This window comes from Bacillus paralicheniformis, assembly GCF_001042485.2.
GTDB lineage: Bacteria > Bacillota > Bacilli > Bacillales > Bacillaceae > Bacillus > Bacillus paralicheniformis.
In genome coordinates this window covers 1-112,665 of the sequence record NZ_LBMN02000001.1, presented here as the reverse complement: position 1 = coordinate 112,665, position 112,665 = coordinate 1, and the positions used below count along the sequence as shown (strand labels likewise).

126 protein-coding genes, 1 other RNA gene, 2 pseudogenes and 1 other annotated feature are annotated in these 112,665 nt (G+C 45.4%); of the genes and pseudogenes, 19 read left to right on the top strand and 110 right to left on the bottom strand.

The genetic code is table 11. The annotated features are described in order from the left end of the window. Position 1: 1 nt before the first annotated feature. The 39 genes from ACH97_RS00605 to ACH97_RS00425 form a co-directional block, all read right to left on the bottom strand. The gene (locus ACH97_RS00605) at positions 2-844 is read right to left on the bottom strand and encodes a peptidoglycan recognition protein family protein (protein WP_048350118.1); all 843 of its coding nucleotides are present in this window, start codon (positions 842-844) and stop codon (positions 2-4) included. Positions 845-895: 51 nt separating this feature from the next. Then, positions 896-1,159, bottom strand: a complete 264-nt coding sequence (locus ACH97_RS00600; protein WP_048407349.1) for a phage holin — start codon at positions 1,157-1,159, stop codon at positions 896-898. A 15-nt stretch (positions 1,160-1,174) separates the two neighbouring features. Then, positions 1,175-1,444, bottom strand: coding sequence for a hemolysin XhlA family protein (locus ACH97_RS00595; RefSeq protein ID WP_009327757.1), 270 nt, complete (start codon positions 1,442-1,444; stop codon positions 1,175-1,177). 62 nt (positions 1,445-1,506) lie between these two features. Continuing rightward, complete coding sequence (locus tag ACH97_RS00590; RefSeq protein WP_003185324.1) at positions 1,507-1,692, bottom strand: XkdX family protein; 186 nt, start codon at positions 1,690-1,692, stop codon at positions 1,507-1,509. Further along, positions 1,689-2,012, bottom strand: a complete 324-nt coding sequence (locus tag ACH97_RS00585) for a bZIP transcription factor (protein WP_003185326.1) — start codon at positions 2,010-2,012, stop codon at positions 1,689-1,691. The genes ACH97_RS00590 and ACH97_RS00585 overlap by 4 nt, the downstream gene beginning before the upstream one ends. 12 nt (positions 2,013-2,024) lie before the next feature. Continuing rightward, on the bottom strand, positions 2,025-3,368 hold the full coding sequence (locus tag ACH97_RS00580; protein ID WP_173636660.1) for a phage baseplate upper protein: 1,344 nt from the start codon (positions 3,366-3,368) through the stop codon (positions 2,025-2,027). Positions 3,369-3,381: 13 nt separating this feature from the next. Further along, positions 3,382-6,027 carry a peptidase G2 autoproteolytic cleavage domain-containing protein gene (locus ACH97_RS00575; protein ID WP_048350599.1) on the bottom strand — a complete coding sequence of 882 codons (2,646 nt, stop codon included), beginning with the start codon at positions 6,025-6,027 and terminating at the stop codon, positions 3,382-3,384. 35 nt (positions 6,028-6,062) lie between these two features. Continuing rightward, positions 6,063-7,775: a phage tail protein gene (locus ACH97_RS00570; protein ID WP_003185331.1), complete on the bottom strand. Its 1,713-nt coding sequence runs from the start codon at positions 7,773-7,775 to the stop codon at positions 6,063-6,065. 12 nt (positions 7,776-7,787) lie between these two features. Further along, complete coding sequence (locus ACH97_RS00565) at positions 7,788-8,624, bottom strand: phage tail family protein (RefSeq protein WP_003185333.1); 837 nt, start codon at positions 8,622-8,624, stop codon at positions 7,788-7,790. Further along, positions 8,624-13,096, bottom strand: coding sequence for a phage tail tape measure protein (locus tag ACH97_RS00560; protein ID WP_048350600.1), 4,473 nt, complete (start codon positions 13,094-13,096; stop codon positions 8,624-8,626). The genes ACH97_RS00565 and ACH97_RS00560 overlap by 1 nt, the downstream gene beginning before the upstream one ends. 208 nt (positions 13,097-13,304) lie before the next feature. Beyond that, positions 13,305-13,667 carry a phage tail assembly chaperone G gene (gene gpG / locus ACH97_RS00555; RefSeq protein ID WP_003185339.1) on the bottom strand — a complete coding sequence of 121 codons (363 nt, stop codon included), beginning with the start codon at positions 13,665-13,667 and terminating at the stop codon, positions 13,305-13,307. A gap of 53 nt (positions 13,668-13,720) precedes the next feature. Beyond that, positions 13,721-14,338, bottom strand: coding sequence for a major tail protein (locus ACH97_RS00550; RefSeq protein WP_003185341.1), 618 nt, complete (start codon positions 14,336-14,338; stop codon positions 13,721-13,723). Between the two features lie 14 nt (positions 14,339-14,352). After that, a complete protein-coding gene (locus ACH97_RS00545) occupies positions 14,353-14,736 on the bottom strand; it encodes a hypothetical protein (protein WP_003185344.1) in 384 nt (127 codons plus the stop codon). Beyond that, positions 14,733-15,131: an HK97-gp10 family putative phage morphogenesis protein gene (locus ACH97_RS00540; RefSeq protein WP_003185346.1), complete on the bottom strand. Its 399-nt coding sequence runs from the start codon at positions 15,129-15,131 to the stop codon at positions 14,733-14,735. The genes ACH97_RS00545 and ACH97_RS00540 overlap by 4 nt, the downstream gene beginning before the upstream one ends. After that, on the bottom strand, positions 15,131-15,439 hold the full coding sequence (locus ACH97_RS00535) for a phage head closure protein (RefSeq protein ID WP_003185349.1): 309 nt from the start codon (positions 15,437-15,439) through the stop codon (positions 15,131-15,133). Before ACH97_RS00535 ends, ACH97_RS00540 begins: the two co-directional genes overlap by 1 nt. Then, positions 15,429-15,731, bottom strand: a complete 303-nt coding sequence (locus tag ACH97_RS00530; RefSeq protein ID WP_003185351.1) for a head-tail connector protein — start codon at positions 15,729-15,731, stop codon at positions 15,429-15,431. Before ACH97_RS00530 ends, ACH97_RS00535 begins: the two co-directional genes overlap by 11 nt. A gap of 20 nt (positions 15,732-15,751) precedes the next feature. Beyond that, positions 15,752-16,177, bottom strand: coding sequence for a collagen-like protein (locus ACH97_RS00525; protein WP_003185353.1), 426 nt, complete (start codon positions 16,175-16,177; stop codon positions 15,752-15,754). Between the two features lie 23 nt (positions 16,178-16,200). Further along, positions 16,201-17,484: a phage major capsid protein gene (locus ACH97_RS00520; RefSeq protein WP_048350601.1), complete on the bottom strand. Its 1,284-nt coding sequence runs from the start codon at positions 17,482-17,484 to the stop codon at positions 16,201-16,203. A 38-nt stretch (positions 17,485-17,522) separates the two neighbouring features. After that, a complete protein-coding gene (locus ACH97_RS00515) occupies positions 17,523-18,254 on the bottom strand; it encodes a head maturation protease, ClpP-related (protein ID WP_021837714.1) in 732 nt (243 codons plus the stop codon). Next, complete coding sequence (locus tag ACH97_RS00510) at positions 18,199-19,509, bottom strand: phage portal protein (protein WP_003185359.1); 1,311 nt, start codon at positions 19,507-19,509, stop codon at positions 18,199-18,201. The genes ACH97_RS00515 and ACH97_RS00510 overlap by 56 nt, the downstream gene beginning before the upstream one ends. After that, positions 19,510-19,701, bottom strand: a complete 192-nt coding sequence (locus ACH97_RS00505) for a DUF1056 family protein (RefSeq protein WP_003185361.1) — start codon at positions 19,699-19,701, stop codon at positions 19,510-19,512. It lies immediately after the preceding gene. 11 nt (positions 19,702-19,712) lie between these two features. Further along, a complete protein-coding gene (locus ACH97_RS00500) occupies positions 19,713-21,422 on the bottom strand; it encodes a terminase large subunit (RefSeq protein WP_003185362.1) in 1,710 nt (569 codons plus the stop codon). Then, positions 21,419-21,934, bottom strand: a complete 516-nt coding sequence (locus tag ACH97_RS00495) for a phage terminase small subunit P27 family (protein ID WP_003185364.1) — start codon at positions 21,932-21,934, stop codon at positions 21,419-21,421. Before ACH97_RS00495 ends, ACH97_RS00500 begins: the two co-directional genes overlap by 4 nt. Before the next feature lie 229 nt (positions 21,935-22,163). After that, positions 22,164-22,538: an HNH endonuclease gene (locus tag ACH97_RS00490; protein ID WP_021837717.1), complete on the bottom strand. Its 375-nt coding sequence runs from the start codon at positions 22,536-22,538 to the stop codon at positions 22,164-22,166. Between the two features lie 26 nt (positions 22,539-22,564). After that, on the bottom strand, positions 22,565-22,873 hold the full coding sequence (locus tag ACH97_RS00485; RefSeq protein WP_048350608.1) for a hypothetical protein: 309 nt from the start codon (positions 22,871-22,873) through the stop codon (positions 22,565-22,567). Positions 22,874-23,093: 220 nt separating this feature from the next. Next, the gene (gene cotD, locus ACH97_RS22585) at positions 23,094-23,318 is read right to left on the bottom strand and encodes a spore coat protein CotD (protein WP_006637235.1); all 225 of its coding nucleotides are present in this window, start codon (positions 23,316-23,318) and stop codon (positions 23,094-23,096) included. 749 nt (positions 23,319-24,067) lie between these two features. Continuing rightward, positions 24,068-24,448, bottom strand: coding sequence for an ArpU family phage packaging/lysis transcriptional regulator (locus ACH97_RS00480; RefSeq protein WP_003185369.1), 381 nt, complete (start codon positions 24,446-24,448; stop codon positions 24,068-24,070). A gap of 112 nt (positions 24,449-24,560) precedes the next feature. Continuing rightward, positions 24,561-24,959 (bottom strand): YopX family protein, encoded by a 399-nt coding sequence (locus tag ACH97_RS22580; protein ID WP_048350602.1) that lies wholly within the window; start codon positions 24,957-24,959, stop codon positions 24,561-24,563. 15 nt (positions 24,960-24,974) lie between these two features. Beyond that, positions 24,975-25,490, bottom strand: coding sequence for a putative metallopeptidase (locus ACH97_RS00470; RefSeq protein ID WP_048350603.1), 516 nt, complete (start codon positions 25,488-25,490; stop codon positions 24,975-24,977). A 3-nt stretch (positions 25,491-25,493) separates the two neighbouring features. Continuing rightward, a complete protein-coding gene (locus tag ACH97_RS22575; RefSeq protein ID WP_071583658.1) occupies positions 25,494-25,664 on the bottom strand; it encodes a Fur-regulated basic protein FbpA in 171 nt (56 codons plus the stop codon). Further along, the gene (locus ACH97_RS00465) at positions 25,661-26,200 is read right to left on the bottom strand and encodes an ERCC4 domain-containing protein (protein WP_009329253.1); all 540 of its coding nucleotides are present in this window, start codon (positions 26,198-26,200) and stop codon (positions 25,661-25,663) included. The genes ACH97_RS22575 and ACH97_RS00465 overlap by 4 nt, the downstream gene beginning before the upstream one ends. Further along, positions 26,197-26,634, bottom strand: a complete 438-nt coding sequence (locus tag ACH97_RS00460) for a hypothetical protein (protein WP_044789372.1) — start codon at positions 26,632-26,634, stop codon at positions 26,197-26,199. The genes ACH97_RS00465 and ACH97_RS00460 overlap by 4 nt, the downstream gene beginning before the upstream one ends. After that, positions 26,612-26,875 (bottom strand): hypothetical protein, encoded by a 264-nt coding sequence (locus ACH97_RS00455; protein WP_016886542.1) that lies wholly within the window; start codon positions 26,873-26,875, stop codon positions 26,612-26,614. The genes ACH97_RS00460 and ACH97_RS00455 overlap by 23 nt, the downstream gene beginning before the upstream one ends. Positions 26,876-27,150: 275 nt before the next feature. After that, positions 27,151-29,583, bottom strand: coding sequence for a phage/plasmid primase, P4 family (locus ACH97_RS00450; RefSeq protein WP_048350604.1), 2,433 nt, complete (start codon positions 29,581-29,583; stop codon positions 27,151-27,153). A gap of 60 nt (positions 29,584-29,643) precedes the next feature. Next, a complete protein-coding gene (locus ACH97_RS00445; protein WP_003185383.1) occupies positions 29,644-30,081 on the bottom strand; it encodes a DUF669 domain-containing protein in 438 nt (145 codons plus the stop codon). Continuing rightward, positions 30,081-31,013 (bottom strand): AAA family ATPase, encoded by a 933-nt coding sequence (locus ACH97_RS00440; protein WP_011198320.1) that lies wholly within the window; start codon positions 31,011-31,013, stop codon positions 30,081-30,083. The genes ACH97_RS00445 and ACH97_RS00440 overlap by 1 nt, the downstream gene beginning before the upstream one ends. Positions 31,014-31,016: 3 nt before the next feature. Beyond that, positions 31,017-31,577, bottom strand: coding sequence for a host-nuclease inhibitor Gam family protein (locus ACH97_RS00435; protein ID WP_048350605.1), 561 nt, complete (start codon positions 31,575-31,577; stop codon positions 31,017-31,019). Between the two features lie 91 nt (positions 31,578-31,668). Then, complete coding sequence (locus tag ACH97_RS00430) at positions 31,669-31,911, bottom strand: hypothetical protein (protein WP_048350606.1); 243 nt, start codon at positions 31,909-31,911, stop codon at positions 31,669-31,671. Positions 31,912-31,998: 87 nt separating this feature from the next. Continuing rightward, positions 31,999-32,265 carry a YqaH family protein gene (locus ACH97_RS00425; RefSeq protein ID WP_009330095.1) on the bottom strand — a complete coding sequence of 89 codons (267 nt, stop codon included), beginning with the start codon at positions 32,263-32,265 and terminating at the stop codon, positions 31,999-32,001. A 63-nt stretch (positions 32,266-32,328) separates the two neighbouring features. Here ACH97_RS00425 and ACH97_RS00420 point away from each other — a divergent pair, with 63 nt between their 5' ends. Beyond that, positions 32,329-32,880, top strand: a complete 552-nt coding sequence (locus tag ACH97_RS00420; RefSeq protein WP_048350607.1) for a hypothetical protein — start codon at positions 32,329-32,331, stop codon at positions 32,878-32,880. Here the strand turns inward: ACH97_RS00420 and ACH97_RS23305 are convergent. The 6 genes from ACH97_RS23305 to ACH97_RS00395 all read right to left on the bottom strand — a co-directional run bounded on the left by ACH97_RS23305 (position 32,852) and on the right by ACH97_RS00395 (position 35,287). Continuing rightward, a complete protein-coding gene (locus tag ACH97_RS23305; protein ID WP_155266364.1) occupies positions 32,852-33,007 on the bottom strand; it encodes a hypothetical protein in 156 nt (51 codons plus the stop codon). The genes ACH97_RS00420 and ACH97_RS23305 overlap by 29 nt on opposite strands. A 125-nt stretch (positions 33,008-33,132) precedes the next feature. After that, the gene (locus tag ACH97_RS00415) at positions 33,133-33,687 is read right to left on the bottom strand and encodes a hypothetical protein (RefSeq protein ID WP_048350315.1); all 555 of its coding nucleotides are present in this window, start codon (positions 33,685-33,687) and stop codon (positions 33,133-33,135) included. 57 nt (positions 33,688-33,744) lie between these two features. Beyond that, on the bottom strand, positions 33,745-33,933 hold the full coding sequence (locus ACH97_RS00410) for a hypothetical protein (protein WP_016886536.1): 189 nt from the start codon (positions 33,931-33,933) through the stop codon (positions 33,745-33,747). A gap of 131 nt (positions 33,934-34,064) precedes the next feature. After that, on the bottom strand, positions 34,065-34,253 hold the full coding sequence (locus ACH97_RS00405; protein ID WP_003185403.1) for a helix-turn-helix transcriptional regulator: 189 nt from the start codon (positions 34,251-34,253) through the stop codon (positions 34,065-34,067). After that, positions 34,250-35,044, bottom strand: coding sequence for an ORF6N domain-containing protein (locus tag ACH97_RS00400; RefSeq protein WP_003185404.1), 795 nt, complete (start codon positions 35,042-35,044; stop codon positions 34,250-34,252). Before ACH97_RS00400 ends, ACH97_RS00405 begins: the two co-directional genes overlap by 4 nt. A gap of 24 nt (positions 35,045-35,068) precedes the next feature. Further along, positions 35,069-35,287: a helix-turn-helix domain-containing protein gene (locus tag ACH97_RS00395; RefSeq protein ID WP_003185407.1), complete on the bottom strand. Its 219-nt coding sequence runs from the start codon at positions 35,285-35,287 to the stop codon at positions 35,069-35,071. Positions 35,288-35,463: 176 nt separating this feature from the next. Between ACH97_RS00395 and ACH97_RS00390 the strand changes: the two genes are divergently transcribed. Both ACH97_RS00390 and ACH97_RS00385 read left to right on the top strand, forming a co-directional pair. Next, entirely contained in the window at positions 35,464-36,102 is a 639-nt protein-coding gene (locus ACH97_RS00390) for a LexA family protein (protein WP_003185408.1), read from the top strand. Between the two features lie 70 nt (positions 36,103-36,172). Continuing rightward, the gene (locus ACH97_RS00385; protein WP_003185410.1) at positions 36,173-37,267 is read left to right on the top strand and encodes a tyrosine-type recombinase/integrase; all 1,095 of its coding nucleotides are present in this window, start codon (positions 36,173-36,175) and stop codon (positions 37,265-37,267) included. 79 nt (positions 37,268-37,346) lie between these two features. Here the strand turns inward: ACH97_RS00385 and ssrA are convergent. The 7 genes from ssrA to ACH97_RS00355 form a co-directional block, all read right to left on the bottom strand. Then, positions 37,347-37,702, bottom strand: a transfer-messenger RNA (tmRNA) gene (ssrA, locus tag ACH97_RS22570). 116 nt (positions 37,703-37,818) lie between these two features. After that, positions 37,819-38,292 carry an SsrA-binding protein SmpB gene (smpB, locus tag ACH97_RS00380; RefSeq protein WP_009329604.1) on the bottom strand — a complete coding sequence of 158 codons (474 nt, stop codon included), beginning with the start codon at positions 38,290-38,292 and terminating at the stop codon, positions 37,819-37,821. A gap of 115 nt (positions 38,293-38,407) precedes the next feature. Continuing rightward, positions 38,408-40,711: a ribonuclease R gene (gene rnr, locus ACH97_RS00375; protein WP_020452983.1), complete on the bottom strand. Its 2,304-nt coding sequence runs from the start codon at positions 40,709-40,711 to the stop codon at positions 38,408-38,410. 13 nt (positions 40,712-40,724) lie between these two features. Beyond that, positions 40,725-41,471, bottom strand: a complete 747-nt coding sequence (locus ACH97_RS00370; RefSeq protein ID WP_020452984.1) for an alpha/beta hydrolase — start codon at positions 41,469-41,471, stop codon at positions 40,725-40,727. Positions 41,472-41,611: 140 nt separating this feature from the next. Next, a complete protein-coding gene (gene secG / locus ACH97_RS00365; RefSeq protein WP_003185418.1) occupies positions 41,612-41,842 on the bottom strand; it encodes a preprotein translocase subunit SecG in 231 nt (76 codons plus the stop codon). A 164-nt stretch (positions 41,843-42,006) separates the two neighbouring features. Next, positions 42,007-42,288, bottom strand: a complete 282-nt coding sequence (locus ACH97_RS00360; protein WP_020452985.1) for an AbrB/MazE/SpoVT family DNA-binding domain-containing protein — start codon at positions 42,286-42,288, stop codon at positions 42,007-42,009. Positions 42,289-42,316: 28 nt separating this feature from the next. Then, a complete protein-coding gene (locus tag ACH97_RS00355; protein WP_164470226.1) occupies positions 42,317-42,550 on the bottom strand; it encodes a helix-turn-helix domain-containing protein in 234 nt (77 codons plus the stop codon). A 152-nt stretch (positions 42,551-42,702) separates the two neighbouring features. Here ACH97_RS00355 and ACH97_RS00350 point away from each other — a divergent pair, with 152 nt between their 5' ends. Then, entirely contained in the window at positions 42,703-43,104 is a 402-nt protein-coding gene (locus ACH97_RS00350) for a transcriptional regulator (RefSeq protein ID WP_020452987.1), read from the top strand. Between the two features lie 172 nt (positions 43,105-43,276). Next, complete coding sequence (locus ACH97_RS00345; protein ID WP_023856314.1) at positions 43,277-43,675, top strand: helix-turn-helix domain-containing protein; 399 nt, start codon at positions 43,277-43,279, stop codon at positions 43,673-43,675. Positions 43,676-43,723: 48 nt separating this feature from the next. Here the strand turns inward: ACH97_RS00345 and ACH97_RS00340 are convergent, their stop codons facing one another. Genes ACH97_RS00340 through ACH97_RS00325 form a run of 4 tightly spaced genes read right to left on the bottom strand, consistent with a single transcriptional unit; the run spans position 43,724 to position 47,163 of the window. Further along, positions 43,724-44,401 carry an ABC transporter permease gene (locus ACH97_RS00340; protein ID WP_020452989.1) on the bottom strand — a complete coding sequence of 226 codons (678 nt, stop codon included), beginning with the start codon at positions 44,399-44,401 and terminating at the stop codon, positions 43,724-43,726. Between the two features lie 16 nt (positions 44,402-44,417). After that, positions 44,418-45,335: an osmoprotectant ABC transporter substrate-binding lipoprotein OpuCC gene (gene opuCC, locus ACH97_RS00335; protein ID WP_020452990.1), complete on the bottom strand. Its 918-nt coding sequence runs from the start codon at positions 45,333-45,335 to the stop codon at positions 44,418-44,420. Between the two features lie 13 nt (positions 45,336-45,348). Beyond that, a complete protein-coding gene (locus tag ACH97_RS00330) occupies positions 45,349-46,002 on the bottom strand; it encodes an ABC transporter permease (RefSeq protein WP_020452991.1) in 654 nt (217 codons plus the stop codon). Positions 46,003-46,023: 21 nt separating this feature from the next. Beyond that, positions 46,024-47,163 (bottom strand): betaine/proline/choline family ABC transporter ATP-binding protein, encoded by a 1,140-nt coding sequence (locus ACH97_RS00325; protein WP_020452992.1) that lies wholly within the window; start codon positions 47,161-47,163, stop codon positions 46,024-46,026. A gap of 257 nt (positions 47,164-47,420) precedes the next feature. Between ACH97_RS00325 and ACH97_RS00320 the strand changes: the two genes are divergently transcribed. Further along, the gene (locus ACH97_RS00320; protein ID WP_020452993.1) at positions 47,421-47,960 is read left to right on the top strand and encodes a GbsR/MarR family transcriptional regulator; all 540 of its coding nucleotides are present in this window, start codon (positions 47,421-47,423) and stop codon (positions 47,958-47,960) included. A gap of 51 nt (positions 47,961-48,011) precedes the next feature. On the opposite strand, the gene ACH97_RS00315 is transcribed toward ACH97_RS00320, so the two are convergent. After that, positions 48,012-48,644 carry an NAAT family transporter gene (locus ACH97_RS00315; RefSeq protein WP_020452994.1) on the bottom strand — a complete coding sequence of 211 codons (633 nt, stop codon included), beginning with the start codon at positions 48,642-48,644 and terminating at the stop codon, positions 48,012-48,014. A 160-nt stretch (positions 48,645-48,804) separates the two neighbouring features. On the opposite strand from ACH97_RS00315, the gene ACH97_RS00310 reads away from it, so the two are divergent. Further along, complete coding sequence (locus ACH97_RS00310; protein ID WP_020452995.1) at positions 48,805-49,584, top strand: zinc ribbon domain-containing protein; 780 nt, start codon at positions 48,805-48,807, stop codon at positions 49,582-49,584. A 43-nt stretch (positions 49,585-49,627) separates the two neighbouring features. Here the strand turns inward: ACH97_RS00310 and ACH97_RS00305 are convergent, their stop codons facing one another. Together ACH97_RS00305 and ACH97_RS00300 are read right to left on the bottom strand one after the other, a co-directional pair. Beyond that, on the bottom strand, positions 49,628-51,406 hold the full coding sequence (locus ACH97_RS00305) for a zinc ribbon domain-containing protein (RefSeq protein WP_048350319.1): 1,779 nt from the start codon (positions 51,404-51,406) through the stop codon (positions 49,628-49,630). A 130-nt stretch (positions 51,407-51,536) separates the two neighbouring features. Beyond that, positions 51,537-52,484: an ABC transporter substrate-binding protein gene (locus ACH97_RS00300; protein WP_020452997.1), complete on the bottom strand. Its 948-nt coding sequence runs from the start codon at positions 52,482-52,484 to the stop codon at positions 51,537-51,539. 292 nt (positions 52,485-52,776) lie between these two features. Here ACH97_RS00300 and ACH97_RS00295 point away from each other — a divergent pair. Beyond that, positions 52,777-53,241, top strand: a pseudogene (locus ACH97_RS00295) (methyl-accepting chemotaxis protein); the annotation flags it as partial. Positions 53,242-53,524: 283 nt separating this feature from the next. Here the strand turns inward: ACH97_RS00295 and ACH97_RS24565 are convergent. Beyond that, positions 53,525-53,698, bottom strand: a complete 174-nt coding sequence (locus ACH97_RS24565) for a glycine zipper domain-containing protein (protein ID WP_023856319.1) — start codon at positions 53,696-53,698, stop codon at positions 53,525-53,527. 189 nt (positions 53,699-53,887) lie between these two features. Between ACH97_RS24565 and ACH97_RS00290 the strand changes: the two genes are divergently transcribed. Further along, complete coding sequence (locus ACH97_RS00290) at positions 53,888-54,277, top strand: hypothetical protein (protein WP_020452999.1); 390 nt, start codon at positions 53,888-53,890, stop codon at positions 54,275-54,277. A 304-nt stretch (positions 54,278-54,581) separates the two neighbouring features. Here ACH97_RS00290 and ACH97_RS24360 read toward each other — a convergent pair whose 3' ends face one another. From ACH97_RS24360 to ACH97_RS00255, 8 genes are all read right to left on the bottom strand, one after another. After that, complete coding sequence (locus ACH97_RS24360; protein WP_095292191.1) at positions 54,582-54,662, bottom strand: putative holin-like toxin; 81 nt, start codon at positions 54,660-54,662, stop codon at positions 54,582-54,584. 197 nt (positions 54,663-54,859) lie between these two features. Further along, entirely contained in the window at positions 54,860-55,492 is a 633-nt protein-coding gene (locus ACH97_RS00285; protein ID WP_020453000.1) for a type 1 glutamine amidotransferase family protein, read from the bottom strand. Between the two features lie 136 nt (positions 55,493-55,628). Continuing rightward, positions 55,629-56,921 (bottom strand): phosphopyruvate hydratase, encoded by a 1,293-nt coding sequence (gene eno, locus ACH97_RS00280; protein ID WP_020453001.1) that lies wholly within the window; start codon positions 56,919-56,921, stop codon positions 55,629-55,631. A gap of 22 nt (positions 56,922-56,943) precedes the next feature. Continuing rightward, entirely contained in the window at positions 56,944-58,479 is a 1,536-nt protein-coding gene (gpmI, locus tag ACH97_RS00275) for a 2,3-bisphosphoglycerate-independent phosphoglycerate mutase (protein WP_020453002.1), read from the bottom strand. Continuing rightward, on the bottom strand, positions 58,472-59,233 hold the full coding sequence (gene tpiA, locus ACH97_RS00270; protein WP_020453003.1) for a triose-phosphate isomerase: 762 nt from the start codon (positions 59,231-59,233) through the stop codon (positions 58,472-58,474). The genes gpmI and tpiA overlap by 8 nt, the downstream gene beginning before the upstream one ends. A gap of 30 nt (positions 59,234-59,263) precedes the next feature. After that, positions 59,264-60,448 carry a phosphoglycerate kinase gene (locus tag ACH97_RS00265; protein WP_020453004.1) on the bottom strand — a complete coding sequence of 395 codons (1,185 nt, stop codon included), beginning with the start codon at positions 60,446-60,448 and terminating at the stop codon, positions 59,264-59,266. Positions 60,449-60,622: 174 nt separating this feature from the next. After that, the gene (gene gap, locus ACH97_RS00260) at positions 60,623-61,630 is read right to left on the bottom strand and encodes a type I glyceraldehyde-3-phosphate dehydrogenase (RefSeq protein ID WP_020453005.1); all 1,008 of its coding nucleotides are present in this window, start codon (positions 61,628-61,630) and stop codon (positions 60,623-60,625) included. A gap of 33 nt (positions 61,631-61,663) precedes the next feature. Beyond that, positions 61,664-62,704 carry a sugar-binding transcriptional regulator gene (locus tag ACH97_RS00255; RefSeq protein WP_020453006.1) on the bottom strand — a complete coding sequence of 347 codons (1,041 nt, stop codon included), beginning with the start codon at positions 62,702-62,704 and terminating at the stop codon, positions 61,664-61,666. 292 nt (positions 62,705-62,996) lie between these two features. Here ACH97_RS00255 and ACH97_RS23895 point away from each other — a divergent pair. After that, positions 62,997-63,094: pseudogene (locus ACH97_RS23895) on the top strand (hypothetical protein); the annotation flags it as partial. Positions 63,095-63,183: 89 nt separating this feature from the next. Here ACH97_RS23895 and ACH97_RS00250 read toward each other — a convergent pair. Both ACH97_RS00250 and ACH97_RS00245 read right to left on the bottom strand, forming a co-directional pair. Continuing rightward, complete coding sequence (locus tag ACH97_RS00250) at positions 63,184-64,191, bottom strand: LLM class flavin-dependent oxidoreductase (RefSeq protein WP_020453007.1); 1,008 nt, start codon at positions 64,189-64,191, stop codon at positions 63,184-63,186. A 139-nt stretch (positions 64,192-64,330) separates the two neighbouring features. Next, positions 64,331-65,698, bottom strand: a complete 1,368-nt coding sequence (locus ACH97_RS00245; protein WP_020453008.1) for an amino acid permease — start codon at positions 65,696-65,698, stop codon at positions 64,331-64,333. A gap of 61 nt (positions 65,699-65,759) precedes the next feature. Next, positions 65,760-66,016, bottom strand: a binding site (T-box leader). A 314-nt stretch (positions 66,017-66,330) separates the two neighbouring features. Between ACH97_RS00245 and ACH97_RS00235 the strand changes: the two genes are divergently transcribed. Next, on the top strand, positions 66,331-66,804 hold the full coding sequence (locus tag ACH97_RS00235) for a hypothetical protein (protein ID WP_020453009.1): 474 nt from the start codon (positions 66,331-66,333) through the stop codon (positions 66,802-66,804). Positions 66,805-66,957: 153 nt separating this feature from the next. On the opposite strand, the gene ACH97_RS00230 is transcribed toward ACH97_RS00235, so the two are convergent. From ACH97_RS00230 to lutR, 6 genes are all read right to left on the bottom strand, one after another. Continuing rightward, complete coding sequence (locus ACH97_RS00230; RefSeq protein ID WP_020453010.1) at positions 66,958-67,884, bottom strand: ABC transporter ATP-binding protein; 927 nt, start codon at positions 67,882-67,884, stop codon at positions 66,958-66,960. Then, on the bottom strand, positions 67,884-68,573 hold the full coding sequence (locus tag ACH97_RS00225; RefSeq protein WP_020453011.1) for an ABC transporter permease subunit: 690 nt from the start codon (positions 68,571-68,573) through the stop codon (positions 67,884-67,886). The genes ACH97_RS00230 and ACH97_RS00225 overlap by 1 nt, the downstream gene beginning before the upstream one ends. A 336-nt stretch (positions 68,574-68,909) precedes the next feature. Next, a complete protein-coding gene (locus ACH97_RS00220) occupies positions 68,910-69,632 on the bottom strand; it encodes a LutC/YkgG family protein (protein ID WP_020453012.1) in 723 nt (240 codons plus the stop codon). Then, entirely contained in the window at positions 69,629-71,062 is a 1,434-nt protein-coding gene (locus ACH97_RS00215; RefSeq protein ID WP_020453013.1) for a LutB/LldF family L-lactate oxidation iron-sulfur protein, read from the bottom strand. Before ACH97_RS00215 ends, ACH97_RS00220 begins: the two co-directional genes overlap by 4 nt. 42 nt (positions 71,063-71,104) lie before the next feature. Next, the gene (locus tag ACH97_RS00210) at positions 71,105-71,821 is read right to left on the bottom strand and encodes a (Fe-S)-binding protein (RefSeq protein ID WP_020453014.1); all 717 of its coding nucleotides are present in this window, start codon (positions 71,819-71,821) and stop codon (positions 71,105-71,107) included. Between the two features lie 130 nt (positions 71,822-71,951). Next, positions 71,952-72,692 (bottom strand): L-lactate utilization/bacilysin biosynthesis transcriptional regulator LutR, encoded by a 741-nt coding sequence (gene lutR, locus ACH97_RS00205; protein ID WP_020453015.1) that lies wholly within the window; start codon positions 72,690-72,692, stop codon positions 71,952-71,954. Positions 72,693-72,893: 201 nt separating this feature from the next. Between lutR and lutP the strand changes: the two genes are divergently transcribed. After that, the gene (lutP, locus tag ACH97_RS00200; protein ID WP_020453016.1) at positions 72,894-74,585 is read left to right on the top strand and encodes an L-lactate permease LutP; all 1,692 of its coding nucleotides are present in this window, start codon (positions 72,894-72,896) and stop codon (positions 74,583-74,585) included. Between the two features lie 33 nt (positions 74,586-74,618). On the opposite strand, the gene rpoN is transcribed toward lutP, so the two are convergent. Then, positions 74,619-75,929, bottom strand: a complete 1,311-nt coding sequence (rpoN, locus tag ACH97_RS00195) for an RNA polymerase factor sigma-54 (protein WP_026580131.1) — start codon at positions 75,927-75,929, stop codon at positions 74,619-74,621. 73 nt (positions 75,930-76,002) lie between these two features. Here rpoN and yvfG point away from each other — a divergent pair, with 73 nt between their 5' ends. Continuing rightward, positions 76,003-76,218, top strand: coding sequence for a protein YvfG (yvfG, locus tag ACH97_RS00190; protein WP_003185491.1), 216 nt, complete (start codon positions 76,003-76,005; stop codon positions 76,216-76,218). A gap of 15 nt (positions 76,219-76,233) precedes the next feature. Here yvfG and ACH97_RS00185 read toward each other — a convergent pair whose 3' ends face one another. The 15 genes from ACH97_RS00185 to ACH97_RS00115 form a co-directional block, all read right to left on the bottom strand. Beyond that, entirely contained in the window at positions 76,234-77,211 is a 978-nt protein-coding gene (locus ACH97_RS00185; RefSeq protein ID WP_020453018.1) for a polysaccharide pyruvyl transferase family protein, read from the bottom strand. 10 nt (positions 77,212-77,221) lie between these two features. Then, complete coding sequence (locus ACH97_RS00180; RefSeq protein WP_048350320.1) at positions 77,222-78,367, bottom strand: DegT/DnrJ/EryC1/StrS family aminotransferase; 1,146 nt, start codon at positions 78,365-78,367, stop codon at positions 77,222-77,224. Beyond that, positions 78,354-79,019 (bottom strand): acetyltransferase, encoded by a 666-nt coding sequence (locus ACH97_RS00175; protein ID WP_025810737.1) that lies wholly within the window; start codon positions 79,017-79,019, stop codon positions 78,354-78,356. The genes ACH97_RS00180 and ACH97_RS00175 overlap by 14 nt, the downstream gene beginning before the upstream one ends. Further along, positions 79,019-79,621, bottom strand: coding sequence for a sugar transferase (locus tag ACH97_RS00170; RefSeq protein WP_025810736.1), 603 nt, complete (start codon positions 79,619-79,621; stop codon positions 79,019-79,021). Before ACH97_RS00170 ends, ACH97_RS00175 begins: the two co-directional genes overlap by 1 nt. 20 nt (positions 79,622-79,641) lie before the next feature. Then, positions 79,642-81,198 (bottom strand): MATE family efflux transporter, encoded by a 1,557-nt coding sequence (locus ACH97_RS00165; RefSeq protein WP_031305047.1) that lies wholly within the window; start codon positions 81,196-81,198, stop codon positions 79,642-79,644. After that, positions 81,195-82,214, bottom strand: coding sequence for a glycosyltransferase (locus ACH97_RS00160; protein WP_020453023.1), 1,020 nt, complete (start codon positions 82,212-82,214; stop codon positions 81,195-81,197). The genes ACH97_RS00165 and ACH97_RS00160 overlap by 4 nt, the downstream gene beginning before the upstream one ends. Continuing rightward, on the bottom strand, positions 82,211-83,290 hold the full coding sequence (locus tag ACH97_RS00155) for a polysaccharide pyruvyl transferase family protein (protein ID WP_048350321.1): 1,080 nt from the start codon (positions 83,288-83,290) through the stop codon (positions 82,211-82,213). Before ACH97_RS00155 ends, ACH97_RS00160 begins: the two co-directional genes overlap by 4 nt. 11 nt (positions 83,291-83,301) lie before the next feature. Beyond that, complete coding sequence (locus ACH97_RS00150; RefSeq protein ID WP_020453025.1) at positions 83,302-84,333, bottom strand: glycosyltransferase family 2 protein; 1,032 nt, start codon at positions 84,331-84,333, stop codon at positions 83,302-83,304. 44 nt (positions 84,334-84,377) lie between these two features. After that, entirely contained in the window at positions 84,378-85,481 is a 1,104-nt protein-coding gene (locus ACH97_RS00145; RefSeq protein WP_020453026.1) for an EpsG family protein, read from the bottom strand. Between the two features lie 4 nt (positions 85,482-85,485). Beyond that, complete coding sequence (locus tag ACH97_RS00140; RefSeq protein ID WP_048350322.1) at positions 85,486-86,646, bottom strand: glycosyltransferase family 1 protein; 1,161 nt, start codon at positions 86,644-86,646, stop codon at positions 85,486-85,488. After that, a complete protein-coding gene (gene epsE / locus ACH97_RS00135) occupies positions 86,639-87,481 on the bottom strand; it encodes a glycosyltransferase EpsE (protein ID WP_020453028.1) in 843 nt (280 codons plus the stop codon). Before epsE ends, ACH97_RS00140 begins: the two co-directional genes overlap by 8 nt. After that, positions 87,478-88,626 carry a glycosyltransferase family 4 protein gene (locus ACH97_RS00130; RefSeq protein ID WP_020453029.1) on the bottom strand — a complete coding sequence of 383 codons (1,149 nt, stop codon included), beginning with the start codon at positions 88,624-88,626 and terminating at the stop codon, positions 87,478-87,480. The genes epsE and ACH97_RS00130 overlap by 4 nt, the downstream gene beginning before the upstream one ends. 10 nt (positions 88,627-88,636) lie before the next feature. After that, entirely contained in the window at positions 88,637-90,454 is a 1,818-nt protein-coding gene (locus tag ACH97_RS00125) for a polysaccharide biosynthesis protein (protein ID WP_020453030.1), read from the bottom strand. A gap of 259 nt (positions 90,455-90,713) precedes the next feature. After that, on the bottom strand, positions 90,714-91,406 hold the full coding sequence (locus ACH97_RS00120; protein ID WP_020453031.1) for a CpsD/CapB family tyrosine-protein kinase: 693 nt from the start codon (positions 91,404-91,406) through the stop codon (positions 90,714-90,716). Then, complete coding sequence (locus ACH97_RS00115) at positions 91,396-92,148, bottom strand: YveK family protein (RefSeq protein ID WP_020453032.1); 753 nt, start codon at positions 92,146-92,148, stop codon at positions 91,396-91,398. Before ACH97_RS00115 ends, ACH97_RS00120 begins: the two co-directional genes overlap by 11 nt. A gap of 236 nt (positions 92,149-92,384) precedes the next feature. Between ACH97_RS00115 and slrR the strand changes: the two genes are divergently transcribed. Then, positions 92,385-92,843, top strand: a complete 459-nt coding sequence (slrR, locus tag ACH97_RS00110) for an HTH-type transcriptional regulator SlrR (protein ID WP_020453033.1) — start codon at positions 92,385-92,387, stop codon at positions 92,841-92,843. A gap of 1 nt (position 92,844) precedes the next feature. Here slrR and ACH97_RS23300 read toward each other — a convergent pair whose 3' ends face one another. Then, entirely contained in the window at positions 92,845-92,994 is a 150-nt protein-coding gene (locus tag ACH97_RS23300; RefSeq protein ID WP_023856336.1) for a hypothetical protein, read from the bottom strand. A 261-nt stretch (positions 92,995-93,255) separates the two neighbouring features. On the opposite strand from ACH97_RS23300, the gene ACH97_RS00105 reads away from it, so the two are divergent. Next, positions 93,256-93,780 carry an NAD(P)H-dependent oxidoreductase gene (locus ACH97_RS00105; protein WP_023856337.1) on the top strand — a complete coding sequence of 175 codons (525 nt, stop codon included), beginning with the start codon at positions 93,256-93,258 and terminating at the stop codon, positions 93,778-93,780. Positions 93,781-93,816: 36 nt separating this feature from the next. Here the strand turns inward: ACH97_RS00105 and ACH97_RS00100 are convergent, their stop codons facing one another. From ACH97_RS00100 to ACH97_RS00065, 8 genes are all read right to left on the bottom strand, one after another. Beyond that, the gene (locus ACH97_RS00100) at positions 93,817-95,100 is read right to left on the bottom strand and encodes an MFS transporter (protein WP_020453035.1); all 1,284 of its coding nucleotides are present in this window, start codon (positions 95,098-95,100) and stop codon (positions 93,817-93,819) included. A gap of 69 nt (positions 95,101-95,169) precedes the next feature. Further along, positions 95,170-96,120: a phosphoglycerate dehydrogenase gene (locus ACH97_RS00095; protein WP_020453036.1), complete on the bottom strand. Its 951-nt coding sequence runs from the start codon at positions 96,118-96,120 to the stop codon at positions 95,170-95,172. Positions 96,121-96,147: 27 nt separating this feature from the next. After that, positions 96,148-97,146: a 4-hydroxythreonine-4-phosphate dehydrogenase PdxA gene (gene pdxA, locus ACH97_RS00090; RefSeq protein ID WP_020453037.1), complete on the bottom strand. Its 999-nt coding sequence runs from the start codon at positions 97,144-97,146 to the stop codon at positions 96,148-96,150. 3 nt (positions 97,147-97,149) lie between these two features. Further along, entirely contained in the window at positions 97,150-98,421 is a 1,272-nt protein-coding gene (locus tag ACH97_RS00085; RefSeq protein WP_020453038.1) for a four-carbon acid sugar kinase family protein, read from the bottom strand. Positions 98,422-98,434: 13 nt separating this feature from the next. Beyond that, a complete protein-coding gene (locus ACH97_RS00080; RefSeq protein WP_020453039.1) occupies positions 98,435-99,601 on the bottom strand; it encodes an iron-containing alcohol dehydrogenase in 1,167 nt (388 codons plus the stop codon). A gap of 13 nt (positions 99,602-99,614) precedes the next feature. Further along, the gene (gene dapA, locus ACH97_RS00075; RefSeq protein WP_020453040.1) at positions 99,615-100,502 is read right to left on the bottom strand and encodes a 4-hydroxy-tetrahydrodipicolinate synthase; all 888 of its coding nucleotides are present in this window, start codon (positions 100,500-100,502) and stop codon (positions 99,615-99,617) included. A gap of 145 nt (positions 100,503-100,647) precedes the next feature. Further along, on the bottom strand, positions 100,648-102,366 hold the full coding sequence (locus tag ACH97_RS00070; protein ID WP_023856343.1) for a PrpR N-terminal domain-containing protein: 1,719 nt from the start codon (positions 102,364-102,366) through the stop codon (positions 100,648-100,650). Positions 102,367-102,465: 99 nt separating this feature from the next. After that, positions 102,466-102,789, bottom strand: coding sequence for a winged helix-turn-helix transcriptional regulator (locus tag ACH97_RS00065; protein WP_020453042.1), 324 nt, complete (start codon positions 102,787-102,789; stop codon positions 102,466-102,468). 172 nt (positions 102,790-102,961) lie between these two features. On the opposite strand from ACH97_RS00065, the gene ACH97_RS00060 reads away from it, so the two are divergent. The 3 genes from ACH97_RS00060 (at position 102,962) to ACH97_RS00050 (ending at position 107,477) form a co-directional block, all read left to right on the top strand. After that, a complete protein-coding gene (locus tag ACH97_RS00060) occupies positions 102,962-104,056 on the top strand; it encodes an NADH-dependent flavin oxidoreductase (RefSeq protein WP_026580145.1) in 1,095 nt (364 codons plus the stop codon). A gap of 348 nt (positions 104,057-104,404) precedes the next feature. Beyond that, positions 104,405-105,850: a glycoside hydrolase family 68 protein gene (locus ACH97_RS00055; RefSeq protein ID WP_023856345.1), complete on the top strand. Its 1,446-nt coding sequence runs from the start codon at positions 104,405-104,407 to the stop codon at positions 105,848-105,850. 79 nt (positions 105,851-105,929) lie between these two features. Next, the gene (locus ACH97_RS00050) at positions 105,930-107,477 is read left to right on the top strand and encodes a glycoside hydrolase family 32 protein (RefSeq protein WP_039073036.1); all 1,548 of its coding nucleotides are present in this window, start codon (positions 105,930-105,932) and stop codon (positions 107,475-107,477) included. 64 nt (positions 107,478-107,541) lie between these two features. Here ACH97_RS00050 and ACH97_RS23645 read toward each other — a convergent pair whose 3' ends face one another. Next, positions 107,542-107,694, bottom strand: coding sequence for a hypothetical protein (locus tag ACH97_RS23645; RefSeq protein ID WP_164468296.1), 153 nt, complete (start codon positions 107,692-107,694; stop codon positions 107,542-107,544). 366 nt (positions 107,695-108,060) lie between these two features. Then, a complete protein-coding gene (locus tag ACH97_RS00045) occupies positions 108,061-108,864 on the bottom strand; it encodes a helix-turn-helix domain-containing protein (RefSeq protein WP_057957801.1) in 804 nt (267 codons plus the stop codon). 131 nt (positions 108,865-108,995) lie between these two features. Between ACH97_RS00045 and ACH97_RS00040 the strand changes: the two genes are divergently transcribed. Further along, complete coding sequence (locus tag ACH97_RS00040; RefSeq protein ID WP_057957800.1) at positions 108,996-109,202, top strand: helix-turn-helix domain-containing protein; 207 nt, start codon at positions 108,996-108,998, stop codon at positions 109,200-109,202. A 47-nt stretch (positions 109,203-109,249) separates the two neighbouring features. Here ACH97_RS00040 and ACH97_RS00035 read toward each other — a convergent pair whose 3' ends face one another. From ACH97_RS00035 to ACH97_RS00005, 7 genes are all read right to left on the bottom strand, one after another. Further along, entirely contained in the window at positions 109,250-110,017 is a 768-nt protein-coding gene (locus ACH97_RS00035) for a hypothetical protein (RefSeq protein ID WP_057957799.1), read from the bottom strand. 207 nt (positions 110,018-110,224) lie between these two features. After that, positions 110,225-110,620 carry a type II toxin-antitoxin system PemK/MazF family toxin gene (locus tag ACH97_RS00030; RefSeq protein ID WP_048350427.1) on the bottom strand — a complete coding sequence of 132 codons (396 nt, stop codon included), beginning with the start codon at positions 110,618-110,620 and terminating at the stop codon, positions 110,225-110,227. A 9-nt stretch (positions 110,621-110,629) separates the two neighbouring features. Then, positions 110,630-110,812 (bottom strand): hypothetical protein, encoded by a 183-nt coding sequence (locus tag ACH97_RS00025; protein ID WP_155519886.1) that lies wholly within the window; start codon positions 110,810-110,812, stop codon positions 110,630-110,632. Positions 110,813-111,038: 226 nt separating this feature from the next. Beyond that, positions 111,039-111,269 (bottom strand): phage holin, encoded by a 231-nt coding sequence (locus ACH97_RS00020; protein WP_048350429.1) that lies wholly within the window; start codon positions 111,267-111,269, stop codon positions 111,039-111,041. Positions 111,270-111,289: 20 nt separating this feature from the next. Continuing rightward, positions 111,290-112,270 (bottom strand): N-acetylmuramoyl-L-alanine amidase, encoded by a 981-nt coding sequence (locus ACH97_RS00015; RefSeq protein WP_048350430.1) that lies wholly within the window; start codon positions 112,268-112,270, stop codon positions 111,290-111,292. Between the two features lie 69 nt (positions 112,271-112,339). Continuing rightward, positions 112,340-112,543: a BhlA/UviB family holin-like peptide gene (locus ACH97_RS00010; RefSeq protein WP_011197923.1), complete on the bottom strand. Its 204-nt coding sequence runs from the start codon at positions 112,541-112,543 to the stop codon at positions 112,340-112,342. Positions 112,544-112,546: 3 nt separating this feature from the next. Further along, positions 112,547-112,663 carry an XkdX family protein gene (locus ACH97_RS00005; RefSeq protein ID WP_241494236.1) on the bottom strand — a complete coding sequence of 39 codons (117 nt, stop codon included), beginning with the start codon at positions 112,661-112,663 and terminating at the stop codon, positions 112,547-112,549. Positions 112,664-112,665: the final 2 nt, after the last annotated feature.

The following is a 112,665-nucleotide window of genomic DNA, read 5'->3' as shown; positions in this document are numbered from 1 at the left end:
ATTACTTCAATAAAGCTTCAATTTTCGCCTTTGTCTTCGGCCCGTAAATGCCGTCGGCAGACAGCCCGTGCATCAGTTGGAACCGTTTGACTGCGTTTGCCGTTTTCGGCCCGTAATAGCCATCTATGCCGTTATTCTTCGCCTCTTTGTCTGGATAGAAATAGAGGGCAGCTAAAGCCTCTTGAATCTGACGGACAGCCGTTCCTTTCATCAGCGGGCTTTTCACTTTATAGATGCCGGACGGCAGCGTGTATTTTTTGCTCGTTTGCTTTTTGCTTGAGGATGATGACTTTTTATCTGGTGTTGTTTTGGAAACCGTCTTCTTTCCAAGCAAGCTATCGACTTTTTTCCTGAATGTCGTCAGCTGGCTTGCATCCCTCACCCAGGGAGTCGGACAGCTTTTATTTGTCACATCATAATGCCGCACAATCTTATCTGTAGAAAGGCCGTAACGCTTGCACAAATCAGCGACCAATTCAGCAGCATTTTTAACGGTTTCGCTGTGAATCTTGCCGTCTTTTTCGACGCACATTTCAACACCGATTGCCGTTGTGTTAGCGTTTGGTTTTAAAAAGCTGACATAACAGCGGTTTTGATCATGGGCGTGATAGGCGACTTCATTTTCAGGAATAATTAATTGCGCTTCTTTTCGATCCACAAAATAATGGGATGACGCATATCGTTTGTCTGCAATACACGTGCCATTGAAATAATTTCGCTCATTCAGTGCGGACGCGCCAGGCGTGGCCGTCCAGTGCATGACAATCCCTTTCACTCCTGCCAACTTCAACCCTGGCCGAGTATATTGATTGACTTTCACATAATTCTTCACAACTTTAACCATCTGAACCACTCCTATTTTGTTTTAAATAAAAAAGGCTGCCAGCCGGCAACCTCATTTCGTTAACCCTTTTTGTTTTAGAACTTCTTTTTGCTGCTTTCCTTTGTCAGTGACATAGTTGTTTTTATACCAAGCGACCAAAGACGTAATGATGGTGAATGCCGCAGAGCCGGCCAAATACAAAGCGTCGGCCAGCGTATTGACCTGGTCCTCGCTGATCGGCAAAGCTGCCTTTCCAAACATGATTAAAGTCTGGTTTACCAATGCAATAAAAAGAAGCACCGTCCGGACGACCGTGCCTTTGTCAAAGTTTTTCATATTGTGTTTTCCTCCTTATTTCTGCAGTAGATTATAAAAAACAGCGATTGCGCCGCCAATGATGCCGGTGCTGACCGCTGTAATGATCGCGCCGGTGATACTGCGCTTGATCCAAGTTGTGTTTTCTTCGATCTTGTTCAGCTTTTCATTGATAGAGATAATCTGCTGATCATGTCGGTCAGTCGTTCTTTCGAGGGTAGTGATCCGCTGATCCTGTGTTTTTTGATCTGCTTTGATTTCTGCGATTTCTTTTTGTAAAACATCAAAATCATTGGGTTGTGGCATGTCCTGAAATCCTCCTGTTCTCACATCGTTTTCACCTCCTTTGAGGCAAAATAAAAACACCCTTATTGGGCGCTTGTCATTCCTAAATCCACACAGACGGCGGGTTTGTCATAACTCCGGCCTGTTATTTCTTCGTATTCTGCCGGAGTAATATGGCCCCAATCTACGTAATCTCTCATGATTGAGTCATCATCATAACAACCCCAATCATAAAACTGCTTAATAGCCGCAAAGTCTGGATACATCATGAAGAACCATCACCTTTCAATGATGCAACTTCTTTTTGAAGACGGGCCAATTGATAAGAGAGTAAAGCGTTTTGCTTTTTTAGCAGCTCAATTTCACTCGCTTCAGGCTCCGGAGGCTGCAAGCTTTCAATGTACTCTTTTGTAGCCGTCTCCTTCCAGACCTTTTCGTCCGGATAAAATTTCGGAAGGTATAAACCCGGGTCAAATGGAATGTCCGTCCATCCATCCGGGATTTCATAGTTCCCTTGATCATCAGGCTGAATAATATCATTATCAATCAATAAGAACGTCTCTTTGTCATATTTAAAAATGTTTTTCATGACTTATCTCTCCTACAGGGGAATAATTTCGTCCAAACCATAAGAAGTTATGTTGTCGGACTTATCAGCGATTTGCCCCTCCAGCCTCATATTTCCGTTTGTTTCGATATACAATTTGGTCATCCCTGTTGTACCGAATATAGGAACAAGTCTGCTGCGGAGCTGGTCAGGTCTATAAGAAGCTGGTAGCGTCCCAAAGATCACGCCTCTATTGGTAATGATCTCGCCTTTTAAACACAGAAAACCGCCAACCACCGCACACATAACTTTTCTAGCCCCATGTTTCGCACCGTTTTTTAAAGGAACTTCAGTCCAGACAGGTTCAAAGTCAGTGGAAGTTAATATTCTTTTCCAACCCCTAAAGTCACCATTTGTATGGATGGTCGCGAACCACATCTTATTGTGGTAACTTGCTGTGGCTATAATTGTTTTTCTTCCAGAGTTTCCATCCATAATGTCATAATTGAACCATCCAGCATCATCAGGCGCAGGGTTATTAGGCAGTCTGTTATTGATACCGTAATAAAAGCCAGGTGGCAAAGTTAATAAATCAGTACCATCAGGAATAAGGATTCGCACTCCATTATCTTGTGTCAATTTATACAGTTGAGCATTGTTCCATTTGGTACGTTCGGCAGTCGTCACATGAATTGTCTTATTATTTGCATGAGACTCAGCCCGGGACTCCGCCTCATTCCATTTATCACGCTCCGCTGCCGTGATATGAATATCCGTGTTTGTGGCATGAGTGTCTGTGTATTCCTTCGCGCTTACTGCCGCTTTGTCCGTGTATTCCTTGGCATTCGCTTCAGCCTTATTCGCCTTTTCCGTCGCCCCGTTTTTTGTTTCAATATTTTCAAACTCCGCAAATTTTGCTTTGATCTCATCAAGAGTTTGGCTGATCTCCGCCACCGTTTTGTTAATGCCAGCCCGGAGCGTTTCAAAATCGTCAACATAATACTCCGCAACAGGCACAATGTTTTGATCTTCGAGAGTTTTCTCGATGTAGAAGGTAAAAAAGACTGTCGCAAGCGCCTGACCATTCGTATAATAAAGCTTGATTTCGGCCTTAACTTCGCCGTAATGCTTGAGTTCTTCGTCAGACAAAACATATTCGGCTTTCCCGTTTACCTTGTCCGTCAGCGTCAGGCTGCGTTTATAAAACGAGTCATCCGCATACAGAAGGACAATTTTGGCGTCTACCGCCGAAAGGGGCAATGGAACGCCGTCTTTTGTAAAAGAAAAGGACAGCTTTGCGCTGCCCGTATCCTGGGTGAAAAATTGGATGTTGGTTGATTGTGCGCTCGATTTCCGCGCGTTTATATCAAGTGATATACCACCTTGTTTATAAATCATCAATGAGCCTCCTTTACAGCTGCGGATACATAAAGACCAGGGCGACACCATATCCTTTTTGATGAGAGTAAGGCTGCTTGATACGCATCACATAAAAGCCTGTTCCGTCTTCTGATTTAGTGCCAATTCCACCTGTGGGCACGATGCTGTCTCCTGCCTGGACCGTATCATCAATCCTGACATAGACCTGGCCGACCAGCCCTACAACATGCCACTCGTCCCGCTCTTCTCGCGGAATATATTCTACATCCGGATCGTAATGTGGGTTTTCTTTCGGAACGAGTTCTTTTTGAATCACCACATTACCGTCTTTGTCTTCTGATTCAACGTCGATTTCTTCATAGATGATCCCGCCGAACTCATTTCTTAAATAGCGATCATTCCAATAAAAAGCTGCGCCGCCCATAATGACGCCAGCCGTCTCTGAAATAACGCCTAAAACCTTTTCACCTTTTTCTGCTTTCCTAATTTTATCGCCGTCCAACGTTACCAGGTAACCGGAATCAATCTTGCTGCCGTCTTTGGATTCAAAGTATTCAGCCAAGTCCTTTAAGTCGGAAACACTTTCAATACGACCGGTTCCTAAAACATTGCCAGCCTTTGCGTTTAGCTCTACTTTTTTATTTGAAGCCGATGGGCTCCCGGTGCCATATCCAAGCGCCACTGTATAGCTCTTATTATTTATGACAGCTTGTGAGGATAAAATTGTCCGGGATACTCCGTCCCCCTCAATCCTGACATTATTTGATGATCCGATGACAGACCGGCTTCCGTCTTTTGTTGCGGTCGATCTTTCAGAAGAACCGATCACCACATTCCGCGTACCCTGTGCCTTACATCCGCCGGTTGATCCGATGACAGCTGAAGCCTCTCCGGAAGCGACAGGATCACCGGAAGAAGCCGCAAGAAAACCAGTCTCTGATGTCGCATATCCTGAAGTTGTGGCAACCCTCGTTCCGCCTTTTAAGTTGTTTGGCACATAGTTATACTTTTGGCCTTTAATCATCGCCGAGTAATCATAACCCTCTGCATAAACACCCACAATATTCGCTTGGCTGTTTGGTGAGGTGATGCCATAAGCACCCTTGTCCCCTGTCATGATCCCATTGTTGATGTTAACGTTATATACTCCCCCGCCAATCACGATGCCGCTTTTGGCCGATTTATAAAAAGTGAAGTTCGAGATATTAACATTGTCAGTCCGCTGGTTGCCACCAAAAAGACGGATATCCGCTTCAGCTTTCTTAAACCCACGCACTTGAATTCCATTGAGTGAGATGTTTCGGCTGCGATATTGCAGTGCGATAGCGGGATAATTTTTATAATCGTATGAAGGATCACCGATGGCTGTAAAGCCGCTTACCACGACATTTTTATAGGCAGAAATGACAAGCGCACGCGGTGAAAGGTCCTTATACAAGGAATTAAATACCGGTTCAATCGCCGTGCAATCTGTTAATGTGACACCGTAAGCTGTCGTGCTTTCAGGGTCAGATGCTAAATGATGGCCGATATGACGGATATCGTATGACCGCACATCACGATAAGACACATGACCGATAACATGGACATTTTGAGCAGCCGGCCATTTGGCATGAGCTTTAACCTCCACGCCCCTGACATTTCCCTCAGAATAGCAATTCAGTATCCAGGCGTGCTTTGAACCGTCGTCAATTTCAATACCGTTGGAATTGGACTCCCCCTGTTTATGAGCTTTGCCGCTTGGATAAACACAATGTGAATTGGATATGAAAATATATTCGCTGTAATGTGTGGTAATCCCATCGTCGCCATATCCGTATGCAACGCAATTGTCTAGCCATATATAACGACTCCCGTTCTTCGTATAATCGGTTGTTGGCAAATGATCATAAGTAGGAGCTGTAATATCAAAACCGTGCAGCCCTGGGTTTATCGCCTCAACATCTTTCACCCAGCCATATTTAACATTGGCAAATGTTAAGCAGCTGGAATGTTGCCCGCCAGTCGCCCGAACTCCGCCTTGTCTATTCGGATTCCAATCAAGCGACATCCCCTGCACAAAAATATTTCTGTTTCCCTGCTCATAGTCTGCATTTGTAATCACCCATTCACTGGCGGGCGTATTCTCATGAAGCTTGATGGTCGTGATACCTTTTCCCTTTCCAATCAAGTACGTCCAGGATGGGAGCTTGATGCCTTTCACAATATAAGTACCGGCACTTAACTCAATTCGCACCCGACCATTCCCTAAAGCCTTTTTGAAAGCCTCAGTGCTGTCGGTTTTTCCGTCCGGAACGGCCCCAAAGTCATCTACATACACAGTGCGCTTTATTTTTTGTGCGAGTCTATTAAATTCTAAGTCCAGGCGATCTTTCAATGTTTGAGCAATTTCTCCGTCAGTTGTCACCCGGGCGTCCACTACTTCTTTGACATCTGAACCGTCGTGATTTGTGACTAGGTTGGCAAAGCGTGCTGATAAATTTTTCAGACGGTTTCCAACAGTAAAGCCGCCGTGGTCGATTTGTTCCGACGTGTGGGCGGCTCTGGAAGACTCATGTCTTTTCAAATTATAATCGTGATCATTCAAGGCATTTTCTATGGATTGCATATCTTCACTTAGCTGGGATTCATAAAGTGAATTACGGGTTTTATTATAGTGCTTAATCAGCCGCAACATGTTCATCACTCCCTTTTTGGCAAAATAAAAAACGCCTACCTGAGCGTTTTGAAAAGCTGGTCAATATATCGTTTTTGATCTCTAAGCCTTTTCGCTTGATCCACATTTATGCTTTGGATATCTTTGCGGAAGTTCGCAAACGTCAATTTCGGACTGCTGTATGGGTTCAGAGGGTTGTACTGGATGGACACAAGTCTCACATTATCTTCAAATGTGATACCATCAGCCGTATCAGCCAAGACATGGATGGTGTCGCCTTTCCAGAAATCTTGCTCGATCTCTAAAAGCTTCGGCTCATAGATTTTTTGGAAATCAGCTTCTACCGTCATTTCCGGATATGGATTCACATGCCTTTTTAATGCAGAAATCATACTGCTGGCTTTTTTATAGCGCTCATCCCTGATCGGTTCAGCCCAGCGTGGCTTCCCTTCAATCAAGAATTTCTTTTCGTCTGGATGAATGTATAAAATAGGCTCAAACTCGTACTGAGGGTTTTTGTCATCAGTACTGCTCCCCTTTTTTAAGGCCCCGTATCCCCAGGCACGTGTTGTACTGTTTTGCGAGTTTGTTGTAATTGAAATGCCGGGCATATTATAGCGCGAATCTAGGGTGAAATTAATCCGTTTCCCCATCTTTTTGTAGATATAAATTTTGTAATTATCCACGTCTATTTCAATCCCATAATCCTCAATGATTTCATCCATTAGCTCTGTCGAGTTTTTATCACCGAAATTTTCTTGATCTGCTGATTCAAATTCACTCTCAGGCGTCTTAAAAATATATTTGAAGTCTGTATTCTTCAGCGCAAAATCAAGCGCATCTCTCAATCTTAATTTCTTTGATACAGTTTCATGAATCCTGTTGTTAATAAGCAGCACAGTGAATATGTGGCTTGCTGTAACGGTTTTACTAATAACATTTTTCTCTTGATGAAGTTCGACACCCGTAATGTAATATTTTTGGTGTTTAAATTTTTTCTCATCCAGATAAAGTATGTTATCGTCCACCAATAAATCAAATTCTGTGCCGTTCTCCTGCGTTTTTGTGATAGTGAAGGTAAAACTCTTCTTACCTGTCGTATCGTCTGTCAGATCAACTGACACACCCGTTATTTCCACAACCTTTTTTCCGTCTTTTGTTGACACATGAAGCTGTGGGAAATCGGTATCTGACGGCAGATTCTGATTGAGTGTAATGTCTTTCCCGTCATATTCCTTGCTTGGTATTTCTGGATCAGGTATCGGTGTTTCCGGTTCGTCAGGTCCTTCTGGCACCCCACCCACAGTGTCATATTGTGTTAGCTTGTAGGTTTGAATGAGATTATTCAACTTTGTCGCATAATTGGGGTCAGTCGCATAACCAGCTTTTACAAGTGCAGCACTCGCCTTCTTGTAATCTTTTTCGCCGACTACAGCTTTATAGTGATTCGGATCCCAGCTCGTTCCGTTCACATACAACTTGGCTAAATCCTGAATCGATTCATACCAAGATGGATATTTTCGAAAGCGAGCTTGTACTTTGGTTGCATTTCCGCTCTTATCATATTCAGTCGTCCACATGAGAACATATTGACCGTTATAAGTACCCTTGATGCCGAATAAGTTTTTCCCTTTCTGCACCAGCCCGCTTGTCCCCCATGCGCTCTCTAAACAGGCTTGAGCAATAATGAGAGACGCGAGAATATCATACTTTTTATAGACTCTTTGGGCGTCTGGTGCAATTTCCTTTATAAAATCTGTGTTTGCCATATTGCATGCTCCTTACGCGTAGTAGAAACGGGTATCAAATATGATTTCAAAATCATTGGTATTCAAGATTTCAAACTTATTCATTCCTATATCGAGTCCCGGGAGTCTGCCGGATGTTTTGATAGGTGTTTTATTGATCACTGTGTATTGCTTAATAAAAGAAACACGCTGTGATTTTTTTATTTCCTGTTCAATTTTCAGCTTTTCACCATTTGTATGGTTGATGATCGTCACATTTTTTCCGGCCGCCCATAAGGTCACATTGTAGTCATGTTCCAAAGGATTGATATAGGCATCACCAGTGTTATAAACCTGAAACCTCTTTCGATTTTTGAACCTGTATTCCAGATCATCTCGCATTTGAATGTTCATGCCTGGGCTCCAATGCTCACCGTCAAAATTTTGCTTTGTCAGAGAAGTGAATTTCGATTCTGCCAGTCCAGTGATGTTGTTAAATTCAACTGTGAACGTTACAAAGTTTTTCTCCTTTTCTTTTGGGATACTAAAATTCCCATCACAAGTTACCCGAAAACGGAGATTCGGCAATAAATCGGTCGAGATATAATAGGGAAACGGCTTAACTAAAAGCGCGTAAAGCTCCCGTCTAAATTGATAAAAGTTTTCAGCGATGATTGAATTTAAATAAAATTCAACGGTTATTTTTCTTTCTTTATATGTGACATCCCTTGGATGCTGTGGAAGGACAACTCCGTTTATTCTCGGGATGCTAACTGTCTCGCGTTCAATCCCCGGTGCTTCAGGTGTGAAGCTTAAAGGTTCAAAAAAAGGAAGCAGGCTTTTTAAGCTCTGCTCCCCAAGGCCATTATCGTAATCAAGGAATAATTTCACTATCTCACCCCGTTTATAAATGAAGTTCGAGTAAACCGATCCCCGGCTGATTGGTCAATTTTTCTGCCATCAAGATATGTGTTGCTGTCCTTTAATAAAATCTCCTGCAAAAGCTGTACATTTTTATTTAGAAAATCAATTTGCTTTGCCATCATACTGATTTGTTTTTCTTGATTCTTTACAACACGGCTGATGTCTACAGAAAAATCATTAGGCGGTGGTATCTGCTGTTTGGGCTTTTCCGAAACTTTTTGAAGCAGGAGAAGTGCTTTTGAAATCATCCCATCCTGTAAATCCGGAAGTACGCCAAGTTTGCTACCAATCCGAGCCCATAGCCCAATATTACGATCCCTGTATGAAGGATCTTCCGTGATTGTTGTTTCATCATACCCCCGTTCATTTAAAATGGCCCATTTAGCGCCGCCACGACCAGGTGAGATACCTCCTTTTGCATAACCAACATAGCCGCCACCCCGGGCCATTGATTTCAAACCCGGATGATTTGATATATCTCCATAGCGTGCCTTGATATAGTTAATGGCTGCAAGAATGTTGTCTACAGGATTTAAGATGTTATTATGACCCGGAAACTTATAGGCATTGAAAGTGGACGGAATCGTTTGCATCAAGCCCTGACTTGGATGTCCGGCTTTGGCGTTAGAATCCCATAAGTTGATGGCGTTCGGATTTCCGCCGCTTTCCTTCATGGCGATGGTCACAAGCCCTGGAATCCATGAAAGTGGCACCCCTGCTATACCAACAGCCTCTGTAACCCACTTGTTTACGGCTTTCGTTCCACCACCAGTTCCTTTAAAAGTGGACGACTCTGGCATGACTCCTTTCAGGAATTTAGCTGTCCCATCTTTTAATGTCTTAAGTATACCGGTTCCTAACATATCGATACCTTTTCCTGTTTTGTAGGGGATCAGACCGCTAAATAGTTTTTTAATTAATTTTTTTGGTCCGTTAATTATAAAATCCATAGCACTTGAACTAACATCCCCGACTTTATCCACAACACTTTTTCCGAAAGAAATAGCTCCTTTGACCATTTTCTTAGAGCTTTCAGCAGCTTTTTTAAAAAAGTTCCCGACTCCGCCTGCATATCCAGGAATCCCCGAAGCAGCAAGTTTTTTTGACTCATCATGAGGAAGTACAGATGTTCCACGCGGGAGATCCCAGATTTGCGGGCCGCCCATACCGACTACATACGTTCCGATGCCTGGTGTATGGGCTAACTCCCATCCTTCTTCACCGACAAGCGCTTTTCCTCCAGGGTGAAAATCTGTACCTTTCGCATAATTTGCACCAGGCGCAATTTGCATTTTAGAAGTATCTTGATAACCCTTTGGCTTCCATTCCGGAATCTTAATAGGAATATGAAGAAATTCAAAAACGTTATTAATATAGCCAGTGATCTTATTCATTACCCCAGCTAAATCATTTAGATGAATATTCCATTCCTCAAGAATTTCACCTGTCTCCCAATCAACCTGACCAATATGTCCATAAGCTTGAAGCTTTGCCTCCTTGACTACACCTTTATGCGTCTTTTCTGCTTCCTTAATTGTTTTTTTGGCTTGGCTTCTTGCTTTTTCAACAGTGTCATCGTGTTCTTTCTTTGAAATTGTGCCTTTTACATAATACTGATCATCAGCAGCAGCAATAACGGAATCGCGCTGCTTTTCGGCTGCTTTTATTGTTTTTTCTTTTGCTTTATTACTATTTTTCACAACAGCAGCAGCCTGTTTAGCAGATAAGTTAGAGGATTCTTCCTTCAGCTTCCTTGAAATTTTAATTTGCTCGTCCTTGCTTCGAGTAAGAGCCGTCTCCATTTCGGCAAGCATTTTCCCTTGAATGTTTGTAACTTCTTCATATTCTTTATCCGTAAGCTTACGATGTTCTTTTGCGGCGTTTCGATAAATCTTACTAATACGATCTACGTATCCTTGTATTTTCTTTTGTTTTTTTTGGTTTCCAACTTCAATTTTATTTAGAATCTTAGCTGCTTCCTTATCTGAGGTTTTATCATTGGAAGCATAAAATTCCTTTAATACCTTGGTGGCTGAATCAGCGCTTGTTTGGAATCCTTTTTTCAAAGTCTCTCCCATCGTTGTAAACTGTGTTGCGACATCGTCCGCTATTTTCTTGGTGATTTTTGCATTGGTTATGCGGAGATATTCAAGCTTAGCCGTGACTTTTGTATTCATATCTTCATAAGCATTCACAGCTTTTGCAGTAGCCTTCGAAACCCCTTTACCAAAGTCAATAGTCGATGGAAGAACCCTTTTCTTCAGGTTGTCATAATAGTTCATACCTGCTTCCGTAAGAAGCGTTACACCTGTAATAGCAAGACCAACTGGACCGCCTAACAAGCTCAATCCGCCACGTAAAAGGCCGACAACTCCTGCTCCTTTTTTAAGAATGTTGAAAAGGCCAAAACCGCTTTTTGCAAATTTCATAAAGCCGCCAGCGCCTTTAATTGCATTGGCCCCGACCTTTAAAATACTTCCTCCGAATTTTAAGAGTTCAGGAGCAAATGAAAGTATTAGCCCGGCAATTGAACCAACTGGCCCGCCAAACAATCCAAGGCCAACGCCGGCAACACGTGAAGCACCGCCTAGGCCTTGCATGGCTTTAGCACTTCTGCTGGATGATTGTTCAAGCCTCCCGACTCTGGTTGTTGCCAGATTGGCTGACTGATGAAAACGCCCCATTCGTGTGGATGCTGCTGCCGCTGCCGCAGATGTTGTTGTCATTCCTGCAGCCGCTTGCCTGGAAGCTGCACCCGCTGCAATAGCTTCTGTAGAATAAACGCCAAGACTGCCCGATGCTCGATTAATATTACGCGTTAAATATCCGCTTGCCGTCCGAAGCATATTCCAACCTGCTGCTATCTTTGGCAAAGAACCAAGCAACAGTAAGAACGCGCCACCTAAGAGTGAAAATACAGTGACGGCTCCTCCAGTAATTGCAATTGTGCGCGCAACGGAAGGAGGCAATGAATCAAACCAAGTAACAAATTTGGTTAGCCCGTCAGTGGTTGCACGTATGACAGGGATAAATTGATTTCCTAATGTGATAACAGCGTTATTGATCGCAGATTTCAGATACTCAATAGAGCCAGCCAGGTTGTCCATTTGCTTTTTGGCTACTCTTTCAGCTGTGCCGCCGCTTCCTTCGATTTCCTTTGTGAATTCTTGAAGCTTATCTTTCCCGGCGTGCATTAAGGTAATAAACCCGGAAAGCGCATGCTGCCCAGCCAACTGTTTTGCAATTCGAATTTTTTCAGTTTCGGTATAATCTTTTGTTTTCTCATTGATCTGGCCGATAATATCCGCAAGTGGTCGCAGTTTCCCTGTCGAATCGGTTACCTTCAAACCTAATTCATCGATCGCATTTCCAGCTTGTTTTGGTGGAGATGATAAACGGGTCAGTGTAGCTCGCAAAGCTGTTCCTGCCATATCAGCCTTGATCCCGCTATTTGCCATAATGCCTGTCGCTGCTGCTAATTCTTCCATGCTGAGTCCTGCCGTTTTTGCTGCCGGAGCCGCATATTTCATCGTTTGGCCGATCTCTTGCAGGGTGGCATTTGAGTTGGTGAAAGTATACGCCATGGCATCCGCAACACGGTTTGTGTCTTCAGCCTTGATATGAAATTCAGTCAAAATGTCAGAAACGATATCGGCCGTAACTCCAAGGTCTGTTTGACCGGCTGCAGCAGTCGCGAGAAGACCAGGCATAGCCCCAATAATTTGATTTGTTTTATATCCGGCCATCGCAAGATACTGCATACCTTCTGCAACTTGGCCATCAGTATATTGAGTTGTTGCCCCTAAATGACGAGCTGTTTTTGTAAGATCAGCCATCTGGTCGTTTGTCGCATTTGCTAAAGCACCGACACGGCTCATCGCTTTTTCAAAATCAGCAGCAGCTTTAACAGTCATTCCAATCCCAAACGATCCCGCTGCACCGAGAGCAGAAAGAGCCTTTCCAGCGGTTGAGGCTGCTTGATACACCGCGTTTAACTCTTTAGATACTTCTCCTGAATTGCGCTTAAACACAGAAAAAACACTCGCTGCTCGCCGGGTGCTGTTTGTGGTATTTTCAAATTGTTTTGTTACTCGTTGCAGTTCATTTCCAAGGCTTTGATGAACGGCAATTGCATCATTCAGCCGACGGCCTTGTATCTGTGTTTCTCGATTATCCAGCCCTTTTTCTCTGACCAGCTTATTGTATTTTGCCCGATGCTCATCAACTAAACGGCCTTGTATGCGGTATTTATTATTGAGTCCTTCTATTTGCGATTGAAGAAACTTAGACTGATTGCCCGCAGCTTTATAAACTGCACCAGATGCTTTCATTTCCGAATTCGCTAAACGCATTTGCCGCTTTAAACCTTCGATTCCACGATTAAAGCCAGTATCATCAAGGCCTACTTTAACAATCATATTTCCGATAGGTTGCGCCATATGTATCCACCCCGCTTCCCTGGCATAAACTCAACGAAAAAAGACCGGCGATAAAGCCAGTCTTAGAAAAATATTTGATCAATTGGAACAACTTTTGGTTTATTTTCATGAGCCAGGACTTCTAAGTAATGGTAAATATCCATCTCGTCAATTTCAGTCATGGTCCATCCCTGTTTTAAAAGGGTCGCATATATATCATTGAGCTGTTCTATTCCGTTTTCAACTGTAAGTCCTCCGTTTCCGCTGCTGGCAAAAAATCTTCTTCCTCATCTGGTTCTTCATAGCCCATGATTTCTCCCATAATTCGTCTTACTTCATCGGAAACTTCAAAGGACTGTAATCCTTCTTGAAAATCCTCTAAAGTAAATTGATTGTGAAATACCCGTACAATGAATTTCATACGATCCTCAAGGCTTTTGAGTACTTCTTTAAGATTTTTTGCTTTAGAAGCTGTCTCATCTAACTTTAAGGCTTCAAATAACGTCTTTGTGTTTGTACGGGGAGCAATAAACGTTTTATATTTTCCTTCTTCTTCAAACCATAATTTAATAGAAATATGTTTTTGAGCCATGTTGACTCCTCCTTTATTTTGTTAGATTTAAAAAAGAAGCATAGAGCTTCCCTTTATACTGTCTTTCCAATGTCTACGCTGGATTTATTATCAGAGCCTGAGTCCGGATTTTTATAAGCATTGCCAAACACTTTTTCATAAAACTTGTCCAAATTGAAATTCGGTGCGTCCTCATCAGCCAATACTTTATAGGCGTTGTCTTGTTCGCGCTCCATAAATTCAGCAGAAAGTTTGACCGTCTGAAAATCAGTCTTTTCTTCTTTTGTTTTCCATTCATCATCCGGAAGAGAAAAACGCCCTTTCACTAAGCCTACATGGCGATTCTTGCCGTTCGCTTTTGGCCCATAGAAAGACATCGCAACCCATGGCGCGATAACATTCTTTTTGAACATATAGATCCCGTCTGTTTCTTCTATCCCAAACAATTCCTCCAAAATTTCCATTGGCAGATCCCGCATTTCAAGCTCCAATTTTGTGGAACCAGTCGTGACAGCCATATCCACCAGTTTGTTGTCTGCATACTGCTTTTCTGTTGATGTTTCCGTATTGACCTTCGCGTTAATTGCGTAAGGGTAATCAATAATTTTTGTAGCCACATAAAAGCCATTTTCCTTTTTTAAAGGCGCAAATTTAACGCCTTCCAATCCGGTAACTGAACTGTATTCAGGCATTCTAAAACCTCCAATTATATTAAAATATTGGCCTCAAATCGGCGTCCCTTCCGAATAAGACCCTCATCTTTTAAAAAATCATTGATTAAAATTCCTGTTTGAAAATCCATTCGATTCATGACCCCTATAACGGCAGCCAAAATCTGATCGCAGGATGAATCGTTGTATACATCAATTTGATAGACAGCGCTGTCCTTGATCGGCTTTCCATCAGCCCACTTGGTAGTTCTGTAGTCCAATTCCTGTACGACGATATAAGCTGGTTTGCTTTTGATGCCAATCGGCACCGCAAGTTCAAAAATGTTTGCAGGATCAGCCAATAATAAAAGCGCCGGATCAGTTTCCAGCGCTTCAAATACTTTATTTTTTAATTGCAAAGCTCTTTCCGCTACATTCATAGCTTGTACCCTCTTTTTATAACGCTTGCCATCGCCTGAAGCATCCTCTCATTGGCACTTAGCATACTCCGCTGAATAGACGGGTTAGCCGGCTGATGAATGGTTCCGAATTCAGGCAAGTGGACACGGAACTTCGTATCTTTTGTAGGACCAACCACTGCATATATCTCACCATCGGGGTCCTTTCTCGTACGATTACCAACGATAATATCTTCATCAATGTGGGGATGGCTCCCCCCAATATTGGAACGGGGAGCATTCTTTTTAATTTCCTTCGCAAGAACAGCGCCCCCAGCTTTTACAGTAGCTTTATTTATTTTTTCATCCTTCCTTGCGAGTGAGGATAAATATGAATCTAATTCTTTAAAGCCCTGCATCTCCATTTCGATTTTCATTATTCCACCGCCTTTGCCCTAATTGTGGTGAAATTTTTCCGGGAATAGTTCGGTATGATAGATTCTATTTCATATGATTGGTTTTGAAAAAGAATCCGCATATGTTTACCAATACCTTCACGGTGTCGGATCGTAAATTTTACTGTTTCTTCCTTCTTGACGGCAGCGGCCGCATAATATTCCCGGCCTTTTAATCCTTCAGCTTTTGCCCAGCATTCAACGACCGTTTCATAGTCACCTTCCACAGGGAGACGGCCGCCTTCTTTTTTCTTTTGAAACTTGATTCGATATCGCATGTCATTCAGCATCGGCATCAGTCTCCGAAACTGTGTATTTTAATTGATTGATCAACGTTGTCAGAACTCCATCAAGGTTTGAAGTTGTGCCAGCTATTTCACGGTTTTCATACCAGTGAGTTACAAAAGCCTTTACACACAAATCTGCGCGAGCTGAATTATTAGGAAATTTCAGGCCCGTTGCGGATGTAATGTATTCTTTTGCTGAAGCGATAAACCCAAGAATTAAATCATCCTCCAGATCACCATCGACCCGGAGGAATTTTTTCGCCTCTTCAAGCTCTTTTTGTTGGGTTTCAGTCATAGGGCATCACCTATCTTTCGTTAACTAGATGCGCCGCCTTTGAGCTCATCAATTTGCTTTTGTAGACCTTCAAAAACGGCCTTTACTTCGCTGTTAAAGTGATCCAGCATGACGCTGCCGGTTCCGATGTTGTTGCTTCTAACAGACTTGTCCGCAAGCATTTCATGTAGGATACTTTTCTCTCCAATGTCAGCCGGATCGCCTTTGTCACCTTTCGGGCCTTGGGGTCCTGGCTCTCCCTGTGGACCTTGCGGGCCGGTATCTCCTTTGTCCCCTTTTGGCCCTTGAGGTCCCTGCGGCCCAGGTTCCCCCTGCATTCCCTTAATGTACAAAGGATTATCCTCGCTGTTTCCTTTCAAATAAACCGGTGTTACCGGCTTTCCTGTACCGTCGTCCTCTGCAGAAGTATAGACTCCGTTACTTTGGTTTAAAAATTGATCTGCCATATCTCATCATCCTTTTCAATTTTTTATTTTCCAACGTCAACTGATTTATCTTCTGTGTCGCCGGTACTTGGAGTTTCATTGTCGGGAACAGCGTCTTTAATAGATGCAAATTCCGCGTAAACAACAGCATCCGTGTCCCAAAGTACAACGTCCTCACGTTCAATGATTCGCATATCTGTAGAGTTACGGTAGAATGCTTTACCACCGACATTTGTCGTTAAAATGGAATATTGCTGACGATCAAAGAGTTTGACAGCTTCTTTAAGGTCTCCAATGATTAATGGATATTTTGGAGTCGTTTTTGTACCGCCGTTTGGCAAATACTTATCAGAAATGACGGATACCGGCTTACCGAACAATAATTTTTTAGTTGGATCAGTAGGGTTCGGTTGAAGCAGGTAACGGCCGAAAGCGTCTTTCAGTTTATCTAACACGTTAAATCCTGATTGGTTCGTGACAACTTTAGTCGTGGCATTAATAGCCGGATCAAGTTTGACATTGAGAATGTCTTTAATGTCGTCCTGCTTCGATACTGTGGTTTTTGCAAGTGTTCCTAATTGATTAAGAATCAACGTATTGCGGGTCACGGCCGACTTTTTGGCAAGCCAATTAGAAAGGTACTGCAAAAGCGCTTCTTGTGTATCTGCAAGCAAATCATTAGAAAGAACCAAAATCCCGGCATAGTCTTTAATGCTATACTTTATGTTTTCAAATTTAGGGTTCTCTAATTCTTCAATATCTGCTAATTCCTCAAGATTTACTAACGGGGTGATATCCGCTAGTTTTTCAAGAACCCTTGACCCTTTGTTTGTTGATACCGGAATGACATCGACGAGATTTGCCAACGTATCAAATTGACGTCGTTTTTCATTTATTTTCGTGGAGATATCCTGCGGTACAATAAGCCCGCCGTCCTCATCCACACCTTCTTTCATCGCGGCAAGAGGTTGCGGTACTTTGCCTGTTCTAAGGGCGGAAGCAAAAAGTTTAACATGATTCTTCACTTCTGTTTTAGCGATATCATCCGTTGGCTGTTGCGGGTTCTTTGCCTCTGGATCTTGCTGCGGCTCTTCCTGTGCATATGAAACCTGCATGTTTCGTAAATCCTCATATGTCTGAATTTGATCTTTAATTTGTTGAGCTTCTGCAAGTAGTTTTTTGGCTTCATCAAGTTTTCCCTCATCGGTCAATGCTTCAATTTTCGTACGCTTTTCCGCCAAAGCCTGACGTAATGCTCGTTCTTGTTTAGACATTCCGCCCCCGGCGAAAAATTGAATATCGAGTTTCAAAAGTTCTTTCTGTTTCAAATGCTTATCCTCCTTAAAAATGGCATAAAAAAGAACCCTTAAAGATTTAAGAGTTCAAGTTTCATATTGATCTTTTGTTTTAGTATTTCATTCGGGCTTGTTTCTTCAGCCGAATTTCCAGCAGCAGATTGAGCAACAATTTTGCCTGGAACATGTTTAAAATGTGCCAGCACCTGATGATCAATGCAGGCTGCTACATCCTTTGACTCTGAAACCTCATCGATCAAGCCATAATTTAAAGCTTCATCAGCAGTAAGCCAGGTTTCTTCATCCAGCAGCTGGCGTAAAGTCGCGTCATCCAGTTTGTCTCCTGCTTTCGCAAGATATGTGGAAACGATACTTTCAGTAATCTTGTCCAGATCATCGGCTGCCTTCCGGAATTCCGCTGCATTCCCGACCATCCCCATGTATGGGTTGTGAATCATCATCATGGCGTTACTTGGCATCGTGATGATGTCCCCCGCCATTGCAATGACAGAAGCAATACTTCCAGCCAGTGCATCCACATAGACATTGATTTTTGCCTTGTGACGCTGAAGCATCGAATGAATAGCCTGCCCCTCGAAAACATCCCCACCGGGCGAATTAATGTACAAATCAATAGAGCTCACGTCACCTAAACTTTTCAACTCAGCCTGAAAGGCCTTGGACGAGCTCTCGCTAAACCATCCTTCGCCAGTAATAGAACCGTAAAGCGTGATTTCAGCAGTCGAATCATTCAGAACCTTCATGTTCCAATACTTGTTTTTCTTCTTCTGTTCCGTTGCCATCACCCCCTTTCAGGCGATTTGAAGACCGTTTGACCTTGCTAAGTTGATACTCTTTCATAATTGAAAGGGGAACAAGGTTTAAGTTTCCATAATGCTCATCGCCGATCTCCCCGATACCTGTCATGTCCTCTTTTTGAAGAATAGTATTGACGCTAAAGGCGCCTACGCTTTGCATCGTTTTATAAAATTCAGCACGTGATTTACTATCCCCGCGAAGCTCTGATTCCAGGTTAAATTTAAAGTAATAGCCAGCTCCCTGCTGCTTCTCTGTCAAAACCTTATCGTTTAACTCTTGTTCAATATTTGTGACGATTGGCTGTAAAGTGGTTTTGACATAATCTAAGGATTGTTGCTCAATATTTGAAAATGTTGCCCTGTCCAGCTCACCTATTTTATGCGGAGGCACCTTATAAATCGATGCAATCTGTTGGCGATTCCATTTCATCGATTCAATAAATTGGGCATCTTTCATAGGCATGGTTACCTGTGAATAATCAAGCCCGGCGTCTAAAACTGCAATAGACTGCCCCGCATTCACCCGCTCCCAGTCTTCTCTAAGAATTTGTTTACTTTTTCGATCTAAAAGGGTCGGCGCTTTAACAACACCGAACGGTGCACCGCCATTCTTGTAAAATTTCGCGTTAAATTTTGTCGCAGCTCTATTTGACCCTATATTGTCCCGAATAACTGAAATCGGAGTTTGCCCCACAATTCCGTCAAGAGACAGGTTTTTAAAATGCAGCACCTCTTCATAAAAAAACTCACGGTATCTGCCGTCAATCGTTGTGGAGTACCAAACACGCCCGTTATCGGGATCAATATTTGTGTTGGTTGCTTCCGGATCCAATGGTCTGATACCCGTCACATTTCCGTCTTTATCAAAAAGTAAAAGGTTGTAGCTGTTTCCCCAAGTGCAAAGCCTTGTAACCAAAAGCCGCTTCCACACAAAGCTTGTCATATAGTCATTGACTTTGTTCAGAATGATATCGCTGACTTTATTTTGAACCTGTTGTATGTTTCCATTTTGATTCTGAAAAAGTTTAATCGGCAGTTTTGCAATATCATCCGCCAAAACAATCACACAGGCATATACATCCGGATGAAGAACGGCCGTTTTTGTTGATACCCTTTCACCAGATGCGCTTTCAGATCCAGCAAAAATATTTTTGAACCAATCAACCGGATGGAGAAGGGAACCGCTATCCTCTTCAGCAATTTCATTTTTTATTCCGCTCTTTAAACGGCTTAATAGCATCTATTTCCCTCCCTCATCCTTATTTTTTTGACGAACAAATCCTGCCAAGCTGGCAAGAGAAAATAAAAAAACACCGGTTGCGATTAAACCCGCGTTTACGTTTATTCGATATATGGCTATTGAAATGAATACCATGCCCGCAATAAGCAAGATATCCTCTAAAAATAGCTGTAAGGTTTTTAAAATTTTCAAGTGCTCACCCCCTACAGACTGAAAGATCCAGACTGAATATAAGCGTTTAAGTCGATCGCCGTATCAATTTGTGAAGCCCGAACATGTGCATTAATAAGCGCGGCTGCCGGGTCAATCCGTTGTGTGGACTTGGACTTATCCAGCATTATATTTTCCTGGGCATCCACTTTTGTAACGGCGTTCCCCATAGCCCAAGTCAGCAGATCGTTTTTATTATGGATGATCTTTTTCGCCTTCACTTTTTCGCGGAAGTCTTTCGTAGGCTCTGAAAGTGTGGCAACACCCTGCCGAATTTCAATCATCACATATCCGTCTGCCTCCATCTGTTGGGCAAACTGTGTAGCGTTATACGGGTCATAGGCAATTTCTTTGATCCGCCAGCCTTTCTCTTTCTCCATTTTTTTAATGTAAGCCCTGATATAGTCATAATCGACAACAGCGCCGTCGGTGACGGTTAACCAGTTCTTTTCCTTCCACAAATCATACGGCACGTTATCTGTCTTCATGCGCTCATAGAAGGTATCTTCAGGCATAAAACCGTGACTATCCACAGCAAAGCTCCCATTATCCAATGGGAAAATAAACGAGACAGCTGTCAGGTCAATTCGTTTTGACAAGTCAATCCCTACATAGCACTCACGGCCGGATAAATCAGGGAACTGATCAGATCCGCAATCCTTCCAAGCCTGCATATCCATGTATCCACCGTCGCGCATATTAACCCAAACATTCATATTCTTGGTCAGGAAATCCCTCATCTTTTCAGGAACAGCCAGAGCCATTTCAAGACGATCTCGCAAATATTTTTTCCCAACTTCATGAGAAGCTAATATCGGATTAGCCTTTATCCAATTCCTTTCATCCTTTATGTCATCGTCTTTATCTATTTCGTTCACCATGACAAAATACTGTTCATTTGTCTCTACTTTGTTTGGATCGAGAAGACGTGAAACATAATCATACTCCACACGATAGGCCGGATTGTTTAACTCGTGCCCCGCTGTCGTGATAATAACCATGATCGGCTGCGTTCTTGCGCCCATCCCCGACTCCAGGATATCGTAAATCTCTGACGTTTTATGAGCATGATATTCATCGATTATGCCGCATTGCGGGTTAAATCCGTCACCGGTCTTCCCTGCATCTTTAGATAAAGCTTTGATGGTTGAATTTGTTTTTGGGTGTTCAATGGTGCTGTATGCAATCCTGTATTTTTGCTCAGGTTTGTTTAGAAGTTCGCACCCTTCTATTTGGGCTTTTATCTCCTTCCAACATATTTGAGCCTGCTCCGTCTTTGTTGCCCCTATATAAACTTCAGACATTTTCTCATTGTTTGCCATTGCTTCATAGGATGCAACACATGCTAGACTCTGAGTCTTTGCATTTTTACGGCCAACTTGCCAATACACTTTTGTAAAACGGCGGTATCCTGTATCTTTATGAATCCAGCCATAAACATTACCGAAAATAAAGATTTGAATACGATCTGGAACTATGTTTTCACCAGCTAATGGCCCTTTTGTATGTTTGAATTGCGTCATCCAGTAAAGAAAGCGACGGGCTTTTTCATCGTCAAACACGTAAGGAAACTCTCTTGTTCCTTCTCTTTTAATATCATTTAAAAACCGCTGACAAGCCCATATATGCTTTTCGCACGCAACAATCTCGCCCGATATCACATCGCGCGAGTAATCAATCATAAACTGTTTAATTGTATTCATACATTACTAAACTCCTTTTCTGCTAAAGTCTTCTCCCGTTCTTCCTGGGTTTTCGTGATCGCGAGCTTGGCACGTGCAGACGGAGTGAGCCCAAAGTCATTTGCAGCCGATTTCATTTGATCATAGAAATTTTTCTGCCGTTTCAGCAGAGGGTGCTCTTCTCCAACCAACTTGATCGGCTCTCCGTTTTCATCTTGACCCTCTGTATGAATCATGATGCCGTCTTCTTCAATAATTTTCGAAATAGAGATGTACTGAGAATATGCATTACAGTAGGCAGCCAACATGCTGATATCCGCCTCCGTCATAATTTCCACCTCAGATAATAAAGCAGCAATCCGCTTAAATTCTTTTTTAGCCACCTTATCCAGCCAGGTAGGCGGTTTGATATTGTCAGCGCGCATTTTCATTTTTTGTTCGTATTTAGCCCGCGCGGTCAGTTCTTGCGTATTCTTTTTATTCGGATTGCCCTGTATTAATTGAAGGGCTGCGGATTTTGCAGGTCTCGGCATGTTTTCTCACCTCATTTCTTAAAAAAATTGCAATTTTATGCTTGTTTTTTTCACCAAGCATGCTATGATGAAGGTGACAACAAAACCAGTCATATCAAGCCCTCTCGGCAAATGTGCCGGGAGGGTTCTTTGCGTTTTTGGAAACTTTGAAAAGCGGTGTTTGTTTGCAGAAGATGGGGCGCCGTTCCCGCGGCGGTTGTTTCCCAAGGATTTTTATAGGGGGGTATCCCTACTTGACCGACTTGCTTCGGTCGCCGTGAACCTTGTTATGGCAGGCATTGCAGAGACTTTCGAGATTTGAAAGGTCTAAACGCTTGGACCAGTCCTGCTTTACCTCCACAATATGATGGACCATGTCGGCAGGAGTGAATCGGTGTTCTCTCAAGCATTGCTGGCAAAGACGATTGTCACGAAGCAAAACAAGTTCTCTTGTTCGTTTCCATTCAGTTGATTTATAAAAACTTGTTATTGTTTTGTTTCTTGAATGTTTGTTGTAATGTTTCGTTTCCTCCTGCTGGACGTGCTTATGGTCAGGGCAGTAGCCCTCTCGGGTAAGGGCCTTACACCCATAGGCCTTACACTCCCTTAACGGCTTAGGTGGCATTGTAATCCTCCTTTAGTGTCAAACACTTATTGGTCCAGCTCTTCATTTGCTTGATCGATTAACGGCTGCATAAGTAGGCCAATACGCTCCTTTAAATTGAAATACTCTGCAAGAAGACGCTCGGCTTTCTTTAGCCTCTTGGCTTTGTCGTACTGACTCTTCACACTTCTGATACGTTTTTGCAGCTCTCTAATTTGTGGAGTGATCACAGAGAACACAGCCCTATGCTGGCAGGCGGGGCATTGAATATACCCAATTTCAACACCATTCTCCCTTTTCTCCTCCCGCAATAAAACCCCATGAACCTCGCCGCAATGCTCGCACTTTGACTCCATTTGGATCATCTCCCTCAAATAAAAAACGCCCTCCCTTGTGGGAAAGCGCCTGGATATATTCTTTCTAAACCAGGCCCACACTCAGAGGCTCTCATTGGCCGCCAATCGTTTATTCTGAGATTTACTGGACCCGGTTTACAGAGAACATAAAAAAGCACCCTTCATTTGGGTGCTATATATGATGATGCACTGTAAACCATACAGATATTGTTTAATCCCACTAGTTACAACATGGTTTACCACAATGAGTATGAGAGTGTGTAACAGGATCGTAACTAGAATAAGTGTGTGGATATTGATGCACATGCTGGAAATGCTTATGATGCACATTTGTTATATGCTGCGGATGAATATGCGGCACAATTGTTTTAGAAAAAGTATGAGTTTGACAACAATTAGTCGGGTGTACAATTGGCGGCATCACATTTGGTTTGCAATGAAACATGACTAAGCTCTCCTTTCATTCATTGATCATATTCATTATTAAACTATGATAAACAGTGTATACATGTACCATTACAATCACCCATATTTGTCCGATCGAGTACTATCCACAGCCTAAATCAAAAAAAGTATCCTCAAAAATTTTTTAAGGATACTTAAACTGAAAGGTGAGAAGTAAATATATTTATTATTGATTTCGATCCATATTTGCAGCTTGTCTATTCGAATTCATTCAAAAAAAACAAGAAGCATCCTTCAGGATACCTCTTGAAAAAAGGGGTAATTCTCGATGTATTTTATTTTATGCAATAAATTTTAAAAAATAAACTTGTCTACTCGCTTAATACCATAATACTCGATAGTCCAGTCTTGGACTGTCCTCTTATCTTAGTTGTACAATTCCTCCTTACGCTAAACGCTTATTCAAATTTGCGCCTTACACATACTCCGGGAGGAAGCCAAGCATTGTAAGGCAGCATGTCCAAAAAACATACTTCATATAATCTCCCGATACCAAAGCCGCAAGACTAGCGCGATCCGGCTCAGAATGCTCCTCCCGTTTGGCTTCATTCTTCATCGCCTTAATTTGAGTATCCGAATTCACCTTGATAAGGGAATGGTGCGTATCCCGTTATTTCTTGATAAGTAAATCTTATCGACAAATTACGCATAAAAATTCCCCCTCTTTATCCCCCCGATTATCGGAAAAATGTCGGGATTTTGTCGGGTTTTTCTCGATGAAAAAAGCACTCAGATAATTCCGAGTGCTGTTGCAATACGGCAGATTGCCCGCTGCTTTATTTCATAATAGGTATCCTTTTTCATGCCGAGTTCCATATAAATATTGATGTCTTTCACCCTGGCAGCCGTCAGGTATTTCTTTTCGATAATTAAACGTTCCTCATCGTCCAAGCTGTTTTGTAAAGCCCGTTCCATCTGTTTGACTTTGAGTTCATTAACGGTAAATGAATCCCGGAGGGAAGGGAAAATGTTTATGCCGGCAGACGAACATTCTTTTTTATTCTCTAATTGGACTTTAAGAGCGCGGTAATTTTTCAGTTCTTTGATGACTATTTTTCGAACGGCTTTTTCATCCACATCATCGAGAAAAGATAGCTGTTCTTTTGACATCCTTTCCCTCCATTCGTTCATTTTTCTTTTTCCCATTCCTGAATCCGTCTTTCCATAATCTCTATCCAGATTAATGGAGCGGCAAGAATGACGATTCCTATAATTAGATAAATCATAACTCCTCCTTATCGGCGCTCGCCGCCTCCAATAGATCAGGATTTTCAAAGACTGTTCCAAGATATTCCGAATCTGGCCCGCAATCGGCAAGAGACTCAGAAGGCCCGTTAATATATTCACCGTAAAATGCAGCTAAATCGTTGTCGTAAACAACCTTAAATTTTCTCCCCCAACCGTCTTTTCGGATGTCTCCCTCCCAAATCTCCCGGCCAGTTTCGTCCTTCAATCCGGTGTATTCACATCGACCAACCAATTCACAGTCTATAAATCTTGGTGAATCAAAGTCATAAGCAACCTCTAAACCTGTTTCTAAGTCATTTAAACTGAGAAATCTATCGAAAATCTTCTCGGTCGCCCGATCTCTTAACACATATCGAAACTTAATCTCTCTCATCCGTTCTACCTCCCATCATTTCACCCTTTGAAGTCTTTTCACATCATCAATATTCATTTGATAGTCAGCCTCTCGGACGGCAGCAGCAAATGATTCAATCCCTTTTTCCCAAAGGCCATGACGCTCAATGATTTCTGAAAACTCTTCAACATCATGCTCGCGGATCCCCCAACTGTCAGGATCTTCTGTGGGCCCGTACATAGTAACCCATTTGCTTGAATCATTCGGATCCGGTTCCTCCCATTCCGCGCGGGTAAAATGACAAAGCTCATGATCGACCAGGGCGGCGCGCTGCTCTTGGTTCATCGTCTTCCAGGCTTCTTTATTGATGAATACAAAAAGCATGTAATCAGTCATATGGCGCTCAAAGGCCGTGCATTTTTTCGCCTTCCCAGCCCATTTACTGTTACCTTCCCGAATGTAAAAACCGATGTGTTCCTTTGCATCTTTTAAATGTGGGTGATGCTTATCGATTAAACTTTCGGCAAGCTGCCGCACCTCTTGTGATTCTTCAAAACCCACAAATGCCATGGGTCATTTTCCCCTCTCAATTAATTTCTTTTTGAATATTTCGTCTAATTCAGTTAATGAAAGCTCATACAGCTGCCGACCGTCAGGTGTTTTAAAATACCCCATTTTAAGCAGCCGCGCTTTAAGCTCGTCCTTTTTCCTTTCACAATAAAGGGCCTTCATTAATTCATTCACACAAGGCCCCCCTTTAACAGCTCCCGGGCCATATAATGAAAATGGTGATAGATATAGTTTCCGGTCGCGCTCGGATTAATAAAAACGGTTGAGAAATTGTAACGGACTTCAAACGTTTTTAAGCTGCCAAGCAAAGATTGCGGCTTATATTGTGAGCGATATTTTCCGTTCAATATTTTTTGGTAGCCTTCCAGATCCTCCACAAGAAGAGTGAAGGGGTGTTTGGCTGCACGGATCAATTCATTTTCAAACCGAGAACGGTCCTTAATGGATTGAACCAGCTCATCAACTCCATTTTTCCGTTCGATAGCAGCGTTCAAATACATGTCCCGGCTGATCCCGTATTCCTCGTTTTTCGGGATCATGGCGGAATAATCGCCCGTCTTCATCCCTTTGAACTTGATGGATACGTTCTTTTTGCGGAGATAGTCAAGAACATGCTGGTTCTTCTGCTCCCTCGTATCCACAATAATGATCATGCTGTCGAGAATATTTTTTAATTCTGTATCCGAATAGTTATAGTGAATAATCGTCATGCTTTCTTCCCCTTAAAGTACGACATGGCACTTTCATAGATTTCTAAAGAGAGTTTGTCCGTTTCTTCATCCTCAAAATTCGAAACGGAGCTGTTCAGATCTCTCCAGCCGTTCTCCCAAAATAGAACAAGCAATCTCGCGGCTTTAGTTGCCGCATCCCACTCATGATTGAACCAGTCGTCTATTTTTGGATTCATTTCTTGATCTATGCCCATAAAATAATTGATGATTTTATCAATGGTCTGTTTGACTTTATGATCCTGCATTGAGTATTCACCTTTTAAATACTGGATGAGCCGTTTTTTATGTGACTGGACAAATTCCTCGAGCTCCGGATATACGTTCTCCGGATGCTCAATATAAAGGTCATCCCCATCCAGAACTAAAGGTGAACCCAAAAAGGCAAGGTCATCACAAATTTGTTTTGGGTGCATTGGAATCACCACTTTTTAATGCTATACCGAAAACAAAGAGCTTATTTCCAGTTGATTTTCTAAGATCATATTTTAATTGTCTTAATATTTCATAAAACGTCCGAGTACCGATAAATGAGTTTTCACGTAAACCAAAATATTCTCTACATGCAACATACAGCAATTTGGCTTCAACCTTCCCACCACAAGAACGAATACATTGGTTTTTAATGAAATCCTCAATAGTATCTGCGCAATTCATTTTTTCACCTCTTTTAAAAAGGGGTTACTAAAAGGGTTATCAAATTAAAATTTCAGTAACCCACTCGAAATCCAGTCATATCAATGGATTGAGACATTTTTTTGATTAAAGGGTTACTGAATTTTTCTATTTCACTATTAAGCTTTATAAATAATAATTAATATATATATTTATTTTTTTATTTATTTTTTTCAGTAGATGGAACATAGAAAATTCAGTAACCTCAGTAACCCCTAAATAATGTAAATCTCTGATAAACCCTTATATATCAACGTTTAAAGCTTCTTTCTATTGATTGAAGTAATCTTATCTGGGTTGCTTTTTGTAGTGATTTCAGTAACCCTTTCAGTAACCCGCCCATCATTATTCTTTAAAAATCTTCCTTCAGCATACTGATTTAATGTTATTCCATGAATAAATGTCTTGTTTTTTGCTCCTTTTGCTTTTTTAAAACCTCGAATTTCTAATTGACGATAAAAGGCACGGTTTTTTAACTCAACATCATCATTTTCATAACACCAATCTTTGTATTCCTTATAGAGTTCCTTTGCTTCGATTTTTGCAGCCGGATGAGTGACACACTTTTCAGCAAGAAAAGGGGCGAGAATGTCCATATCCTCCCGATAGCCATCTGTTGCCTTCTTGATCGCTTCCGGCTCTCCAAGGCCTTCCTTCTGCCACTTCAAACAGCCTTCAACGGCCCAGCGGAGGATCCCAGGCATTTCCGCGGCCAGTTTCTGCGGCAGCTTCTTGTCTACTTTTTCTTTTGGGATCGTGACAGTGAACGGGATTAGCCGGATCCGGCGCCAAATACCTTCATCGCTGCCTTTCACGATCGGTTTATGGTTTGTGGTAAAGAAGACTTTAAATTCCGGCGTAAACTCAAAATATTCCTGGCGCAGGAAACGCGCCGACATCTTTTCGCCGCCGGTGATCTGCTTCACCAACGATTCAGACAGCTGCTGCCCTTCTTCACTCTCAACGGCCGACACAAACCGGGCGCCGTCCAGCCGGGCAATATCATTGTTTATGGCACTATCATTTTTCTTCTTAATGAAGGTGTCACTGTTTGTCTGACGGCCATAGTCCCCGAACAAGTGCTGAACCGTATTGATAAAAGTTGATTTACCATTCCGGCCGTTCCCGAATAGAAAGAACATGACTTGTTCCGTGGTATCCCCGGTCAGTGAATAGCCAATTGCCTTTTGCATGAAATCAATAATTTCATAGTTTGGCGTGCCCTGGTCATCTATAAAAATACTTTCCAAAAAAGTTTTCCAGTTCGGGCAGTCGGCATCAGTTTGATAAGAGATAGGAGATATTTTCGTGAAAAGCAGATCCCGATCATGCGGCAGAAGTTCGCCTGTTTTTAGATCGATCACACCGTTATCGCAATTAAAAAGATATTTGTGGGAATCCAGTTCCTGCTTCCTCACTGAAACCATTGGCCGAACATCTAAAATTGTGTTCATCCGTATGTTGCGGCGCTCGCATTTCTTCGCCCAATCGTTCAGCTGCTTTTTTCGGAATTTGTCTTCTGTGGCCTTAGCCTCGCCGTACAACGCCCGTAATGTCTTAGCGGTAATGGCTTCAATTTTTCGTTTGCTGTCTTCTTCCCATCGCTTGCCGTTCCAGATCAGCCAGTCAAGCTCGTTACAATATCGAATATTCTTTCCGTGGTAGTAGACAACTCGTTCCGCGTTGCCGAGCTCCGTCAAATGAAACGCCGGCGGAGTGTCAATGATCTCTTCGGTATCCTCAACTTGAGAATTTTCGGGATGGGAAATATATACTTCATACGGCTGTTCCTGCTGCTCTTCCAGCAAATCAGAAATTGTCGTATGAGTAGAATAAACGGCCGCGGCAATGGTCATTTCTCCATATGTAGCGCCATCGGATGAATGCTGTCGATCCCATTTCTCCCGGAACAAACCTGATTCGCGAAACATTGAATCCATTTTTGCGGGATCCTTATCCGTCCAGAATGCCAAATGATTACACAAAGCCATATCTGTGGCCGAGTGATCATCATTTATCAGATGACCGTTAAACAGATCCTGAATGCTCTTCCCGTTCTTGCTGTTGAACATCCTTTCCCATATCTCCTTATTAGAGAGGTTGCTCATATCACGGGATGAAGCAGCAGGGAGTTTGGAAGGTTTCGATTCTTCTTTTTTGTCCTTCAAATATTTCTCGAAAAGCTCTTTGAGCTCGTCCGTTCGTTCTTCAACGGCCCCGATCCCGAGACTATTGCCGGTAAAGGTGAAATAACGGCCGTGGCGGTATACTTCCAGCCCAAGTTCAGGATTTTTCCTACCTGTGCCCGGCCCCCGCAATGGGATCTTACCTTTTGTGATAATGTGGACGCCCTTGCCGCTGGGTGAATATTCGGTGTAGCTGCCAATCGCCTGAACAATTTTCTCAGCGAACGGGGACAAGACACCATCCTCCACACAATGATCTATGTCTATGCCGATGAACGGATCATCTTTTGAAAACATGAAGCCGATCCCGTCATAATCTCGATCGTTATAAAATTTCAAAACGGTCGGGAACGTCGACCAGGTTCTTTTATTACTGGATTGAGCCATGCTGCCATCAATCTGGTAGGGCACTTTTGTTTTATTACCGTCACGTTCTTCGGAACGCCATAAAATCCACTGAGGGGCGTTTTTTAACTCTTGCGGTATATTCTTAAATTCGTACATGTGATAACTCCCCTTTAAAAACGAGGGAGCTATACACTCCCTCAAATGTGTTTTTTATGATCAAAACGGTACATCATCGTCACTGATATTAATTGGTTCGGTTTCCGGTGCTGGCGCTTCTGACGGCTTAAACGCTTTTACTTCCGGATATTTCTTGCCGTTATGCTCTCTTTCCCCGACAAGCAGGCGAACCGGTTTATTCAGAAACGCCTTGGCCCATTCGATATGATCCTTAAATTGCATTCCGTTTGGAAAACCCGCGGCCTTTGATGCTTGGTGAAATCTCCACATTGCATTTTCCGTAACGGTGAAATTGTCGTATAGAATTTTCTGGCCCTGGCATGGCTGCTCAACGTCAGAACGAATTTCATAATCTACGACAAGGCGCTCATTTCCGGATGCAGCCGTTTTGGCTTCAAAGTTGATAACTGTCGCTTCGTATTCTCCTGGTTTAATCGGTTCAAAAGCTTCACCTTTGCTGTGGTCTACTGTAAACATTATTTTTCCTCCTTAGTCTTTAAAGCTTGTAATCTATCAAGTGCGGCAGATGCCAACTTAATAGTCCATTGATCAAGTTTTTTATTTGCTTTGATCTGAAATTCTTCAATCATCTGGGCGGCTGTTTCGTTGCCGGCGACGATTGTTTTAATTTCATCAATCAATCGAATCCGTTCGGCTTCTTCCTCTGCTTTCACGTCAATACCGAGCTCAAGCCATTGGTAAAGCTTGCGGCCGACTTCTGGATTGAGTTTAAAAGAAGAGCCTTCAAACATGCGGGTATTATCTTTGGAAGTTTCCGCCAAATGATCAATACCAATATTGAAATTGAGCATGAATTCATACTCCATTTCGTCTTTTTGCACAGGCTTGGTCCCGACCTTACGCGGCGCCATTTTCCCCTCACTGTTCGGCTCAACAACGTACTCAGTTTTGGTCCGAAGCGTCGCCAGAATGTGGACGTCATTTTGCGTTAACGTTTTTATTAATTTCGTAGTTTCGGGCGCAAGTTTACCCCAGTTTTGAAATGAGTTACCTTGCATTTCCCCATGTTTTTCAACAATGCCGCCTTCCCCCGCCCAATTGTGGGAAAGCGAGTCAATTATGACAACTTCTGCACCGGCTTCCTTAATTGCTTCAAGAGCCATTTGATACCGTTCTGTGGTATAAGGCGGTGTAAAATCGATGTGCTTGAAGCTGCCAATCCGTACATCATCAAATTGCAAGTTTGCATACAGTTTGGCGCGACGGTGCTCAGTATCCACAACACCAATCTTTGACCAGACTTCCTTATCACTTGCATCCGGGTATGCTTCCCGCATCATTCCGTAAGCGACAAGCAGGGCGCCGGCAGTCTTTCCGGATCCACTCGGCCCGATAAAGCCGACAATTGCCTTTTCTTTTTCACGCTGTGCGTTTGTGACTTGAAACATCTATTACACCTCCACTTTGAAGCTTGTGGAGGCAGGTTCTATTTCTACGCCCGGAACAACTTGTCCATTTTCATCAACGACAACCTTTTTGCCGTCCACCTCTTTAATGGACAGAGATTTTTTAAGGTCGCCCCATTTGACATCTTCTTTGATAAATTCAGTGAGACCGGCCTCTTTCACATGCTTGAGAAGCTGATCCTTATCGGTTGGCTTAGGCTGCTCTTTAATTGTGCGGCTTTTTGACTTACCGTAAGGTGTGGAAAGTGTTTTTGCTTTCGGATCCTGCTCGAGCTGCTTTGAGTGATAAACGCTGACCAGTTTTTCAAAGAACGCCAGATTGTCCGCGACAGGTTTTAGCTCCTGAGTTTCCCATTCATCGATACGCTGCCTTTCCGTTGCCGCCAGAGCCTTGATTTCTTTTTCCTGTGTCTTTAAAGCAGCTATTTTCCGAAACGCCCAATTTAGACTATTCATGTCCGTAATCTCAAACTGTGGACGTTCCTCCTGCGGCGCTTCATTTTTATTTGAAATTTCACTTAATTCAAATGCCTGTAATGGATTCATGTATATACCTCCTGTATTGATTTTGTATTAAACACCATTTAAAATGATGTTGTGAGTTTTGTTTTTAGTCGCCTCTGCCAAGGCGGCTTTTTTATTCATAAGCTGACGGATAAAATGCAGTCATTTGAATTTTCCTGTTAATTTCAGTCTCGTACCAAAAGCTATTATCATAGGAAGGCTGATTAATCTCTGTGTTCAAATTTTCAGCGGCATCTTTCACGTTTTGAAGAGCTGCCTTTTCATTTTTACAGTGATAGACAATGTCAATCCTCCCACCATTTCTCAATGCATATTCGACAAGGTGCAATACTGAGTCAATCTGTTTTTGATCCATTTTCATCCTCCTTTTCTACCTCGTCTTTCAAATATTCCAAAGGATATCCGTAACGGTTGATCTCCGTGACCATTGGATGTTCAATATTCATTGAAACGATCTCCTTACAGTTGAAACGTTTAATCCCCTGTTCGCAAATTTGGACGCGATTTCGTGAAGCCGAACAACCTGTTCCGGGTGCTCCATCCGTTTAAGATCCTTGCAATTTAAAATGATTGTTGCCGCAATTTCTACACATCCTTCAAAATCATGTTCCTCGATCGCGGCAGGCAATTCCGCAATAAGATCTCGCGTTGAAATGAACAGCCTTTCCGCCTTTTCGCGGTCAGTTTTTAGAAATCGGTTTAGGTTCATACCCGTACCACCTTTCTTTTTTTGGTATAATGTTCCTACCATCTAAGATAGGAGTGTATTTATTTGGAGATCTCAACAATTCTGTCAATAATTGCAGTAGTCATTTCTTTATTTACATTGGCTGTTCACTTACTAAAATACTTCTCTACTTTTCCGAAACTAGAAATAAATGTGTTAGATGCTTTTTTATTCAAAGTCATCAAAGGTAACGATCGCTACGGGAAACCTTACAGATTAATACTTGAGCTCAGTCTCGTGAATAAAAGCGAACAACCTATATCCATTTACGAATACCAATTTACCTCTTCAAAATTTGAGGACCCTGTCTTTTACAAGGGACATCATAGACCTGGAGAAGAATATATTATTTCTCAAATTGGTGATGAAGAAGCATCAATTGAAATAGCCGAGTTTAAAAATTTAAAACCACCTGTAAATTTGAGCCCTTACTCTTCAGAATATGGACTAATAATATTTTTGACGATTCCTTACTTGAGTAATACAACGAACGAAATTGATGGAGAATTAACAATTAAAACATCAAGAAAAGACTATACAATTCCTGTAAAAGCAAGAAGAAGCGATTTTATAAAAGCGACAGAATTAATGCAGTAAGAGACAGAATGACACAAATACTACTGACTATAATTCCAATTAAATGAAATCTTCTGCTATCCATATGATCACCCCGAACCTTTTCAACCTCTGTTGCCGCAGGGGTTGATTTATTTTGTTTTTCCATTTTCCTACCTCCTTTTGATTTTTAGATATGCTTCTTCACAAATGCTTGATAAATCTTCATAAAACGTTCCGCCTCGCTTAAAGCAAGCCATTCTTTTGTTTTGATCTTCATTTTCTCACCTCCCTTCAATGGGTCATAACATCTATAGCAATGTCGTTTTTATCAGCGAATTCTTCAAACAGACCTTTTTGTCCTGAGGCTCTTCCTAAATCACTAACTGTCGATACTAAGGTAACCATGAATAAAGTGATATCCGGATTCTGATAATCCCAAAGGAAATCGAATACCTCTTCTTCCGTTCCTATGCAATTGTCTATTCCTTTTTCTTTGACAGCATGCATGGTACTGAAATAGTCTTTCATTCCAAACTTTTCACCATCATACTGCTTACGGATGGGGAACATCTGCATCAATTCTCCGGGTGTAAGCTTTCCTATTACGGTTTGAATGAACTCAATTAAACGCAGCTTTACTTCTAGGAAACGGCGTGATCTAGCCTTCTCCAGGTTGATCATCTTGATTCCAGCAAACGCGATTTTCTTGAAATCGTCTGTATCAATTTGATTAGTTCTTTGTATTTTTCTCGCACTCTCAATTACCGCTTTTTGAAACATCCTGTGGTAGATTGAGTAGTGGTCTGGCTTTCGAGTACCCTCGATCACTTTGAGTTGTGTTTTCATGAAAATCCTCCTCATTTGCTTAGTCCGCAGGGGCATCTTCCTCTTTTACTAGGAATGCTAGTCATCTTCCCCTACAATCACAATGTGATCTAATGCGAAGCGGAGACAGGAATCAATTAATTTATGTAACTTGATACCTGTTTCTGCACTTAAATCTTTTAACTGTTGATGTGTATCTGTACTAATCACCACAACTTTTTGCGCTTTTTCGGGCTGTTCACGTTTTAGTTCTAGTGTGCATGTCATGATAAACCCTCCTCATTTTTTAGGTCTGCATGATATTTAATTGCCATTGGTATTTTGATGTGATGGTCAGTGTATGTCGTTTCATTCCCTTGAGCTGTTGCTTTTTTTGAGTAACAGCTATCCACACTTCTTCAATCTTGAAATAGATCATTCAGAGTGCAGCCAAACAATTTGGTAAGCGCCTTTGCTTCTCTTAAAGTAAATTCCTTTTTCCCACGTTCCTTTTCATGGTAGGTCTGTGGATGAATACCGATTTTTCGAGCGACATCTTTTTGATACAATCCACGTTCTCGACGAGCAACGTAGAGTTTATGTATCATGACGCCTCACCCACACCGTACTTAATGGCCATTTCCTTCACGATCGCTAGATAAATTTCAGTCAAGCGAGCATCATCGCCAATAACGTCCATTTTGTTTACCTTGTCTATTTTTGACTTAGGCACACCGTTTAAGGCCATTTCGGATTTCTTATTCGTAAGCCTAATGGATAAACGACACCTCGCTCTATCTTCCAACAATTGATAACTTTCTTTCCTAACATCTGCATAGGCTTGGAAACCGCCTTTTGATAGCGCAATAGCATTGATGATCTTGTTCACTTTCTTTTTCCATTCAGTAGGATTAAGCGAAAGAACTTCTTTAATGTTGTCTTGCTTCTTTTCAACAGCATCAAGGCGTTTGTCTTGTTCCTGCTGCTTTAGTTGTGTACGGGCTACTGAATCAAAAATTTGCTTGAACATTTGTAGTTCAGGGCTTAACTGGGATGTATCAATTTGAGTTTGCTTGACGTTGTAATACTCATCCACAAGCATTTCATAAGCGTCCCAGGCTTGATCGGTATTTAGTGACTTCGCATGAAGCCATGCACCTTTTTCCGTCCAAAGGTAGAGCGTTTGGGCGTTTTTTGAACCATCCTCAATTTGCGTATGGTTGATAAAATCCCGTTTTTCCTTCCCTTGCAAAGAGTAAAAATGTTTCCCTTCTTTAAAGCGATTTATGTTACGTTTAAAATTCTCGGAGATCCGACGGTTATTCGTCCCATAGCTTTCTGCCAACTGGGCTGTTGTTAAAACACGTTGGTTATTCTTTTCAATAATTGATAGATTCATGGTTTCTCTCCTTTTTTTCGCATTTCATGCGACATACTGATTAAAAAAAATAACTGTTGCTTCCTTACTCGTTAAACCTAGAACAGTACATATTAGATTTGCTTCTTTAATTGAGAAAGTTTCTCCGTTACTATTGAGTTTTCTATAGAATGTACTTCTATCTACGCCAATTTTTTTTGCAAGCTCGCCGATAGTCATTCCATTTTCGACAATCTTCCCTCTTAACTTATTTACATTGACCACGCTATCACCCCCTTTTCTATTTTCGCATATCGTGCGATTTCGATTTTCATTATAGGCTCTTATTTTCTTAAAGTCAACACTAATTTCGCAAATATCAATAAATAAACGATAAAAAAATTATCTTTTGTTGCATATATGCGAAATAAGTGTTATTCTAACATTGGGAGGTGAAGAGAATGACAGTAGGAGAAAGAATAAGAAGTAGAAGAAAACAACTAAATATGTCAGTTGACCAGCTTGCCCAAAAACTGAAAAAAAACAGGGCAACGGTTTACAGGTATGAAAGTAATGAAATTGACAACATGCCCTTGACAGTACTAGAACCCTTAGCAAAGGCATTGAATGTTACTCCTGCATACCTAATGGGATGGGAAAGCACAGAACCTGTTCAGCTATCAACCAAATACCCATACTACCCGATAGGCATATCCGCCGGCCTTCCTTTATGCATAGACAGCATAGATGAGAACAATGTGGAGTACATCTTAATACCGGACAACCTTATGGGCAAATGGGCAGGTAGGAAAGACATCTTTATGATGCGGATTAATGGCGATAGCATGAATAGGATTATGCCCCACGACTCACTGATTGCAGTAAGGCCTGTACCATTATCCAATCTACGCGATGGAGATATAGTGGTTTACAGTGACGGCGGGGATTATGCTGTCAAGAGATTTTACCGCAGGGAAGATAAAGTTATATTTAGGCCTGATTCTTCCGATTTAAGTTTTACGGATTACGTAACATCTGCTGATAACATCGATTTAAGAATTCACGGAAAAGTAGTTCTATATATCGCAGAATTAGATTAAGTTGTTAGCGCTAAAAATTTAATCACAGGCGGGACGATCACCCGCCTTTTTTTAAAGGAGTGAATTTAGTATGCCTGTCTATAAAGACAAGGAAAGGGGAACATATTATTTTATCATATCCTATACAAACAGAAATGGAGAATACAAACAGATAAAAAGAAGAGGATTTAAATCAAGCGGAGAAGCGAAGAGGGCTGAAGCAGAAACCCTTTTACGACTAGAAACTGACGACGGAGAAAATGAAGATAATCCAACTTTTGAATTTGTCGCAAAAGAATACTTGAAATGGTACAAAAAAAGAAGAAAGGCATCATCATATTTAAAAACAAGTAGCATTATAAATACTCACTTGATACCAAGGTTCGGGAGCAAGAAAATTAACAACATTCGTTCAAGGGACATAATGCGTTTTCAGAATGATTTGCTTGATAGATATGCCGTTGCGCACGTCAAAAAGATACATCAAGTTTTATCGGCTGTATTTAACTTTGCGATTAAACAAGAGTACACAAAAGATAATCCAGCACGTTTAGCAGGAAATGTGGATATAGAAGAAGATAAACACATCAATTATTGGACGTTAGACGAGTTTAAAGCGTTTATTCAACACGTAGATGATCAGTTATATTATGCACTTTTTATGACACTCTATTATAGCGGTATGCGAAAGGGAGAGTTATTAGCTCTCACATGGGGAGATATTGATTTTGACAGTAACACTATAAATATCGATAAGACCGTTTATAACCGAATAGTGACTAAACCAAAAACAACATCGTCTATACGAAAAATCATGATGCCTAAACACGTAATGAGGTTATTAGCTCAATTAAAAGCAAAAACCAAGACAAAAATGACATATGTAGTATTTGGGGAATTTCATGACCACATTTCAACTACAACACTAGATAGAAAATACGCTGAATACGTTAAGGCGGCAAAGGTTAAAAAAATTCGTCTACATGATTTCCGCCATTCACATGCTAGCTATTTAATTAACAGGAACACAATCCCATCTGTCGTGGCAAAAAGGCTCGGTCACAAGGATGTGGGCACAACACTCAACATATACAGCCATTTATATCCGAGCACAGAAAAAGAAGCCGTCCTCAAAATGGAAGACGACTTCAAGACTGCTGAAATTATTCACCTTAAAGAAGCTTGATACTCTAGCGCGTAAAAATTCTTACCACAATTCTTACCACGGTTTCATAAACCCTATCAAATCAACCTTAAAACTCAAAAGATGGAGACGGTGGGAGTCGAACCCACGTCCAGAAACGTCGATTGCTTCAGCGTCTACGAGCGTAGCCCTGCATATTTAGTTTCGCTCATCTTCGTGCCTGCGGGCAGGCCCTCGGAAAGCTAGTCTGATAAGTCTCTTCCTGCGCTCTCAGACGGGAGCGCAAGCGTAGCCTACTTCGTTATGGGCTCTTAACCGGCACATAGGCGATGCGGGCAAGAGCTCGCTGCGCTAATTAGGCAGCTAGTGCTAAGTTCTGGTTAGATTTGCCAGTTATATTTAGGTGCGTTTTTACGAGATCGCCTCTCGGCTCGCAACTCAAGCTCGATCCGTCCCTGTCGAATCCGTAACGTCCCCTTGGATGAAAAGGAAGTCGGATAACTGGCTGCATCACTATTATAACAAGATCACGCGTCAATTCCAAATGGTAATGTCTGTGATCACGTTCATATAGGATAACATGGGTTCCGGCTTTAGATCAAGCCTTTTTGCCTGTCGCGGAATGCTCTTTCGATTTCGCGTTTGGCGTCTTTGCGCTTTAAGTCCTCGCGTTTGTCGAATTTCTTCTTCCCTTTTCCGAGTCCGAGCAGCACTTTCGCAAAACCGTTCTTCAAATAAATCTTGAGCGGTACGAGCGAGTATCCCTGCTCTTTCGTCAAACCGATCAATTTGTTGATCTGCTTGCGGTGCATCAAAAGCTTTCTCGTCCGCAACGGATCATGGTTGTAGCGGTTCCCCTGCTCATACGGGCTGATGTGCATATTGTGAAGAAACACTTCCCCGCGCTCAATTTTAGCGAACGCGTCCTTTAAATTCACCCGTCCGGCGCGAATGGACTTGATTTCCGTACCTTGAAGCACGATGCCTGTTTCGTATGTTTCTTCTATAAAATAATCATGATTTGCTTTTTTATTTTGGGAAACAACCTTCCCTTCTCCCTTTGGCATACGGCAACCTCCTCCCGCCTTCAATCTCACATTCAAAAGGGCGGCGAATACGTATTATTCTATCAAATGAACGTTCGCCTTACAATTTCGCCGCCCTTTTTTTGACGTGTGCCGTCTATTTTTTCTTTTTCTTTCGTTTTTGTTTCGGCGCGTTTTGAAAACCGCGTTTTTTCTTTACTTTTTTCTTTTTCGGCTTGGTGAACCATTCCCCTTTGTCAGCCGATGGAGCATCCTTTTTAGGACCCTTTTTCTGTTTTTGCTCCGGTTTCTGCCGGCGGCGGGAGCCTTTCATGCCGACGATTTCAAAATCGATGTTCCGCTCGTCTTTATTGACGTCAACGACGCGGACCGTAATCTCATCGCCGATCCGGTAGACGTTGCCCGTACGCTCGCCGATCATGGCATAGTGCTGTTCATCATAACGGTAAAAATCGTCCGTCATAAAGCTGACGTGGACAAGCCCTTCGATCGTGTTCGGCAGCTCGACAAACATGCCGAAGTTCGTAACGGAACTGATCACACCGTCAAATTCTTCACCGATCTTATCCAGCATAAATTCGGTTTTTTTCAGATCATCCGTTTCCCGCTCGGCATCTACGGCATTGCGTTCCATATTTGACGTATGCTCGGCGATCTCAGGCAGTTTTTCGGCCCATTTCTCCCTTGTCGCTTCGTCTGTCTTGCCCTGAATCAAATACGTCCTGATCAGCCTGTGGACGATCAAGTCAGGGTAGCGGCGAATCGGTGACGTGAAATGGGTGTAGAATTCAGTCGACAAGCCGAAGTGTCCGAGGCTTTGCGGATCGTATTTCGCCTGCTTCATCGATCTGAGCATAACCGTTGAAATTACGGCTTCTTCAGGACGATCCCTGACTTCTTCAAGCACGCTTTGCAGCGCTTTCGGATGGATGCTTCCGGCCGTCCCTTTGACGACATAGCCGAATGTCGTAACGAACTCAAGAAATCTCTGGAGCTTTTCTTGATCCGGATCTTCGTGAATCCGGTAAATAAACGGAACATTCATCCAATGAAAGTGCTCTGCGACCGTTTCATTGGCGACAAGCATAAATTCTTCGATCAGCTTTTCTGCTGTCGACCGTTCTCTCAAGACGACGTCCTTCGCTTTTCCTTCTTCGTCGACGAGTACCTTCGCTTCCTTAAAGTCAAAGTCGACGGCACCGCGTTCCATCCGCTTGCCGCGCAGAATCGCAGCCAAGTCTTCCATGTCTTTGAACATCGGGACAAGCGCCTCATATTTCTGCTTCAGCTCTTCATCGTCATCGACTAAAATCTTGTTCACGTCAGAATAAGTCATCCGCTCGGTCGTTTTAATGACACTTTGAAAAATTTCGTGTTCGACGACTTGCCCTTGAGGATTAATGAGCATTTCGCACGACAAAGTCAGCCGGTCAACCTTCGGATTTAAAGAGCAGATTCCATTCGACAGCCTGTGCGGGATCATCGGAATCACCCGGTCGACAAGATAGACGCTCGTGCCGCGTTCATATGCTTCCTGGTCAATCGGAGACCCTTCTGTGACATAATGGCTGACATCGGCAATGTGGACGCCGAGTTTATAATGGCCGTTTTTGAGTTTTGTGACGGTAACGGCATCATCCAAGTCTTTGGCATCTGCGCCGTCGATCGTGACGATCGTTTGATCGCGCAGATCCCGTCTGCCTTCAAGATCTTTTTCATCGATTGTATCAGGCGTATTGCCGGCTTGTTCCATCGCCTCAGCCGGAAAGTCTCCCGGGAGGCCATGTTTATGAATGATGGAAAGGATATCGATGCCGGGGTCGTTTTTGTGGCCGAGAATCTCGATAACTTCCCCTTCCGCACTCATCCGGCCTTCAGGATAGCTTGTCAGGCGGACGACGACTTTGTGCCCCTCGACGGCGCCGTTTTTGGCGTGCTTCGGAATAAAGATGTCATTCGTGATTTTTTTATCGTCGGGAATGACGAAGCCGAAGTTTTTCGTCTCTGTATACGTGCCGACAATCTTCTGAATGCTGCGCTCAATGATGCGGATGATGGCTCCTTCTTTTTTTGTACCTCCGGACTCCGTACTCAGGCGGACAAGCACGGTATCTCCGTTCATTGCCGTATTCAGCTCAGACGGCGGAATGAAGACATCGTCAAGCGAGGAATCTTCGGGGAGAACAAACGCGAAGCCTTTCGCGTGAGCCGACACCTTCCCTTTGATCAAATTCATTTTTTCTGGCAAACCGTAGCGGTTGCTTCTCGTTCTGACGACAAGCCCTTTTTCTTCAAGGGTTACAAGAGCTTTGACAAGCTCTTTGTATTCGTCCGAATCGGTGATTTCCAGCATCTCTTCCAGTTCCTGAACTGTAAGAGGTTTATACGCTTCTTCTTTCATAAAGGAGAGAAGCTTATCCATAAATTCTTCTTTTTCCACTAACCAGACCTCCTTATGTCTGCCAATCCAGCGTTTCTAAAAATTGATACACATCCTTGTGCAGTGCTTCGCGTTCTTTATCCAATGTGATGGCATGACCGGATTCTTCATACCATTTCAGCTGCTTATCATCCGTTTCAACTTCATTGTAGATGATGTTCGCGCTGTCCGTATTAATCATATGATCGTGGCGCGCCTGCACGACAAATGTAGGCGAATAGATCATGTCCACATGCTCTCTGACATCGGCAATCAAATCCTGCAGTGCTTTCAACGTGTTCATCGGCGTTTTTTTGAATTCTTCCATCTCAGCGTCAATCTGTTCCGCTGCCTTGCCTTCAAATTTCTTATAATTGCGGGCATACTCAAGCACACCCTCGTACATCGTCTCTTCGCTTTTGATATACATCGGCGCGCACATTGGAACAATTCCCTTTATGGGTACAGTGTAACCCAATTTCAATGAAAAAACCCCTCCGAGAGACAGACCGCAAGCGGCGATTTGTTCATACCCTTCCGATTTCAAATATTCATACCCGTTCATGACGTCTTTCCACCAGTCTTCCGGCCCTGTGGAAAGAAGTTCTTCCGGAGGCACGCCGTGGCCTTTATATTGGGGCGCATGGCATGTGTAGCCTTTTTCATTCAAATATCTTCCGAGCATTCTCACGTCCGCCGTGTTGCCCGTAAATCCGTGCAGCAGCAGGACTGCTTTTTTTCCGCCTTTAAATGTGAAAGGTTGTGGTTTGACGATTTTCATGATTCACTGTCTCCTTTTCATATGTATTCTTCCACGTTTAGTCTTGAAACAAACTTTATCAATCGCCCGGTCTCTTCATACAAAGACCTGCAAATAGGAAAAAGGCCTGACTTGAACATCAGACCTCATGCTTCATTGTCTTATACAAAGTAAGCAAGCGCAATCGTTAAGAAAAAGAAAAGCACGGTTAAAACGACCGTCATCCGGTGAAGAATCAAATCAAGTCCTCTTGCTTTCTGCTTTCCGAAAAGCTGCTCGGCTCCGCCGGAAATTGCGCCTGATAATCCGGCGCTTTTGCCGGATTGCAGTAAAACGACAACGATCAGTACGATACTTACAATCACTAATAAGACCGTTAAAAATGCGGCCATAACCTACACCTCCAGACAAACTGGCTGACAATAGTTTTATTTTACATGAAAAGCAAGCGCATGTCACGAGCGTTTCGAACAGCTTTTTTTATTTTTTCCCAGCGCCTGAATAAGGTATACAAAAAAAAGGAGCGGCTATGCTCCCTATCAGGCGGAATATGTAATCATTTTTCTGACAAGGCCGCCATCATATCTTCCAGCAGCATTTCTGCTCCCCTTGGGCTGAGTACGATTTTGCCGCCCGCATACGTTTTATTTTTGGTGGTGATGTCGCCGGTCATCAAGCATGCCATGTTGGCGGCGTATTTTGTCAAAATGATGTTTTCTCCGTCGGTGTATATTTCGAGCGGGTCCTTTTCATTGATATTCAGCACCCTGCGCATTTCGACCGGGAGAACGACTCTGCCGAGCTCATCGATTCTCCGGACAATTCCCGTATTTTTCACGTTTGAAAAGCCTCCTTTTTTACTTTGTTTATTGACATTTGTCAACATCTTTATAATAAAAGAGATCTTCAAATTTTTTGTTGAAATACTGAATCATCTTTCCGATCACAAGCTGTCCGGGCCTCCTTTCGCCATTTAAAACTCTGCTCAGAGTCGCCGGGGATACGCCGATTTCAATGGCAAGCTGATTTAAGGAGAGATTGTGTTCAATCATATACTGGAGAACAAAATCTCTTTTGATATGAATCTTTTTTACCATGATTACTCCCCTTTCTAATCTCTTATGTTTCTTTTTGTCTATATTGAACATAAACGATTTGTTAACTTTTGTCAATACTTTTATCATCCATATGTTTCCTATAGGCAATATTCGTACTAAAATATTTTATAATAAGAGATTGCGAGGTTTTGGCCATGACGAACTTTGGATACCATTTACGACAATTAAGGGAACGGAAAAAACTGACCGTCAATCAGCTGGCGATGTATTCCGGCGTCAGTTCGGCCGGCATTTCGCGAATTGAAAACGGAAAGCGCGGCGTGCCGAAGCCGGCGACGATCAGAAAACTGGCGGACGCTTTGAAAGTCCCGTATGAGGAACTGATGGCATCCGCAGGCTATATCAGCGCATCTACAGTCCAGGAAGCAAGAAGCAGCTACGATTCCATTTACGACATCGTTTCACAGTACGATTTAGAGGATCTTTCTCTGTTTGACAGCGAAAAGTGGAAGGTGCTCTCAAAGAAAGACATCGAAAACCTGGACAAATATTTCGACTTTCTCGTGCAGGAAGCAAGCAGCCGAAACAAAAACTGAATACCTTCTCCGCAGCGCACGCCCCCCTTTTTATCATTTTCGTCTGTTTTCGACCCTGCTGTTATTTTATCCCTTATGTTAACTTTTGTCAATATTTTTCCTGTCTAAGTATTTCCTTTAGTCAACATTTGTATTAAACTGTTTATATCATGAATTTGCGGGGGAGATGGCGATGACAATGTTCGGCGAACGACTCAAAGAGCTGAGGGAACAAAGAAGCCTGTCTGTTAATCAGCTTGCTATGTATGCCGGTGTGAGCGCCGCTGCCATTTCCAGAATCGAAAACGGCCACCGCGGCGTTCCAAAGCCCGCGACGATCAGAAAATTGGCCGATGCTCTGAAAATGCCGTACGAGCAGCTCATGGATATTGCCGGTTATATGAGGGCTGACGAGATTCGCGAACAACCGCGCGGCTATGTCACGATGCAGGACATCGCGGCCAAGCATGGCGTCGAAGATCTGTGGCTGTTTGAGCCCGGAAAATGGGACTGCTTGTCCCGCGAAGACCTGCTTAACCTCGAACAGTACTTTCATTTTTTGGTCAATGAAGCGAAAAAACGCCAATCATAAAAAGCCGAATTTCTCTTTAGCAGAAATTCGGCTTTTTTCGGCTGCCATTTAAGCGGCATCCGGATTCGGCGTCTTGCCTTTATGATGCTTAACGGGGCTCAGCGCACGTTCAAGCCATCCCATGAACAGATCGGCGATGATCGCCATCAGTGCCGTCGGGATCGCGCCTGCCAGAATGATCGCTGTTCCGTTGGTCGCGTTTGACCCCCTGACAATGATGTCCCCGAGGCCGCCAGCGCCGACAAACGTGCCGATGGCCGTGATGCCGATCGCGATGACGAGCGCCGTTCTGAGCCCTGCCATAATGACCGACAAAGCGAGCGGAAGCTCCACCATCCGGAGCACTTGAAATTTCGTCATGCCCATCGCCTTCCCTGATTCAAGGTAGGCGTGCTCAATGCTGACGATTCCCGTATATGTGTTTCGAATAATCGGCAAAAGCGAATACAAAAACAATGATAGAATCACCGTGTTGGCGCCGAGTCCCATGACTAGCATCAAGACGGCGAGCATCGCAAGCGCCGGAATCGTTTGAATGACATTGGTGATGGAAAAGACCCATTTGCTGATCTTCCGGTATCTGGCGATGAAAATACCAACAGGGATGCCGACGACGGCGGCGAATAATACGCCGTATGCTGACATTAAAAAGTGTCGGTAAAATTCCCCCAGCACATAGCTCCCGTTTTGCGCATAATACGTCCAAAGCTGCTGCAGCACTTCCATTTGTCAGCCCCTCCTTTTACTCAAAATAATTGTGCTTCTTTAAAAATTCGGCCGCGACGACAGAAGGCTCTTTCAGTTTTCCATCAACTTCGTAATTGAGCTCCTGCATCGTTTCGGTATCGATTTTTCCGATCAGTTTATTGATGGTCTCTTTAAGCTCTGGATGTTCCTTCAGCACTTTTTCCGGCACGACCGGCGAACAGTCATACGGCGGGAAAAAGCGTTTGTCGTCTTTTAACAGCTTTAAATCATAGGCTTTGATCCTGCCGTCCGTTGAATAGGCAAGAACGATATCCATTTTGCCGTTTTTGACGGCGTCATAAACGAGTCCGATCTGCATTGGAAAGGTCGAGCCGAATGAAAATCCGTATTCCTGTTTAAATCCCGGATATCCGTCGCCTTTTCGTTTCAGCCAGGCATTGTCAACGCCAAGCTTCAGTTTATCCGCGTCTTTTTTCAGATCGGATATGGTTTCATAGTTCCCTTTTTCAGCGAGTTCTTTCGTGACTGTAAAAGCGTACGTATTGTCAAATCCGTAAGAATCAAACCATTTGTAGTTGAATTTCTTTTTAAAGTCCTGCTGTACGATGTGAAGCGCTTTTTCCGGGTCTTTCTCCGCTTCCCTTCCTAGCGTACTTGTCAGATCGGTTCCCGAATAGCGCGTCGCTGAAATGTCGATGTCTCCGCCGAGCATGGCCTGGTGCTGCACATAGTTTGAGCCGAGGTTTTTGACAAGCACCGTATTGAGATCTGTATCATGCTCGATCAAAAGCGAGATCATATTGGCAAGAATTTCGGATTCGGTCAGGTTTTGCGCCCCGATTTTGATCGTTTTATCGGAAGCCCCGCCAAGACCCGGCAGCGCACAGCCGCTGATCAAAAGCGAGAAGACCAGCATGACGGCGCCGAGCCGTCTCAATTTTTTTGTTTGCATAAGAGCCAACTCCTTATGATACTTCCTTCATCCCTTTTAATCCTTGGGGCGTGACTTTGTCTTCGGTTTTCGACAGCATATAGTCGATCACAATGGCCAGTATCGTAACCGGCACCGCTCCGGCGATAATGTACTCAGGCTGGTACAGGTTGAGCCCGATAAAAATATAGTCGCCGAGTCCACCGCCGCCGATAAAAGCCGCGAGCGTCGCCCAGCCGATTAAGTAAACGGTGGAAGTCCGGATGCCTGCCATGATCACCGGCACCGACAGCGGCAGTTCGATCAGGCGGATTTGTTCCCATGCAGTCATACCGATTCCCTTTCCTGATTCAAGCAAATTTTGATTGACGCCTTTTACGCCCGTGTAAGTGTTTCTCAGAATCGGTAGGACTGAATAGAAAAACAGCGCGACAATCGCCGGAATCTTTCCCACTCCGAGGAGCGGAATAAAAAACGCCAGAATCGCCAAACTCGGCAGCGTTTGAATGATATTAACAATTCCAATCACGACGCCGGCCCCTTTTTTCATTCTCGTTAAAACGACACCGAGCGGAACCGCGATAATGATGCCGAGCAGCACCGCAAAAATGGATATATATAAGTGCTCCCATGTTTTATAAAGCATTTCCCCGCCGTTGTTCTGGAGAAATTGGACGATCTGATTCATGATTGATGCACCTCCCTACATTTAACGTTGGACAAGGGTTTCTTCATCTCCCCAAATCGAGTCGTACACGATGTCGACAAGGTTTGCCCTTGTGACAATTCCGACAAGGCGCCCTTCTTCATCAAGAACGGGAACATATTTGAATCCTCTTTTCAAAATTTTTCGGACGGTATCTCTGATGAGCGTGCCTTTTTGAACGGAGTAGACATTCTCATTGACAACCTCTCCGACCGTGACGGCTTTTTTCCGGTATTGATCGATGATTTCAACGTCGATATATCCTTTTAAGACATTGCGTTCGTCCACAACAAGCAGTGAATCGACGCGGCGCTCCCTCATCACTTGAATCGCTTCAGTCAGGTTTTTTTCACTCGTAATCGTGACCGGATTCGGATTCATCACTTGTTCGACATGCTCGATGTCAGGACGGGACTGAAGAAGCCGTTCTTTTCCGATGAACTCCTCAACGAATTCATCAGCCGGATTCCGCAAAATGTCGTCAGGCGTTCCGACTTGAACAATCTCGCCGGCACGAAGAATCACAATTCTGTCGGCAAGCTTGATCGCTTCATCCATATCGTGGGTCACAAAGACAATCGTTTTGTCCAGCGATTTCTGCAGCTTTTTGAACTCTTCCTGAAGCGAATCACGGGTGATCGGGTCCAGCGCTCCGAACGGTTCATCCATTAAAATGAGGGGCGGCTCTGCCGCAAGCGCCCGCAGCACGCCGATTCTCTGCTGCTGTCCGCCGCTTAGTTCATGAGGATAGCGGTTCAAATATTCCGGCCCCATATCAACGAGCTGAAGCAGTTCCTCCGCCCGCTTCTTCCGCTTTTCTTCCGGCCATTTCAAAAGCCTTGGAACAAGCGTGATATTCTGCTGAATCGTCATATGGGGAAAGAGTCCGATTTGCTGAATGACATAGCCGATTTTCCGGCGCAGCTCCACCGGGTCCTGATCCATTATGTTTTCTCCGTCGATGTAAATGCTTCCTGAAGTCGGTTCAATTAAACGGTTGATCATTTTCATCGTCGTTGTCTTCCCGCAGCCGCTCGGTCCGATAAAGACGATAAATTCACCTTTTGCTATATCAAGATCAATGTTCTTGACCGCTTTTTTTCCGCCTTTATAAACCTTCGATACATTTTCTAGCTTCAGCAAAACGCACACCTCCATCTGTTTTTTAAAAATTTCAACATCTCATTTATTATAAAATACACTTTGTGAAATAAAAAGTTTACAAAGTGTTTAAATTATATACATAAGACATAAAAATATATGTTAACGGCATCAATCTGCTGGTTATTCTTAAAATTACGGCCGATTTCTTTATTTTCCTGCCGTTTTAGTGTTTTCAACCGCTAGCAAAATTATGATATATTGACAATAAAATTGGCTGCCCGAAGGGATGATGTGCTTTGGAGGAAAACGCTTTAAAGGCGATTAAACAAGCGGAAGAACATTTCATAGAAAAAATCGCGGAAAACATGAATACGTACGGTATATCATCAACTGTCGGCCGCGTGCTCGGGATTATCTATATGAACAGAAAGCCGATGACTTTAAATGAACTGTCAGAAGAAACGGGCATGAGCAAAACGAGAATGAGCCAGGTCGTCCGCGAAATGCTCGATTTAAATATAGCCGAAAAAGTTTTTGAAAAAGGCGTCCGCAAAGATTTGTACGATGTCGAACAAGATTATTACCAAACGTTTATTTCATTGTTTACGGCCAACTGGAGCAAAGTCGTCAAAAAGAACAGGATGATCGGGAAGAAAATCAGAAAAGAGCTGTTGGAAGCCCTTGAGGAAGAAGGCCTTTCACCCGAAACCGAAGCTAAAATCAATGAGCTGCTGGCAGAAACAAAACAATGGATCGATTACTGCGAGTGGCTTGACAATCTGATCGCGTTTTTAGAAAGCGAAGAAATCTTCAAGCATGTGCCGAAACCTTCATAAATTGAAAAAAAGCTGCAAAGAATAAAGCAGCTTTTTTTGCTTTTTCTCCAATCATCCCGACAAAACCGGAAACATCCCTTTTAAGCCCGTGCCGATCATGCCGACCGCCACGACCGCCAAAATCAAGCCCATCAGCCGGGTGATCACATTCATTTCCGTCTGCCCCAATTTGTTGCTGATCAGCGTCGAATAATGAAAAGCCGCAAACGTCAGCAGGAGGACGGCGGCGATGCCGATGATCATACCGCCAAAATGAACCAGGCTGCGGCTGCCGGCCGAAAGGCTCATCACCGTTGCAATCGTTCCGGGCCCCGAAATGATCGGAATGCTGAGCGGCGTCACCGAGATATCCTCTTTTTCCTTGCTCTCGCGGTGCTCATCATGATGGAGCGACTGAACATGAGACTGCTTCGCATTCAGCAGATTGTAGGCAATTCCGAAAATAAAAATACCGCCGGCAACTCGCAACGCATGGATGTTGATGTCAAAAAGCCTGAAGATGAACTCTCCGAATATGAGAAACGCGATCAGAATCAGAAACGATAAAATTGCTGCCTTTCTCGCCAATGCGGTGCGTTCTTTTGCTTCATAGCCTTCTGTGAGCGCCAAAAAGATCGGCACATTGCCTATCGGATTTGTGACGGCGAACAATGATACAAAAACATGGATGATAAAAGCAAACACGGTTTACCACTCCTTTCTTCGTAAAAAAATATGGGTAATCGATTTTTACCTCCGACGTTGGCCGCTTAAACTTTCAAAAAACAATGTCATCTTGCGGCACTTTCCTTTATAATAATTTTTTATAGGATAAAATAACTATTTCAAAGGAGATTTTATTTTTATGACATGTTCAAAGTGCGGCCATCAAACAGATGGCGGAAAATTTTGTGAGCAGTGCGGGGCAAGCTTGGCAGGCGGCAGTGCTGACAGCAAGGCTCCCGCTGAAACGCCGCAGGCAGCGAGGTACACGGAGGCGGCGAAACAAGCGTCTTCCATGTATTTTTCCTTTTGTTTAAAGGTATTGAAACGACCGTATACCGAAATGAAAAACGCGGGGGAACAGCACATCCTCAACAGCATCATCACAATGGTGATCTTTGCGCTTACAGTGCCGCTGATGTTTTACTTCGGCCTCAAAGGCTTTTTTGACTCTCTGGGGGACTATTCCGGATTATTCGGCCGATCCTACGCAATGCCGACATTTTTTGATATCGTCGTCAAGCCCGCTTTTACCTTTGCTATTTATATTTTCTTATTATTTGTTTTTACATACGCAGGTGTGCGCATTCGAGGTGTGCAAGCGACATTTAAGGAAGTGCTCGGACGGTTTGGAACGGTGCTTGTTCCTTTCGTCGCACTTCTGCTCGCCGCATTGCTCTTATCATTCATGCAAACGGGTTTGTTTGTATACATTCTTTTCTTTGCCCTTTGCGGTATCGCCTTTTTAATTCCGCCGGCTGTCATCTTGAGCTACCACGAAAAAGCGGCAGGCGCTGTTGATACGATTTACGCGACGCTGATCGTCTATTTGCTGACATTTATGTCTGTGCGGATCATGGGAGATTTGTTTCTTGAATATTTCGGAAGGATCGGAGGCTCTATATTAGGGCGGCTGTTTTAGTGAAGTAAAAAGCCTTTTTTCCTCAAAGGAAAAAGGCTTTTTTTTATTCTATTGACGTCAAGAGCAATTGTCCGTTCTCGATGGAGGCATGATATGTCCAATGGTACGTTTTTAACTGTTCTTTTCCGCCTTTAATGATATTGATTTTCTCCGTTGTCTTAATCGTTGCCTCCCGCCCGTTTTGCTTCCAGCTGTTTACGCTGAAATCTGCAACTTCTTCCTGCGTCCCGCTGCTGTGCAGTTTAGTGACAAGTTTCTTTTGATCGTTGTACAGCGGACTTCCTTCTTTCAAGCTATCGCGGACAAGGCCGAAATTGTTTGTGTTGATGGCGCCTTGAAGACCGTATAAATACGTTTCAATGGCGGAAGCAACCTTTTGATCAGTGAGCTCTTCATCTGCTGATGCATTGTTCACAGCTCCTTTTGCCGAAGCCCATGCCGATGTGTATTCCTTCGGATTGTCATTTTTGATTTCTTTTTGATGTTCGATATTGATAACGGCTTCAGGATCGCTTTTTTCGACGAACCACTTTTTCTTGCTTTCTGAATAGACCAGTGTGTACGTATAGCCGTTATCGTTTTCTTCCAGTTCAGGGGCACTGTAGTCGTCATAATAAGCCGATTTATGCTTTTCAATCACCTTGACCTCTGTTTTCCATTGCCCGTCTTCTTTGTACAGCCGAAACGAATCAAGATCAAATACGGTAGATAAGTAGGTGCCTTTATAGTAGGTGCTGCTGCTTTTCAGCCCGTCCGTGACCTCTTTCAGGCTAGTTTGATAAGACGTCGCGGCCAGTGTCATGCCGCTGACATCGCCGCTTGCAAAGGCCTTTGCTGCTGCTTTTGTATGACTGACGACCGTGGTCATCATCTCATCCATAAATTCCTTGTCTGAAGCAAGATTGACTTCGATTTCCCCGCTTTCAATCGGCGTTTTTTCGCTTTTCAGCTTCCCCCACGGAAATTGCGCCTCAACCGCAGCAGTCATTGAACCGTCAGCCAGCACGGGTCCGAATTCAGTTCCTTTGAACGGGTTGATCTTCATCTCCTGATCATTGATCCAGAGCGTTCCTTTCAAGTTTTCATAGCCTTCTCCAAAGACGAGCTTTGCCATGTGCCCGTCAAGATCCGCATTAACCTTCACATCACCTTGGAGGGCAGTGACCTTTTCCGCTTTTTCAAGGTCGGCGATTCCGCTTTTCAGCTTTGCCTTCACCTCGTAAATACCGGGAACAAACGGGCCGATTTTTTTCTCGAAGTTTTCTTTTTCTGTTGTGATGACCTTCTCACCGTTAACAAACAGGCCGGTATCTTTATAGTTTGTCTTAACCGTTAAATAGACAGGCGCCGTGTTCAAGACATAGTTGTCATAGATCCAAAAACGTCTGCCCTTTTTTTCGATCGTCATCAATGGATGGCCGGCACCGCTCTTTAAGGATGAGATCAGCTCTTTTTCTTCATCCGGATGTTCTTTCAAATAATCGAGGAGCGGCTTGACGTTTTTCTCCGTGACAGCCAGATCCACGTCTGATGATTGAAGCAGTTTTGCTGCTTTCTTGGCATCTTTCTGATCGAGGGCAGCTTCAAAATCGGAAATCAGTTTTTCCTTTGAAGTGAGTGCTTCACCGGTTTTATAGCCGGCAAACAATAAAATCAAGCAGGCCGCGATTGCTGCCATGATGATGATTCTTTTTCGTGTCATCGCACGCTGATACCCCGCCGCCTGATCGGAAGCTCGTTCCTCGTCCGCCCGCGCGCCGCAATGCTTGCAATACAGCGCATTTTTTGTTCGTTCCCTTCCACATTCCTTGCAAAAATCCATGACTTTCCTCCTATCAAACTTAAACCTCGTTAGTCATTTTATACTATATTTATCGTAAGAAGGGAGTTAATCTTAAGGCAGCATCAAAAAAAGCCAAACGAATGCGCTGATCCGTTTGACTTTTTTTTCATTATTTTAAAAAGTATTTTTCGATATCATCAAGCATCAGATTCGCTGCAAGGACGCCCCCGGCTGTATTCCAGACGGCATCGCTCACTTTATGGACGTTTCCTTTTTTGGAGACGCTTAAATTTTTAAAGAGCGGATCGTTGATATAGTCTTTCTCAATGGCGCTTGCTTTGTCATCGCCTGTCTCATACGTGTAATAAAAAAGCACGTCTCCATCCATATCAGGAATTTGCTCCTTTGTCACTTCCATTTGTCCGAGATCGTTGGCTTCCTGGCCTTTAGGCCTTGCAAAACCGAGCTGATCCAAAACCGTTCCGGCAAACGATCCCTTGTGATAGATGCGGGTATCGGCATCTGTAAAGCGGACGAGAGAGACTTTTTGCTTCACTTTATCGCCGAGCTTTTCATGAATGTCTTCAACACGCTTGTCAAAGTCAGCGATGACTTTTTCGCCTTCTGCTTTTTTATTGAGCGCCTCGGCTGTCAGCTTAAAGTTGTCTTTCCATTCCCCTGACAATGTCTCGGCAAATACGGTCGGCGCGATTGCTTTCAGCTTGTCGTATACTTCTTCTTGGCGAACTTTATTGCCGATGATTAGGTCAGGCTTCAGGCTCGCGATTTTTTCAATATTCGGCGCAGCTTCCGTTCCGACGTTCTCTACGCCTTTCATTTTATCTTTAATATGATCATACCATGGATCTCCCAGCCAGGATTGAACGGCGCCGATAGGTTTAACACCCAGGGCGAGCACTGCTTCTGTCGCTTCATTCGTCAGCACAACGACTTTTTTCGGAGTGCCGTCAATTGTCGCTGTTCCCATTGCGTGCTTTACAGTATAGGAATCTTTGCTGTCGTTCTTCTCCGCAGCTTGTTCTTTCTCTTGATTTCCACAGGCGGCTAATATAAGGAAAAGCGCAGCGAACAGCGCAAACCATTTAAAACGTTTCATGATATGCTGTATCCCCTTTTCTCAAATGATTTTCATTATCAATTAGATTATATAATGAAACAACCCAAAGTCAATATGAAATTCCTATAAATCTGCTTTGGATGATGCTGAAGACCGTTTTTAAGCTGTTGTACAGGTGGGATTATCCAGTGGAATCGGCGAAAAGCCGATAAAGCTTAATCAGAGGTTTAAGGAGGTTCTATTTTGAAAGCATTCGCTTTTGAAAACTTGCCAACTCTTTTGAAAATCATGATCTTGATCCCGCTGCTTGCAGCCGTTCTGAGAGAGAACATTAAACGCTGCTATTGAAGCGGCGAGAGCTGGTGAATCAGGAAAAGGGTTCGCCGTCGTGGCTGAGGAAGTCCGCAAGCTTGCCGAGGAAACAAAAAATGCTTCGACTGATATTTCAGCTACCATCCACTCAATACAAGACGGGATAACCCATTCAGTCGAATCGATGAAAGACAGCCAGCAAGCTGCACATACAGGCATCGAAAAAGTCAAACAAACGGGGCAGTCCTTTACAAGCATCCATCAATCTATCCATGATGTGACAGCAAATATTCAGCTTATCAAAGATGATATCCAAGCTGTTGAAGAACATACAAAACAAATGCGCGATATCGTCAAACAAGTGCACGATTATTCAGTGAACACAAACGAAAACCTAAACAATTCATCCGCTTTAACAGAGGAGCAGTCATCGATTACGGCAGAAATCGCCAAAGCATCAGAAGACCTGGCGGTTATAGCGTAGGACCTTCAAGAAAAGATTTCTCAGTTTAAAATGTAGAGCAATTAAATAACACCCTCGCTTAAAAGACGCAAGGGTGTTATTTTTATTTTGAAGATAAGTAAAAAAATCATAAAGTGATACATAATGTCCAACACATTTAAGTCCATTGAATGTAGTATGTATGATTTATTTTTTATGCTTTGTCAAAAAAATAACCAAATAGAACATTTAACAGTACTCTCATCTTGACAGCCAAATAGTTAGAATCCTGTACGTGGCATAGATGTTTAATTAAAAGATCACTCTATTTATTGTTTATCTTTTTGTATCGAATATAAAAAGAAAGATCTATTAACGATCCAAGCATTATTCCTATAGAAAGACCATACGATAAAATATTAAAAACGACTCCAAGGAAAAGCCCTAAACAAAAACCGATTACAAGAAATACCGCGCCATCCCCTTTATAATGTTTCAAATTAAACAGCTCCTTAAATGTATAAGTTAATTATAGCATATTCTCCCAAAAATTCTTTTAATACCATGAAACTCCATTCAACTATTTTTTCTTAATAAAACAATAGTTTTTTAGTTCAAACACTAAGATAATTATTCCGCTTTTACTTCTGAATACTTATAGTGTATATTTTCAAGTGGAGGGATTTAAATGAAAAATTTGGCTTTATCCATTCTCTATCTTTTAGGATTTGTGATGTTAAGCAGCTGGTCGGCTTCATTTGGAGAAATGTTCGGAGTCAATGTTTCAGCTATACCTCAGTTTATTTTAGCGATGCTGTTCACACTTATCATAGGAGGCTATACGGGTCTTCCTTTAATTTATATCAAATTCAAAAGATCTGAAACGTTGTTTTTCACGAATCAAAAGGTCTTCCTCATCACCTTAGGATTGGGTGTGCTGCTTTCCTGCGCGGCTTACAGCCTTCAGCAAACGCTCTCTTCCATTGCGATTGCACTGCTGTCGATCATTGGTTTTTTGATCATTGGCATTAGCGGTTTTCTTCCCGCCTGGCTTCTGAAACCTGTGAAAAGTCTGTGATAACGGGTGGGCTTTTTCTTAGGCTGAAGGGTTGTTGGAGCCCAAGGTTATAAACAGTGCTAGACAAAATGGGGCAGAAAATACCTTTCCGATTCATAAAAACAACAATTTGCTATCACCATTTACAAATTAATGAAAATTCCTTATGATATAGATGTAATCTCAGAAAGCATGTTGTATATATTAAGAAGACCGAAGTGCTCCAACACTTCGGCTTGTACAAAAAGCCGGCCCTTCGAAGGGGCTTGCTCAGATTGATCTAAAATAGACCACTCCCTATCACTTTCCAGGCTCAAGGGGCGGTCTATTTTTCTTTGTTCTTTGACAACATGGCAATCAGCATGCCAAAAGCAATCATTAAAGAGATTGTTTCATATGCTGTCACTTTTATCACCCCCTTTCAGAAGGGGATGAGCAAGACTTCCCTTGAGTGAGCAAAGCTTTTTATACGAGGTAGATTATACCATACCAAGCAGAGTGTTAAATAAAATAAAAAACCCTTTTCCCTCATGAAATTTGCTTATCTACCGAAAAAAATGCTCCTCCAGCGTCTAAAGCATCGTTCTCCTCATGGTCTTTGAGCTACTTATTGATCGAGTTCATTAACGTGAAGAAATATTCAGGTTGGCCGGTCTTATTGAGCTGATACCATGAATCCAATGTATCCGGTGCAAACACGTCTAATTTTTTCAGCACTTCCCTCGCGAATTCAAGAGGAGCCGTTCCTGATGCAGTAACCAGATTCTCATCAGATACCGCTGGGTCCATCTCATAAAATGGTTCTCCTTTATAATGGGGACAGACCATTTTCATATATGCCAGGTCATTGCTTGTATGCTTTCTTGAATTCAAGTATCCGTTATTCGCCAGTCCCGCAGTTGCGCCGCAAATTGCGGCAACCATCGCGCCAAGCTCTAAAGCTTCGCCGGCCTTTTTTAAGATCGGCTGATGAATCTCTTCTCCCCAAGTATTCCCTCCGGGTAAAATTAAAAGATCCGTACTCTCAAGCGTCCACTCATCAAGTGAGATATCCGGTTTGATGCGCAGCCCTCCCATCGTCGTCACCATTTCTTTAGTCACTCCTATTGTCATGACTTTTAAAGGTGCTGCATCTTTTTTGAAATATCTTCCCGAGTTCAGTTCGGCCATTAAATATCCATATTCCCAATCCGACATTGTAGGAAATGCATAAAGATAAACTGTTTTCGACTGCATCCATAACACTCCAATCTCAATTGATACAGCCTATTATAGTCAAAAACCCTGACAGCTCTTGTCAGGGTAAAGAAAAAATTTAGCTTTCACACAAAAAAGAGCTTGGCCGCATCAGCAGCCAAGCTTTTTTTTATGCTTACTTATTCAAGTTGTAGAAAGATTGAATACCGTGGTATTGAGCAGTTTCAGCCAACTGATCTTCGATGCGAAGAAGCTGGTTGTATTTCGCAACACGGTCCGTACGGGACGGAGCACCTGTTTTGATTTGTCCTGCGTTTGTTGCCACAGCGATGTCAGCGATTGTGCTGTCTTCAGTTTCACCAGAACGGTGAGAGATAACAGCAGTGTAGCCTGCGCGTTTCGCCATTTCGATCGCATCGAATGTTTCAGTCAATGTACCGATTTGGTTTACTTTGATCAGGATAGAGTTGCCGACGCCGTTTTTGATGCCTTCAGCAAGTTTTTTCGTGTTTGTAACGAAAAGGTCATCACCGACAAGCTGAACTTTTGAGCCAAGACGCTCAGTCAGAAGTTTGTGGCCTTCCCAGTCGTTTTCGTCAAGTCCGTCTTCGATAGAGATGATTGGGTATTTAGAAACCATTTCTTCGTACCAGTCAACCATTTCAGCAGATGTTTTCACAACGCCTTCGCCGGACAGATGGTATTTGCCGTCTTCTTTGTTGTAGAACTCAGAAGATGCAGCATCCATAGCCAATTTCACTTCTTCGCCAGGTTTGAAGCCGGCTTTTTCAATCGCTTCAACGATTGTTTGAAGCGCTTCTTCGTTAGAACCAAGGTTTGGAGCGAATCCGCCTTCATCACCTACAGCAGTGTTCATTCCTTTAGCAGAAAGAACTGATTTCAAGCTGTGGAAAATTTGTGCTCCCATGCGAAGTGCTTCGCGGAAGTTTTCCGCACCGACAGGCATGATCATGAATTCTTGAATGTCAACGTTGTTGTCCGCATGCTCTCCGCCGTTTACGATGTTCATCATCGGTACTGGGAGCGTTTTAGAGTTGAATCCTCCAAGGTATTGGTATAGAGGAATCTGTAAGAAATCCGCAGCTGCGCGGGCAACGGCCATTGATACGCCAAGGATGGCGTTGGCGCCGAGCTTGCCTTTATTTTCAGTTCCGTCAAGTTCGATCAGCAATTTGTCGATTGATACTTGCTCTGTCACATCAAAGCCGATAAGCTCAGGTGCGATGATTTCGTTTACGTTGTTAACGGCTGTTAAAACGCCTTTTCCAAGGTAGCGGTCTTTGTCGCCGTCGCGAAGCTCAACAGCTTCGTATTCACCAGTGGAAGCTCCGCTTGGAACAAGCGCGCGTCCAAAAGCTCCTGATTCAGTGTATACTTCAACTTCAACCGTCGGGTTACCGCGGGAGTCTAATACTTCACGTGCATAAACATCAACAATGTATGGCATGTTTGTTTCTCTCCTTTAAAGCTTATTTTTGAATTAATGACGATCCTGTCATTTCTTTCGGTTTTTCAACACCCAGCAAGTCTAAAAGAGTTGGCGCCAGATCCCCGAGGATTCCGCCTTCTCTTAATGTCACGCCTTCTTTTGTGACGATGACAGGAACCGGATTTGTCGTATGTGCGGTGTGCGGCTTGCCTTCTTCAGTAATCAGCACGTCTGCGTTACCGTGGTCGGCCGTAATAATCGCGTGGCCGCCTTTTGCAAGAATCGCATCAACGACTTCGCCGAGGCACTCGTCAACCGCTTCGATTGCTTTGACCGTCGGCTCGACTTTTCCTGAATGTCCGACCATGTCAGGGTTGGCAAAGTTGAGGATGATCGCGTTATGGTTTTCAGCCTCAATTTCTTTGACAAGCGCATCTTTTACTTCATATGCGCTCATTTCAGGTTTCAAGTCGTATGTTGCAACTTTAGGCGAGTCGATTAAGATTCGCTCTTCGCCAGGGAATTTCTCTTCGCGTCCGCCGCTCATAAAGAACGTAACGTGCGGATATTTTTCAGTTTCAGCGATGCGAAGCTGCTTCAACCCGTTTTGGGATAAAACTTCGCCGACTGTGTTGTCGAGATTGACCGGTTTGAATGCCACGTATCCGTCAACCGTTTCACTGAAATGTGTCAAGCAGACGAAATGAAGGTTTTTCGGATGCTTGTCTCCGCGGTCGAAATCGCGGAAGTCATCATTGGTGAACGTGTTGGAAATCTGGATCGCCCGGTCAGGTCTGAAGTTGTAGAAAATGACCGCATCGTTGTCCTTGATTGTCGCAACAGGCTCGCCGTTTTCTTTCGTGATGACGGAAGGAATGACGAATTCATCGTAAATTCCGTTTTCATAAGAATCTTTCACGACATCGAGCGGATTTTCATATTTCGGTCCTTCTCCGTATGCCATGGCGCGGTACGCTTTTTCGACGCGGTCCCAGCGCTTGTCTCGGTCCATTGAATAATAGCGGCCTGACAATGTTGCGATCTCGCCGACGCCGATTTCTTCGATTTGCTCCTGAAGCTCTTTGATGTACTTCTCAGCTGTTTGCGGGCCTACATCGCGGCCGTCAAGGAAGCCGTGAATATAGACGTTTTCAACGCCTTCTTTTTTCGCAAGCTTCAAGAGTGCGTACAAATGTTGAATGTGGCTGTGTACTCCGCCGTCAGACAGCAGTCCGAACAAGTGGAGGTTTGTGCCTTTTTCTTTGACGTGTTTCATCGCGTCTAAAAACGTTTCGTTCCGCTCAAATTCGCCTTCACGGATTGCGACGTTGACGCGCGTCAGGCTTTGATAGACGATCCGTCCGGCGCCAATGTTCAAGTGGCCGACTTCAGAGTTTCCCATTTGTCCTTCGGGAAGTCCGACCGCTTCGCCTGAAGCTGTCAGCGTCTGATGCGGATACTTGTTCCAATAGCGGTCAAAGTTCGGTTTCTTCGCTTGGGCTACGGCGTTTCCGACTGTTTCGTCCCTTAGTCCAAACCCATCCAAAATGATGAGTGCGGCCAATTTATTACTCATATTGACCTGCCTCCAGTAATTGCACGAAAGACTGCGGCTCAAGGCTTGCTCCGCCGACAAGAGCGCCGTCGATATCGGATTCGGCCATATATTCTTTAATGTTCGCAGGTTTTACGCTTCCACCGTACTGAATGCGGACGCTGTCTGCTGCAGCTTGTCCGAATTCTGATGCAACGGTTTTGCGGATGTGCGCGCATACTTCGTTTGCATCTTGTGCAGTTGAAGATTTGCCGGTTCCAATCGCCCAGATCGGCTCATAAGCGATCACGGAAGCAGCTACCTGTTCAGTTGTTAAACCTGCAAGTGCTTTTTTCACTTGGTCTGCAACAAGCTCGTTTGTTTTGTTTGCTTCGCGCTCTTCAAGCGTTTCACCTACGCAGATGATCGGCACGATGCCATATTTGAATGCAGCATGCGCTTTTTTGTTGACCGTTTCATCCGTTTCAGCAAACATTTCGCGGCGCTCGGAGTGGCCGATGACGCAGTATTCAACTCCGAGGTCTTTCAAAGCCGCAGGGCTGATTTCACCCGTGAAAGCACCGCTTTCTTCAAAGTGCATGTTTTGCGCGCCGACTTTCAGATCTGTACCTTTAACAGCTGATGCAAGCTTTTCAAGGAACAGTGCAGGCGCACAGACAACAGCTTCTGCTTTATCTGCTGCGGGAATGGAAGATTTCACTTCTTCAACGAAGCTGACAGCTTCTGAAAGCACTTTATTCATCTTCCAGTTACCGGCTATTATTGGTTTTCTCATGTGCTCCACTCCTTATGCTGTATATTTTGCTTACTTGTCGTTCAATGCTTTGACGCCAGGAAGTTCTTTTCCTTCCATAAACTCAAGGGAAGCTCCGCCGCCTGTTGAAATGTGGCTCATTTTGTCAGCAAGGCCGAACTTTTCTACAGCAGCTGCAGAGTCTCCGCCGCCGATGACAGAGTATGTATCTTTTGCCTCTGCTAAAGCTTCAGCGACAGCTTTTGTTCCTTTAGCGAACGCATCGAGTTCGAATACACCCATCGGTCCGTTCCAAACAACAAGCTTGCTGTTTTTAATGACGTCAGCATATGTTTTTCTTGTTTCCTCCCCGATGTCAAGGGCTTCCCAGTCGCTAGGGATTTCGCTGACCGGCACGACTTTCGTGTTGGCGTCGTTTGAGAAATCGTCAGCAACAAGCACGTCTGTAGGCATGTAGAAGTTCACGCCTTTTTCTTTGGCGCGGTCCATGAAAGATTTAGCCAATTCAATTTTATCTTCTTCAAGCAGGGATTTTCCTACTTCATGGCCCAGCGCTTTAACGAACGTGTAAGCAAGACCGCCGCCGATGATCAGGTTGTCTACTTTCTCAAGAAGACTTTCGATCACGCCGATTTTGTCTTTTACTTTTGCGCCGCCGATGATCGCTGTAAACGGACGTTCAGGGTTAGACAGTGCTTTGCCCAGCACTTCAAGCTCTTTTTCCATGAGGAAGCCTGCAACAGCAGGAAGGTGTTCAGCGATACCTGCTGTTGAAGCATGGGCACGGTGAGCCGCTCCGAATGCGTCATTGACATAAACGTCAGCCAGGTCGGCAAACGCTTTAGACAGCTCAGGATCATTCTTTTCCTCTCCCGGATAGAAGCGGACATTTTCCAATACGAGAATATCTCCGTCTTTCATTTCGGAAATTTGCGCTTTTACGGCGTCGCCGTAAGCTTCATCCGCTTTTTTCACTTCTTTGCCGATCAGTTCGCCGAGGCGTGCGGCTACCGGCGTTAAGCGAAGCTCTTCTGAAACCTGGCCTTTCGGACGGCCCAAGTGGCTTGCAAGAAGAACTTTCGCTCCCTGCTCTGTTAAGTATTGAATCGTCGGAAGTGCGGCGCGGATTCTCGTATCATCCGTCACTTTTCCGTCCTTCATCGGAACGTTAAAGTCAACACGGCAGAAAACAACACGGCCTTTTACATCAATGTCTTTTACTGATTTTTTGTTCATGGCTTTTAGGAGATCCTCCTTTTAATGTTTTACAAGCCTGAAAACGGAAATCCCCGGGCGGCTTAATTGGCGCCGATATGGAAAAAGGGAAAGGGAGTGTGTGTCCCCTTCCCTTGTCCGCTTTCATTATAGCGCTTCTCTCATCAAGAACCAAGTCTGATTCTGGTTTCCGGATTAAAGACCTTGTTTTGCGATGTAAGCGGCAAGGTCAACTACACGGTGAGAATATCCGCTTTCGTTGTCATACCAAGAAATAACTTTAACCATGCTGCCTTCCATAACCATTGTAGAAAGAGCATCGATTGTAGAAGAGTTTGCATTGCCGTTGTAGTCTTTAGAAACAAGCGGCTCTTCGCTGTAGCCAAGAACGCCTTGAAGTTCGCCTTCTGCTGCTTCTTTAAACGCTGCGTTTACTTCTTCTGCTGTTACTTCTTTGTCAAGTTCAGCAACCAGGTCAACAAGTGATACGTTTGGTGTTGGAACACGCATTGCTCCGCCGTTCAGTTTTCCTTTCAATTCAGGAAGTACAAGAGAAACGGCTTTCGCTGCACCAGTTGTTGTAGGAATGATGCTTTCAGCTGCCGCACGCGCACGACGGTAGTCTTTGTGCGGAAGATCCAGGATTTGCTGATCGTTTGTGTAAGAGTGAACAGTTGTCATCATACCGCGTTTGATGCCGAATTTGTCGTTCAGAACTTTTGCAAACGGCGCAAGGCAGTTTGTTGTGCAAGATGCGTTAGAGATTACATCGTGGTTAGCCGCATCGTATTTATCTTCGTTAACACCCATAACGATTGTAATATCTTCTTCACTCGCAGGAGCTGAGATGATAACTTTTTTCGCGCCGGCTTCCAAATGTTTCGCCGCGTCTGCGCGTTTTGTGAAGAAACCAGTAGATTCAACTACGATTTCAACGCCTTGTTTGCCCCAGCTAAGTTTAGAAGGATCGCGCTCTGCTGTAACTTGGATTGTTTGACCGTTAACAACTAGGTTGTTTCCGTCAACAGAAACCTCTGCGTCCAATTTTCCGTGTACTGAATCATATTGTAATAGGTGAGCAAGCATGTTAGCGTCTGTCAAATCGTTAACTGCTACAACCTCAACTTCAGGATTATTTAATGCTGCGCGGAATACATTGCGTCCAATACGACCAAAACCATTAATACCGACTTTTACTGCCATGATGATTTCCTCCTTTAAGTAAATAAGAGATATTTAATTTATATTGAGGGAAGAAGCTTCCCTTAATAACTGTTTCGCGGCTCCTTCATCAGTGATCAAAACCGTGTTGCGCGGCTTTTTGAAGTACGCCTCTATCGCGTCCGCTTTTGACGAGCCTCCCGCCACCGCAATGATGTTCGGGATTGAATCAAGATCTTCGAGCTGGATTCCAACGCTGTGCACTTTGTGAATGACTTCTCCGTGGCGGTCGAAATAGTAGCCGAACGCTTCTGCAACTGCCTCATTTTCTTCTATTTTCTTCAAATCTTCCTTCGGTGTATTTCTTCGTTCTGCCATTGTTTTAGCATCCCCGATTCCATGGATCACCATACTGGACGATTGAATTGTCTGAAGCACTTCTTTAATAGAAGGCTCTTCAATGATAGAAGAATATGCTTCTTTGCTCAGCTCACCCGGCACAAATAACAGTCTGTATGTACCGGAAGCTTTTTCAGCCATATGGGCGCAAATCGTATTGGCCTGATTCCTGACGTTTTCGCCGAGCCCGCCTCTTGCCGGAACAAAAAGCAGCTTGCGGTTTTTCGAGTCAGGCGTCATCATTTCTGCCACGGCCTCAAGCGTCGTACCTCCGGTTACGGCGACGATATTTTCCCCCGTAAACCTGTTTTTCATGCATGCGACGGCCGCTCTCCCCATCTCTTTTTTGACCCATGGGGACTGGTCGCTGTCTCCCGATACAATGATGACTTCGTCGAGGTTCAACCTCTCTTTTAATGTATTTTCCAAATGGGTTAAACCTAAAACATCCTTCATCGTATCTTCGAGAACTTTCAGCAGGTTGGATCCTTCAAGTGTCAATATCATGCCGGTTGTTTTAATCTCTAGTAGATTTTGTTCTTTTAAAAACTGAACCTCCGCCCTTAAAATCCGCTCGCTGATGCCGAGACTGGCGGCAAGGCTTCTTCTGCCGATCGGTTCAGTCAGCCTTATGTACTGCAAAATTTTGTACCTTTTCTGCATGACATCGAGAAGATCCGGCAATAATTTTTTTTGAGCCTGTATTAGTTGATTCATGCCAAAACGTTCCTTTCATCTCGTCCTGGACAAATAATGTCCCGTAGTGACTGAAAACGTCCCACCTCAGCCAAAAAAAATTGCTCCTGCTTACATTCCTTATTGTAACAGGGTTAAAATGTTTATTCAACTGTTAAGAATCAATTCATCGACAACATTCGCGCGAATGTTCACACATCTGTATTAATTATTGTCCCTGTTGATTTCTATACTATACATATTTCATGAAAACGTGCCTCAATGAAAAAAAACTATGAATGCCATTGCGTATTACTGACCGGAAATATTCAAAATGAATCTGGCTGTCCAACGTTCTGGGACGTTTGAATGGGGTGTAATACCGGATGGTGGTCGATGCTCGCGTACGGTATGGTACCGTCCCTCATCTTCGTCTATTTTCAAAAATAAATATATTGCTAAAGTACGTACTCAAAAAAAAAGCAACGGGCGGTTTTTCCGTTCCGTTGCTTTGTTGCCGTTTATCCATTTTTCCAGACATCAGCAATGATTTCAAACGAGCGGAGTCTATCAGCATGGTCAAACGTTTCTGAATTGATCATGATCTCGTCCGCCTGAGTCGTACGGATGAATTCTTCAAGCTTTTCTTTCACACTGTCCGGCCCGCCGATGATCGTTGAGCTGAGCTGCTCATTCACCATCGCTTTTTCACGCGGCGTCCAAATCTGATCCATATCATCTACAGGCGGCTTAAGCTGAGTCGGGGCGCCGCGGACAAGATCCAAAAACTTCTGATAGTGCGATGTTGCAAGGCGCTGCGCTTGCGCGTCTGTATCGGCTGCGATCACGGTCACCCCGACCATCGCATAAGGCTCCTCCAAGACGCCCGGCTTAAACGAACTGCGGTACAGTTCCAAAGCAGGCAGCGTATTGGCCGGCGAAAAATGAGCCGCAAATGCAAACGGCAAACCGAGTTCCCCGGCAAGCCGGGCGCTGAATCCGCTTGAACCGAGAAGCCAAATCGGCACATCAAGCCCTTCGCCCGGTATGGCGCGCACGTGATTTCTTACATTGCCGGACGGCTTAAAATACTGGCGGAGTTCTTCAAGCTGCTCGGGAAAATCCTCCCCGCTGCTTATATTTCTTCTTAATGCGCGGGCGGTTAATTGATCCGTACCCGGAGCGCGCCCCAGTCCTAAATCGATTCTGCCTGGATAAAGGGATTCAAGCGTTCCGAACTGTTCGGCGATAACGAGCGGGGAATGGTTCGGCAGCATAATCCCTCCCGAACCGATGCGCATCTTCTTGGTGCCCCCGGCGATATAACCGATCAAAACAGAGGTAGCCGAGCTCGCAACGCCTTCGATATTATGGTGTTCAGCCAGCCAGAACCTGTGGTATCCCCATCTTTCGGCATGCTGCGCCAAATCCATAGATTGTTTAAAAGATTGTCCCGCATCTCCGCCTTGTACGATAGGAGACAGATTTAATACGGAATACTTCGTATTTTTGAAATGCTGTTTTGACATTGTCTTTCCTTCTTCCTGAAGTGTAGTGGTCATGTAATTAGACGATAACATAATCGTTCAGGTGAATAAAAGAAATTAGTTCGAAAAAAATCGAACTAATGTGTTAAAAGCTTGCCTCCCTGCGGAGGCAAGCCTTTTTTTAAGAAGCGGACGTTTGGCCGGCTGTCTGGTTCCTTCCTTTAAAGAAATAAGCAGCGCTAATGAGCAGATAGATTCCCGCCGTCACCAATGTAATGACAATCGATGTGGTCAGGATGACACCGATCAGTATCGCTGTCAGTGAAATGATTGCCAGCCAAGTCGTATAAGGGAACCATTTGACATAGTAGCCGTTCCCCGCTGTTTGATTCCGTTTCCTCGATTTTAAATGGGCAGCGGCAATCAGCATCCAGATCACAAGGACGGTATAGCCGAGAGACCCCATCAAATATTCAAACGTTTGGCTGCCGGCAAACAGTGAAAACAATACGCCCAAGTATAAGAAAGAAGTACATAATAGAATCGAATAAACCGGCACTTTTCTCACGGAAAGTCTCGAAAAGATTTTCGGCATTCTTCCGTCTGATGCCTGTGTATACATTATTCGGGAGGCGCCGTAAAGCCCTGAGTTCATCGAAGAAATGACCGCCAGTAAAATGACCGCATTCATCAAATGATCCGCTCCGGGAATGCCGATCATCTTAAAGACCATAACAAAAGGACTCTCCGACACACCGTTGACTTGATTCCATGGAATCAAGCTGACGATCACGAAAAACGGCAGAAGATAAAAAGCAATAATGCGCGTCAACGTTCCACGCACGGCTTTAGGCACGACCTTCTCAGGGTTTTTGGTTTCCGCCAGTGTCACCCCGATAATTTCGGTTCCGCCATAGGAATAGATCACAACTAGCATGGCTGTAATCAGCCCTCCGGCGCCATTCGGGAAGAAGCCGCCATGGTCTGTCAAATGAGTAAAACCAACAGCTGAGTGTTGTCCAAAAGAGAAAAATAACAAGATAAATCCGGATATAATAAAGACGACAATCACTGTGATTTTAATAAGGGCAAGCCAGTATTCCGTCTCGGCAAAGCTTTTGACAGAAAGCAAATTCACGCTCGTAATGACGAGTGAAACGAACAGCGCCAGCACCCAGATCGGCAGCCCCGGCAGCCAGTACTGCAAAAATATCGCGGCGACAACAGCCTCTGCCGCAATATTGAGAACCCACATTTTCCAGTATATCCAGTCTAAAAAATAAGCGGCATACGGCCCTAATATTGATTGAACAAGATCCCTGAATGTTCTGGCTTCACTGTTTCGGACAGCCATCTCGGCAAGCCCCTGCATGATAAACAGCAAAATCACGCCGCCGATCAAGTAGGCGATCATGACCGAAGGCCCCGCCAAATCGATCGCTTTGCTGCTTCCTTTAAATAATCCTGCTCCAATGGCTCCGCCCAATGCCATCATCATAATATGCCGCGATGTCATTGTGCGCTCGAGCTTCTGCATGTCTTTCTCCATCTATGTTCACTTCCTCTAGTAAAATGAAAAAAGCTCACCGTCTCCCTCTTCGATTTGAAGATAAAGAGACGATGAGCTTTGAAGCTTACCGCGGTACCACTCTTTTTGATTCTATGCCAAGAATCCAGCTTTGCGATGCACAGCCATGCTGTGCAAACCTGTTAACGAAGGTTAATCGTAATGTCCTCAGGAATTGATGTCCGTCCTTTAGCCAGTCCACTCCCGGGCGAGTTCAAAGGTTCATTGGTCTGCGTCGCACCTACCCGCAGCTCTCTTTGCCAATGCCGATCTTTTACTGCTCCCGTTCATTGTGTTTTCTTCTGCCTGAAATATATTCATATAATATACGTGCCGATCTTGACTTTGTCAACATCAAATCCACTGCCAAAAAATAAAAATTAAAATTTTTCTCTTTTTTCAAGGATAATTGCCTTTCCCATTGGAAAATACAAGGGAAGATATGCACAACTTTCATGATGATGGAGCATTCCCCAGAAGAGGGAAATATAAAAATCGGCGGATATCCCCCGAAAAAAATAGTTAAATTGAAATATTATTCAAACTTTACAAAATATTTTAACGATGATAGAGTGTGAACCGAATCATCACATCAGCTAAAGGAGGAAGAGAACGTGAAAAAACTTTCGTTTATGGTGATCTTGTCCGTATTGACGCTCGTCTTTGGTTCATCGTCCGTAAGCTTTGCGAAAAACATTCCTGAAGACAGATATACAACACCTACAGATGCTGAATTTAGCCAGATGAAAGAGATTTTAAACGACGCTGATATTGAAACCGGCAATTTGCAGAAGGATTACGGCGTGATTGTCAATGATCCCGCTGAAAAAGTCGGCGTCATATCAGACATCCCCGCCGAAAAAGACGACTGGAGCCATGTCAGCTTCCATTCCTACTATGTCGACCTCAACAGCAACACTCTTATCGCTGATGTTCAATTTGAATTCACACAAAACGGTGACGGCACTTCGGAAACCGAGTACAAAAACGTAACAAACGGAGGCAGGTATTTCGTCAAGATGGACCAAGACGGAAATGTCATTGATGAAGAAACGACCGGCGACATGTCGATTTTGGGGAAATACTAGAAACCGAGCGCCCCTTATGGAAAACGCCTTTATTCAAAGGCGTTTTTTTGTTCGGGCATTTAATAGATCTATCCATTGACGTCATTCGCATCTGCAAGACTAAAGGCATGATGCCCGAACAGATCCGGGTTCATTCCTATCAAATTCTTTCTGTCAAGAAACAACGCGTTCCTCAGAGCTGTCCATAAAGATGTCTTCAAGCGACGGTTCATCGACGTGAATTCTGTAGATTCCCACTTTGCAGTTCGTTAATACTCTGACAATGGCGGGAATTTTTTCTTCTGAATTGACGGTGATCGAAATCTCATGGTGATTGAATTGAACGTTTTCACCAGCTGACTCAAGAAAACGGTCGATCAGGCCGAAATGCTGATCGGGAATAGTCGAATGGCGAATGTGAACGCTTATGTTCGACATGAAATGCCTCCTTAATTCATCGAGCGTGCCTTCTATTAAAATGCGGCCGTTTTTCATGATGGCGATTCGCGTACAGATTTTCTCTATCTCATGCAGGTTGTGTGATGTCATAAATACCGTCTTACCTTCTTTTTGCAAATCCATAATCAGCTTTTGAATGTGCAGGGCCGATTCGGCATCGACACCTGATGTCGGTTCATCCAAAAAGATGAGCTCGGGGTCGTGGATGATCGCCTGGGCGATGCCGAGCTTTTTTTTCATACCGAATGAATAGGCGCCCGATTTTTTTTCAGCATGCTCAGTGAACCCAACTCTCTCTAAGACTTCTTCGCACCGCTCAGTCGATACGGCTTGTCCGTTCAGCTTTGCAAAATACTTCAAATGCCCGACTGCTGTCATTGAATCATAGAGGGTCAAATAATCAGGTAAAACGCCGATGCGATGCTTGACGTTTTCAATCGAAGCATCATTTAACAGCAGAAAACTGCCGGCTGTCGGCTCGATAATGCCTGTGATCATATTCATGAACGTAGATTTCCCCGCACCGTTACGGCCGAGGAAACCGTAAATCTCTCCTTTTTCGACTTGGAGGTCGACATGATTGACGACGGTTTTAGCCCCGTAGCTTTTCATCAGCCCTTTTGCCTCGATCACCACATCCATTATAAATCTCTCCTTTTAAACAAAACGATCGCACCGCAAAGAACGATGGCCGCGTAGACAAAGTTGATGAAAACAAAAGAACCGCCCAGCACGGAGTAATAGTACGGTGTTAAATATTTAAACCAGGTGATCATGCCGTTCTCTGAATAAACAGTCCATAAGCTGACCGCGGGAAAGACGAGCGCAAACACGATTCCGAAAAACATGGACATGGCGGGCCTTGAAATCACGATGGAAAATAAAAGGTTCAAAGAGATTGCAGCTGTAAGAAACGCCATGCTGTCTGCATAACTCATCCATAAAAACTCTTTTGAGGCGATCATCACCAAGGTGTACGAAACGAGCATGCAGAAAAACCAAAACAGCCAGACGCCAAAAAACTTTCCCAGAATGATCTTGATCCGCGAGGTTTTCGTCACAAGAAATCTGACCGTCCGGGCATGGACTTCGCGGTTGATCATGTCATGGGAAAGTCCAGCGATAAACAGGAAACCGAGAGCAAAAACAATAACCGCCGTTCCGATTGCGTTTGCATCGCTTCCTAAATCCAATTCGCGCACAAAGTCCGCAGGCGCCTGTTCGATCAATCCTGCAGTCTTATAGCTCACCCAAAACATAATAATAATGACAATAATCGACTTGATGCTTTTAAAAAGACTGATAAATTCATTCAGACATACCGCCCGCATACGAGTCACTCCTTCACTATTCTCCATTATAGTGAGTGAACATTATCGGGAAATAATCTTATCCTTAACATTACCTTAAATTTTAATAGGCTATTTCTTACAGGGGTGTTTCCGAGAATCATAAATGAGATGCAAGTGGCTTGAACCAGCGGCAGAAATGGGGATACAGAGCCGGAAAACTGATAAAAACACCATTTTAATATAACAAGTTCCGCTATTTTATAACTGGCAAAAAAAGTGGAATGATGCGGAAAATCGGGAAATGCCGGAATTGTCATATCGCTAAATAAAAAAAGATTAGCTCTGCATGAGGCTAATCTTTTTGTTATCGTCTAATTACCGGTCAGTCACGACAATATATGCCGCTTTTACCGGGCCGTGGACACCGACTACAAGGTCCATTTCGATGTCGGCTGAATTGCTCGGTCCAGTGACATAGTTGATGCAGGACGGGATGACGTCGCCGTCTGCAACCTTTTGTTTGATCATTGCGCTTGCCTGTGTCATCCGCGGGACGATGGTGCTTTTCGGGACGATCGCAATATATGTCGTCGGCAGCAAGCTGACAGATCGTCCTTTGTCTTTTGAACTGAAGAGGACGACCGTTCCGGATTCAGCAAGCGTGATCTCGCTGAATGTCACGCCGATGTTAGCCTGTTCGGCCCGCTGGATATTTTCATCTCCGGCCGCTGCATTCCATTCCCACACTTTTGTCCCCTCATTCGGCCACTTGTCTGTTAACAGGCCTGACAGTCCGTACTCTTTAAAACGGTCATCTTTCGGAATGATGACAGGCCCGCCTCCAAATCGTGATGCTTGTTCATACAAGGCATCATGCAAGCCGATGACATCCGTTTCAATCAGCTCCGTATGAATCTTTCGGCAGTGGTCCTTTAAGACGCCGACAAGCTCATCCTGTGTATAGCCTTGATATACCCGGTGCTGCGGCTGATACGTATAATCGGGAACGGTGACACCTGCCGAACGCCTGTTGCGGCCGAGCCTTTCCGCAATCCGGTTTAAAAAGCCGTCTTTATTTTGGATTGTTCCGTTTGTCATCTGTCTTCCCCTTTCTCTTTCCGTCTGTCCTCAAACCAGTCGCGGAACCTTGACTTGTTCGGCGCGGGGAAGTCGCGAATCTGGGTCCACTGTTTTAACGGACCCGGTCCCTTCGTTATTTTGCCGTCTTCGTTAAACGGCTTCATGGCTGCCGGCGCCCATTTGGAGCCCATTTTATATAGAGATGGCGCAGAAGTTCCCAAGCCGAACGCTTTCATCGCGAGCTTCTCGGATATCGGTGCGCGCCCTTCTTTTTCAACGATGCGCTGCCGGTGCTTCAGAAGCAGTTCGTGAAGCGGGATTTTTACCGGACATGCTTCAGAGCATGCCGCACATAACGAAGAGGCGTACGGCAGTTCTTTATAATCGTCATATCCGCCGAGCAGCGGCGACAATACGGCTCCGATCGGGCCTGAATAGATCGAACCGTAAGAATGCCCGCCGACATGGCGGTATACGGGACAAACATTGATGCAGGCCGCACAGCGGATGCATTGGAGGACGGATTGAAACTCCGTTCCGAGAATGTTCGAACGCCCGTTGTCAATGATGACGAGGTGAAACTCTTCGGGTCCGTCCGCTTCACCGGGCAGCCGCGGCCCTGTCAGCGCCGTGATATAGCTTGTCAGCCGCTGTCCGACAGCGCTTCTTGTGAGCATGCCGACGAGAACCTCAAACTCGTCGAATGAAGGGACGATCCGCTCCATCCCCATCACGGTAATCTGCGTCTTCGGAACGGTCGTGACGAGACGTCCGTTTCCCTCGTTTGTGACAAGGCTGACAGACCCCGTATCGGCAATCGCAAAATTGCAGCCCGTAATGCCGATGTCAGCCTCGAGAAATTTCTTTCTGAGCACGGCGCGCGCGTGCATGACAAGCTCTTCCGGCTTTTCGGTGTTGCGGTAGCCGATCCGCTCTTTGAAGACGTCGCGGATTTGCTCTTTGTTTTTATGCAAAGCAGGTGCGACGATATGTGACGGCGGATCATGATCATCGATTTGGAGGATGTATTCGCCCAAATCGGTTTCGACCACTTCGCAGCCGTCGCGTTCAAGCGCCTCGTTCATGTTGATTTCTTCGGTCACCATTGATTTTGATTTCACGATTTTTTTGCCGTTTTTCTTTTTCACGACATCGCGAATATAGCCTGTCGCTTCTTCGGCCGTCTGTGCAAAGAATACGTACCCGCCTTTTTTGGCGACATTTTCGGCGAGCTGTTCTAGGTAGTAGTCCAGGTTTTCGAGCACGTGCTGCCTGATTTCCTCGGCCTGAGACCGCCATTCTTCCCAGTTCCCGAGCTCTTCCGCCGCCTCAAGACGGCGCGCTCTCAAGCGCTCCTGCGCACTTGAAACAGCCCCCCTCATAAACTCGTTTTCGAGCCCGTCTGATACGCGCTCTTTAAATTTCTGCGTTCCGATCTTCATTGCCATAACGAATGTCCCCCTCTATCTGTGAAATGACCGGATGTCTGTTTATCTGCTGTTCAGCACTTCTGCGATGTGCATGACTTCAATCGGCTTGTTCTTTCTCCCGATCCGTCCGCCGATATTCATCAAGCAGCCGCAGTCCGCCCCGATTAACACATCTGCGGCGGTTTCTTCGACACACGCCACTTTCTCATCGACCATCTGTTCGGATATTTGCGACATCTTCACCGAAAAAGTCCCCCCGAATCCGCAGCAGTCGTGTTTGCGCGGCAGCGGCGTGAACTCCAGTCCCTTCACATGCCGAAGCAGCTTCATCGGCGCGTCTGTGACGCCCAAAAGCCTTGTCATATGGCATGACGTATGATAAGTCGCCTTTTTCTCAAGTGTCGCCCCAACGTCTTCAACCTTCAAAACGTTGACGATAAAATCGGTCAGCTCATACGTTTTGTCAGCCAGCCGCTGCGCTTTTTCCGCCCAGGCCGGCTCATCCCGGAAAAGGTGCGGATACTCCTTGAACATAAAAGCGCACGATCCTGAAGGGCTGACGACGTATTCGGCTGATTCAAATGTCTCAATCATCCGTCTCATCGCTTTTTTGGAATCTTTGACATAGCCGCTGTTGTACGCAGGCTGGCCGCAGCAGATCTGCCCTTCGGGAAAATCCACTTCACATCCGAGCCGCTCAAGCAGTTCAACCGTCGCTTTTCCGACATTTGACTGAAACATGTCAACCAAACACGTGATAAACAGTGATACTTTCATCTTGATCCCCTCTCCAACCCGATAAATCAGGTCATCTGATGACTTGGTTAGAAAACCCTCTTTCTCCATCTTACACCTTGGTAAAATTTTTTGAAAGGGGTTTCTTTTTCGTTTTCACTCGGGCCGCTGCTTATATGGCCGGCTCGTCGGCCTGTTTCGTTTCTTCAAAATATGAGGCCAGCACATTTTCCACATTCGTCAGATGATTGTGCATCGCCTGTTCTGCTTTTTGGCCGTCTTTTTCCATCACAGCCTGATAGATGGCATCGTGTTCCTCATAAAGGCGCTTAACGGTTGTGTTCTTCGAGAACAGCCAAATTTTGCGCGTCTCCCTCATCGTCTCAATTAAGAGTGATGACACATGATTCATCAAGCCTTTCAGCAGATCGTTTTGCGAGGCGCCGGCAAGCGCAAGATGAAACGCGAGGTCGGCTTTTTCGCCAAGTTCGCCGTTCCCATCCGCCTGCTTCATATCCTCAAGTGCGGCCTGCATGCGCCCGAGATCTTCTTCTGTGCGTTTTTGAGCCGCACTTGAAACAGCTCCGATTTCAAGAATCTTACGGACTTCGAGCAGTTCAGCGACGTCTTTCTTTTTCATCAAAAGCGCAGCCGAAAGGGGGATGGAAATTTGCTCAGGCTCAAACCTTTTCACATACGTTCCTTCCCCCTGCTTCATTTCGACCATCCCCATCGCTTTTAACGCAGACAGCGCTTCCCTGACGGCCGAACGGCTGACCTGAAAGCTTTCGGCGAGCGCCTGAACGGAGTCAAGCTTATCACCTGGCTCAAGCTCTCCGCTTTTAATCGATTCAAGAAGCGCTTCTGCGACTTCTTCGTATATTTTTTTCGTCTTGATTTGTTTGTATTTCAACTTTTTTCACCTCGTAACCAGACTGGGCATGATGCGCTATTTTTTATTATACCGTTCTTTCCGTCCGGAACATATAGACTTCGGCTCCATGCAAAAAAAGATTGTAATTTATGACATTGAGAAATATAATGCTAAATGATCAGTCTTATCATCATGTCATCAGATGACTGAGTGAGACTTTGAACAAAGGGGGAATTGGAGATGGGATGGACGCAAGATTATACTCCGCTGGGGAACAGTTTGCTGCTCTCTTCGCTTGCAGCGCTTATACCGATTTTGTATTTTTTCTGGGCTCTGGCAATCAAAAGAATGAAAGGGCATACAGCGGGTGTGTCGACTTTGCTGATTGCGCTCGCGCTGGCCGTTTTCGTATACGGCATGCCCGCTCATCAGGCTGTGATGTCGGCTTCACAAGGGGCGGTTTACGGGCTGCTTCCGATCGGCTGGATCATTGTGACTTCCGTTTTTTTGTACAAGCTTACAGTCAAAACCGGCCAATTTGAAATCATCAGGAGCTCGGTATTATCGATCACAGATGACCGCCGTTTGCAAGCACTTTTGATAGCGTTTTCATTCGGGGCGTTTTTAGAAGGAGCGGCAGGCTTCGGCGCCCCTGTCGCGATCTCGGCCGCATTGCTTGTCGGCCTCGGCTTCAATCCGTTGTACGCGGCGGGCATATGCCTGATCGCCAACACGGCGCCTGTCGCTTTCGGAGCGATCGGCATTCCGATTATCGCGGTTGAAGGGCCGACGGGGATTCCTGCGATGGACATTTCAAAAATGGTCGGACGCCAGCTCCCATTTTTATCTGTATTTATTCCGTTTTATTTGATTATCATCATGAGCGGCTTGAAAAGGGCTTGGGAAGTGCTGCCGGCGATTCTCGTGTCGGGTGTCTCTTTTGCCGTTACACAGTATGTAAGCTCAAACTTTCTGGGGCCTGAGCTCCCGGATATTTTGTCAGCCATCGTATCGCTTATCGCGCTCGCTGTATTCTTAAAATTTTGGAAACCGAAAACGATATTCAGATTTTCACATGAAAAGGAAATGGCCGCTGCCGCGGAGGCGCAGCAGCTTGAACATCAAAAGGCCTCATACTCGGCTGGGCAGATTTTCAAGGCGTGGACACCGTTTTTGCTGCTCACGGCAATGGTCTCCATCTGGGGAATTCCAGCTGTCAAACAGGCGCTGACAGGCCATTACGAAGGGTCAAATCCATTGCTGCTGTTCATTAGTGATATCGGCGGCAGGCTGACGTTCGCGCCCGGTGTGCCTTTTTTGCACAATCAAATTCTCGATGGCTCCGGAAAACCGCTTGAAGCTCTTTATAAACTTGATCTCGCCGGATCTGCGGGAACGGCGATCCTGATTGCCGCCGTACTGACAAAGTTTGTCACAGGCATGCCTTGGAAAGAATGGGGCGCCGTGTTTACAGAATCGCTGAAAGAACTCGGCAAGCCGATATTAACGATCGCTTCCGTTGTCGGTTTTGCCTATGTCACCAACTCTTCGGGCATGAGCACAACACTTGGCATGTCCCTTGCGATGACGGGTTCAATGTTCGCATTCTTTTCTCCCGTTCTTGGCTGGCTCGGCGTCTTTATAACCGGTTCAGATACGTCGGCCAATTTGCTTTTCGGCAGTCTGCAAAAAGTGACGGCACAGTCGGTCGGAATGGAGCCGGTGCTGTCTGTGGCGGCCAACTCTTCGGGCGGCGTCACCGGAAAGATGATCTCTCCGCAGTCGATTGCTGTCGCCTGCGCAGCCGTCGGACTGGCAGGAAAGGAATCCGATTTGCTGCGCTTTACACTGAAACACAGCCTGTTTCTTCTGTTCCTGGTTTGCATGATCACGTTCCTGCAGCATCACCTGTTTGCGTGGATGATCCCGTAAAAAAGCCGCCGGCGTTCGTGCCGGACGGCTTCTTTATTGATATCTCTTTCTGACAGACGAAGGCAGTATATTAAGCTGATCGCGGTATTTGGCGACGGTCCGCCTCGATATGACGATGCCGTGCTTTTCGTTTAAAAGGTCGGCCAGCTTCTGGTCTGAAAGCGGTTTCATTTTATTTTCTTCATCGATCAGCCGACGAAGATGCGCTTTGACTGTGTGACTTGATGTATGTCCGTCAGCGGCATCCTTTACCTTCGCCGAAAAAAACCGTTTAAGCTCGCACAGCTCAAAAGGCGTCTGCACGATTTTCCCTTTGACTGCACGGCTTACTGTTGATTCGTGAACCCCGAGGGCATCGGCGACTTCTTTTAATGTGAGCGGCTTCAGTTCATCTTTCCCTTTTAAAAAATAATCTTTTTGACGCACCATAATTTCCGCCATCACCCTCCGCATCGTTTCCCGTCTTTGCCTGAGGGCATTGTCGAGCCATTTCCACTGCTTGAACTTATCAGAGATATAAACGGTCGCCTCGTCTTTTGACTGGCGCTGCAAAAACGGCTCGTAAAACGCGTTAAGCTGGATATCGGGAAAAGAACGGCTGCTGAGCTCAAGCACCAATTTTCCATCCTCGGCTGAAATGATGACATCAGGCTCGATATAGACTCCGCCTTCATCCGTGCCATACATCAATCCGGGACGCGGCGACAGCTCTGCAACAAGATCTTGTATGTCCTGAAGCTCTGAGAGCGAAAGGCCCGCTCTCTCAGACAGCTCTTTCCATCCTTTTTTGGCAAACAGGTCAAAGTATAGGGAAATAACTTTTTCCGCTTTTGCCGTCTCCTTTGGCAGACGCTTTAATTGGATCAGGATGCATTCCTGAAGCGACCGCGCTCCGATGCCTGCCGGATCAAGAGTCTGCAGCTTGCCCAAGACTTCTTCCACTTCTTCTCTGGTGACAGCCAGCTCGGAAGCGATAAAGGCGATGTCTTCTGTCACATATCCGTTTCGATCAAGGGATTCGACCAGGTAGCTGAAAATCCGCTTTTCCCGGTTTGACAGCCGGAGATCGAGCGCCTGCTGTTTCAAGACGCTTTTGATATCTTCACGGGAATGCGCCGTCTCAGAGCGGCTCATTCCTTCATTTTGCAAATGACGATTCGTTTTATGGTAAAATGATCGGGGAATATCGGGGTCTTTTCGTTCGATCAGGGGGTTTTCCAATGAGAGTTCGTCAATCCGGCTGTTCAGCTCGGCCGACGAATACTGAAGCATATGAATGGCTTGGGCAAGCCCTTGCGTCAAGTGAAGTTTTGCCGTTTGCTGCTGCTGTACATGCAAGTTCATCATATCTCCCCTCCCACTATTAGTTTACACGATCGGTTCCGTACCGTATAGACTTAAAAAAGGAGTGTTACCATTGACAGAACTTTTCTCTGTACCCTATTTCATAGAAAATTTTAAAACCCATATTGAAATGCATCCAAATGAGGATAAAATTCACGCAATGAACAGCTACTACCGTTCAGTCGTGTCAACGCTTGTCCAAGACCAGCTGACAAAAAACGCGGTCGTCTTAAAACGGATTCAGCATTTGGATGAAGCCTACAACAAAGTAAAGCGCGAAGAAGCATAGCAAAAAAACCGCCTGTCATACGTGAACAGGCGGTTTTTCTGCTTCTTCCGGATTGTTTTGAATCAGTTTTGTACTCGGGATATCCTTCATCCATGTGTTGTAGTAATTTGCGTTTTTTCCGTAGGAGTTGTCAATCACGACATTTTCTTTTCCGAGCAGACACGATAAGATGTGGCCGTGCAGCCTTGAAGTAACGACGGATTCATAGCGGTTGAAAAAACGGATTGATTTGTCGACGAGGCTGTCCGAATAGCGTTTCCAATAAGAAGCGATCGGCAGCGGATTGCCGGCTTTTTTGTTGAGGACATTGATCGTCTGCAAGCGTTTGATTCCGCGTTTGTCGCCTTCTGACAAGATAACGTTCCAATCGTACGTATCCGGCTCCTCTGCTTTTTGCAGGCTGCTGTTTGCTTCTTTGTCGGTTCTGATCAACCGCAGAACGGACTCAGAAGGCTTTTCGGCAGGTGCCGCGATCGGCCAGAGCTGGTGAGCCATATCGGGCATCATTCTGATGTTTTTCACCCCTTCGAAATGCTTGAGAGCAAATTCGAAGGATGCCTTTTCCCGCGTGAATAAGTGCAGATCCGGGTGAGCCGCCAAAATGCCGCGCGTTTTTTTTGCATTTTCTTCATGTTCATAATAAATCGACTGCGGCAGAATGACGATCCGGTGGTCGGGGTAATGTTCGACAACCCGTTCCCTGAACTGCTGAAAGTGAGGGTACAAATCGCCGAAATTGCCGCCCCCCTGACAAACGATGATGGCGTCCTTTGGAATGCGGCGGCCCGGAATAAAATTCTCTGCATTCCATCTTTCGCGCACCTTGATGCCGTATGCTTCAAAAAAAGCTTCCGTTCCTTTCATGATCAATAAGTCTCCGACGTTTCCATAGAGCGGGTAGTCCAAGTAAACGACTGATGAATGTCTTGGGATGACATCCAAAATTTCTGCCAGCTTATGCTTTAAGCTGTCCATGGAATATGTAATCGCCATGTTTAGCACCTCATTTATATTTAATCCGGTCGGCCACGATTTGAATCACCCGGTCCTGCTCTTTTCGCGTCATACTTGATCCTGACGGCAGGCAGAGCCCGCGCTGAAATAAGTCGCAGCAGACAGAGCCTTGGTCATCGTGCGGATAAAAGGCCGCTCCTTTAAAAAGGGGCTGTCTGTGCAACGGCTTCCATAACGGCCGGGCTTCAATGTTTTCATTTGCGAGCTGTTCAATGATGTCCGCCGGTGTTGTTTGAATCTTTGCTGTATCAAACGTTAATGTCGTGAGCCAGCGGTTTGACATGCCGGCTTCAGGCATGAATTCTATACCTTCGATACCGGCGAGCGCCTCCTGATAGCGCTCGAAGATCGCCCGTCTGGCGTGTACCCTGTCATCCAGGACGGCGAGCTGAGCGATACCGATTCCGGCCAGGACATTGCTCATCCGGTAATTGTAGCCCGCTTTTTCGTGCTGATAATGAATGGCGGGCTCGCGCGCCTGAGTGGCTAAAAAGCGCGCCTTCTTCAAAGCGTCTTCATCATCGCTGACAAGCATTCCTCCGCCTGATGTGGTGATGATTTTGTTGCCGTTGAACGAATAAATGCCGAAGCGTCCGAAGGTTCCGCTTTTTCTGCCCTTATAAACAGAACCGAGCGATTCGGCCGCATCTTCAATAACAGGGACGGCAAATCGATCGCAAAGCGCGATAATCTCGTCTATTTTCGCGCTTTGGCCGTACAAGTTGACGACGATGACGGCTTTCGGAAGATTTCTGGCCCGCTCCGCTTCGTCGAGCGCCCGTTCAAGCGCCTCGGGCGACATGTTCCATGTATCCCGTTCAGAATCGATGAAAACCGGCTCAGCCTGCTCATATATAATCGGATTGGCGCTCGCTACAAACGTAAAGGAAGAACAGAAGACCTTATCGCCTTTGCCGACGCCGAGCAATTTCAACGCCAGGTGGATTGCGGCTGTTCCTGAGCTGACTGCCGCGGCACCGGACGTCCCCGCATAGGCGGCAAGCTTTTCTTCGAATGTATCGACAAGGGGACCGAGCGGCGCGATCCAGTTTGTCCGAAACGCTTCAGCTACATAGCGCTCTTCGTCTCCGCTCATGTGCGGCGGGGATAAATAAATTCGCTTATTCTGACTCATGTTTTTCACCCTTTTTACTGCTGTGATATTTAATTTTTCTTGCAGGGACTCCGACAGCGGTACAATCATCAGGAATGTCGTGAATGACGGATGATCCCGCTCCCGTTACGCTCCAGCGGCCGATTGTCTTTCCGGGAATGACCGCCGTTCCCGCTCCGAGATGAGCGCCTTCCATAACTGTCACACCGCCGGTTAACACCGTTCCCGGCGAAAGATGAACGTAATCGCCGATCCGGTTGTCATGTTCGACGATCACACCTGTGTTGACAATCGTGTGGATGCCGATGTCGGCATCCGCTTGGATGACGCTCGACGCCATGACAACGGCGCCGTTTTGAATCCGGGCCGAACCGCTGATCACGGCGGACGGATGAATCAAAACCGCATACCGGTCAAGCGGAAGGCCGAGACGTTCATACAGCTGCTGTCTGATGCCGTTTTGACCGACAGCTAAGACGAACTTCACGTCCGGATGCAATCGCGCAAGTTCTTCTGCTGCGCTTGAAGGCCCGCGATACAGACCGTTCTCGACATGAAGCTCCGCATACCGGTCATCGAGAATGCCGGCAAGCGCCGTATCAGGCCGTGCTTTTACAAGATCCAGAACGACTTTCCCATGGCCGCCGGCTCCGATGATCACCACATTTTGCATCAGGCATTCCTTCTCCCCGTAAATTTTTCTGCTGTCACATGGCGGTCCTGGCTGACGCCTTCCGACTTCAAGACTTTTACGACAGTCAACAAAAGGATTTTGAGATCAAGCAAAAAAGAACGATGATCCACATACCAGACATCAAGTTCAAACTTTTCCTCCCATGTCACTTTATTTCTCCCGTTGATCTGCGCCCAGCCCGTGATGCCCGGCTTGACTTCATGCCGTCTCCATTGCCGCTTCGTATAGAGGGGAATATACTCCATCAAAAGCGGCCGCGGCCCGACGAGGCTGAGATCTCCTTTGATGACGTTGATCAGCTGCGGCAATTCGTCAAGGCTCGTTTTTCTGATCAGCCGCCCCGTCTTTGTCAGCCGTTTTTCATCGCTTAGCAGATTGCCTGCTTCATCTCTTTCATCAGTCATTGTTCTGAATTTATATAATGTAAAAGGCTCGCCATTCAGCCCCGGACGGGTTTGGCGAAATAAAACAGGCGAGCCGATTTTCCATCTGATGAGGCAAGCTGTCAGGATCATGGCCGGACTGAGCGCGATCAGCAAAATAACCGACAATGCAAGATCGAAAAACCGTTTCGCAAGCACGAAAAACGCACCCCTTTCTTTTATTTAAAAAATCCCTTTTGAAACGGGAAGGATAAAGAGCATCGAAATGCTTGGAGCCTTGTTGTGACAATATGCCGTTCCGCTTTCGTCAACATGACGAAATAGGCAAACAGGCCGTATGTCCCCGTCGCAGCAAGCGCCGTGACAAACAGGGACAGCAGGCTGTCGATTGCAAATAAGTATTGAAGAGCGTAACAGACAGCCAAGGTAAATGAAGCACCGGCAACCGGCCTGTATATACCTTTATAAAAAACCCTTTTTCTTTCACCCGTAATCTTTGACGCATAAATCGGAGTGAAGACGACATTTTTCAGCATTAAAGCTGCCGCACCGGCCAGCGCAATTCCGTAAAGGCCGAGTCCCGCCGGTCCGCTCAGCACGATGGCAAGCAGCAAATTGACAACGCCGAAGGCAACCGTGGTCAGCGCCGGTGTTCTCAGCTTGTTATAGGCGGTAAAAATATAAAAAAGCGGCGCCGGGCTTAATGAAACAACCAAATAACCCGCATGTATCAGTAAAAGCCATTTCAAATGTTCGAATGAAGGGCCAAGCCACAGCGACAGAAACGGGCCGGCAAGCCCGCCCAGAAGCGCAGCCGGCAAAGCGAGCAGAATGCCGTTAATTCTGACGGCCTGGTTGGCATAGCGGACGAGCCCTTCTTTGTCGCCTTTTGAATAATAGAGTGTAATCGTAGGTGAAAATACGGCCGCAAGCGTTCCCGAAAGCGTCCGCAATAACAGCGGAAACTGAATGATCGCGGCGTACATGCCGGATTCGGAAACCCCCAGCATCACATTCGCCACCATTAAATCGATTTGCAGAAACAGCAGGACGCCGACTTGGCTGACGGAGCTCCATCCTCCCGCTTGAAGCAGTTTTTTGCACTTTGCAAACGACATATCCCTCACACGAAACGTAAACCATGGGATCAATTTCTTAAAGAAAAAGATCGACAGGATGCACGCCGAAGCGGTTGCGATAAGAGCGGCGAGCTGAATGTGCCAGATCTTCGGTGCAAACCACGCGAAAATCAACAATACGCTCAAGACGCGAATCAGCATTTGGACGGCCTGGATCGTGCTTGTAATATAGATTTTATTGGCAAAAAACGGACCGGCGGCAAATCCCGACATCACAAAGGTCAATAAAAACAGCAGGCTCCCGATCAAAAGCGCGATCTGCACATCCCCCAAAAGACCGGCGGGAACGCGAATGATCTGATCGATAAAAAACACCGTGCCGCCAAGCGGAAAAAACAAGATGACCGAAAGCACCAGTGATGAAACGATGTAGGTATTCATATAGCCCCTCGCTTCATCAAGCGCCCCCCTGTGGGCGGAAACAGAAAAAAACCGGACAACGACCGCGCTCAAGGCAACCGTAATAATCGAAAAGTAATTGATCATATTCTGCGTGAGATGGACAAACCCAAACGCCTCAACACCGAGGTTCTTGATGACATAAGGCGTCAGCCACATCGAAAACAGCACCGATAATAAAAAAGACGCCACATTGGCGCCGAGATTCAAAATAAATGTCTTATTCAAAAGGCTCATCCCTTACTGGGCAGATTTCGTTTAAAAAACAATTCGAGCAGGATCGGAATATTCAGCTTGCATAGCAGTAAAACGAGCCGTTGGCCGATTAAAAGATTGCGGTTGCGGAGAGACGTTGATTTGACGCACGACTGCACCATCCGGTAAGACAAAATGTCTTTAATGTGCCGCCTCACCTGCTTTGAAGGCTTCGGTTCCGCACAGGCATTGGCTAAAAGCATCGGAATTTGATGTTTGCATGTGTACGTTTCCAGATCGTCCGCACATTCATCCAAAAGCTGAAACGTCTCATAGAATCTCCTTTTCGCCCGGTACTGCCTTTTCAGGCTTTCGTCCATGTACGGTTTAAACGGCACCTCCGTCAGGCTATCCGGATTGCACCTGTACATGTAGTAGCCGTCATCGATCGCTCTCACCCGTTTCGCTGCATAAAAGGCGTACAAATTGAACGGCGAATCCTCTGCAAAACGAATGTCCTCAAAAAAGTACAACTGGTTTTTCTTCAGCAGGTCGCGCCTGTACAAATTCCGCCACACATACCAGATGAAGCGGGTTTCGTGCGCCTTTTTGAGCTCGCGTTTAATATCCCAGCTCAACAAGAGACGATCGGTCGGCAGCGGCGGCGGGAAATAGGTGTCTTCCGCATCGGAATGTTTATGATACCCGCACATGACGATATCAAGGTCGTCTTTTTTGGCAGCGGCGTACATGTTTTCAAACATGGCAGACAATACAAAATCATCACCGTCGACAAATCCCACATAATCTCCTGTCGCGGCTTGAAGACCGGCATTTCTCGCCGAGCTCAGCCCGCCGTTTTTTTTATGAATCACTTTCACTCTGGCATCCAGGCTGCAGTACTTTCTCGCTATCTCCCCGGATCTGTCGGGAGAGCCGTCATCGACAAGGATGATTTCAATATTTTTCAGCGTCTGCCTGCGCAGCGAATCGACGCATTCTTCTATATAATCTTCGACATTGTACATCGGAACAATGATACTGACGAATGGCTTCATTGGACATCACCCATAATTTTCTGTCTTAAATCTGTGAAATAATGCTCCCTTGACGGAGTCTCACGATACGAATCACCGGTCTTAATCAGCTCTTCAATTGCGCCGAGAACCTCTGCCGCATCGGGATTTTCCACAAGCTTCATCGAAGGAACGCTTTTCAGCCAGCGAAAGCCTTCAAGCACCTTATGATCAAAAGAGCGGATCACAACGCACGGCGTCCCTGTAATCGCACAAAAAATCATGCCGTGCAGCCTGTCTGTCACAACGACCTCCGCACCTCTCAGCTGATCCCAAAGCCGATTCAGCTCCTTCTCGCGGGACATGCGGCTGACCCTCCTGCCGATCGTCGTTGTAAAAGTTTGCACGCCGCCGTATTCGTCGCCGACAGCCTTCATCAGCTTTTCACGCTCTTCCGGTCTGAGAAAGCTTTCTTTATCCTCTCTTAAACAAACCAGCACACCGTCTCTTTCAGACTGCTGTTCTTTCTTTAAATAAAGCACCATATCAGGCTGCTTCACAATCGTTTGCTTTGAAAAATGCTGTTTCATAAATTGATAGGTTGTATCATCGCGCGCCATCATAAACAGCCGGCGATGGGAGTTGTAGACTTTTTTCGCTCTTTTCAGCTCCTTTTTGCCGCGGGGCGTCTTGGAAAAGTGCGCGGTGGCTGGGAGCTGGACAATTTTATAATGCTTGAATGTTTTGATAATAAAGCGCCTCGTCCATTCCTCATTGCGGTACAAATCCCCCATATTTCCTCCGCCGATAATGAACACCATATCCTCGGGGTGGCGGATGCGCATGAGGGCTTTTGCATGTTTGTAAATATCGTTGATGCCGATTTCAATTAATTCAAAATCGGGAAACTCGTTTTCTATGAATGTCCGGCTTGCCAGGGCAATCGCGTGATCTCCCAAATTATCATGGGACGGAATTAAAGTCAGAATGATTTTTTTCTTGCCTTTGTATTGATCAAAACGCTTCAAACCCGGCGTTCCCATCACATATTCAGAAGGATATTTCACCTTGAGCAAAAGCCATTCTGCAAGATTGATCTTCAGTTCCTGAAAGGTCATTTCCTCACCGCCTATTTCTTCATTCTGTGCTCGATCATTTTCTGGTAAATGGCCGCAAATCCATACACTGCCGGCATAAACCGCAAGCGAATCAGCATAAGGAGAAGCTTCTTCTTCGAATCGAATGCCGACATGTCCACCGCGGGAATTTTCCCCCTGAATTCCGGACAGGCGCATATGCTGCGGATATTTTTATATTTTTCTATTGAAGGATTTTGGTTTCGGCTCTTGCATTCATTTAAAATACTGATGCAGCCGTGGTTGACGATAAAGACGTGCAGCGCCTCCTTTAAAGCCGGAAGCTCTCCGTGCTTTGTCAGGCAGTCAAGGTTCGCTTCATAAAGAGCGAGCCCGTCTTCAAACAGCCCCGCCTGATACTTTTGGACGATGGACGACAGGTGGACCCTGTAATGATAAAGCGGCTTAGTCACGAACGCCGCCGTATTCGCATATAGAAGGCATCTGAAGCTGAAGTATTGATCTTCGATGTTTTCCAGCTCGTCGCGCAGCGGGAAAACGAGCTTATGCTGCTCAATCAGGCTCCGCCTGTAGAGCTTGTTCCAGGAAAAGCCGCTTACTTGACCCTTTAATAAAGCTTTTATGAATGCCTCTTTCGGCTTTCCTTCATAGTTTTTCCCGATGTCCGGGCAGACCGTTTTTCCGGTATCCTGAATTTCGACGGCATAATCACAGATGACAAGGTCGGCATCCTCATCCTTTGCTTTTTCATACATAGATTGGCAATAGTCCGGCTCAATCCAGTCGTCGGAGTCGATGAATGCCAAGAACTCGCCTGACGCCGCTTCGATCCCTTTATTGCGGACAGCGCCGAGGCCCTGATTCTCCTGCCGAATCGTTTTGATGCGTCCGTCCTTTCGGGCGTAATGATCAATGATCTTCTGGCTTCCGTCTGTTGAACCGTCATTAACGATAATGATTTCGATATTTTTTAAGGTCTGGCTGATCAGCGATTGCAAACAATTCGGCAAAAAAGCTTCTGTATTATAAACAGCGACCAGTAGACTAACTGCTGGATTTTCCAATGTGATGACTCCTTTGTCGAAATTTTCACAAGATATTCCGCTATTCAACGTTCAAAAATCGTTCTGTAAGGCAATACCGACGAGTCGAACGGCATGAGCATAAAGCTGTATAAGAAGTAACAGATCAAAATCAAAACATACAGAAGCGCGTTCGATTTCGGTTCGAAAATCCGTACAAAATAAGGAACGAGAATCAGCTGATAGAGCCCGAAATAAATGTTGAACCTCGCAAAAATGACATCCTTTGTCGCCAAAATTCCGAACAGGAAACCGATCAGACAAAGGTTGACGATATAATCGACTTCGGGCCAGCGTTTTCTGAGCTGCTCCCTGAAGCAGAATGCAAGTACGAGCGGGAGAAGAAGAACGATGATTTTAATGGCGTTCATGCCGTTCGTATTTTTCATCAGCCATTCTTCGTAATGTCCGTATTGACTGTTTTCAAGCACGACAAGGAATACGGACAAAAATTTTTGATACAGAAAAGTTCCCGCCAAAAATAAGAGCATGAGGCACCAGAGGACAGGCGACCACGCTTTTCTTCTGACGATGAAATAGACAGGAATCATGATCAAAGCCGAAGAATGAAAAAGCGAACAGATCAGCACGACGATCATATAGCGCACCAGCTTCCCATCGATCAGATACCGGACCGCCCAAAACAGAATGGCCGCCGCCATGTATTGGCGAATACCGTTAAACGAAGCGTAATAGTGAAACATGCCGATAAAGAGAAACATGCTCAACTCAAACGGCCTTCCATACACATATAGCGTCTTGACGATATAGATATAGGTAATCGCGGCAACGACGGCAAACATGAGCGCCGGATCGGCTGAAATCTGGTTTAATATCCATAAGAGTGCGGTAAATCCGGGATCTGTCGACGACTTATCTGTTCCGAAACCGAAGATCTCCCAAATGTTGTTGTATTTTCCGGCTAATTCGTAAAGCAGCATATAGGTGTGGTAATCCGTTCCGACCTTGTATCTTAAGCCGGCAACGATAATCAAAGACGCGAGCGGAACGACGGTGAGGATCGCATTCGGACGGTAGCCCGTCGGCAGCCTGTGATCTTCCCTGCCGTACATTTTCGCAAACCATGACCAGATGAAAACAATCCCCATATTCAACATGTAAACAGACATACACTCACTGTCCTTCTGCCGCGGAGATTGAATAGATGTCCATCAGTCTCGCCAAATTTGCTTTTGCATCATAGCCTCTCTCTGCCAGGCTTCTCTCAATCTCCGGCCATGCAGGCTTTTTCGCCTGAGCGGCACGGCTGATATCCTCAGCCCACCGTTCAAAGCCGGCATTTAAGCTGAGACGGGTCAGCAGGCCGAGTCCCAAATCGGTTTCCTCTGTAATATGGTCTGATACAATACAAGGAAGCCCTGATGCCTGCGCTTCGACGAGTACGAGAGGAAGCCCTTCAAACAAAGACGGCATGGCAAATACATCAAACGTCTGCATGAGAGCCGGGATATCTTCGACGACGCCGAGAAACAAAATGTCGTCTTTTACACCGAGAGCGGCGGCTTTTTCTTCCATCTGTCTGCGCAGCGGACCATCACCTGCGAACACCGCTTGAAAAGGCGTGCCCGATTTCTTGAAATGAGCGGCAAGCCCGAGCAGAAACGCGTGGTTTTTCTGTTCAAAAAAACGGCCGACATGTCCGATAACCAATGCGTCTTCCTTGATGCCGAAGCTCTTTTTTGTATCCGTCTTTGAAACGCCGTTCGCTTCTTTGAAGCGGTCAAGTTCAATCCCGTTTTGCAAAAGATGGACCGCGTTTTCGCCCATCTTTTTTCCGCCGAATAAAAAACGCCCGGCATCTTTGCCGCAAGCGCACAGAGCCGTAGCACTGGAGAAAATCAAACGGCGGAATGCGAGGAGCTGCCATGTATCCCAAAACCGGGGGTTAGGCTTCCAGGCCGTGTTGTGGGAATGACAGACCCTCACCGGAACGCCGGCGAGCTTGGCCGCCAATGCGGCAAACCCCGTCTGAAAATCCGTATGGGCGTGCACGGCGGCATACGGCCCTTTCTCAACCAAAATCCTTCTGATGTTTTTGATGTAGGCGAGAGGCCCCGACCGCCCGATGCTTGGTACATAAAACACCCGGCCGCCGCGCGTGATGATCTCCGGATCATAATCGCACGTTTCTTCCCGGTGGGAAATAAAATCAAATTGAATATGCCGCCTGTCTGTATGGCGGTATATATTCATAATCATCGTCTCCGCTCCGCCGCGGTTCATTCCGCTTACGATGTGAAGCACCCGTTCTGGTCTCACGCTTCCGTCACTCATGTTTTACGACCCCTCCGCCTTCATTCATCAATCTTCTTTTATGGTATTTGTTCATGATAAAAGGAGGCATGAGCCCCCTGATGATGGGTTTCATCATATAAATGTAGTCTGAGAGCGGCAGCTTCAGCCGTCTGCAGGCGGCAAAGACGATAAACGCATTGTCAATCGAGTAGCTGAACTTTCTCCTTTTAAACGCCGATTCGTCTTCCCTTACTTTGTATAAAGCTTCCTGAAGGTTATAGCCCGTGTAGCCCGCTTCAAAAAAACGGAGCCACAAATCGATATCTTCCATCCTTCTTGTTCTCCGGCCGACCCGATAGCCGTCCAGCGCCTCGTACACTTCCGCTCTCATCATGATCGTCGCATGGCAAAACGGCGTTCCTTTCGCCATGATTCTCGGCCCGGGAGAGGGAGGAAGCATTCTGACGCCTCTGATCCCGTTTTCGTCGAAGGCCATCATTCCGCTGCCGACGACATGATAATGAGATTGTGATTCAAGAAATGCGACCTGTTTTTCAAAACGCCTTGGCAAAGAGATGTCATCTCCGTCCTGGCGCGCGATATATTTCCCGCCGGCGTACCGGAGACAGTGGTTTAGCGAAGCAGCCAGCCGCTGATTCTTCTCGTTTTTAATCAGCTTGATCTTATCTGCGTAATGATCGGCATACCGCCTGGCAACAGCATATGTCCCATCTGTTGATGCATCGTCGCATATAATCAGTTCCCAATTTTTATAGGTTTGATTTAAAATCGACTCGATGCTCTCTGCGATCGTGTCCTCACAATTGTAGACTCCCATAATGACAGAAACTTTCGGCTTTTGACCCCCTGTCATCCTTTCAGCCTCCTTTCAACTGTTTCATGATCCATAAAGGAAGAGTAAATGCCCGCCATTTCTTTGACGGTGCGCTGCTGGGAAAAAGCGGCGGCCGTTCGTCTCCCCGCGTCCCCCATCTTTTTTCGCAAAGAAGGCAGACGGTACAGCTGCAAAATTCGGTCGCTGAACGTTCCGGCGTCTCCCTGCGGAATCAAAAATCCGTTCACGCCCTCTTGAATAACTTCCCGGTGTCCGCGGTTGTCCGCTGCAACGGCGGGCTTTCCTGCCGCCATTCCTTCCAGGAGGTTCATGCCGAGCCCTTCCCTGATGCTTGAAGCGACAGACACATCGGCAAGCTGAATCCATTCGTGGATGTTTTTTTGAAAACCTGCAAACGTGACGGTCGAAGAAACGCCTTTTTGTTCAGCGAGACTTCGGTATTTTTCTTCCATCTGCCCTTTTCCTGCAAACACGAGCTTTAAGTTCGGGGCTCTATCTTTTAAAGCAGCCGCCGTTTCGATGAGCAGCGCCTGGTTTTTATTCGCGTTCAGTTCCGCGGGATATATGAGAATAAAGTCGTCTTCTTTGAAACCGTATGTTTTCCTGAGCAGCATTTTCTCTGTTTCGCTGACAGGATGAAAGCGCTCGGTATCGACGCCGATGCCATGGATTTTTTCTGTTCGCAGCGCCTTGCGCAAGCCTTTTGCAAGGACGAAATCTTCTTCATTGATCGTGATTAGGCAATCGGTCAAAGCGGACAGCCCTTTTTCAATCGGATAGTATAGCAGCCAATTCTTTAAAGGTGCACCTTGGCAAAAGTGAAAACCGTGAGCGGTATAGATCACTTTCGTTCCCTCTTTTCTCTGTTTCCGGGCCGCAAGCCTTGCCAGCACGCCTCCCATCGGCGTATGGCAATGAATGATGCTGTACCGGTTTTCGTCAATGATGCGCGCCAGCTCCCGATAGGCTGCGATATTGCTTGCATTCAGAGGAGAACGCCTGATGTCGATATCAAATTTTTTGTCTGTATAAGGCAGTGCCATATCTCCTTTTGCGGCGATATGAACGTTCCACCCCTGCTCTTTAAACCATTTTAAATATGGGAGGTGGAAGGCCTTGAAATGGTAATCCACAGTAGCGCAAAACAAAACCGTTCTTGACATGTTCTTCCCCCTAGTGCGCTGTCACCAGCTTTTTCTCATGCTGGCCGATCGCTTGGAACAAGCGTTCTCTCAGCTCGCGGTCTGACAAATACATAAATTCCTCCATGAATGTTTTCAGCACCGTCAACTCGACGTCGACCGCCTTGCCGATATGAATCTTCGGAAAAACCTGCTCTGCCAGCACTTCATTTTGATTCAGCAGCTCTTCGTACATTTTTTCTCCCGGGCGGATACCTGTAAATTCAATTTTGATCTGGTCTGTCGTATAGCCGGAGAGCTGGATGAGATTTTTGGCGAGATCGACGATTTTGACCGGTTCGCCCATATCGAGCACGAAAATCTGTCTTCCTTTGGCAAGCGCCCCCGCTTGAATAACCAGCCTTGAAGCTTCCGGAATCGTCATGAAGTACCTCGTCATGTCCTGGTGTGTGACAGTGACCGGACCGCCTTTAGCGATTTGTTTTTTGAAAATCGGAATGACGCTTCCCCTGCTGCCGAGAACATTTCCGAAGCGGACGGCGACAAATTTGGTTTTGCTCGTTTTGCCGAGATTCATGATCAGCATTTCTGCGAACCGCTTCGTCGCCCCCATGATATTGGCAGGGTTGACCGCTTTGTCTGACGAGATCAGGACAAAAGTTTCCACTCCGGTTTCGTCGGCGGCTTCAGCGACGTTTTTCGTACCGAGAATATTGTTTTTGACAGCTTCTTTCGGGCATTTTTCCATCAGCGGCACATGCTTGTGTGCAGCTGCATGATAAATGACATTCGGTTTGTAGCGTTCCATCAGCAAAAACATTTTCTCTCTGTCCTGTATGTCGGCGATTTCCGGATAATAGGCGACATGCTTTCCGAACTTCTCCTCCAGTTCCAGCAGAATCGAATGAATGCTGTTTTCTCCGTGCCCGACTAAAACAATCGATTTCGGTTTAAATTTGCTGATTTGCCGGCAGATTTCCGAGCCGATTGAACCTCCGGCTCCCGTCACAAGAACGACGCGGTCCTTGACCGTATTGGAGATTTCGCTTGTATCAAGCTGGACAGGCTCCCTTCCGAGCAAATCTTCCGCTTTGACATCGCGAAGCTGGCCGACAGGATGTCTGCCGAGCAAAATTTCGTCTATTTTCGGCATGATTTGCGTTTTGATCCCCGTTTGCGCACACGCCTTGTACATGTCCTGCATCTGAGTGACGCTTAAAGATGGAATGGCGATGATGATCCGGTCAATATTCCACTGCCGGACCGCCTGCATGATCTGCTCTTTTCCGCCTAAAACGGGCAAACCCATGATTTCAAGCCGGTATTTCGTTTTGTCATCATCGATAAATGCGACAGGCTTAATGTTCAATTCCGGCTTTTGCACAAGCTGTTTTGCGATCAAACTGCCGGCAGAGCCGGCTCCGATAATCAGCGCTTTTAAAGATCCTTTGCTTTCTTTGTTCACCTGTTCCCTGATGATGCGCCACATCATCCGCGACCCGCCGATCAAGATCAGCTGGAACAGCCAGCTTAAACATAAAAGGCGAACCGGAACGTTTTGAAAGAAAAACAGTTCGAGGACCGCCGTCACAAGATGGGACAAGGTAATCGATTTAAGCAGCACATATAATTCACCGATGCTTGCGTACTCCCACACTTTTTTGTAAAGGTGGAAGCAATGGGCGAATAAATGCTGAGCGCCAAGCAGTATCAGTGAAGTCATCAGCAGCATTTCCGAAGGGTATAAATCATATGATGGCGAAATCAGCTGATATCCGATAAAGATGGACAGCAAAACCAAGTACGAATCGAGTGCGGTAATAATGGAAAGCCTTCTCCGATATGTCAATTTCCTACCTCCTAATGTATCTTTCTAGCTGATAGGATCTTTTAGGGCAAAATCCCATGAGCTAAAAAGATACGGGCGATTTTCAAATTTAAACCGAGCACGTCAATTAAATAAAAATGGGCATTTAACCCGTCCTCACGCTCCGCCATCGACGACTTGCGTCTAAGGCAGACGGGTAGTCTGCCCACGGTAGAGCCGAGTGCCTCCATCGGTAAAGGCAAGGAGACATCACCTAAAGCGGCGCAGCCGCTTCAAAAGATTACATGGTTGCGTAATTATACTGACGCGCCTTCTTCACTTTCCGCCCGTTCAACACGGCGCCGAGCAGTTCGCTTTTTGAAGAATTCAGCGCGTCCCGCGACTTGATCGCGTTATCAAGCTTTGTTTTTCCGCTGAGGATGACAAGGATGCTTCCATCCACTTGGTTCGCCAATATTTGCGCGTCTGCGACCGGCAATAGCGGCGGTGAATCAAGGATGACTAAATCGTACTGGTTGTACGCTTCAGCAAGCAGATCCTCCATCGCCTGCGACGACAACAACTCGGACGGATTCGGAGGAATCGGACCGCTTGTCAGCACATGGAGATTTTCCGCCGGGCTTTGCTGCACGACATTTTCCAGCGTCGTTTTTTTCATCAATACATTTGTGACGCCAGAATGATTATCGAGCTCAAAAATTTTGTGAATCGTCGGCTTTCTTAAATCCGCGTCGATCAGAAGGACCTTTTTTTCCTGTTGCGAAAATACGACCGCCAAGTTTGAAGCCGAGAATGATTTGCCCTCTCCCGGGAGGCCCGATGTGATGAGCAATGATTTAAACGGCTTCTCAAAGGATGAGAACTCAATGTTCGTCCTGATCGTCCGATATTGTTCGACGATCGGCGCATTAGGCTGATGCAATGCGACAAGCGCCGATTGATATTTGCGAGAGCGTTTTTTTCTAATAGCCAAGCGGCTCACTCCTTCCTGCTTTCACACGGATATTCATATCGGGGTCTCCGCGAAACAGACTTTTTGTATGCTTCATTTGCTCAATACTTCCCAAATAAATAAATCCCGCTTCCTTTTCGACTTGAGACGGCCTTGCAACCGTATCATCGATAAAATCCAAAAAGAACGCCAAAGCGATTCCGGTCATTATTGCGGCGCCGAATGCCAGCAAAATATTCATTTTGTAATTCGGTCTGACAGGAGTCGGCGAATCGATGATGTCGGCTTTTGAAAGGACGGTTATCCGATCGGTGTTCATGATTTGCTTAATCTCTTTTTTGAGCACCGCTGTTAGCGTGTTCGCTATATCGGCTGCCCGTTTCTGATTTTCGTCTTGAACTGTAATGTTAATAATCTCTGATTCGCTTTCACTGCTCGTTGCGATTTTTTCACCCAACCGGCCGGCAGAGTAAGGTAAATCAAGCTCTCTCTTGACTTGCTCCAAAATCACCGGGTTCTTCAGAAGCGCTTGGAATGTCCGCGTGTATTGCAGGTTGATTTGAATATCGCTGTACGTGGCGCTCCCTTTTTTCTCTCCTACTTGATGCACCAAAATCTGCGTCGATGCCTGATAGACAGGTGTCAGCACATAGAACTGAATGATTCCGGTCGTCAATGTTACACCTATTGTCAAAACGAGAATAAGAACCGTTCTTTTTCGCAAGATTGCAATCAGTTCTCTAAAATCAATATTTTCTTTCATGCTTGACTGCCTCCTCAGGAATGCCGTTTGTTAATGATTGGATTATAAAAGAAAAAATTTGAATTGAAAAATGCTGAATTTAGCTATATAGTTCTTTTTAGAGAACAAATCCGTTCGTTTTCTTTTATTTTCTGTCGATATCTTAAATTTTTGAATTTTATAAAGAACAAATTATTTCTTATAATGAACAGGAAAGCGTTTTTATATGAATGGCAAGGGGAAGAGGAGGAATCAGTATGATCGGAAGAGTCATCCGAATGTACAGAAAAAGAAAAGGCTACTCCATTAACCAGCTTGCTGATATAGCAGGCGTATCAAAATCATATTTAAGCAAAATCGAACGCGGCGTTCACAGAAATCCGTCAGTCGAATTCCTAAAAAAAATCTCCCGTGCGCTGAAAGTGGAATTAAAGGAATTGTTTGATACCGAAGTGTTCCTTTATCGCCGGACCGAGCATGAAGACGAGTGGAGAACCCACCTTGTACAGGCCGTGCAGGCGGGGATGAACCAGGAAGAACTGTTTCAATTCACACACCGTCTCAAACAGAAAAAGAAAGAACGGACGCTTTATCGAAACAGGGAGCTGACACAAGCCAATATCGACGAATGGAGAGCCCTTATGTTGGAGGCCAAAGAAATGGGATTAACCGTCAAAGAAGTAGAAGCGTTTTTGATGAGAACAAAAAACCATTAATTCATCCTGCATTCATATTTAATTTTTTAGAAGATAACGGGAGCTTTTGACTTGAACCATTCATCCGGATATAAATCCACATTTCCATTTCAACTTGCCTAAAATTCGGAATAATCGCATTAATAGATATCGCCCGATCATGAATATCCATGTCTATAGCTCCGTTTTCACCTGTTTGCCTTATTTTTTCATGGCAGTCTTTAAGAGACTTTTTACTTATGTTTATATATAAATGAAGAAACTCGGATTTTGACCTTTCGCATCTTCCTCCAAGGCATGCAAATTCTGTGTCTTGCGGCTTATATCAAGACCTTTGTCACGGCCCGATTCCTTGAATAGGGATGAAGCGTTTTTGTTGAATCCAAGCTGGCTGTTCGTTAAGATGAATAAAATGGAAGAAGGAGATGGAATCATGAAAGTATTGGTACTCGCATTTCATCCGAATATGGAGCAGTCAGTTGTAAACAGAGCATTTGCAGACACATTGAAAGATGCACCCGGCATTACATTCCGCGACCTTTATCAGGAATATCCTGACGAGGCCATTGATGTGGAAAAAGAACAAAAACTTTGTGAAGAACACGATCGGATCGTCTTCCAGTTTCCGCTTTATTGGTACAGCTCGCCGCCACTTTTAAAAAAATGGCTGGACCACGTTTTTCTCTACGGCTGGGCATACGGAACAAACGGCACAGCGCTTCACGGCAAAGAATTCATGGTCGCTGTATCGGCGGGCGCTCCCGAAGAAGCCTATCAGGCCGGCGGGTCAAATCACTATACGATCAGCGAACTGTTACGCCCTTTTCAGGCGACAAGCAACTTCATCGGTACTACATACCTTCCGCCGTACGTCTTCTATCAAGCGGGCACGGCCGGAAAAAGCGAGCTTGCTGAAGGTGCGACACAATACAGGGAGCATGTGCTGAAGTCATTTTAAATGAGAAAAGCCCGGCTTATGAGCCGGGCTTGTTCCTTATACTTGAATCTGTTTCACTTTTCCCAATAGGAATAAATAATTTAAAATGGCAATGACGATCAAGACAGCTGAAAAAAGGAGCGCCGGCACGAAAGAACCCGTTGCGCCAACGATGAAGCCGGTAATGATGGGCCCGACCACTCCGCCCATATTAGAGACTGTATTTTGAATACCGGCAACCATCGACGTCATATTTTTCGGAGCCACATCCCCCGGAAGCGCCCAGACTTGGGACGCGGCGACAGTCGTTCCCGATTTCGCTACACAAAGAAGGATGACAGCCAGGATAGCAGAATCTGCAAAAGCGGCAAAACCGATGCACGAAGCCATGGCAAGGCCGATAATTAAAAACAGTTTCCGGACGGCTGTCAGCGACAGTTTTCCCTTTGCATATATCCGGTCGGACATCCACCCGGCTCCGACTTCAACGACCATTGCAGTCAAAAGCGGCAGAGACGCCATAATCCCCATCTCGATTAAATCCATGCCCCTTTCTTTGACAAGGTATGTCGGCAGCCATGTGATAAAGAAGTAAGAATTATAATTGATCATGAAAAATCCGATGCACATCGCCCATATGTTTCGATATTTGAATAGCTGATACCACTTCAGCGGCTGGCCGCCGCCCGTTTCTTCCATGTGAGCCTGCCCTTCCCGAATATGAGCCAGTTCCGCCTCATTGACGCGCTTATGATCTGCGGGATTCTCTTTAAAGAAAATCATCCAGACAATTCCCCACACGACACCGACAAGTCCGATCAAAAGAAACGTCAGTTTCCAGTCAAAGACCGCTATCATCCAGGCAATCAAAGGCATGGCAACAGCTCCGCCAAACTTTGACCCGCTGTCAAAAATTCCGGCTACTGTCGCCCTTTCTTTTTTCGGAAACCATTTGGCGGCGATCCCCGCATTGCTCGGATATGCAGCAGCCTCTCCGACTCCCAGTGCGACCCGCAGCCCGAGCAGGGATTTGAAGCCTGTCGCAAGACCCGTCAGCGCCGTAGCAACAGACCACCAGACGACCGCAAAACCGAGCGTTTTTTTCTGGCCATACTTGTCGGCCGCCCAGCCAGAAGGCAGCTGCAGCAAAGCGTACGACCAGAAGAAACCGGACATGATGATTCCCATTTGGCCGGCTGTCAAGTTGAATTCCTCGGTAATATAAGGAGCGGCAGCCGAGAGCACTGTCCGGTCAATATAATTGATGGCAATCGCAGCCCACATCATAAACGCGACAACCCAGCGTACATTTGACTTTTTTTGAATCGGGTGATTCAACATGTTATCCACCTCATCCCATTTGTAGAAAACGCTTTCAAATCATGATGCAGGGCATGAATGAAAACACATTCACAACCCGTTGACGACAAACTCCGGTTTTTGTTTGTCGATCAGTACACTAGCGATGTTTTTGACGCATATCATCCCAAGGTTCTGTACGGCATCTCGGGTGTACCCCGCGATATGCGGCATGGCGATAAAACGGTCCAGCTCAAAGAGAGGGTGCTGCTTCAGCGGTTCGGTTTGATACACGTCAAGCGCAGCCCCTGCGATGCTCCCGTTCGCCAAGGCATCATATAACGCACACTCAGACACGATGCCTCCCCTTGAAGCATTGATCAGATAAGATGTTTCTTTCATAGCGGCTAATTCTTTTTCACCGATCATGTTTTCCGTTTCGGCTGTGAGCGGCATATGAAGGGTGATAAAGTCGCTTTCTTTCAAGAGGTGATCAAGCTCCGTAAATTGGATGTGATGATCGGCTGCGAATGCACGATCGGGAAACACATCATAGGCTAAAACAGTCATATTGAAGCCTTGCGCCCGTTTGGCGACTTCTTTTCCGATCATGCCAAGTCCGACGATGCCGAGTGTTTTGCCGTAAACGTCAGATCCAAAAATCCTCGGCCATTTTCCCAGCTTTGTCTCCCTGTCGGCTGCAGGAATCTGTCTTGCAGCCGATAGCATGAGGCCGAATACAAAATCGGCGACTGCATGCTTGTTGGCGTTGGGAGCATTCGTCACCCAGACATTGCGCTCTTTCGCAGCGTGCAGATCAATATTGTCGATACCGACGCCATGTTTGCAGACAATTTTTAAAGAAGGGAGACGATCCAGGACATACGGCGTAATCTGGTTAAACGCCACGATCGCGGCATCCGCTCCGCCTGCTGCTTCTATGAACTGCTCCTCGGTTATATCTGCAGGAAGGCGTTCCAGCGATATGCCTTTTTTCTTCAAAAACAAGACGGGATTGTCTGAGTATTTCGCAAATGACGGTGATGTACATACGACTTTCATAAGATGCACCAACCTTCTTTCATTTTTCTACGATTTGGGCGCCAGCTCAGCGGCTGACCGCAAAGCAGCGAGCATGCTTCTTTCATCGGCTTTGTTCTGCCCCGCAATGTCAAATGCGGTTCCGTGGTCGACAGAGGTGCGTATGATCCCGCCGTTTAATCCGACCGTAATGTTGACGCCCTCTTCCAACCCGAGGACTTTGACCGGTATATGCCCCTGGTCGTGGTAGCAGGCTACGACCAGGTCAACATCTCCTCTGACAGCTTTGTAAAACAGCGTGTCTGCGGGGTATGGGCCGCCGGCATCAATTCCCTCAGCTGCCGCCTGCTCAATCCCCGGAAGCAATTGCCGTTCTTCCTCGCCGCTTCCAAACAGGCCGTTTTCCCCTGCATGGGGGTTGATTCCGCAAACAGCAATTTTCGGCTGTTCGAATCCGGCTCTTGTCAATGTATCATGTGCGAGACGGATGACTTTATAGGTCCGCTCCGGCGTAATCGACTGAATCGCCTCGATCAGCCCTTGATGCGTTGTCAGGTGAATCACCTTCAGCTTTGGCGAAGCCAGCATCATGCTGTAGTCTGTCGTATTCGTTAAATGAGCGAGAATTTCCGTATGCCCCGGGTATCGGTGTCCGCCTTTATGCAGCGCCTCCTTATTTAAAGGCGCTGTGCAAATCGCTTGAATGCAGCCTTTTTTAGCGAGCTCAACCGCTTTTTTCACGAAATGGAAAGCGGCGTTTCCAGCTTCAGCCGATACCTTTCCGACAGGCAGGTTTTCAGGGAGCAGATCGATATCGAGGCAATCGATCTTTCCATGTACAAAACCGCCCTCGTCCGGATGCCCGACCTTGTTAATGACAACCTTTGATCCGATTTGGAAAGCGGCTTTTTTCAGCATTTTCATATCGCCGATGACGAGCGGCCTGCACATGTCATACACTTCACGGGACTTGAGGGCTTTTACGATAATTTCCGGACCGACGCCTGCCGCGTCGCCCATTGTAATGCCGATAACCGGTTTCTTCATTGTTTATCCTCCTTGTAGCTTGTTTGCCGCACTTGCCATCACCGAACGCGAGCCAAAATTTCCGGCCTTTGTCACAATGTACAATTCTTCACCGGCTGCTCCCAGCGGAATGCCGGGCTCTACTTCGTCCAGCAATCGTATCTCATGAATCCGAAGCTGATGCAGCACTTGGTATGCCGTGTCACCTCCGGTTAAAAACAGACGTCTCACATGAAAGGCTTGAATCAGCTCGCCCGCCAATTCGCCTAGTGCACCGGACACCGCATTGCTCGTTTGAACCGGGGTGAGTCCGCGGCTTTCACCAATCTTCTGTGTCTCTGCCGCATTGTCCGAGGTGCAGAGGACGATGTGTTTCGAACGGCGGCGGACGTCCGCCGCCCTCTCCTTCAGCCGTTCGAACTCGTTTCTTTTCTCAGCTCCGCCGCACAGCACGCGCTCTGATCTCATTTCAATTTTTTCAGCCGCACGTCCGGCGAATAGTTCGTGAAGCTGTTCCCTCCCCTTCCGACTCATGCTTCCGACGACAAACATGATCGGCTGGTCGGAAAACGGAACGGTTTGACCGAGCTCCCTTTCTTTCAGATTGAACGCTTTGGGCAGGCAGCTCATCAAGCCTGCCGAACCGGCTAAAATGATAGAATACGGCAAACTCTCCAAAATAAGCGCCAGATCCTGCAGATCGGATTCGTGAACCGAATCGGCCGTCACATATGAAATCCCTTCCGCCCGAAAGCGTTCCAGCTTGTTGCGAACATGCCCGTGTCCGCGGCGGATGTCTTCATATGATAAATGCCCGCTCTTATTTCGAGTCTGCTTTTCTATTAATCTTTGAATATTCGACTCGGCTACAGGCGTTTTCGGATCGTTTGCCGCTTCGGTTTCTTCAAGCTTTACGCCGTTCACATAATGGACGCCGCCGATAACCTGACGTCCGTTTTGAGGGTAGCCGGGAGCGATCAGTACAAAATCCGGCTGAAACACTTCGTGCATCGCTTGAAGCTCGGCTCCGATATTTCCCCTCATTGTGCTGTCGATTTTTTTGTAGACGATATCAAACGATTGCCGGGAGATGTGTTCACTGATGTTTTTCACAGTCGCCTTCGCCTCTGCGGCTGACAGCGATCTGCTGTCCGTATTGAAAATAACGACGCCTTCCGTTTCCCGTCTGGTGAATTCGGCGTCGAGTTTGACGGAAACATCCATCCCGTAATGAACAAGCTGACCGCCGCAGTCGTTCGCTCCCGTCAAATCATCCGCGATGATTGCAATTTTCAAATGTCTTCATCCTTTAGTTGATTAGTTTTCGATAGATGTCTTTTATATTTTCCAGACTGAGCGGTTTCGGATTGTTATGAAGCAGGCGCGTCACTTTTGAAGCTGAGTCGGCTAAATCGTCCACGTCGCTTGCGGTTACGCCGAACGCTTTTAAATCCTGAGGAATATTCAGCCGCTTCGTCCACTCTCTTATTTTCTGCACAACAGCCTCAGCCGCTTGTTCGGCGGTCAAATCAGATGCAGCGATTCCCATCGTTTCTGCCGCAAGAGACAGCCGTTTTGTAATAGCATCCATATTAAACTCCATCACATGCGGAAGGAGCATCGAATTGGCGACACCGTGGGGAATTCGGTATTTCCCCCCAAGCGGATAGGCGAGGGCATGAACGGCAGCAGTACCGGCAGCCGTCAGCGCCATTCCGCCATACGTCGAACCGAGCAGCATGTTTTCTCTCGCTTGTATCGATGAACCGTTTTCATACGCTTCCACAATACTTGCCGAAATCAATCTGATGGATTCTAAAGCGAACATATCGCTGATCGGGTTTGCTTTCGTCGAAATGAACGATTCAAGCGAATGGGTGAATGCATCCATTCCGGTAGCCGCCGTAATTGATTTTGGCAATCCAAGGGTGATGATCGGGTCAAGAATGACAAGTTTAGGCAAAAGAAGCGGACTGACGATGCCGACTTTCAATTCCTCTTCGGGAAGCGTAACGATCGCGTTCGGCGTCACCTCTGCGCCTGTCCCCGAGGTACTCGGAATCAGCACGGTCGGGATTCCCGGCTTTTCGACCAAATCTGTCCCGAGCAGCTCCTCGACCTTTTTTGAATTCGTTTGCAGCACGGACAATATTTTCGTTCCGTCCAGCACGCTGCCTCCGCCGATTCCGATGAGAATGTCGTATCGTTTATCACGGATTCCTCTAAATACGTCTTCAATATTTTGTGCGGTCGGTTCGGGCAATATGGCTGTGCAAACATCTGACTGAATGCCAATCTCTGTAAGCTGAGCCTGTACTTCTCCGATCGCGCCAAGTTTGACAATCGACGGCTGGGTAATAATCAGCGCCCTGTCCGCCTTCGGTACAATCGTTCGTACATGATCTTTGAGCCTGCGGATGGAATGTTCGCCCGCAACGATATGATCGGCTGTCCGAAATTGATAATTCGCTGGCATTCTTGAAACCTCCCTATTTTGATTGATAGTAAGCGACCATTTTTTCGACCTCCAAGAGCGCCGAACCGGCCAGCTCTTGGATGGGCGCTTTCGGCGGGCCTACAGGGATTGAATAAAGCCCAACCGCTTTTTTCAGTGCCGCCGGGATCGTACCTAAACGAAATGTATCGCGAAGCGGCTGAAGCTCCATCTGGGCAGCCTCCGCCTTTTCAGTCTCACCCTCTGACCAATGGTGGTAAATCGACGTTACGATATCAGGGAGCATATTTGCTGTTGCTGCGACTGCTCCCGCTCCTCCCGCTTGAAGCGTTTTCAATATGAGCGAATCGGTGCCTGCAAAAACGGAAAAGTCCTCATTTTTCGTCAGCTCGATATACTGCTGTATGTTTTCAAAGTTTCCGCTGCTGTCCTTAATTCCAACGATATTATCCACTTTCGCAAGCTCTGCCACTGTTTCTGGTTCTAAATGGAAACCTGTTTTTGAAGGGATATTGTACAAAAGGATCGGAAGTGAAACGGATGCCGCAATTGTTTTATAATGCACCGCCGCTTCTTCCTGTGTCGGTGGAATAAAGAATGGCGTGATGACCGACAGCGCATCTGCGCCAAGCCTCTCCATTTTCTTAGAAAGCCAGATCGCTTCTTCTGTGCTGTTTCCTCCGCTCCCTACCATGACGGGAACGCGTCCTGCCGTCTCTTGAATGATGATTTCTGCAACTTTCAGCTTGTCTCCGGTGTTGAACATATGAAATTCCCCGTTGGTACCCAACGCAAAAAGCCCGTGTACATGAGCATCGATCAAATGGTTTGTCAGCTGTTTCAACGCCGATTCATCAATGCTTTGATCTTCTGTGAGCGGTGTCAGCATAGCAGGATAAATCCCCTTTGGTACGAATCCCATGATTGCCTCCCCTTCCTGTAAAGCGTTTTCAAAAATGATTATATACATAAATGTTTCAATAATCAACGGTATTTATCTAAATTATTTTTATTTACTGTTGCATATTAAAACAAAAAAATAAAACACCGGTTTAGCCGGTGTCTTATCAATGTGACGATTTCAATTTTCTCCAAAGCGTCGTTCTGTTGATGCCGAGCCTTTCCGCTGTTCTTGTTTGATTGTTCCCTTCTTCGGCATAGATTTTTTGAATGATCCTTTTTTCGATCTCTTCGAGCGTTCCGGATAAATCGATGTCTTCTCTTTCTTCCTCGTTCAAGCGGCTCAGGACCCGTTCGGCGTCAGCCTTCTCGATATAAACGCCCTGCGCTTCAAGGACACAGTTTTGGACTGTTTTTCTCAATTGGCTGAGGTTGCCCGGCCATTTCGCTTCTTCAAGCAGAACACCAGCTTCGCTTCGAAAGCCGACGATTTGTTTGCCGAATGCCTCATTGCTTTCCGCAATAAACAGATAAGCCAGATGCAAAATATCCTCTTTTCTTTCGGAAAGAGGGGGAACGTCCAGCTCCAAATGACAAAGCGCATCATATAAATCGCTTAAAAATTCCCCGGCGCGCCTGCGGGAAGAAGAAACGATCAGCCTCGGCCCGTCATACGGTTCGCTGATCCGCCTGAGTAAAAGCCGTTGCGAGGACGGCGGCATGCGATCGACTTGTTTGATGTATAGCGTTCCTCTCCCTGAAAAGAATTCTTCGCTTTCACACGCCTGTTCCCATTCTGCTTCAGACAGCAAACCGGCATCGATTTTTCGAAACGGCTCATGCTTGTCCTCCCCCTTCATATGGATCAGCCCGGCCAAGCTCTCTTTCCCTGAGCCGGGCGCTCCGTTGATCCATATGGGTTCCCGCCTTGCCGCGAACAACTCCGCTTTTTTCAGCACCTGCTGCATCGTTTCGTTCCTCGATGTTTCCATATAACTCATCCGTAAAGGAGAAAGAGTCGCTGCTCCAGGCAAAGAAGAAACGTGAACATCTTTTGCATTTTCCGCGGTAAATACGGTCAATGCCTCGTCTGATGCGAAAAACCTGCGTCCCGTGATATTCCATGTCCGCCCATGCTTTCGGAATCTAAAATGGATGACTCCCTTCTTTTCCGCTTCCCCGATCAGCTCTTCCAGATGATCCAGCAAGCCGATTTGTTCGGCAAATACGCCGTTTTGAAAAACCGGCCGCAATGTCTTGTTGTATACTGCATAACCGGTCTCGGCCTTTTGTAAAATGTGATACGGCACAGCGTACTTCTGCTTGATGCTCTCTAAAAAGGAATACAGTTTTTTAGCGTTTGCAAAAGCTTTGGCAATGCTTTCTTTTCCGGATGTCAAAAGCAGTCCGTTTAAACCGAGCTGCTCTGCTTTCTCAATTGTGATCACATCGCCGATAATGATCTGATAGCCCTGTTCTTTGAGCTGAAGAAGCACCGGTTCAACATCGCGTTCGTCTGATACGGTGCAGGCGTCGATCCGGATATCCAAAATTTCGCACACTGCTGACGCGCCGTCGGCAATCATCGGAAATCCGACAATTGCCGCTTTGCCGGGATAGCCCTTGGCAAGCGTAAGCACACGCAGCATATCGTATCCCGACACTTCGATATCCACAACCGGAATGGAAACTTCTTGCTGGATCAGCTCAGCGGTTCCACCTCTGCTGATAATCAAATCAGTCCCGTTTGCTTCCGCTTGTTTCGCCAGCTCCACGCCCTTCTCTAAATCTCCGGAAGCCGCCTCGAATTCAAAATCCTCGCCGCCTGCCACTTGAATCATCAGCTCTTTTAATCCTTCATATGGAGCAATTGCCATCACTTTCATATTCGATCACCTTTTGTTGCAAATTTAAACACATTATCACTATACCAAAAGGCAGAAATATTTGGAACCGCAAAACGAAGGCAAAATAAAAAGGCTCCATTACGGAAGCCATTTTTCCCCCCACGCGGCCATCTCTTTAAAAATGCCGTGGAACTCTTTACCTTTTTCTGTTAATTCATATTCTACAGTAACAGGAACCGTCGGGAACACCTTCCGGGAAATCATACCGCTTTCTTCAAGATGTCTTAATGTGTCAGTTAATCCTTTAGTGTTGACGTTTCCCAAGTTCCTTCTGAGCTCGTTGAATCGCCGCTTGCCCTGAATGAGCTCGGCGAGAACCAAAAATGACCATTTACCGGAGAAAATTTTCAATACACCCTGTATTAAAGAAGAGCATTCTTTATGATCGACAGCTGAATTCATAGCAATTCCTCCATTGCCTCATTCGCCAATTTTGACTTGATCCTACCATATGGACACCAGAGCATTCAAGAGAACGATCTTACGGTTTATTTTTATAAAGCATATATAAAAAAATTGCGTTCTTGTGGAGCCTCACGGTGGTTGCTATGGTTATATCAAAAGGAGGAAAAACATGAAAAAACAATACGATTCTTTATTCACACCCTTTACTTTTAAAAACGGCATCCAATTGAAAAATAGAATCATCATGCCGCCAATGGGGCATTCATCCTCTATGCCGGGAGGATTCATTTCTGACGACGAACTCGTCTATTATGCCGCGCGGGCGACAGATGTCGGGATGGTCATCACATCTGCGACAACCGTACAGCCCGGAACCGGATTTCCCGGCATTCCCGGAGCTGAGAACGATGATCAAATCCCGGGACTAACCCGGCTTGCAGCCACTTTAAAGAAACATGGAGCAAAAGCAATCCTGCAGCTCTTTCATCCTGGAGCCAAAGGTATAGAGCAGACGGTCAGTGCCAGCGCCGTCGCTCCGAATCAACCGAATGCACCGGTGCCAAGGGCACTGTCTGAGCAAGACATTCAAGACCTTATCCATTCTTTCGGCCAGGCGGCGCGAAGAGCGATAGAGGCCGGGTTTGACGGAGTCGAAATTCACGGCGCAAACGGGTTTCTCATCCATCAGTTCTTCTCTCCTTATTACAACCGGCGCAATGACAGCTGGGGCGGCACTTTAGAGAAACGGATGAGATTTCCGCTTCAGATTATAGAAGAAATCAGACGCGTAGCGGATAGCTACCATAAACCATCTTTTATCATCGGCTACAAATTTTCGCCCGAAGAGCCGGAAACGCCCGGAATCACAATGGCTGAAACGTTGCCTTTCGTCAATGTACTGCGGGAACAAGCATTGGATTACCTGCACGTTTCTCTCATTGATTTCCGGTCCTTGCCGCGCCGTGGTGCAGACAAATCCCGCACGCGGATGGAACTGATCAAAGAAGCGGTCGGGGACCGTCTTCCTCTGATCGGAGCCGGGAAAGTACACACACCGGAAGATGCCGTTCAAGCGCTGAAAACAGGTGCCGATCTCGTCGGAATCGGTCGGGGACTTCTGATGGATCCGGAATGGCTTCAAAAAGTTCAAGCCGGAAAAGAGGACGATATTCAAACAACCCTGTCAAGACATGATCAACGAAAGCTCGCAATTCCAGATGCCTTTTGGGAAAGTATACCGATGTATATTGATTTCAACGATTGACGATTCCTCCTTATACGGACTATAGATTCATTAAAAAAGGTGCCTTTTAGCTTAAAATTGATGTCATTTGCAAAAAAATGTATGAGAAAAGAGGAACTTAGACCAGTTGAGTCCCGGAGATGAGTATATTAGAATGATGGTAATTCAATATTGTCGGGATTGTTACTGTCTAAGCAGGCAAGACCTAAAATGTGTGAAGGGCGAAGTCTATCTTTTGCCTATATGACCTTGCACATTTTAGGTCTTTTTTCTGTTCTTCAGGACAATGCCGCAGTTAGGAGGGATGATTGGAAACGTTCATGTTGTCAGGAGCAATCTGTTACATATTGAAAAAGGGAGGAAATATTGATGAACATCAAAAACATCGCTAAAAAAGCGTCAGCCTTAACCGTCGCAGCAGCTCTGCTTGCGGGAGGCGCGCCGCAAACCTTTGCAAAAGAAACGCAAGATTACAAGAAGAGTTACGGATTTTCTCATATCACAAGACATGACATGCTGAAAATTCCCGAACAGCAAAAGAGCGAACAATTTAAAGTTCCTCAATTCGATCCGAAAACCATCAAAAACATCCCTTCAGCAAAAGGTTATAACAAAAATGGAGAACTGATCGATTTAGACGTATGGGACAGCTGGCCGCTGCAAAATGCCGACGGAACAGTCGCTACATACCACGGCTACAATCTTGTTTTCGCGTTGGCGGGCGACCCGAAAGACGTCGATGACACATCCATCTACTTGTTCTATCAAAAGAAAGGCGAAACTTCCATCGACAGCTGGAAAAACGCCGGCAGAGTGTTTAAAGACAGCGACAAATTCACTCCTGACGATCCGTACCTTAAGTATCAAACACAAGAGTGGTCAGGTTCCGCCACGCTGACAAAAGACGGAAAAGTCCGACTGTTTTACACAGCTTTCTCCGGCACGCAATACGGCAAACAGACGCTGACAACGGCTCAGGTCAACTTCACTCAGCCGGATTCGGACACACTGAAAATTGATGGTGTAGAAGATCATAAATCGGTCTTTGACGGCGCCGACGGTTCAGTGTACCAAAACGTTCAGCAATTCATTGACGAAGGAAACTACAGCTCCGGCGACAACCATACGCTGAGAGACCCGCATTATGTGGAAGATCACGGCCGCAAATATCTCGTATTTGAAGCCAATACGGGAACAAAAACCGGCTATCAGGGAGAAGACTCTCTATTCAACAGAGCTTACTACGGAGGCAGCAAGCAGTTCTTTAGAGGAGAAAGCAGCAAGCTGCTTCAAGGAGCGAACAAAAAGAACGCTTCATTGGCTAACGGCGCACTCGGAATCATCGAATTAAATAAAGATTATACGCTGAAAAAAGTCATGAAGCCTTTGATCGCCTCCAATACGGTGACTGATGAAATCGAACGGGCCAACCTCTTCAAAATGAACGGAAAATGGTATCTGTTCACAGATTCAAGAGGATCAAAAATGACAATTGACGGCATTGGTGCAAAAGACATTTATATGCTCGGCTATGTATCAGATTCACTAACCGGGCCATTCAAGCCTTTAAACAAATCCGGACTTGTTTTGCACATGGACCTTGATTACAATGACATCACATTTACTTATTCACACTTTGCCGTACCGCAGAAAAAAGGCGACAAAGTCGTCATCACGAGCTACATCACAAACAGAGGAATTTCAAACGAGCATCACGCCACATTTGCACCAAGCTTTTTGCTGAAAGTCAAAGGATCAAAAACATCCGTTGTCAAAAACAGCATTCTTGAACAGGGACAATTAACGGTAAACTAATAAAACGAACGAAAGAAAATGCCGGTGAACATCGGCATTTTCTTTCGTGTGTCATCTTAGAATAAAGCGGGGAATTTTCTTGAAGAAGACAGTATATAAGCGGATTAGCATTTTAACTGTTTGTCTTGGAATCTTCATCATGATATTGGTTTCAGACCGGGAAACAGAAAAAAAGGGAGAATCCCCGGAAACACCGGAATATCGCGCGGCTTTCCATTTGACAACCCCTGACAAGTGGAAAAACGACCCTCAAAAGCCCGTCTATTTCAATGGAAAATATCATTACTACTATCTCTATAACCGGGACTATCCGGACGGCAATGGGACAGAGTGGCGCCACGCGGTGTCAGATGATCTCGTCCACTGGCAGGATCAAGGGGTTGCCATTCCGAAATATACGAATAAAAACGGCGATCCTTGGTCCGGTTCTGTCGTTGTCGACTCACAAAACACAGCCGGCTTCGGCAAAGGGGCGATCGTGGCGATAATGACGCAGCCTTCGGCCAATGACGGGAAGGAAGAACAATTTTTATGGTACAGCCAAAATGGTGGAAAAACATTTAAACCTTACGGTGAAGAGCCGGTATTGCCTAATCCGGACACCGTCGATTTCAGAGACCCGAAAGTGATCTGGGATGAAGAGGATGATAAATGGGTGATGGCGCTGGCTGAAGGAACGAAAATCGGCTTTTACGAATCACAAAATCTGAAGGAATGGCGTTATACAAGTAGTTTTCAAACAGAAAATATCGGCATCATCGAATGTCCGGATCTATTCAAAATGCGGGCGGATGACGGAACATATAAATGGGTTCTCGGAGCAAGCGCAAATGGAAAAGGTGCCGGCAAGCCGAATACTTATGCATACTGGACAGGCAGCTTCAACGGCAACGAATTTACCGCGGACGAAGCGGAACCTCAGTGGCTTGATCACGGCTTTGACTGGTATGCGGGCGTGACATTTGAGGACGGCGAAACAGACGATTCGTACGAGAAACGCTATGCTTTGGCGTGGATGAATAACTGGGATTATGCAAACCGGACGCCGACATGGAAAGACGGCTTTAACGGAACCGATTCGATCGTCCGGCAAATTCAGCTTAAACATAAAGGCGGAAATCAATACAGCCTTGCCTCTCATCCAATCGATCAATTGGATGAATTAACCGAATCGACAGATGAGTTTGAGCGCATCGAAGTAAACGGATCAAAAACGCTTCAGATTAAGGCAAATACCTATCAGCTTGAGGCGGATATCTCGTGGGCCGATCTTAAAAACGCGGGATTCAGGCTAAGAGAATCCGCGGATCGAAAACGCCATATCGATGTAGGAATTTCGGCTGAAGGCGGTTATTCTTTTGTGAACAGAGGATTTACGGGACAGCCTGACAGCACCCGCACCTATTTGGAAAGCAAAGCACCGTTTGATCCGGAAAAAAAGCGGGTGCATTTCACAATCATCGTAGATCAAAACACTGTCGAAGCGTTTATTGATGACGGCGAAACGACGCACTCAAACCTTGCATTTCCAGACCTGAATGATACGGGTATCACGCTCTTTACCGAAAATGGAACGGCCGTCTTTGAAAATCTAAAGATCAAACATATGCGTTCAATCCACGATTAAACAACAACGGGCGGCCAAGCGGCCGCCCGTTGTTGTAAAAGCGCAAAAAAGCGAGCCTTCCAGCTCACTTTCCGTTTCGTTTCGGCACAACAGCAGACAACAAAATCCCCGCCCCGAGGCCGATCAAAAGCCCCGGTGCCGGATGGTCGAATACTATCCCGATGCCTAATCCAATCAACAGTCCTGACGGTATAAAATAATTGTGTTTTTTGTCCATTTAACCCCGCCCCTTCGTCTAGTCATCACGAGTAACCCCAATTGATATATGCTTCCGGGGAGTCAAATACGACTAAAAGTGCACAAAAAAAACAAGGGCGGCTAATGCCAAACCCTTGTCTTGAAAACGCGCTCGGAGGGATTCGAACCCCCGGCAGACGTGGTACCGGAAACCTATTACGAAATTCTGTTCGTATTTACTTACGAAAGCCTTACGCACACTTATTTTCGATAACGGTCCGACATTTTACGGACACGAAATCGAGACCCTCTTGTGCGATTATACAACGATATTAAACGGTATGTCAACGCCTTTTACAATCTGCATCTCCCGGCAATTGTCGCACCGTGCGACAATCAAACACGCTCACGACTCAAGGAACGATTCGAACTCCGCCAGTAGCCCAACGTTTTTCACACGATTTTCACGGGCTTTTACCGTCCATGCGGCTTGACGGAAGCTAGCGTATAGGTAGTCGTCAAAGCGTCTAATTCTCCGTTGTTTTCGTTTGAGAATCGCTGCATGCCACGCTTCAACGAATGGTTGCGGATGTTCTTCGAGTATTAGCGTCGGATCTACGCATGCTTTAGCTCGCAGTAAGATTCCGTAGTATTTATAAATTTCGTCTGCGTCGAAGTAGCGCGCCATTGCGGAATAGACTTCGCTTGGTAACGCGTTTTTAAGACCGCAGGCCGGGACCGTATCTATTACGTGATTTTTTGAAAGATTAATAGAATGCGATGGTTCATTCGCAGTTTTAGGCGCTTCATCCGTTGGCTCCGTTGGCTTCTCGGCTTGTCCGCGATTGGACATTGTCGACTGGACATCCGCGGTTTCTTCTCCGCTTCCGACCGGCAGAATCACGATAATGTTCGCGCCTTTGCCTCCGTTTATCTTCCGCGTCGTAGCGACCTTCTGGACGATCGAAAGTGATGCGAGTTTGTTGACGGCACGACGCGCAGTCTTGACGGACTTACCGATGAGGTCCGCGAGTGTCTCCGCTTTGAGATGCGCTGCGCCGGCGAACTTGACCGCATAGCGAGCGATCGTCTTCAGCGTCAGCCGGTCCGTGTCGTTTAATTCGTATGTATTGCGCTTGATGTGTTCGTAGACTGCCGTGTTGAGTTCGGCCGTCGAGTCGAACGTTTGGTGTTCCGCTAAGTAATGCATATTTATCACTCCATAACGTGATGTCGTTATAAAGAGTATAAATAGTTTTATCACGTTATGTCAACATTCTTATTTACTCGATGTACATATATCGTTATAATAAGATTATTAGCAGATGGAGGCGATGTAATTTGCAACTTCATGTTAAACTTGACGAGATTCTACGAGAGCGTGGATGGAGTGGGAAAGTATTAGCAGAGAAATCAGGAGTGAGTGAAAACAGAATAAGCGAAATTAGAGGCAATCAACGAACTACAATTAATCGTGAACACATCGCTAAGATTATGAAAGCGCTGGATATCATAGACATGAATGAACTATTTGAGGTGCGTGATTAAATAAAAAAAGAACCCCAACTAGTTAAAGTCGGGGAACGGTCGACATTCTATTTATTTAAAACAGGATGCTCATAATAGGAATCCGAGACAAGCGCGAAATTATTTCTATCGAAGTTTTCCCAGTTTATCTCCTCATTTGTTTTTCGTTCTAGTTGAATAGATAATACTTTTTCTGATTTGGAGTTCCCTTTAACATCAACTAAAGGAAAATTCCATATTAAGATTACCCTCTCTACTTCTTTGTTTTCGAAAACTTTTGGGAAGATCTTCTCGGCGTCCATGAACATTCCTTGCTTAATCATTTTAGAAGTTAGATTATCTGAACCATTTAAAGTTATATTTACAGTTTTTTTAGGTTGGTTATCATCGTCTGCGGTACTGATTAAGTCGACTTTAGCTACTTTTTGCTTGTCTCCCGCTTTCTTGCCGACAAGCTTTTGTATATCTTTAACCAAGCTCTCTTTGCTCAGTTTATCGGGATCCTTTTTAGTTTCCGAGTCACCGTTGCTCTTCTCTTTCCTATCCTTCTCTTTCTCATCTTTTTCTACATTCTTTTTAGATTCTTGTTTACTATTTGAGGAACCATTTTCCTCCTCTTTCACCGCGCTGTCACTGCTTGCGGCAACGTTTCCTGTTTGACTATCTCGCGTCGAGTACCCAACAATTGCTAATACCACAATAACGATACTCACGACAATTCGTGCGGTTACTGTCCATTTTTTATTAGCCCACATTAAAATTAAACCCACAGGAAAAAACACAATCAGCATAAGAATAGTAAACCAGTTTGACTTATAAAACGGCGTTTCTTTCAATTGTCCCCCTCCTCACAGGTAAAATTATACGATACCGGAAGCTTTAACCGCAAACCAGTTTATGTATACGAGCACCTACGACTGTATACGCAGGCACCCGCCAAAAGTTCCGCTTACTTAGTCGTTCTTTCACGTTTCGCAACCACAAAAAAAGACCGTCGATCGGTTTCGACAGTCTTCGTCTGATCGCGAATAGAAGACCACGTCTTAAACGTGGCTAATGCCATCTTCGTGCTGTTGCCCCATGCACAAACCTAAATAAAGTGCCTCGTCAACCTCGTCCATTATTTCAGGGCGTAATTGACCAGCGGACCAAACGCCTTTAGCCGTAAAAAGACTTTTTCTTATAGTGTAAGGCTGAGAACATAAGATATAAGATTTCTCTTTCAATTGTGTCGTCCCAAGCTCAATTGTTACGTTTGTGTCGTAATACTCAGCGCTAGAATCGCTAGTTATAAGTAGTACAGTCACTGTATCATACTCTTTAAAGTACTCACCTTCTTGTAACACTAGAACAAACTTGGGTTTGCCGTTCGGGTAATTAGGATCGAAGGTATATGGGAAGTTGATGTAGTAGATTTCTCCTCGCTGAAGTATCGTCATCCTTGGAGATCAATCCTCTGTGGTGTCAATTGCCTTGTATTGCTCATATTCCAAATCCTTATGATTTTCTTCAAGAATTCGTTTTTGGTCCGCATTTAGTTCTGTTCGATACTCCCCACTATATCTTCTCTTCAACGCTTTACTTCTTAAATCTTGAAGTTTACTTTTAAGGCGTGACTCTGTTATTGCCATGTCGTCATCCTCCTTCTTTTTATCGTACATCAACTATCACCACCAAACGTATAAAATTTGGCGATCATGTTATGCATCCGATAAGTATACAATAATTGTAATGCAAACAGATCGCCAAAACAAGATTTTTCACACTTCTAAGTGGACTTTTCCCTATTCTCGGTATTTTATGCCTTAATTTATACATTCATGATAAAAAAGATATAAGTTTATACTGACAAGTTATCTATTCACCTTTTGTCCGCGCTTTCTTCGTCACGTCGTTATTTTTCCAGTACGCCCATAGCGAAGTTGCTCCGGTAAATGCGAGCGAAATAAATTGCTGCACGCCTTCCTCATCGACCGGAATCGGACTGTGACCCGTCATCGTAAGCGTCTGGTTAACGAGTGCAAGCGCAAGAAGCACGAATCGAGCGATTGTGCCTGCGCTAATTTTTTCGATTGTCTTTACGTTCATAATATCGTCTCCCTTTTCGATTAGTTTACGGAATAGCCGGCTTTTTTCAGCGCAGCAGCGAGTTTAGCTTTCGTATTAGGTCCGTAAATTCCGTCCGGGCTCAATCCATACATCGACTGGAACCGTTTGACTGCGTTCGCCGTTTTCGGACCGTAATAGCCGTCGATTCCGTTATTCTTGGCGCCTTTGTCCGGGTAGAAGTAAACGGAAGCAAGTGCGTCCTGTACTTGCGTTACCTTCGCCCCTTTCGTCAGTGGGCTCGTTACTTTAAGAACTCCGCCCGGCAGCGTGAACGTCTTTTTAGAAGATCCGGATGGCTTCGGAGCCGCAGCCGGTTTAGACGCCCCTTTAAGCTTCAGCACCTGTCCAACGGAAATTTTATTCGGATCTTTGATGTTGTTCCAGCTCTGAAGATTCGCCACGCTTACTCCATTCGCTTTAGCAATAGCGGAAAGTGTGTCGCCTTTCTTAACGGTATAAGTCGTGCCGGATGGTTTAGACGCTTGACCGCCGAGAGCTTTCAATTCCGCAGCGATAGCCGCTTTCACCGCATCCCAACGTCCCTCATCGAGTACACGGTGCGGGCAGTATTTTCCGCTCCAATCCTGGTGTTTTTTAACGCGATCAACGCCCCAACCGCGCTCTTTTAATAGCTGAGCGATGAATTTAATCGCAAGTTTTTCAGCCGCTTTATACTTAGCGCCACCTGACTTCGAATAGCAAACTTCGACACCGATAGACGAACGGTTGCCTGGTCCGTTTCCGTCTCCGCAATGCCATGCGTTCCGGTTAGTCGGAAGCCCCTGAACGACCTCTTTATCGTCTACCGCAAAGTGGTACGATACTTGGTTGTTATTACGGATCATGTACGCAATCTCATTCGCTGCTGAAGCGTCGTTCGCCGTATTGTGAAACGTGATATACTTTGCATCCATTGAATACGGACACTTAACGGAATACTTGCTTGACGCGACGAGGTTTTTCTTAACTGAAATCGCCATTTAATCGTCTCCCTTTTCGTTAATTTTGCGCATATAAATAGCCCGCCGGACTCTCACCGAACGGGCGCGTTATTCTCTTCCGCGAAATTTCTCTTCGAGTCTATCGAGCTTATCGATAATGACATCGTACTTATCGCTGAATTTATCGAGTAGATCCTGTAGCCGCGATTCACGTTCACGATTCGATTTCATTACGTAAATCAGCAGCCACGTAAAAAGGACCGCGAACGGCCCTTGCGTTAAAAAGTATTTGATTACGTCCAGCTCGCCCAATGACTACGCCTCCTGTTCGCTATTAGTAACGTTCTCGTCTTCGCTTGGCGGCGAATCAGGATCGTAAGGATCTCCGGTAATTTCTTCGTATTGTTCCGGCGTGATCCGTCCGGCAGCCACAA

Excerpts from the sequence above, each read along its gene's own strand:
- ACH97_RS00595 (WP_009327757.1), bottom strand. The coding sequence starts at position 1,444 with ATGCCACAACCCAATGATTTTGATGTTTTACAAAAAGAAATCGCAGAA.
- ACH97_RS00265 (WP_020453004.1), bottom strand. The coding sequence starts at position 60,448 with ATGAACAAAAAATCAGTAAAAGACATTGATGTAAAAGGCCGTGTTGTT.
- ACH97_RS00455 (WP_016886542.1), bottom strand. The coding sequence starts at position 26,875 with ATGAATTGCGCAGATACTATTGAGGATTTCATTAAAAACCAATGTATT.
- ACH97_RS00180 (WP_048350320.1), bottom strand. The coding sequence starts at position 78,367 with ATGAGTCAGAATAAGCGAATTTATTTATCCCCGCCGCACATGAGCGGA.
- ACH97_RS00585 (WP_003185326.1), bottom strand. The coding sequence starts at position 2,012 with ATGAAAAACATTTTTAAATATGACAAAGAGACGTTCTTATTGATTGAT.
- ACH97_RS00430 (WP_048350606.1), bottom strand. The coding sequence starts at position 31,911 with ATGGATCAAAAACAGATTGACTCAGTATTGCACCTTGTCGAATATGCA.
- ACH97_RS00460 (WP_044789372.1), bottom strand. The coding sequence starts at position 26,634 with ATGCACCCAAAACAAATTTGTGATGACCTTGCCTTTTTGGGTTCACCT.
- ACH97_RS00245 (WP_020453008.1), bottom strand. The coding sequence starts at position 65,698 with ATGGAGAAAGACATGCAGAAGCTCGAGCGCACAATGACATCGCGGCAT.
- ACH97_RS00130 (WP_020453029.1), bottom strand. The coding sequence starts at position 88,626 with ATGTCAAGAACGGTTTTGTTTTGCGCTACTGTGGATTACCATTTCAAG.
- ACH97_RS00415 (WP_048350315.1), bottom strand. The coding sequence starts at position 33,687 with ATGAAAACACAACTCAAAGTGATCGAGGGTACTCGAAAGCCAGACCAC.
- gpG (WP_003185339.1), bottom strand. The coding sequence starts at position 13,667 with ATGGCTCAAAAACATATTTCTATTAAATTATGGTTTGAAGAAGAAGGA.
- ACH97_RS00310 (WP_020452995.1), top strand. The coding sequence starts at position 48,805 with ATGACATGTTCAAAGTGCGGCCATCAAACAGATGGCGGAAAATTTTGT.
- ACH97_RS00065 (WP_020453042.1), bottom strand. The coding sequence starts at position 102,789 with ATGAATTCAGCTGTCGATCATAAAGAATGCTCTTCTTTAATACAGGGT.
- cotD (WP_006637235.1), bottom strand. The coding sequence starts at position 23,318 with ATGTTTCATTGCAAACCAAATGTGATGCCGCCAATTGTACACCCGACT.
- ACH97_RS22580 (WP_048350602.1), bottom strand. The coding sequence starts at position 24,959 with ATGAGAGAGATTAAGTTTCGATATGTGTTAAGAGATCGGGCGACCGAG.
- ACH97_RS00105 (WP_023856337.1), top strand. The coding sequence starts at position 93,256 with ATGAAAGTATTGGTACTCGCATTTCATCCGAATATGGAGCAGTCAGTT.
- ACH97_RS00145 (WP_020453026.1), bottom strand. The coding sequence starts at position 85,481 with ATGTCTGTTTACATGTTGAATATGGGGATTGTTTTCATCTGGTCATGG.
- ACH97_RS00370 (WP_020452984.1), bottom strand. The coding sequence starts at position 41,471 with ATGAAAATCGTCAAACCACAACCTTTCACATTTAAAGGCGGAAAAAAA.
- ACH97_RS00385 (WP_003185410.1), top strand. The coding sequence starts at position 36,173 with ATGCCTGTCTATAAAGACAAGGAAAGGGGAACATATTATTTTATCATA.
- ACH97_RS00450 (WP_048350604.1), bottom strand. The coding sequence starts at position 29,583 with ATGTACGAATTTAAGAATATACCGCAAGAGTTAAAAAACGCCCCTCAG.
- ACH97_RS00515 (WP_021837714.1), bottom strand. The coding sequence starts at position 18,254 with ATGGCAACGGAACAGAAGAAGAAAAACAAGTATTGGAACATGAAGGTT.
- ACH97_RS00605 (WP_048350118.1), bottom strand. The coding sequence starts at position 844 with ATGGTTAAAGTTGTGAAGAATTATGTGAAAGTCAATCAATATACTCGG.
- gpmI (WP_020453002.1), bottom strand. The coding sequence starts at position 58,479 with ATGAGTAATAAATTGGCCGCACTCATCATTTTGGATGGGTTTGGACTA.
- ACH97_RS00305 (WP_048350319.1), bottom strand. The coding sequence starts at position 51,406 with ATGGATTTTTGCAAGGAATGTGGAAGGGAACGAACAAAAAATGCGCTG.
- ACH97_RS00015 (WP_048350430.1), bottom strand. The coding sequence starts at position 112,270 with ATGGCGATTTCAGTTAAGAAAAACCTCGTCGCGTCAAGCAAGTATTCC.
- ACH97_RS00540 (WP_003185346.1), bottom strand. The coding sequence starts at position 15,131 with ATGAAAATCGAAATGGAGATGCAGGGCTTTAAAGAATTAGATTCATAT.
- ACH97_RS00550 (WP_003185341.1), bottom strand. The coding sequence starts at position 14,338 with ATGCCTGAATACAGTTCAGTTACCGGATTGGAAGGCGTTAAATTTGCG.
- ACH97_RS00250 (WP_020453007.1), bottom strand. The coding sequence starts at position 64,191 with ATGTCAAAACAGCATTTCAAAAATACGAAGTATTCCGTATTAAATCTG.
- ACH97_RS00055 (WP_023856345.1), top strand. The coding sequence starts at position 104,405 with ATGAACATCAAAAACATCGCTAAAAAAGCGTCAGCCTTAACCGTCGCA.
- ACH97_RS00580 (WP_173636660.1), bottom strand. The coding sequence starts at position 3,368 with ATGATTTATAAACAAGGTGGTATATCACTTGATATAAACGCGCGGAAA.
- ACH97_RS00465 (WP_009329253.1), bottom strand. The coding sequence starts at position 26,200 with ATGACGATTATTCACTATAACTATTCGGATACAGAATTAAAAAATATT.
- slrR (WP_020453033.1), top strand. The coding sequence starts at position 92,385 with ATGATCGGAAGAGTCATCCGAATGTACAGAAAAAGAAAAGGCTACTCC.
- ACH97_RS23305 (WP_155266364.1), bottom strand. The coding sequence starts at position 33,007 with ATGGAAAAACAAAATAAATCAACCCCTGCGGCAACAGAGGTTGAAAAG.
- ACH97_RS00025 (WP_155519886.1), bottom strand. The coding sequence starts at position 110,812 with ATGGCAATAACAGAGTCACGCCTTAAAAGTAAACTTCAAGATTTAAGA.
- gap (WP_020453005.1), bottom strand. The coding sequence starts at position 61,630 with ATGGCAGTAAAAGTCGGTATTAATGGTTTTGGTCGTATTGGACGCAAT.
- ACH97_RS00545 (WP_003185344.1), bottom strand. The coding sequence starts at position 14,736 with ATGAATGTAGCGGAAAGAGCTTTGCAATTAAAAAATAAAGTATTTGAA.
- ACH97_RS00175 (WP_025810737.1), bottom strand. The coding sequence starts at position 79,019 with ATGCAAAATGTGGTGATCATCGGAGCCGGCGGCCATGGGAAAGTCGTT.
- ACH97_RS00350 (WP_020452987.1), top strand. The coding sequence starts at position 42,703 with ATGACGAACTTTGGATACCATTTACGACAATTAAGGGAACGGAAAAAA.
- ACH97_RS00030 (WP_048350427.1), bottom strand. The coding sequence starts at position 110,620 with ATGACGATACTTCAGCGAGGAGAAATCTACTACATCAACTTCCCATAT.
- ACH97_RS00140 (WP_048350322.1), bottom strand. The coding sequence starts at position 86,646 with ATGAGTGACGGAAGCGTGAGACCAGAACGGGTGCTTCACATCGTAAGC.
- smpB (WP_009329604.1), bottom strand. The coding sequence starts at position 38,292 with ATGCCAAAGGGAGAAGGGAAGGTTGTTTCCCAAAATAAAAAAGCAAAT.
- ACH97_RS00500 (WP_003185362.1), bottom strand. The coding sequence starts at position 21,422 with ATGAATACAATTAAACAGTTTATGATTGATTACTCGCGCGATGTGATA.
- ACH97_RS00575 (WP_048350599.1), bottom strand. The coding sequence starts at position 6,027 with ATGTTGCGGCTGATTAAGCACTATAATAAAACCCGTAATTCACTTTAT.
- ACH97_RS00400 (WP_003185404.1), bottom strand. The coding sequence starts at position 35,044 with ATGAATCTATCAATTATTGAAAAGAATAACCAACGTGTTTTAACAACA.
- ACH97_RS00070 (WP_023856343.1), bottom strand. The coding sequence starts at position 102,366 with ATGAAAGTGATGGCAATTGCTCCATATGAAGGATTAAAAGAGCTGATG.
- ACH97_RS00530 (WP_003185351.1), bottom strand. The coding sequence starts at position 15,731 with ATGACTGAAACCCAACAAAAAGAGCTTGAAGAGGCGAAAAAATTCCTC.
- ACH97_RS00255 (WP_020453006.1), bottom strand. The coding sequence starts at position 62,704 with ATGAATCAACTAATACAGGCTCAAAAAAAATTATTGCCGGATCTTCTC.
- ACH97_RS00100 (WP_020453035.1), bottom strand. The coding sequence starts at position 95,100 with ATGTTGAATCACCCGATTCAAAAAAAGTCAAATGTACGCTGGGTTGTC.
- ACH97_RS00330 (WP_020452991.1), bottom strand. The coding sequence starts at position 46,002 with ATGAATCAGATCGTCCAATTTCTCCAGAACAACGGCGGGGAAATGCTT.
- ACH97_RS00485 (WP_048350608.1), bottom strand. The coding sequence starts at position 22,873 with ATGGAGTCAAAGTGCGAGCATTGCGGCGAGGTTCATGGGGTTTTATTG.
- secG (WP_003185418.1), bottom strand. The coding sequence starts at position 41,842 with ATGGCCGCATTTTTAACGGTCTTATTAGTGATTGTAAGTATCGTACTG.
- ACH97_RS00165 (WP_031305047.1), bottom strand. The coding sequence starts at position 81,198 with ATGAGCCTTTTGAATAAGACATTTATTTTGAATCTCGGCGCCAATGTG.
- ACH97_RS00225 (WP_020453011.1), bottom strand. The coding sequence starts at position 68,573 with ATGCGGGCGGTATGTCTGAATGAATTTATCAGTCTTTTTAAAAGCATC.
- ACH97_RS00445 (WP_003185383.1), bottom strand. The coding sequence starts at position 30,081 with ATGTTTACAGTAGACCACAGCAAAGGTGAAGCTTTTGAACCGATTAAA.
- ACH97_RS00220 (WP_020453012.1), bottom strand. The coding sequence starts at position 69,632 with ATGACAAACGGAACAATCCAAAATAAAGACGGCTTTTTAAACCGGATT.
- ACH97_RS00510 (WP_003185359.1), bottom strand. The coding sequence starts at position 19,509 with ATGCTATTAAGCCGTTTAAAGAGCGGAATAAAAAATGAAATTGCTGAA.
- ACH97_RS00495 (WP_003185364.1), bottom strand. The coding sequence starts at position 21,934 with ATGCCGAGACCTGCAAAATCCGCAGCCCTTCAATTAATACAGGGCAAT.
- ACH97_RS00340 (WP_020452989.1), bottom strand. The coding sequence starts at position 44,401 with ATGGAAGTGCTGCAGCAGCTTTGGACGTATTATGCGCAAAACGGGAGC.
- ACH97_RS00095 (WP_020453036.1), bottom strand. The coding sequence starts at position 96,120 with ATGAAAGTCGTATGTACATCACCGTCATTTGCGAAATACTCAGACAAT.
- ACH97_RS00020 (WP_048350429.1), bottom strand. The coding sequence starts at position 111,269 with ATGAACGTAAAGACAATCGAAAAAATTAGCGCAGGCACAATCGCTCGA.
- ACH97_RS00560 (WP_048350600.1), bottom strand. The coding sequence starts at position 13,096 with ATGGCGCAACCTATCGGAAATATGATTGTTAAAGTAGGCCTTGATGAT.
- rpoN (WP_026580131.1), bottom strand. The coding sequence starts at position 75,929 with ATGAACTTGCATGTACAGCAGCAGCAAACGGCAAAACTTCACTTGACG.
- ACH97_RS00590 (WP_003185324.1), bottom strand. The coding sequence starts at position 1,692 with ATGATGTATCCAGACTTTGCGGCTATTAAGCAGTTTTATGATTGGGGT.
- ACH97_RS00185 (WP_020453018.1), bottom strand. The coding sequence starts at position 77,211 with ATGGCGATTACATATTCCATGGACAGCTTAAAGCATAAGCTGGCAGAA.
- ACH97_RS00290 (WP_020452999.1), top strand. The coding sequence starts at position 53,888 with ATGAAAAATTTGGCTTTATCCATTCTCTATCTTTTAGGATTTGTGATG.
- ACH97_RS00435 (WP_048350605.1), bottom strand. The coding sequence starts at position 31,577 with ATGAATCCATTACAGGCATTTGAATTAAGTGAAATTTCAAATAAAAAT.
- ACH97_RS00390 (WP_003185408.1), top strand. The coding sequence starts at position 35,464 with ATGACAGTAGGAGAAAGAATAAGAAGTAGAAGAAAACAACTAAATATG.
- ACH97_RS00480 (WP_003185369.1), bottom strand. The coding sequence starts at position 24,448 with ATGTCAAAAGAACAGCTATCTTTTCTCGATGATGTGGATGAAAAAGCC.
- ACH97_RS00215 (WP_020453013.1), bottom strand. The coding sequence starts at position 71,062 with ATGGCAATGAAGATCGGAACGCAGAAATTTAAAGAGCGCGTATCAGAC.
- eno (WP_020453001.1), bottom strand. The coding sequence starts at position 56,921 with ATGCCATACATTGTTGATGTTTATGCACGTGAAGTATTAGACTCCCGC.
- ACH97_RS00600 (WP_048407349.1), bottom strand. The coding sequence starts at position 1,159 with ATGAAAAACTTTGACAAAGGCACGGTCGTCCGGACGGTGCTTCTTTTT.
- ACH97_RS23300 (WP_023856336.1), bottom strand. The coding sequence starts at position 92,994 with ATGGATATTCATGATCGGGCGATATCTATTAATGCGATTATTCCGAAT.
- ACH97_RS00160 (WP_020453023.1), bottom strand. The coding sequence starts at position 82,214 with ATGAAGCCATTCGTCAGTATCATTGTTCCGATGTACAATGTCGAAGAT.
- ACH97_RS00525 (WP_003185353.1), bottom strand. The coding sequence starts at position 16,177 with ATGGCAGATCAATTTTTAAACCAAAGTAACGGAGTCTATACTTCTGCA.
- dapA (WP_020453040.1), bottom strand. The coding sequence starts at position 100,502 with ATGGGATTCGTACCAAAGGGGATTTATCCTGCTATGCTGACACCGCTC.
- ACH97_RS23645 (WP_164468296.1), bottom strand. The coding sequence starts at position 107,694 with ATGGACAAAAAACACAATTATTTTATACCGTCAGGACTGTTGATTGGA.
- ACH97_RS00570 (WP_003185331.1), bottom strand. The coding sequence starts at position 7,775 with ATGGCAAACACAGATTTTATAAAGGAAATTGCACCAGACGCCCAAAGA.
- ACH97_RS00345 (WP_023856314.1), top strand. The coding sequence starts at position 43,277 with ATGACAATGTTCGGCGAACGACTCAAAGAGCTGAGGGAACAAAGAAGC.
- ACH97_RS00210 (WP_020453014.1), bottom strand. The coding sequence starts at position 71,821 with ATGAAAGTATCACTGTTTATCACGTGTTTGGTTGACATGTTTCAGTCA.
- ACH97_RS00115 (WP_020453032.1), bottom strand. The coding sequence starts at position 92,148 with ATGAAAGAAAATATTGATTTTAGAGAACTGATTGCAATCTTGCGAAAA.
- ACH97_RS00490 (WP_021837717.1), bottom strand. The coding sequence starts at position 22,538 with ATGCCACCTAAGCCGTTAAGGGAGTGTAAGGCCTATGGGTGTAAGGCC.
- ACH97_RS00155 (WP_048350321.1), bottom strand. The coding sequence starts at position 83,290 with ATGACCTTTCAGGAACTGAAGATCAATCTTGCAGAATGGCTTTTGCTC.
- tpiA (WP_020453003.1), bottom strand. The coding sequence starts at position 59,233 with ATGAGAAAACCAATAATAGCCGGTAACTGGAAGATGAATAAAGTGCTT.
- lutP (WP_020453016.1), top strand. The coding sequence starts at position 72,894 with ATGGGATGGACGCAAGATTATACTCCGCTGGGGAACAGTTTGCTGCTC.
- ACH97_RS00230 (WP_020453010.1), bottom strand. The coding sequence starts at position 67,884 with ATGGATGTGGTGATCGAGGCAAAAGGGCTGATGAAAAGCTACGGGGCT.
- ACH97_RS00405 (WP_003185403.1), bottom strand. The coding sequence starts at position 34,253 with ATGATACATAAACTCTACGTTGCTCGTCGAGAACGTGGATTGTATCAA.
- ACH97_RS00535 (WP_003185349.1), bottom strand. The coding sequence starts at position 15,439 with ATGCTGAATGACATGCGATATCGAATCAAGTTTCAAAAGAAAAAAGAA.
- ACH97_RS00285 (WP_020453000.1), bottom strand. The coding sequence starts at position 55,492 with ATGCAGTCGAAAACAGTTTATCTTTATGCATTTCCTACAATGTCGGAT.
- ACH97_RS00080 (WP_020453039.1), bottom strand. The coding sequence starts at position 99,601 with ATGCCAGCGAATTATCAATTTCGGACAGCCGATCATATCGTTGCGGGC.
- pdxA (WP_020453037.1), bottom strand. The coding sequence starts at position 97,146 with ATGAAGAAACCGGTTATCGGCATTACAATGGGCGACGCGGCAGGCGTC.
- ACH97_RS00440 (WP_011198320.1), bottom strand. The coding sequence starts at position 31,013 with ATGTTTCAAGTCACAAACGCACAGCGTGAAAAAGAAAAGGCAATTGTC.
- ACH97_RS00410 (WP_016886536.1), bottom strand. The coding sequence starts at position 33,933 with ATGACATGCACACTAGAACTAAAACGTGAACAGCCCGAAAAAGCGCAA.
- ACH97_RS00470 (WP_048350603.1), bottom strand. The coding sequence starts at position 25,490 with ATGGCATTTGTGGGTTTTGAAGAATCACAAGAGGTGCGGCAGCTTGCC.
- opuCC (WP_020452990.1), bottom strand. The coding sequence starts at position 45,335 with ATGCAAACAAAAAAATTGAGACGGCTCGGCGCCGTCATGCTGGTCTTC.
- ACH97_RS00060 (WP_026580145.1), top strand. The coding sequence starts at position 102,962 with ATGAAAAAACAATACGATTCTTTATTCACACCCTTTACTTTTAAAAAC.
- ACH97_RS00300 (WP_020452997.1), bottom strand. The coding sequence starts at position 52,484 with ATGAAACGTTTTAAATGGTTTGCGCTGTTCGCTGCGCTTTTCCTTATA.
- ACH97_RS00425 (WP_009330095.1), bottom strand. The coding sequence starts at position 32,265 with ATGAACCTAAACCGATTTCTAAAAACTGACCGCGAAAAGGCGGAAAGG.
- ACH97_RS00045 (WP_057957801.1), bottom strand. The coding sequence starts at position 108,864 with ATGCATTACTTAGCGGAACACCAAACGTTCGACTCGACGGCCGAACTC.
- epsE (WP_020453028.1), bottom strand. The coding sequence starts at position 87,481 with ATGACAGGGGGTCAAAAGCCGAAAGTTTCTGTCATTATGGGAGTCTAC.